Source organism: Mesorhizobium sp. P3_A2 (assembly GCF_056403115.1).
This window is the reverse complement of the sequence record NZ_JBFUGC010000019.1, coordinates 1-101,056: the sequence shown is the minus strand read 5'-3', so window position 1 is coordinate 101,056 and position 101,056 is coordinate 1. Positions and strand designations below refer to the sequence as shown.

84 protein-coding genes and 2 pseudogenes are annotated in these 101,056 nt (G+C 63.6%); 30 read left to right on the top strand and 56 right to left on the bottom strand.

Translation table 11 applies throughout. From position 1 onward, the window contains the following. A partial coding sequence (locus tag AC1DXM_RS30115; RefSeq protein ID WP_477238942.1) for a beta strand repeat-containing protein occupies window positions 1-2,827 on the bottom strand: 2,827 nt, incomplete at its 3' end. A 325-nt stretch (window positions 2,828-3,152) separates the two neighbouring features. Here AC1DXM_RS30115 and AC1DXM_RS30110 point away from each other — a divergent pair. After that, window positions 3,153-4,097 (top strand): transglutaminase-like cysteine peptidase, encoded by a 945-nt coding sequence (locus tag AC1DXM_RS30110; RefSeq protein WP_477238940.1) that lies wholly within the window; start codon window positions 3,153-3,155, stop codon window positions 4,095-4,097. A 27-nt stretch (window positions 4,098-4,124) separates the two neighbouring features. On the opposite strand, the gene AC1DXM_RS30105 is transcribed toward AC1DXM_RS30110, so the two are convergent. The 5 genes from AC1DXM_RS30105 to AC1DXM_RS30085 all read right to left on the bottom strand — a co-directional run bounded on the left by AC1DXM_RS30105 (window position 4,125) and on the right by AC1DXM_RS30085 (window position 12,224). Then, the gene (locus AC1DXM_RS30105) at window positions 4,125-4,766 is read right to left on the bottom strand and encodes a ribbon-helix-helix domain-containing protein (RefSeq protein ID WP_477238938.1); all 642 of its coding nucleotides are present in this window, start codon (window positions 4,764-4,766) and stop codon (window positions 4,125-4,127) included. After that, a complete protein-coding gene (locus AC1DXM_RS30100; protein ID WP_477238936.1) occupies window positions 4,756-6,045 on the bottom strand; it encodes an HlyD family type I secretion periplasmic adaptor subunit in 1,290 nt (429 codons plus the stop codon). The genes AC1DXM_RS30105 and AC1DXM_RS30100 overlap by 11 nt, the downstream gene beginning before the upstream one ends. A 46-nt stretch (window positions 6,046-6,091) precedes the next feature. Further along, the gene (locus tag AC1DXM_RS30095) at window positions 6,092-8,224 is read right to left on the bottom strand and encodes a type I secretion system permease/ATPase (protein ID WP_112566188.1); all 2,133 of its coding nucleotides are present in this window, start codon (window positions 8,222-8,224) and stop codon (window positions 6,092-6,094) included. Between the two features lie 37 nt (window positions 8,225-8,261). Further along, window positions 8,262-9,710 carry a TolC family outer membrane protein gene (locus tag AC1DXM_RS30090; protein WP_477238934.1) on the bottom strand — a complete coding sequence of 483 codons (1,449 nt, stop codon included), beginning with the start codon at window positions 9,708-9,710 and terminating at the stop codon, window positions 8,262-8,264. A gap of 294 nt (window positions 9,711-10,004) precedes the next feature. Further along, on the bottom strand, window positions 10,005-12,224 hold the full coding sequence (locus AC1DXM_RS30085; protein ID WP_477238932.1) for a mechanosensitive ion channel family protein: 2,220 nt from the start codon (window positions 12,222-12,224) through the stop codon (window positions 10,005-10,007). A 714-nt stretch (window positions 12,225-12,938) separates the two neighbouring features. Here AC1DXM_RS30085 and AC1DXM_RS30080 point away from each other — a divergent pair. Beyond that, complete coding sequence (locus tag AC1DXM_RS30080) at window positions 12,939-14,066, top strand: serine hydrolase domain-containing protein (protein WP_477238930.1); 1,128 nt, start codon at window positions 12,939-12,941, stop codon at window positions 14,064-14,066. A gap of 43 nt (window positions 14,067-14,109) precedes the next feature. Here AC1DXM_RS30080 and doeB read toward each other — a convergent pair whose 3' ends face one another. The 10 genes from doeB to ehuR all read right to left on the bottom strand — a co-directional run bounded on the left by doeB (window position 14,110) and on the right by ehuR (window position 23,994). Then, complete coding sequence (doeB, locus tag AC1DXM_RS30075; RefSeq protein WP_477238928.1) at window positions 14,110-15,105, bottom strand: N(2)-acetyl-L-2,4-diaminobutanoate deacetylase DoeB; 996 nt, start codon at window positions 15,103-15,105, stop codon at window positions 14,110-14,112. A gap of 5 nt (window positions 15,106-15,110) precedes the next feature. Further along, window positions 15,111-16,289, bottom strand: coding sequence for an ectoine hydrolase DoeA (doeA, locus tag AC1DXM_RS30070; RefSeq protein WP_477238926.1), 1,179 nt, complete (start codon window positions 16,287-16,289; stop codon window positions 15,111-15,113). Window positions 16,290-16,328: 39 nt separating this feature from the next. Next, window positions 16,329-17,321 carry a cyclodeaminase gene (locus AC1DXM_RS30065; RefSeq protein WP_477238924.1) on the bottom strand — a complete coding sequence of 331 codons (993 nt, stop codon included), beginning with the start codon at window positions 17,319-17,321 and terminating at the stop codon, window positions 16,329-16,331. Then, window positions 17,318-18,307 (bottom strand): hydroxyectoine utilization dehydratase EutB, encoded by a 990-nt coding sequence (gene eutB, locus AC1DXM_RS30060; protein ID WP_477238922.1) that lies wholly within the window; start codon window positions 18,305-18,307, stop codon window positions 17,318-17,320. Before eutB ends, AC1DXM_RS30065 begins: the two co-directional genes overlap by 4 nt. Before the next feature lie 183 nt (window positions 18,308-18,490). Further along, complete coding sequence (gene eutA / locus AC1DXM_RS30055; RefSeq protein WP_477238920.1) at window positions 18,491-19,267, bottom strand: ectoine utilization protein EutA; 777 nt, start codon at window positions 19,265-19,267, stop codon at window positions 18,491-18,493. Between the two features lie 8 nt (window positions 19,268-19,275). Further along, a complete protein-coding gene (ehuD, locus tag AC1DXM_RS30050) occupies window positions 19,276-19,935 on the bottom strand; it encodes an ectoine/hydroxyectoine ABC transporter permease subunit EhuD (protein WP_112566166.1) in 660 nt (219 codons plus the stop codon). Next, on the bottom strand, window positions 19,935-20,594 hold the full coding sequence (gene ehuC / locus AC1DXM_RS30045) for an ectoine/hydroxyectoine ABC transporter permease subunit EhuC (protein WP_477238918.1): 660 nt from the start codon (window positions 20,592-20,594) through the stop codon (window positions 19,935-19,937). The genes ehuD and ehuC overlap by 1 nt, the downstream gene beginning before the upstream one ends. A 189-nt stretch (window positions 20,595-20,783) precedes the next feature. Next, window positions 20,784-21,635: an ectoine/hydroxyectoine ABC transporter substrate-binding protein EhuB gene (gene ehuB, locus AC1DXM_RS30040; protein ID WP_477238916.1), complete on the bottom strand. Its 852-nt coding sequence runs from the start codon at window positions 21,633-21,635 to the stop codon at window positions 20,784-20,786. A 63-nt stretch (window positions 21,636-21,698) separates the two neighbouring features. After that, window positions 21,699-22,484 (bottom strand): ectoine/hydroxyectoine ABC transporter ATP-binding protein EhuA, encoded by a 786-nt coding sequence (gene ehuA / locus AC1DXM_RS30035; protein WP_477238914.1) that lies wholly within the window; start codon window positions 22,482-22,484, stop codon window positions 21,699-21,701. 124 nt (window positions 22,485-22,608) lie between these two features. Then, on the bottom strand, window positions 22,609-23,994 hold the full coding sequence (gene ehuR, locus AC1DXM_RS30030; protein WP_477238912.1) for a MocR-like ectoine utilization transcription factor EhuR: 1,386 nt from the start codon (window positions 23,992-23,994) through the stop codon (window positions 22,609-22,611). 83 nt (window positions 23,995-24,077) lie between these two features. Between ehuR and AC1DXM_RS30025 the strand changes: the two genes are divergently transcribed. From AC1DXM_RS30025 to AC1DXM_RS30005, 5 genes are all read left to right on the top strand, one after another. Continuing rightward, the gene (locus tag AC1DXM_RS30025; protein ID WP_477238910.1) at window positions 24,078-24,566 is read left to right on the top strand and encodes an Lrp/AsnC family transcriptional regulator; all 489 of its coding nucleotides are present in this window, start codon (window positions 24,078-24,080) and stop codon (window positions 24,564-24,566) included. A 129-nt stretch (window positions 24,567-24,695) separates the two neighbouring features. Then, window positions 24,696-26,189 (top strand): NAD-dependent succinate-semialdehyde dehydrogenase, encoded by a 1,494-nt coding sequence (locus tag AC1DXM_RS30020; RefSeq protein WP_477238908.1) that lies wholly within the window; start codon window positions 24,696-24,698, stop codon window positions 26,187-26,189. 32 nt (window positions 26,190-26,221) lie between these two features. Beyond that, window positions 26,222-27,601, top strand: coding sequence for an aminotransferase (locus AC1DXM_RS30015; RefSeq protein ID WP_477238906.1), 1,380 nt, complete (start codon window positions 26,222-26,224; stop codon window positions 27,599-27,601). An 8-nt stretch (window positions 27,602-27,609) separates the two neighbouring features. Further along, a complete protein-coding gene (locus tag AC1DXM_RS30010) occupies window positions 27,610-28,713 on the top strand; it encodes an alcohol dehydrogenase family protein (protein ID WP_477238904.1) in 1,104 nt (367 codons plus the stop codon). A gap of 175 nt (window positions 28,714-28,888) precedes the next feature. Continuing rightward, the gene (locus tag AC1DXM_RS30005; RefSeq protein ID WP_477238902.1) at window positions 28,889-29,647 is read left to right on the top strand and encodes an SDR family oxidoreductase; all 759 of its coding nucleotides are present in this window, start codon (window positions 28,889-28,891) and stop codon (window positions 29,645-29,647) included. Window positions 29,648-29,701: 54 nt separating this feature from the next. Here AC1DXM_RS30005 and betI read toward each other — a convergent pair whose 3' ends face one another. After that, a complete protein-coding gene (gene betI, locus AC1DXM_RS30000; protein ID WP_477238900.1) occupies window positions 29,702-30,427 on the bottom strand; it encodes a transcriptional regulator BetI in 726 nt (241 codons plus the stop codon). A gap of 45 nt (window positions 30,428-30,472) precedes the next feature. Between betI and choX the strand changes: the two genes are divergently transcribed. The 3 genes from choX to AC1DXM_RS29985 all read left to right on the top strand — a co-directional run bounded on the left by choX (window position 30,473) and on the right by AC1DXM_RS29985 (window position 33,426). Beyond that, on the top strand, window positions 30,473-31,402 hold the full coding sequence (gene choX, locus AC1DXM_RS29995) for a choline ABC transporter substrate-binding protein (protein ID WP_477238898.1): 930 nt from the start codon (window positions 30,473-30,475) through the stop codon (window positions 31,400-31,402). Continuing rightward, window positions 31,403-32,440 carry an alcohol dehydrogenase catalytic domain-containing protein gene (locus AC1DXM_RS29990; RefSeq protein ID WP_477238896.1) on the top strand — a complete coding sequence of 346 codons (1,038 nt, stop codon included), beginning with the start codon at window positions 31,403-31,405 and terminating at the stop codon, window positions 32,438-32,440. An 83-nt stretch (window positions 32,441-32,523) separates the two neighbouring features. After that, window positions 32,524-33,426 (top strand): AraC family transcriptional regulator, encoded by a 903-nt coding sequence (locus AC1DXM_RS29985; protein WP_477238894.1) that lies wholly within the window; start codon window positions 32,524-32,526, stop codon window positions 33,424-33,426. A 25-nt stretch (window positions 33,427-33,451) separates the two neighbouring features. Here the strand turns inward: AC1DXM_RS29985 and AC1DXM_RS29980 are convergent, their stop codons facing one another. Beyond that, a complete protein-coding gene (locus AC1DXM_RS29980; RefSeq protein WP_477238892.1) occupies window positions 33,452-34,969 on the bottom strand; it encodes a winged helix-turn-helix domain-containing tetratricopeptide repeat protein in 1,518 nt (505 codons plus the stop codon). 254 nt (window positions 34,970-35,223) lie between these two features. Between AC1DXM_RS29980 and AC1DXM_RS29975 the strand changes: the two genes are divergently transcribed. The 3 genes from AC1DXM_RS29975 to AC1DXM_RS29965 all read left to right on the top strand — a co-directional run bounded on the left by AC1DXM_RS29975 (window position 35,224) and on the right by AC1DXM_RS29965 (window position 37,385). After that, the gene (locus tag AC1DXM_RS29975; RefSeq protein WP_477238890.1) at window positions 35,224-35,454 is read left to right on the top strand and encodes a DUF1127 domain-containing protein; all 231 of its coding nucleotides are present in this window, start codon (window positions 35,224-35,226) and stop codon (window positions 35,452-35,454) included. Window positions 35,455-35,529: 75 nt separating this feature from the next. Continuing rightward, the gene (locus tag AC1DXM_RS29970) at window positions 35,530-36,690 is read left to right on the top strand and encodes an MFS transporter (protein WP_477238888.1); all 1,161 of its coding nucleotides are present in this window, start codon (window positions 35,530-35,532) and stop codon (window positions 36,688-36,690) included. A gap of 272 nt (window positions 36,691-36,962) precedes the next feature. Further along, window positions 36,963-37,385, top strand: coding sequence for a hypothetical protein (locus AC1DXM_RS29965; RefSeq protein WP_477238886.1), 423 nt, complete (start codon window positions 36,963-36,965; stop codon window positions 37,383-37,385). 87 nt (window positions 37,386-37,472) lie between these two features. On the opposite strand, the gene AC1DXM_RS29960 is transcribed toward AC1DXM_RS29965, so the two are convergent. The 10 genes from AC1DXM_RS29960 to AC1DXM_RS29915 all read right to left on the bottom strand — a co-directional run bounded on the left by AC1DXM_RS29960 (window position 37,473) and on the right by AC1DXM_RS29915 (window position 49,395). Beyond that, the gene (locus tag AC1DXM_RS29960; protein WP_477238884.1) at window positions 37,473-38,687 is read right to left on the bottom strand and encodes an NAD(P)/FAD-dependent oxidoreductase; all 1,215 of its coding nucleotides are present in this window, start codon (window positions 38,685-38,687) and stop codon (window positions 37,473-37,475) included. A gap of 94 nt (window positions 38,688-38,781) precedes the next feature. Next, window positions 38,782-38,946 (bottom strand): DUF3309 family protein, encoded by a 165-nt coding sequence (locus AC1DXM_RS29955; protein WP_023667887.1) that lies wholly within the window; start codon window positions 38,944-38,946, stop codon window positions 38,782-38,784. Between the two features lie 272 nt (window positions 38,947-39,218). Next, window positions 39,219-41,105, bottom strand: a complete 1,887-nt coding sequence (locus AC1DXM_RS29950) for an ABC transporter ATP-binding protein (RefSeq protein WP_477238882.1) — start codon at window positions 41,103-41,105, stop codon at window positions 39,219-39,221. Beyond that, window positions 41,105-42,967 (bottom strand): ABC transporter ATP-binding protein, encoded by a 1,863-nt coding sequence (locus AC1DXM_RS29945; protein ID WP_477238880.1) that lies wholly within the window; start codon window positions 42,965-42,967, stop codon window positions 41,105-41,107. Before AC1DXM_RS29945 ends, AC1DXM_RS29950 begins: the two co-directional genes overlap by 1 nt. A 209-nt stretch (window positions 42,968-43,176) precedes the next feature. Then, complete coding sequence (locus AC1DXM_RS29940) at window positions 43,177-43,950, bottom strand: SDR family NAD(P)-dependent oxidoreductase (RefSeq protein ID WP_477238878.1); 774 nt, start codon at window positions 43,948-43,950, stop codon at window positions 43,177-43,179. Between the two features lie 104 nt (window positions 43,951-44,054). Next, entirely contained in the window at window positions 44,055-45,389 is a 1,335-nt protein-coding gene (locus tag AC1DXM_RS29935) for a dihydroorotase (protein ID WP_477238876.1), read from the bottom strand. After that, window positions 45,374-46,327 carry a polysaccharide deacetylase family protein gene (locus tag AC1DXM_RS29930; protein ID WP_477238874.1) on the bottom strand — a complete coding sequence of 318 codons (954 nt, stop codon included), beginning with the start codon at window positions 46,325-46,327 and terminating at the stop codon, window positions 45,374-45,376. The genes AC1DXM_RS29935 and AC1DXM_RS29930 overlap by 16 nt, the downstream gene beginning before the upstream one ends. A 12-nt stretch (window positions 46,328-46,339) precedes the next feature. Beyond that, window positions 46,340-47,356, bottom strand: a complete 1,017-nt coding sequence (locus AC1DXM_RS29925) for an NAD-dependent epimerase/dehydratase family protein (RefSeq protein WP_477238872.1) — start codon at window positions 47,354-47,356, stop codon at window positions 46,340-46,342. Between the two features lie 30 nt (window positions 47,357-47,386). After that, window positions 47,387-48,148, bottom strand: coding sequence for an SDR family NAD(P)-dependent oxidoreductase (locus AC1DXM_RS29920; protein WP_477238870.1), 762 nt, complete (start codon window positions 48,146-48,148; stop codon window positions 47,387-47,389). Next, window positions 48,148-49,395 carry an MFS transporter gene (locus AC1DXM_RS29915; RefSeq protein WP_477238868.1) on the bottom strand — a complete coding sequence of 416 codons (1,248 nt, stop codon included), beginning with the start codon at window positions 49,393-49,395 and terminating at the stop codon, window positions 48,148-48,150. The genes AC1DXM_RS29920 and AC1DXM_RS29915 overlap by 1 nt, the downstream gene beginning before the upstream one ends. Window positions 49,396-49,638: 243 nt before the next feature. Here AC1DXM_RS29915 and AC1DXM_RS29910 point away from each other — a divergent pair, with 243 nt between their 5' ends. From AC1DXM_RS29910 to AC1DXM_RS29880, 7 genes are read left to right on the top strand one after another with little or no spacing between them, the layout of a single operon-like run. After that, complete coding sequence (locus AC1DXM_RS29910) at window positions 49,639-49,989, top strand: RidA family protein (protein ID WP_477238866.1); 351 nt, start codon at window positions 49,639-49,641, stop codon at window positions 49,987-49,989. A 24-nt stretch (window positions 49,990-50,013) separates the two neighbouring features. Beyond that, window positions 50,014-51,444 carry a dihydropyrimidinase gene (gene hydA, locus AC1DXM_RS29905; protein WP_477238864.1) on the top strand — a complete coding sequence of 477 codons (1,431 nt, stop codon included), beginning with the start codon at window positions 50,014-50,016 and terminating at the stop codon, window positions 51,442-51,444. Beyond that, window positions 51,429-52,355: a nitrilase-related carbon-nitrogen hydrolase gene (locus AC1DXM_RS29900; RefSeq protein ID WP_477238862.1), complete on the top strand. Its 927-nt coding sequence runs from the start codon at window positions 51,429-51,431 to the stop codon at window positions 52,353-52,355. Before hydA ends, AC1DXM_RS29900 begins: the two co-directional genes overlap by 16 nt. Further along, on the top strand, window positions 52,348-53,679 hold the full coding sequence (locus AC1DXM_RS29895) for a Coenzyme F420 hydrogenase/dehydrogenase, beta subunit C-terminal domain (RefSeq protein ID WP_477238860.1): 1,332 nt from the start codon (window positions 52,348-52,350) through the stop codon (window positions 53,677-53,679). Before AC1DXM_RS29900 ends, AC1DXM_RS29895 begins: the two co-directional genes overlap by 8 nt. Then, on the top strand, window positions 53,676-54,836 hold the full coding sequence (locus AC1DXM_RS29890; RefSeq protein WP_477238858.1) for an NAD(P)/FAD-dependent oxidoreductase: 1,161 nt from the start codon (window positions 53,676-53,678) through the stop codon (window positions 54,834-54,836). Before AC1DXM_RS29895 ends, AC1DXM_RS29890 begins: the two co-directional genes overlap by 4 nt. Further along, window positions 54,833-56,104: a hydantoinase/carbamoylase family amidase gene (locus tag AC1DXM_RS29885; protein WP_477238857.1), complete on the top strand. Its 1,272-nt coding sequence runs from the start codon at window positions 54,833-54,835 to the stop codon at window positions 56,102-56,104. The genes AC1DXM_RS29890 and AC1DXM_RS29885 overlap by 4 nt, the downstream gene beginning before the upstream one ends. Then, on the top strand, window positions 56,101-56,760 hold the full coding sequence (locus AC1DXM_RS29880; RefSeq protein ID WP_477238856.1) for a cysteine hydrolase family protein: 660 nt from the start codon (window positions 56,101-56,103) through the stop codon (window positions 56,758-56,760). The genes AC1DXM_RS29885 and AC1DXM_RS29880 overlap by 4 nt, the downstream gene beginning before the upstream one ends. On the opposite strand, the gene AC1DXM_RS29875 is transcribed toward AC1DXM_RS29880, so the two are convergent. The 9 genes from AC1DXM_RS29875 to AC1DXM_RS29835 are packed head-to-tail and all read right to left on the bottom strand — an operon-like array spanning window position 56,745 to window position 68,064. Continuing rightward, window positions 56,745-58,235 (bottom strand): N-acyl-D-amino-acid deacylase family protein, encoded by a 1,491-nt coding sequence (locus AC1DXM_RS29875; RefSeq protein WP_477238854.1) that lies wholly within the window; start codon window positions 58,233-58,235, stop codon window positions 56,745-56,747. The genes AC1DXM_RS29880 and AC1DXM_RS29875 overlap by 16 nt on opposite strands. 3 nt (window positions 58,236-58,238) lie before the next feature. Further along, a complete protein-coding gene (locus AC1DXM_RS29870) occupies window positions 58,239-59,780 on the bottom strand; it encodes a trimethylamine methyltransferase family protein (RefSeq protein WP_477238852.1) in 1,542 nt (513 codons plus the stop codon). Between the two features lie 19 nt (window positions 59,781-59,799). After that, on the bottom strand, window positions 59,800-60,768 hold the full coding sequence (locus AC1DXM_RS29865; RefSeq protein ID WP_477238850.1) for a D-2-hydroxyacid dehydrogenase: 969 nt from the start codon (window positions 60,766-60,768) through the stop codon (window positions 59,800-59,802). A gap of 11 nt (window positions 60,769-60,779) precedes the next feature. Then, entirely contained in the window at window positions 60,780-61,688 is a 909-nt protein-coding gene (locus tag AC1DXM_RS29860; RefSeq protein ID WP_477238848.1) for a dihydrodipicolinate synthase family protein, read from the bottom strand. 9 nt (window positions 61,689-61,697) lie between these two features. Next, window positions 61,698-62,279: a hypothetical protein gene (locus AC1DXM_RS29855; protein WP_477238846.1), complete on the bottom strand. Its 582-nt coding sequence runs from the start codon at window positions 62,277-62,279 to the stop codon at window positions 61,698-61,700. Continuing rightward, window positions 62,280-65,132 carry a 2Fe-2S iron-sulfur cluster-binding protein gene (locus tag AC1DXM_RS29850; protein WP_477238844.1) on the bottom strand — a complete coding sequence of 951 codons (2,853 nt, stop codon included), beginning with the start codon at window positions 65,130-65,132 and terminating at the stop codon, window positions 62,280-62,282. Next, window positions 65,129-65,395 carry a sarcosine oxidase subunit delta gene (locus tag AC1DXM_RS29845; RefSeq protein WP_477238842.1) on the bottom strand — a complete coding sequence of 89 codons (267 nt, stop codon included), beginning with the start codon at window positions 65,393-65,395 and terminating at the stop codon, window positions 65,129-65,131. The genes AC1DXM_RS29850 and AC1DXM_RS29845 overlap by 4 nt, the downstream gene beginning before the upstream one ends. A gap of 2 nt (window positions 65,396-65,397) precedes the next feature. Further along, window positions 65,398-66,639, bottom strand: coding sequence for an FAD-dependent oxidoreductase (locus AC1DXM_RS29840; protein ID WP_477238840.1), 1,242 nt, complete (start codon window positions 66,637-66,639; stop codon window positions 65,398-65,400). Window positions 66,640-66,645: 6 nt separating this feature from the next. After that, window positions 66,646-68,064: an MmgE/PrpD family protein gene (locus tag AC1DXM_RS29835; protein ID WP_477238838.1), complete on the bottom strand. Its 1,419-nt coding sequence runs from the start codon at window positions 68,062-68,064 to the stop codon at window positions 66,646-66,648. A gap of 168 nt (window positions 68,065-68,232) precedes the next feature. On the opposite strand from AC1DXM_RS29835, the gene AC1DXM_RS29830 reads away from it, so the two are divergent. The 3 genes from AC1DXM_RS29830 to AC1DXM_RS29820 all read left to right on the top strand — a co-directional run bounded on the left by AC1DXM_RS29830 (window position 68,233) and on the right by AC1DXM_RS29820 (window position 73,516). Further along, a complete protein-coding gene (locus AC1DXM_RS29830; RefSeq protein WP_477238836.1) occupies window positions 68,233-69,120 on the top strand; it encodes a LysR substrate-binding domain-containing protein in 888 nt (295 codons plus the stop codon). 195 nt (window positions 69,121-69,315) lie between these two features. Then, a complete protein-coding gene (locus tag AC1DXM_RS29825) occupies window positions 69,316-70,974 on the top strand; it encodes an ABC transporter substrate-binding protein (RefSeq protein ID WP_477238834.1) in 1,659 nt (552 codons plus the stop codon). 121 nt (window positions 70,975-71,095) lie between these two features. After that, window positions 71,096-73,516, top strand: coding sequence for a GcvT family protein (locus tag AC1DXM_RS29820; protein ID WP_477238832.1), 2,421 nt, complete (start codon window positions 71,096-71,098; stop codon window positions 73,514-73,516). A 25-nt stretch (window positions 73,517-73,541) separates the two neighbouring features. Here AC1DXM_RS29820 and AC1DXM_RS29815 read toward each other — a convergent pair whose 3' ends face one another. Continuing rightward, window positions 73,542-74,447 carry an allantoinase PuuE gene (locus tag AC1DXM_RS29815; RefSeq protein WP_477238830.1) on the bottom strand — a complete coding sequence of 302 codons (906 nt, stop codon included), beginning with the start codon at window positions 74,445-74,447 and terminating at the stop codon, window positions 73,542-73,544. Window positions 74,448-74,479: 32 nt separating this feature from the next. Beyond that, on the bottom strand, window positions 74,480-75,547 hold the full coding sequence (locus tag AC1DXM_RS29810; protein ID WP_477238828.1) for a pyridoxal phosphate-dependent aminotransferase: 1,068 nt from the start codon (window positions 75,545-75,547) through the stop codon (window positions 74,480-74,482). A 224-nt stretch (window positions 75,548-75,771) separates the two neighbouring features. Here AC1DXM_RS29810 and AC1DXM_RS29805 point away from each other — a divergent pair, with 224 nt between their 5' ends. Then, window positions 75,772-76,710 carry a LysR family transcriptional regulator gene (locus AC1DXM_RS29805; RefSeq protein ID WP_477238826.1) on the top strand — a complete coding sequence of 313 codons (939 nt, stop codon included), beginning with the start codon at window positions 75,772-75,774 and terminating at the stop codon, window positions 76,708-76,710. Here AC1DXM_RS29805 and AC1DXM_RS29800 read toward each other — a convergent pair. After that, window positions 76,710-77,069: pseudogene (locus tag AC1DXM_RS29800) on the bottom strand (SDR family NAD(P)-dependent oxidoreductase); the annotation flags it as partial. The gene AC1DXM_RS29805 and the pseudogene AC1DXM_RS29800 sit on opposite strands and share 1 nt — an antisense overlap. A 125-nt stretch (window positions 77,070-77,194) precedes the next feature. Next, window positions 77,195-77,803, bottom strand: a complete 609-nt coding sequence (locus AC1DXM_RS29795; protein WP_477238824.1) for an NAD(P)-dependent oxidoreductase — start codon at window positions 77,801-77,803, stop codon at window positions 77,195-77,197. Window positions 77,804-77,914: 111 nt separating this feature from the next. On the opposite strand from AC1DXM_RS29795, the gene AC1DXM_RS29790 reads away from it, so the two are divergent. After that, a complete protein-coding gene (locus tag AC1DXM_RS29790) occupies window positions 77,915-78,832 on the top strand; it encodes a LysR substrate-binding domain-containing protein (protein WP_477238822.1) in 918 nt (305 codons plus the stop codon). Between the two features lie 94 nt (window positions 78,833-78,926). Then, window positions 78,927-79,205, top strand: coding sequence for a hypothetical protein (locus AC1DXM_RS29785; protein WP_477238820.1), 279 nt, complete (start codon window positions 78,927-78,929; stop codon window positions 79,203-79,205). Window positions 79,206-79,305: 100 nt separating this feature from the next. Here the strand turns inward: AC1DXM_RS29785 and AC1DXM_RS29780 are convergent, their stop codons facing one another. From AC1DXM_RS29780 to AC1DXM_RS29740, 9 genes are all read right to left on the bottom strand, one after another. Then, on the bottom strand, window positions 79,306-80,334 hold the full coding sequence (locus AC1DXM_RS29780; RefSeq protein WP_477238818.1) for an ROK family protein: 1,029 nt from the start codon (window positions 80,332-80,334) through the stop codon (window positions 79,306-79,308). Further along, entirely contained in the window at window positions 80,334-81,056 is a 723-nt protein-coding gene (locus AC1DXM_RS29775; protein WP_477238816.1) for a ribulose-phosphate 3-epimerase, read from the bottom strand. The genes AC1DXM_RS29780 and AC1DXM_RS29775 overlap by 1 nt, the downstream gene beginning before the upstream one ends. Window positions 81,057-81,101: 45 nt before the next feature. Beyond that, window positions 81,102-81,923, bottom strand: a complete 822-nt coding sequence (locus AC1DXM_RS29770; protein WP_477238814.1) for a sugar phosphate isomerase/epimerase family protein — start codon at window positions 81,921-81,923, stop codon at window positions 81,102-81,104. Window positions 81,924-81,942: 19 nt separating this feature from the next. Further along, window positions 81,943-82,785, bottom strand: a complete 843-nt coding sequence (locus AC1DXM_RS29765) for a carbohydrate ABC transporter permease (protein ID WP_477238812.1) — start codon at window positions 82,783-82,785, stop codon at window positions 81,943-81,945. 5 nt (window positions 82,786-82,790) lie between these two features. Continuing rightward, window positions 82,791-83,687 carry a carbohydrate ABC transporter permease gene (locus tag AC1DXM_RS29760; RefSeq protein WP_477238810.1) on the bottom strand — a complete coding sequence of 299 codons (897 nt, stop codon included), beginning with the start codon at window positions 83,685-83,687 and terminating at the stop codon, window positions 82,791-82,793. A gap of 140 nt (window positions 83,688-83,827) precedes the next feature. Then, entirely contained in the window at window positions 83,828-85,075 is a 1,248-nt protein-coding gene (locus AC1DXM_RS29755) for an ABC transporter substrate-binding protein (protein ID WP_477238946.1), read from the bottom strand. A 120-nt stretch (window positions 85,076-85,195) separates the two neighbouring features. Next, the gene (locus tag AC1DXM_RS29750) at window positions 85,196-86,341 is read right to left on the bottom strand and encodes an ABC transporter ATP-binding protein (RefSeq protein WP_477238808.1); all 1,146 of its coding nucleotides are present in this window, start codon (window positions 86,339-86,341) and stop codon (window positions 85,196-85,198) included. 90 nt (window positions 86,342-86,431) lie between these two features. Beyond that, complete coding sequence (locus tag AC1DXM_RS29745) at window positions 86,432-87,382, bottom strand: PfkB family carbohydrate kinase (protein ID WP_477238806.1); 951 nt, start codon at window positions 87,380-87,382, stop codon at window positions 86,432-86,434. A gap of 3 nt (window positions 87,383-87,385) precedes the next feature. Beyond that, on the bottom strand, window positions 87,386-88,186 hold the full coding sequence (locus tag AC1DXM_RS29740) for an aldolase (RefSeq protein WP_477238804.1): 801 nt from the start codon (window positions 88,184-88,186) through the stop codon (window positions 87,386-87,388). 162 nt (window positions 88,187-88,348) lie between these two features. Here AC1DXM_RS29740 and AC1DXM_RS29735 point away from each other — a divergent pair, with 162 nt between their 5' ends. Beyond that, window positions 88,349-89,110 carry a DeoR/GlpR family DNA-binding transcription regulator gene (locus AC1DXM_RS29735; protein WP_477238944.1) on the top strand — a complete coding sequence of 254 codons (762 nt, stop codon included), beginning with the start codon at window positions 88,349-88,351 and terminating at the stop codon, window positions 89,108-89,110. A 266-nt stretch (window positions 89,111-89,376) separates the two neighbouring features. Beyond that, entirely contained in the window at window positions 89,377-90,525 is a 1,149-nt protein-coding gene (locus tag AC1DXM_RS29730) for a Gfo/Idh/MocA family protein (protein ID WP_477238802.1), read from the top strand. A gap of 89 nt (window positions 90,526-90,614) precedes the next feature. Here the strand turns inward: AC1DXM_RS29730 and AC1DXM_RS29725 are convergent, their stop codons facing one another. Next, window positions 90,615-91,634 (bottom strand): LacI family DNA-binding transcriptional regulator, encoded by a 1,020-nt coding sequence (locus tag AC1DXM_RS29725; protein ID WP_477238800.1) that lies wholly within the window; start codon window positions 91,632-91,634, stop codon window positions 90,615-90,617. Between the two features lie 199 nt (window positions 91,635-91,833). Here AC1DXM_RS29725 and AC1DXM_RS29720 point away from each other — a divergent pair, with 199 nt between their 5' ends. Further along, complete coding sequence (locus AC1DXM_RS29720) at window positions 91,834-93,219, top strand: FAD-binding oxidoreductase (RefSeq protein ID WP_477238798.1); 1,386 nt, start codon at window positions 91,834-91,836, stop codon at window positions 93,217-93,219. A gap of 13 nt (window positions 93,220-93,232) precedes the next feature. Here the strand turns inward: AC1DXM_RS29720 and AC1DXM_RS29715 are convergent, their stop codons facing one another. Further along, window positions 93,233-93,889 (bottom strand): YjbE family putative metal transport protein, encoded by a 657-nt coding sequence (locus AC1DXM_RS29715; protein ID WP_477238796.1) that lies wholly within the window; start codon window positions 93,887-93,889, stop codon window positions 93,233-93,235. Between the two features lie 245 nt (window positions 93,890-94,134). Between AC1DXM_RS29715 and AC1DXM_RS29710 the strand changes: the two genes are divergently transcribed. After that, a complete protein-coding gene (locus AC1DXM_RS29710; protein WP_477238794.1) occupies window positions 94,135-94,782 on the top strand; it encodes a ThuA domain-containing protein in 648 nt (215 codons plus the stop codon). A 271-nt stretch (window positions 94,783-95,053) separates the two neighbouring features. Here the strand turns inward: AC1DXM_RS29710 and AC1DXM_RS29705 are convergent. The 4 genes and pseudogenes from AC1DXM_RS29705 to AC1DXM_RS29690 form a co-directional block, all read right to left on the bottom strand. Then, window positions 95,054-95,401: pseudogene (locus AC1DXM_RS29705) on the bottom strand (beta-barrel domain-containing protein); the annotation flags it as partial. A 263-nt stretch (window positions 95,402-95,664) separates the two neighbouring features. After that, complete coding sequence (locus AC1DXM_RS29700) at window positions 95,665-97,152, bottom strand: HlyD family type I secretion periplasmic adaptor subunit (protein WP_477238793.1); 1,488 nt, start codon at window positions 97,150-97,152, stop codon at window positions 95,665-95,667. Window positions 97,153-97,195: 43 nt separating this feature from the next. Further along, a complete protein-coding gene (locus AC1DXM_RS29695; protein WP_477238791.1) occupies window positions 97,196-98,947 on the bottom strand; it encodes a type I secretion system permease/ATPase in 1,752 nt (583 codons plus the stop codon). Window positions 98,948-99,020: 73 nt separating this feature from the next. Beyond that, a partial coding sequence (locus AC1DXM_RS29690; RefSeq protein ID WP_477238789.1) for a hypothetical protein occupies window positions 99,021-101,056 on the bottom strand: 2,036 nt, incomplete at its 5' end.

Below are 101,056 nucleotides of genomic sequence, written 5' to 3'. Positions count from 1 at the left end.
CGACGCCGACCACGGCAGCGCCGTCGGCGCCCCTGGTGTCGGCAACCCCGTCGGTCGCGTTGCCGTCGAGGGCATCGGTTCCGCCAACCAGCACATTGCCGGTGGCCGGGCCGAACAGGCCGGCCCCGATGCTGTCGATGTCGGCGACCGCCGTCGGCACGTCATCGACGATGTTGACGGACAGGGTGCCTGTGGCGTTCTGGCCGTCCTGGTCGGTGAGCGAGACGGCGAGGTTCTCGAACAGGCTGTTGGTGCCGCCGGCGGCGGCATGGGCCTCATTGTCGAGCAGCGTGTAGGAGTAGCTGACGGTGCCGGTTGCGGCATTGTAGCCGGTCACGTTCAGCGTRTTGCCGAGCGCGGTGGTGAAGGAGCTGGCGGTGAACACGCCGTTGGTGATGAAGGCGTGGCCGTCGATGGTCAGCGAGGCGATACCGTCGGGCGAGGAGATGGTGAAGGTGCCGCCCTGGGTGGTGCTTTCCTTCGAGGTGTCGGAGCCGGCCGATTCGCCAACACCGCGGCTGGCCAGGAGGTCATCCTCGTTGACGGTGACGTCGCCGCCGTTGGCAGCCGGCGTCAGGTCGGTGATCACCGGCGGCGAATTGCCGATCGAGATGGTCAGCGTGGTGTGCGAGGTGTCGCCGTCGCCGTCCTTGATGGTGTAGGTGAAGACGTCGTCATGGCCGCCGGCCGAGCCGGCATCGCGGGTATAGGTGTAGGTGCCGTCGGCGGCCAGCGTCAGCTTGCCGTAGAGGCCCTGGATCTGCGTGCCAAGCGTGGCCGCGTCGTCGACATCGGCATTGGTGTTGCCGGCCGCAACGCCAACCACGGCAGCGCCGTCGGCGCCCTGGGTGTCGGTAACGCCGTCCGTGGTGTTCGCGTCGACCGCGTCCGTACCGCCGACAAGCACATTGCCCGTCGCGGGACCAAACTGGCCGGCTGCAACGCTGTCCGTATCGGCAACCGCTGTCGGCACGTCGTCGATGATGTTGATGACCAGATTGCCGGCCGGCGCCGGATCGCCGTCGGCGTCGGTCACCACCACCGCGAAGCTGGTGCTCGACGGATCGGTCAGCGTGTTGTCGATGAGCGTGTAGGAGTAGCTGATCGTGCCGAGGCCAGTCGCCGGATTGTAGACATAGCTTGCCGTCAGCGTGCCGGTGGTGCCGTCGGCATAGGCCGTCGGGAYACCGGTCAGTACATGGCCGCCCAGCGACACTGTCGTCAGGCCGTCCGGCGACGTGAAGCCGATCGTACCCGAGGTCGTTTCCGAGGTCGCAGGCTCGTTCGAGCCCGAAGGCTCGCCGGCGCGCGCCGGCAGGCCAGCCTCATAGACCGTCGTGTCGGCGCCGCCCGCTACCGGGATCGATACGGTCGGCGTTCCATCGCCGATCGAAATCGTCAGCGTGGTGTGCGAGGTGTCGCCGTCGCCGTCCTTGATGGTGTAGGTGAAGACGTCGTCATGGCCGCCGGCCGAGCCGGCATCGCGGGTATAGGTGTAGGTGCCGTCGGCGGCCAGCGTCAGCTTGCCGTAGAGGCCCTGGATCTGCGTGCCAAGCGTGGCTGCGTCGTCGACATCGGCATTGGTGTTGCCGGCCGCAACGCCAACCACCGCCGCGCCGTCGGCGCCCTGGGTGTCGGTGCCCGCCGCATTGCCGTCGGACCCGCTGCCGTCGATTACATTGCCGCCGACCGGCCCGAACGAGCCCGCCGCCACCGCATCGGTATCGGCAACCGCTGTTGGCACATCGTCGACGATCTGGACGGACAGCGTGCCCGGAAGGGAGACGTCTCCGTCGGTGTCGGTGACCGTCACCGTCATGTTGTCGAAGATGGAATCGATTCCCGCGTCGGGGTGAGTCGCGCTATGGACGAGCGTGTAGCTGTAGCTCACCTGACCTGTGCTGGCGTCGTAGCCGTTGACGGTCAGCGTGTTGCCGAGCGGCGTGGTTATGTCGATCGGCGTCGATGCGCTGTTGGCAAGGGCCGCGCCCGAAATCACCTGGCCGGCGATGGTCAGCGAGCCGACACCGTCGGGCGAGGTGATGGTGAAGGTGCCGGTGTTGATCTCCGACTGGTCGGTGTTGGGCGAAGAATCTTGCGCCTCGCCCGAGCCTTCCGACCCCGAGCTTGCCGGCAGGCCTTTTTCATTGACGGTTGTGTCGCCGCCACCGACGGAAGGTGTCAGGTCGGTGATCGACGGCGTGGAATCTGGCCGCAGGCTCGGAAACAACTCGCGGTTATCCGGCTGGCCGAACGCCAGGTCTGTCGGGGGCAACAGCGCCGAAAGACCGAATCCGTCGCCGATGCCGCCGGGGGGAACCGAAAAGTCTCCGCCTGCACTTGAGTTCGAACCGCCTGGACCGGCCGAGATAGAGCCGTCGGCGCCAAAGGCGACATCGACGTGGCTGGCCTCGAGCGCGGCGATCAGGGCAACGCGCGGTACCTCGACGTCGCCAATGATGAACGTCGGCACGTTCAAGGCGCCATCCTTGATCACGATGACCGACCCATCGGCCTGTTCGAGAACGAGGTTGTGGCCGTCGACCTTGATGTTGTCGATCGAGACGTCGGCCGGAAGCTTTACCACGTTGCTGGCGTCGGCCACGTATTCGTGGGGCGCAGCTGCCGCCGGGGCCTTCGCCTCCGCAGGTGCATCTTGTTTGACGGGCGCGCCGCTGCCGACATCGACCGGTACGGGCTCGGCAGGCGCCGGCTGGGCGGCTTGCGCTATCTGCGTCCCTGCCTGCGATGGCGAGCCGCCACGTTCAGAGGCAGAGTGCTCGTCCCAGGAATTCGAGACGGTGTCCAATTCGTTACTGTTCGTCATAGCCAAAACCCCTCCGGCATTTCCCGGCAAGAGACAGTGACGGCCTCTGCTTTGCAACTATCCTGCAATCACTTTCATATATTCTGGTATAACTGTCTCGGCATTTTTTCTACGTGGTAAACACCAAACATATAACCTGATATACATTGGCAGGGGCCGTGGCCCCGTTTGATATCCGCCAGTCGGGATGGGTTGGTAAACAACAGTATAAAATTGAATAAAGTTTTATGCAAAATAGATGTTCCGATTTGCCAGAAACTTATCCACCTTCCTTTCCAGTAAGTTGAGACAAGATTGGTAGCGTCCACAGTCAAAGGTGGGCGTTATGAAAAAAGAAAAATCCGCCCCGGGGATAACCGGGCTCAAGCTGCTCCTGCTGGCGATGGGCATCGCAAGCCTGCCGCAGCCATCATCCGCGAGCGCCGTTGCCGCGGATGCCGGCGCTGTCGCTGGAATGCTGGCGGCGGTCGAAACCCCACCCAGTCTCGGCGGCGTTTCGCTGGCTCGACCGCAACGTTGGCAGCCTGTTTCAGCCTACAGGGTCGGCATGATTTTCGGCAGCTATGGCCCTGTTGCCGTTAATGAAAAGCGCGATCCTTCGATCGCACAGGACGACGCAGGGATCGACCCGATCCAGACGGCAGCTATCATTCCCGGCGTGTTCGGTTCGGTTGCCCTGTCGATGCGCAATTTCCCGGTCTCGGCGCGCTGGGCGCCTGTCTACAAGGCAATTGTCGAGTGCACCGCGGGCAGTGCATGCGAGCGCAAGAACAGCACCTTTGCCGGGATCGTCGAGGCAGCCCGTGACAAGCGCTTCATCGACAAGCTGTCCTTCGTCAACTCAAGTATAAATCGCGCGATCGCCTACAAGAAGGACAGCGTGGTTTACGGCAAGCTCGACTACTGGGCCAAGCCCTCGGAAATCCTCGAGCGCCGGGCAGGGGACTGCGAGGATTTCGCTATCCTCAAGATGGCGGCGCTGCTGCATGCAGGCATCCCGGCTCAGAGCATGTCGCTGGTTGTCTTGCAGGATCGCAAGCGCGGTTTCTTTCATGCCGTGCTGTCGGTCAGCACCGGCAGCGGCGTCTTCATTCTCGACAGCCTGAGCAATGTCGTTTCGCGCGACAGCGATCTGCCGAGCTACGTGCCGCTGTATTCGTTCAGCACCGACCGCGCATGGATCCATGGCGCAAAGACCGGCTCTGCGCAAATCGCCGATATCAAGGGCGGCCTTTCGACGGTCGCGCCGGGCGAAGGTCTGCAACAGTAAGTATGCCGTCAGGGTGTCTTGGGCGCCCTAGCCGCCGAAGACGAACGCCATCAGCAGTTCCGGCTCGACCACCGGCGCCCGCACCGCGTTCAGTTGACCCCGGTAGCGGCGGTCACCGGCGCCGATGACGAAACCGGTGGCAACCGGCGTCTCGCCATTGGCCTCGAGCCTGGCGAATATGTCGGCGACATTGAGGTCCAGCGCCAGCTTGAGGTCGTGGCGCGTGTCCTCGTTCGGCGCCACCGGTAATTGACGACGCACCAGTTGCTGGAACGGCGCATTGAAGGTCAGGATCTTCTTCGACGATGACAGGGCAAAGGCCGGCGAGGGACACGCGACCAGAATGGCGTTGATGGTCTTGATCGACGCCAGCCTCTGTAAGGTCAGGTTCTCGTCGGCCAGTCCACGCATGCAGGCTACGCGGATTGCCGATGTCAGGTTTCCGGTGTTGGCGTGGCTCTCGGCGATCTCTTCGATCAGCATGCCGATCGTGCATTTCCGGTTTTCGGCCATTTGCTTCAGCGAGGTCCAGAACGCCCTCTCCAGACGAATGCCGCGGCGCGTGCCGCCACGTGCCACGACCCGGAACTCCAGTCCGAAATCCTCTGCCGCCAGCGGTGGCAGCAGCCGGTCGCGATCGGCAGGAGAGGAGATCGCGCTACCGCTCACTCATCGCCTCCTCGCGCGCTTTGTTGATCGGCTTCATCAGGTAGGTGAGGATCGTCTTGCGTCCGGTCTTGATGTCGACCGAACAGATCATGCCGGGGATGATGGAATATGTCTTGCCGTCGCGTGTCAGCGTCGATTTGTCGGTGGCGACGCGAACCTGATAATAGGGTTCGCCGGTCTTCTGGTCGACCAGGCTGTCGGCGGTGATGTTCGAGACCTTGCCTTCGATGCCGCCGAAGATCGAGAAGTCATAGGCAGTCACCTTGATCAGGGCATCCTGCCCCGGCCGGATGAAGGCGACGTCTCGCGGTGAAACCCGCGCTTCGACCAGCAGGGTCTCGGAGGTCGGCACGATACCCGCGACGACTGCGCCGGGCTGGACGAAGGCGCCGACCGTGTTGATGTCGAGCGTGTTGACGATACCGTCGACAGGCGACCGTATGTCGGTGCGCGCCACCTTGTCGGTGGCGCCGCGGATCGTCTCATCCACCACCGAGAGGTCGGCGAGCGCCTGTGTCAGATCGCTGAGCGCTTCCTGTTGCAGCTGCAGGCCGAGTTCATCGACCTGAAGCTGGGCTTCCGTGATGGCCGACTTGGCTTTCTTGATGGTTTCTCCGGCGAGTGCCAGCTGACCATTGAGCTCGGTCTGCTCGCGCTCGACGCGGAGTTGCTCGGTTCGCGCCATCAGGCCTTTCTTGACCATCGCTTCGACCAGCGTCGCCTCCTGGTCGCTGACGGCCAGATTCTTGGTGAGGCGATCGGCATTGGCGTTGGCCTCATCCAGTTCCTTCTCGCGCTGATCGAGGCGCGACTTGAGAACCGATAGCTTGACTTCGAAGTTGTCGCGGCGCGCGATGAGCAGCTTCTGCTCGTTGTCGCAGATTTCCGGCGCGACCTTCTGGATCTCGGACGGGCAGGGAAATGCGCCTTCGAGATTGCCGGTCTGTTCGAATTTGAGCCGTGCAATGCGCGTCTGCAGCGCCCGCGCCTTGGCCTGCTGCTCGCCAAGGCTTGAGGTGTTGAAGGTGTTGTCGAGGCGAATGATGAGGTCGTTCTTCTTGACGATCTGCCCGATCTTCACAGCGATTTCCTGAACAACGCCGGGCTCGCTGGCCTGGATGATCTGGGTCTTCGACGCGGGTATGATCTTGCCGTCGCCGCGTGCGATTTCATCGACCTCGGCAAAGGACGCCCAGGCGACCGAACTCGCAAAAAGCGCTCCGATGATGAATATCGACGCTGACGCAAAAAGCGGCGGGCGGTCTTCCCTGGCAAGCATTTCTCATGCCCCAACATATTGAATGCACTCAACAAGTCTGTTTCTGTCAGGCGCTCGTTCTCTGCAGCGCCTGTATCACTTGGTCTTTCGGTCCATCGGCAACGATCTTGCCCTGCTCGATGACAATCAGGCGGTCGGCCAACTCTAGCATGCTGAAGCGGTGCGTCGAAACGATCAGCGTCGTGCTGCGATCGAAGGCCACCTTGAGCTGCTTGATCAACTGGCGCTCGGAAGCCAGATCCATCGAGCCGGACGGCTCGTCCAGGAAGACGATTTTCGGTTTGGTCAGCAACAGGCGGGCAATTGCCATTGTCTGCCTCTGGCCGCCCGAGAGATTGGTGCCGCGCTCGCCGACATTCATGTCGTAGCCGCGCGGATGGCGGGAGACGAAATCGTCGACGCCGGCAGCCTTGGCCGCTTCGACGATCTGTTCATCGGTCGCCTCCGGACACGCCATCAGGAGATTTTCCTTGATGGTGCCCGAAAACAGATCGTTGGCTTGCGCGACGATACCGACCGCGGCGCGAACCTCCGACGGATGGTATTGGCGGATGTCGATGCCGTCCAGCAGCAGCTCGCCGGAGGTCGGCAGGAAGAGCCTGCCAATCAGCCGCCCCATGGTCGTCTTTCCCGAGCCTATGCGGCCGATGATGCCGATCCGCTCACCAGGCTTCACCGAGAAGTTCACGCCGGTCAGAACTTCGTTTTCGGAACCCGGATAGACGAAACCGACATTCCTAAACGCCATCGCGCCATTGCGAATGGGGCGGTTGACGAAACCAACCGTGTCCGGCCGATCCTCCGGCTGCGCCATGATCGAATTGACAATTCGCAAGGAGAGCATTGCCTGACGAAGTCTGGACAAGGTGATAGCGATCTGGCCAAGCGGAGCCACCGCCCGGCCCGCCAGCATGACGGTGCCGATGATGGCGCCGGTGGAGACATGCCCTTCCGAAAAAGCATAAGCGCCGGCCACGATCAGGGCGACGGTCACCAGCTGCTGGATGGCCTGCGTTATGTTGCCGGCGGCAGCCGAAAGCTGCTTGATCTTCTCGGAGGTGTTTGATGCGTTCTTGGAATGCTCTGCCCATTTTCGCAGAAGATAGGCCTCTGCCCGCAACGACTTGATCGTCTCCAGCGTGGAGATGGATTCAACCAGCAGGGCCTGGCGTTGCGAAGCCTCGTTCATGGACGCGGCAACGCGTTTGCCGATACGCCGTTGTGTGATCAACCCGACGATCACGGAGGCGACAAAGGCAATGGCCGGTATGATGACCAGCCAGCCGCCTATCGCATAGATGACAAGAAGAAAGACGAAGACGAATGCGGTGTCGATGAAGACGCTGACGGTGTTCGACGTGAAAAACTCGCGTACGAACTCGTACTGCGTCACCCGATTTGCATATTCGCCGGTTGAGCCGGGCCGTGCCGACAGGGACGAGTTCAGCACCTTCTCGAACAGCATGTAGGAAATGCGAAGATCGGCCTTGCGCCCGGCATAGTCGATCAGCGACGCTCTGGCGGTCTTCAAGAGCAGGTCGAACAGAATGACCGCGCCGATCCCGATCGACAACACCCAAAGCGTCGATATCGCCTTGTTCGGCAAGATCCTGTCGTACACATTCATGGTGAAGATCGGCGAGGCAAGGGCCAACAGATTGATGAATACCGCCGACAGGATGACCTTCGAATAGGTGCGCCAGAATGGCCCCATCGTTCCGGTCAACCAATGTCGCCGCTCAATCTTGGCCGCCGAACCGACGCTCATCCCCTCGACCGCGTTGGCATAGGTTATCGAGAAGGAAACGCCGCCGCTTATGTAGCTTCCGGCAAGTTCGGATTTGCTGATGGTTGTGCGACCGTCCTCCTGGGCAGCGGTCGTAAATCCACCGTCCTCTGTCTCGGCAAGCAGCGCAACCGGCAACTGGCTAACACGAAACAGGATGGCGGGGAGGTCGATGCGTCCGCGAAGAAAATCGCGATGGCTGAACTCCGTGATTTCAAGGCCGACGCGTTCGGCAAGATGCCGAATGGCGTCGATATCGATCTGGGTATCCGAGAGCGGCACGCCGGCAAACAGCACGGTCTCGGCACTCGGCCTGCCCAGGTAGCCGGCAACAGCCGAAAAGCAGGCCTTGAAGGCCTCCTTTGGGGACAGGATTTTAGGTTGTGGGTTCACGATCCGCCCGCAGGACTATCGTTCGACCTTGGCCTTCCTACTTTTTCCTTACCGGCGCGAGGATGTCAAAAGGCAGATCGTTCTTTTGCTCCGACGGCGTGCGCGCATAGGTTTCGGTGTCGGCCGTTTCAGGCGCATTGAACTCGGCCTTGGCGTAGGCGGTTGCCTGTTTGGCCGGATGAAGGCCCATGGTGTTCAGCAACTGTCCGGTTGCCGCCAGCAGCCGGTACTGGGCGAAAAGCGACGCGTAGGACGCGGTGTCGGCAAGCGTCGCTGTGTTGAACCGGGTGTTCTGTGCGTCAAGCACGTCGAGCAGCGAGCGCTGTCCGACCTTGAACTGCTCGCGATAGGACCCCACCAACTTTTCGCTGGCGGCTGCCTGAAGCTTCAGCGTCTTGGCCAGGTCGGCCTGCCGGAAGCGTCGATCCCATGACGTACGGACGGCTTCCTCGATCTCGCGCAGGACTTGGTGCAGGACAAGGCGCTGCTCGCTGGTGCGGCGGATTTGCTCCTGCTCATTGGCCTTGTCGATGCCGCCGCGATACAGGTTCCAGCGCAGCACGACCCTTGCCTGAAGGTCGCTCGTGCCGCCGTCACTGCCATCGATGTCGGATCCAGCCCGGGCGATACCTTCGGCGGTGATCGACGGCCCGAATTTTGCCCGTGCAGCATCCACGAGGGAAGCCGCCGCGTCGATATCGCTGTTGGCCATATGCACGCGCGGATTGTTCTGTCGTGCCAGCCCGATTGCTTCATCAAGCGATCTCGGCAGCGCAGCGGACACATCGCCCGGCCTCGAGGCGCTGGTCAGCGGCTTTCCGACAGTCTTGAAGAACCGGATCTTTGCTGCCTCTAGTTCCTCGGTGGCTTCCTGCACACGAGCCTTGGCGGCGAACAGCCGCTCCTCAGCCTGCTGACGGTCGGCCTCGTTCAGCGCGCCGCCGGCAATGCCTTGCCGGATGTCGCCGAGAATTCCCTGATGGAATCCGAGGTTCTTTTTTGCTTCGACAACGATCGAGGCCTGCAACATGGCTTCGAGGTAATCCTGGACAACCGAAAGACCGATGAATTCGGACCGTTCCAGAACCCGGAACGAGGCGCCATCGACGCGGGAAGCCTGGCGGTTTAGTTCGGCGCGCCTTGCACCGCTGTCGTAGAGCGTCTGCGTAACCGTGAGGTCGGTTTCAGCTGGATAGAGTGCGTCATTGTCGATGGAAAGCGCGCGCCTGTCCGGATTGTCGAGGCGGCGAGCCCCCGCCGACGCTTCCAGGTCAACGCTGGGAAGATAAAGCCCCTTCGCCTGGCGAAGTTCGAATTCGATTGCTTCGCGATTTTCGATTGCCTGGCCAATCTCGGGATTGGACTCCACCGCGACCGCCATCGCCTCTTTAAGAGTGAGCGCGTGGGCATTCCCGCAGCTCAATATGGCAACCGTCGTCAGCAGGCCAAGGCGCTTGCATATGGCCGACATAGTTGTCGAATTCATTTTACCCACCCCAACATTCCCCCTGCACGTTATTCCAAGCGCTACGACCCAAGCATAATTGTCTACGCGCTACGACCCAAGCACAATTGTCTACAAACTTACAATTTAGTGGACACTAAAACGCTGGATTCAAGCCACAAATTTACGCAATGTAGCAAAAATAGCACAAAGAATGCCCGGCCGCCCTCCGGTTAAGCGCTGCCGGCCACGTGCGCCTATTTCCATGGTCTGCGACCCTGGAGCTGACGGCGCCCAGGTGGAAGGCCCACCCTGTGACCGAGGAGCCCAGCTTTCCTACTCCGTTGTGCCAGCTTTTTTTCTGCGCCGATTGGTGTGCGACTGCGCGACGGCCATCTGCAACTCGGGTGTGATCTCCAACGGCGCATTCTCTGTCTCATGCGTGTTCTGCAGCCCTTGGACGTGGACCGTCGGAAATGGCAGTTCGATGCCCTGCTCCTTGAAGACCTGGCGCAGGCGCACATAGAATTTGCGTTTCATGGCGAAAGCGCCTCCGGGTCTGGTCATGGCCTTGACCCTCAATACGATGCCGTACTCGCCGAACTCCTGCACGCCCTGCATCTTGATCGGGTCGAGCACCCAGTTCTTGAATTCGGGGTCTTCCGCCAGTTCGAGGCCGATTCGCTTGATCAGCTTGCGGGCGAAGTCGATATCGGTGTCGTAGCCGACGGTGATATTGAACTTGTCGATAACCCAGTCACGGCTCTGGTTCTGGACTGCCCCGAGTTCACCGAAAGGTATCGTGAACAGCGGACCACGATGGTGGCGCAGCTTCACTGATCGCAGCGAAAAGCTTTCCACGGTACCCTTGTAATTGCCCGAGGAAATGTATTCGCCGACACGAAACGCATCATCGAGCAGAAAAAACACACCCGAAATGATATCCTTGACGATGGTTTGTGCTCCAAAGCCCACCGCGACGCCGACGACGCCGGCGCCGGCGATCAGCGGGCCGATCTGGATACCCAGCGAGGCGAGCATCATAAGCACCGCCATCACGATGATCGATGCGAGCAGAATGTTCTGGAGGATCGGCAACAGCGTGTGCAGCCGCGCCTGCTGTGGATCGAGGATCGGGGCTTCCTCCTCGTTGATCACAGGGTGCGGTGCTTCGATGCCCAGTTTTCGTTCGATCAAAGCCTTTATGATCGACCAGCCGAAATCGGCTGCAAGCGCAATGACCACGACATTGATCAAGCCGCGCAATATGAACGTCGTCGTCGAATCGCTGTCGCGCATGGATTGCATGTTCAGACCCCAGACGCGCGCGAGAAAGTAGGCCGCCGCCAGGATGAAAATCATCCGGATTGCGCGATCGATGACGGCGATCGTCACCGCCGGGACCGTGGGCCGGCCGGCGTCTTCCGAACCCGGCCGCAGGACGAAATTGACCCCGCGCTGCGTCAGCACGATTGCCAAAGGCAGGAAGAATGCCGCGAAAGTAAACCAGAAGTACGTATAAAGGCCGGCGATGCGCTGCAGGAACAGAGCGACGAAATACGCAGTCAATAACCATGTCGTTTCCGTGTGACCGCCATGGCGCACACCGTCTCGCTGCGTTCTTGGCCGACGCCAAATGGCAAGCAGCAAGAGCACCAGCAACACGAAATCGGCGCCCAGTGACAGGACCATCATTCCGTCCTGATCGATGCCGAGACCCGGCAAGAGGATAAATGCGGCGCCGAAGAAGGCGAAGACCCCAACGATCCGGGGTAACCAATAGGCCCAGTGGTCAGCCGTCTCGTTGGTGATCGGCAAAGCACGAACCTCGACGGCGTTCTCGACCTCCATGAAGGACGGGACGAGCGTGGCCATGACGTACAGGCGTACACCCCATGTGACGACTGCCGCCATCAGAAATGTCAGCACAATCTCGCGGATAAGCATTGGCCAGTCGAACAGCATGAACGCGCCGGCACTGCCCAATGCGAACGAGACGATCAGCATGCTGGAATAAAGCGCGCGACCACCAATCTTCTTGGCTCGCCCGACGGGCGTATCCTTCGGTTGCGCGATAACCCAAAGACGAAATGGACGGGTGACTTTGTACGTTGCCCAAGTGAGCGCCAGGCCGGCCGCGATGAACATCACCGTCAGGATCAATACGCTGACAGGCCCCTTGCTGGACATGTCCTGCATGGTCTCTGCCCGAACGCGCGCGAACTGGCCTGGCAGCAGAGGCACAGTCCGCACGATCCTTTCGATATGATGCCTGATCCGATCGAGCGTCGAGGATGCCATCGTATTCATCTGGCCGGGTGGGGCCACGGCGTCGGACGATCCGTCGGCCGGCGAAGCTCCCGTCTCGGCAGGCGTTGATCCTGCGTCCTGATTTCGTTGTTCGGCCACCCAGGCCTTCACCGACGGATCGTCGAGAAGCTCGAACAGCTGCTTGACCCTTTCAGGCGGGACGGTTGCCGGCGCCTGCGCCTGTGCCTGACCAGCCAACAAGAGCGCAATCCCAAAGACGAGCGGTCTTGCAATCAGGACAAGCATCGCAGTCAGATCTCCGAGACGTCGTGCCGGGCGCGCCAGAGTCTTGGCTCCCAATCGTCGATTCATGAGTGGCATCGTGCGGTAACCTTCCGGTCAAATCGGCGAGCAAAGACAGCTAGGTCCGTCGTTGCACCTACCTTGAACAAGCCGATGTTGTGGTGCAAGTCTCATCGTTCTTGGCTAGTCCGTTGGGCAGGGCACCTGGCGACCGGCAAGGCTGTCATCATGGCCTTTGCTTCATGCACTGGCGGCAGGGACGCGCCGCCGCGTCTTGCGGGCCCACAATAGCAGTTGATTTTATTGGTAAAAGTGGCCCCAGACGCTTTGGGATGTCCATCGCCATTCCCCGTTGTTTTCGACATAAGCCTTATGTCTGTCCCTTATGTCGGAAGGGCTTTACAGCGCGGCAATTGCTGCCGGGCCTGCATGAAACGGTGGAGCTTTGGCTCGACGGCGCATTTATAGGTCGGCATATCGCGGGAGAAGCGCGCTTCGCTCTGCCTGTCTCGCGGGGGGAGGTTGCAATCGCGCTTCGCGTCAGGAACACGGCGGCAAATCGTTATTATGCAGGCACGCCCTATTGGGGCGGCACGCCACTGCCCTCGGGACTGACTGCGGCACCATGTCTCTGTGCTGGTCCCCAGAGCTTGGTTGCCAATCCAGGGGCAGCCACTGAAACTGCATCGCGTTGGGGAACCGAATGAGAAGTCGCGCATGAACATAGATGGTACCTGCGATCCACGCTTTGCCGGTGTGCGCGACGCGTTTGCCACGAGTTTCGCGCAAGGGCTGGAGCATGGCGGCGGCGTGTCGGTCGTGGTCCACGGCAGGACCGTCGTTGATTTGTGGGGCGGTCATGCGGATGCTGCACGCAGCCGTCCGTGGCGGGAAGACACGCTGGTCAATGTCTGGTCTTGCACCAAGGGCGTTGTCGCCTTGGCCATCGCCATGCTGGTGGAGCGCGGCAAGCTCGATTATGCCGCCCCCGTTGCGCGCTATTGGCCCGAATTCGCGGCCGGCGGCAAGGAGCGCATCACGCTCGATCAGATGATGTCGCATCAGGCCGGGCTGAACGGTCTCGCCGTACCGATGGACGAGGCAGGACTGTTGGCGTGGACGCCTTTTGTCGATGCCCTTGCCGCCATGTCACCCCTGTGGGAGCCGGGCAGCCGCTGCGTCTATCACGCGCTTACCTACGGCCACCTTGCGGGCGAAGTGCTGCGCCGTGTCGATGGGCGAAGCATGGGCCGCTTCATCGCGGAAGAGATCGCAGGCCCGCTTGGCGCTGATTTTCACGTCGGTCTGCCGGCCAGCGAGGATCCCAGGGTCGCAGAGATGATTGAAGGTCCAAAGGCTTCCGACTGGGTCGAGTTTGTCCGCGCCTCGCCCTTTCCCCACGCAGGCGACAATCCGACACCCCGGGCAACGGCGCCCAACGATCGCGCCTGGCGCGCCGCCGAGGTGCCGGGCGGCAATGGCCAGTCGACGGCACACGCACTGGCACGCATCTACGGCATGATGGCGGCCGGCGGCGTTTGGGAGGGCAAGCCTCTGATCGGCCCTACCGCGGTCGAAGAAGCAGCAAGACCTCGCATTCGCGGCATGGACGACAGCTTCGCGTTGCCGACAGCCTTTGCCGCCGGTTATCAGATGGAGGATCCCACCTACGCCAGCCGCGCGTCGCAGAAAACCTTCGGCCACAGCGGCTGGGGCGGCGCCATCGGCTTTGCCGATCCCGCCGCCGGTGTCGGGTTCGGCTATGTCACCAACCGTATGCTCGGTTTCGACGATTTGGACCCGCGCCGCAAGGTTGTGATCGACGCCGTCTACGACGCGCTCTAATGTAAGCACACACGCTGGTCATCGATTTCGCTGACTCCGAACATCACGAGACCAGAGCGCCAACCACCGCTGCACAGTCACCGGCTTTGACCAGGCCTGGAAAATGCCGCGCCGCCAGCATGCCGGACATTTTTGCCCTGATATCCTGCGGCGCGATGCCGGTGCGGCCGGTGGAATGGATGCGCGCCAGCACCGCGCCTTCTTTCACAGGCTCGCCGAGATCGACCATGGTTTCGATCATGCCGTCGTCCTCGGCGAAGGAGAAGCAATCGCCCGACGGCATGTCGAGCCACTGGGTCGTGCCTGTCTCGACTGCACCCTCAACAATGCCGGCATGACGCAGAACATTGCTGATGCCGCGCCGCGCAATCCGCACGGTTTGCGCGCGCGAGGTGCCGCCGCCGCCAAGCTCGGTGCTGACGAAGACCTTGCCCATCTCCTCCGCCGCCGTGTCGTACATGCCGACGGAGTCGATCTCGATCATGCGCATCGAGAACGGCGCCGAGAAGGCGGCTACCGCGTCAAAGGCTTTCTGCTCCTGTGCCTTGTCGGGCAAAGTATGCGCGGCGCAGAACGGCACGAAGTCGAGCGTCCTGCCGCCGGAGTGGAAGTCGAAGACGAGGTCGGCACGCGGCAGCAATTCGCGCTGGAAATAGTCGGCGATCTTTTCCGTCACCGTGCCGTCGGGGCGGCCAGGAAAGCTGCGGTTCATATTGCCTTTGTCGATCGGCGACGTGCGGGTTCCGGCACGAAAGGCCGGATAGTTCATCGCCGGCACGATGATCACCGTGCCGCTGACCTGGCTGGGATCGAGCGTGCGGGCGAGATCGTAGAGCGCCAGCGGCCCCTCATACTCGTCGCCATGATTGCCGCCGGTGAGCAGAGCAGTCGGCCCCTTGCCGTTGCGGATGACGCAGATCGGGATCATCACCGAGCCCCAGGCCGAGTCGTCGCGGCTGTAGGGCAGGCGCAGGAAACCATGTTGCACGCCATCCTTGTCGAAATCGACGGTCGGGGCGATCGGGGATGGGCGGGACATCGTTTTCAATTCTTCACCACCAGTTTGCGCGGCACATTGGCCAGGCACTCTACACCGGTTTCGGTGATCAGGATTGATTCGGTGATCTCCAGCCCCATCGTCTCCAGCCACAGGCCGGTCATGAAATGGAAGGTCATGCCGGGCTTGAGCTCTGTGCGGTCGCCAGGGCGCAGGCTCATGGTTCGCTCGCCCCAATCCGGCGGATAGGACAGGCCGATCGGATAACCGGTGCGGTTGTCCTTGACGATGCCGTATTTCTTCAACACGGCGAAGAAGGCGTTGGCGATGTTCTCGCAGGTGTTGCCGGGTTTGGCCGCTGCAAGCCCCGCCTCCATGCCTTCCAGCGTCGCCTTTTCGGCGTCGAGAAATTCCTGCGTCGGCTTGCCCAGAAAGACGGTGCGCGACAGCGGGCAGTGATAGCGGTTGTAGCAGCCGGCGATCTCGAAGAAGGTGCCTTCCCCGGACTTCATCGGCTTGTCGTCCCAGGTCAGATGCGGTGCCGAAGCGTCGGCGCCCGACGGCAGCAGCGGCACGATCGCCGGATAATCGCCGCCGATCCCATCGACGCCGCGCGTGCCGGCATCATAGATCTCGGCGACAAGGTCGCATTTGCGCATGCCGACCTCGATCTTGTCGACAATGCGCTGGTGCATGGCTTCGACGATGCGGGCCGCCTTGCGCATATAATCGATCTCGGTCGCGCTCTTCACCGCGCGCTGCCAGTTGACCAAAGCTGTGGCATCGACAAAGCGGGCATTGGGCAGGTGTTTCTGCAGCGAAGCGAAGGCGGCGGCCGAGAACCAGTAATTGTCCATCTCGACGCCGATGGTGAGCTTGCCCCAGCCGCGATCGGCAAGCACGCCGGACAAAAAATCCATAGGGTGGCGCTCGGTCGACTGCACATAGTGGTCGGCGTAGCCGACGATGTTGTCATGGGCGAGATAGGCTGTGCGCTTGGCGCCGTTGGCGTCCTGGCCGCGGCCGTACCAGACCGGCTCCCCCGACGGCGGCACGATGACCGCCTGGTGCACATAGAACGACCAGCCGTCATAGCCGGTCAGCCAGGCCATGTTGGAGGGGTCGCTGACGATCAGGAGGTCGACGCCCTTCGCCTCCATGGCTTGCCGTGTCTTGGCGAGGCGTTCCGCAAATTCGCCGCGCGAGAATTTCAGGTTCGGTTGCATTGTTCTTGGATCCTCGTTTGTTGGGCCTCGCGGCCAGCATCAGCTTTCGAAAATGGTTCCCGCCTTCACCGCCCGCGCGCGGTCTCGAGCGAGCGTGGCAATCGCAGTGTCCTGCACGCCGGTGCCGGTAAGGTCGGCGATGGTGATGTCGGTGGCGGAGCGCCTTCCGTGCTTTTCACCGGCGATGATCTGGCCGAGTTCGGTCACTTCGGCGTCGGTTCCCATCACGCCCGCCGCAATGGCGTGATGCAGTTCGCCGAGACGCCGTGTCTGCCTGGCGCTATCGGCGACATAGAGATCGGCCATGCGCAAGATCGCCGGCGCAATCTCGTTCTTGTGCTCGGCGTCTGAGCCCATGGCGGTGATGTGCTGGCCGGCAGAGACGAAGCCAGCCTTGATCAGCGGCTCGGTCGACGGCGTGGTGGTGACGATGATGTCGGCCCCGGCCGCCGCTTTCGCCGCATCCGGCTCGTCGCGCACCGGAATGCCGAGCTTGTCGCGCAGGCGGGCTGCAGTCGCCTCCGCCTTGGCGGTGTCGCGTGCCCAGATCCGCGCTTCCACAATCGGCCGGACGAGGCGCAGCGCTTCGAGCTGCAACCCGGCCTGCACGCCGGCGCCGAAGATCGCGGCGACAGACGAATCCGGCCGCGACAGATGCTTCGCCGCTACGGCGCCTGCAGCAGCGGTACGGATGTCGGTGAGATAGCCATTGTCGAGCAGCAGCGCCTCGACCACACCGGTTCTTGCCGATAGCAGCACCATCATGCCGCCCCCGCTGGGCAGACCGAGTTTCGGATTGTCGAAGAAGCCGGAACTTATCTTGACGGCGAAGCCATCTATGCCAGGCAGATAGGCCGACTTCACATCGACCTCGCCGCGATGCTCGTGAATATCCAGCCGCAGAATCGGCGGCATCGCGACAGGCAGCGTGGCAAGCGCACGGAAGGCGTTTTCGACGCAGGCAACAGCATCGAGATCGAGCGTCACGATGGCGCGCAGTTCTTTCTCGGTGAGGATCGTCATCCGGCTCATGCCGCGGGCTCCCCAATGGCGTCACCGCAGATGATCTTGCGATGCGTGTTCATATCGATGTTGCGACCGGACAGCAGAACCACGACCGGCCCGTTCACTCTGACCTTGCCGGCGAGCAGCGCGCCGATGCCGACCGCGCCGGCGCCTTCGACGATCTCGCGTTCCTGTTCGTAGGCATGGCGGATGCCGGCGGCGATCTCGTCCTCACTGAGCAGGATGACATCGTCGAGCAGGTCGCGGCACATGGCGAAGGTCAGCCGGTTGTCGAGGCCGATGCCGCCGCCGAGCGAATCCGCCAGCGTCGGCAACTCCTCGACCTCTACCGGGCGGCCGGCATCGAGGCTCGCCTTCGTCGCAGCACCACGCGCCATCGAAACGCCGATGATCTTTGTCCGCGGGCTGACGCCCTTCACGGCTGCGGCGATGCCCGAGGCCAGGCCACCGCCGGAGAGCTGCACCAGAACGAGAGCGGCGTCCGGAACCTGCTCGATCATCTCCAGCCCGAGCGTGCCTTGTCCGGCGATAATGTCGGCATGATCGAAGGGCGGCAGCATCACCAACCCTTCTTGCGCCACCAGCCGCTCGACCTCCTGCTGCGCCTCATCCTGACTGTTGCCGACGATACGGACATCCGCGCCAAGGCGGCGGATTTCGTCGAGCTTGTTTCCCGGCACCAGCCGCGACATGCAGATCACCGCGTGCATGCCTTCGAGTTTTGCCGCATGGGCAAGCGCGCGGCCATGATTGCCGGTCGACGCCGCGACCACGCCGCGTACCTTCTCTTCAGCGCTCAGCGAAGCGACGGCGTTCGAGGCGCCGCGTAGTTTGAAGCTTCCGGTGGTCTGGCGATGTTCGAGTTTGAGGTGAACGGGGACGCCGAAGCGTTCCGACAGGCTGTGGGACAATACGGTTGGGGTGCGCACAACCTTGTTGGCGATACGCTCACGGGCGGCATGGATGTCCGTTAGGGTGACAGCGCGCGTCATGGGGCGACCCCCTCTGGCCTGCCGGCCATCTCCCCCTCAAGGGGGGAGATCGGCAGCCTCAGCGTTGCCGCTCTTCCTGCAACGTCGATGATTGGCGAAGGCGTGGCAGCAGCTGATCTCCCCCCTTGAGGGGGAGATGGCCGGCAGGCCAGAAGGGGTCGCTCGTGAATGCGGGACATAATCTTACTGTCCCAGCGGCAGCATCATCAGGCGGCCAAACTCAGGGCGCGGTGTCCCGTCGCCGCAAAGCCGCAAGCAATTCCAGGCGCTGGCTTGATTGCTGGTCACCACCGGGCGGCCGATCGCCTCTTCCATGCCGGGAACCGCGAGTGCACCGCGCAGCGCGGTGCAGGACACGAACAGCGCATCGGCTTCAGCGTGCGTCGCCTCGCGCGCCAGTTCGACAATGGATGCCGGCGCGATGCGCGCCATCTCGCGGTCGTCCTCGAAGCCGAGGCATGTGAAGCTCAATATGTCGAAGCCACGTGCCGCAAAATAGGTCGCCATCGGCCTGGAGGTTTCGACGGTGTAAGGGGTGAGGATGCTGATCTTCTTCGCGCCCAGCGCCTTCAGCCCGCGCACGCCGGCCATCGGCGGCGTGACGACGGGCACGCCTGATTTGGCAGACTGGATCGCCGCCTCGATCTCGGCGTCGCCGATCACCACCGAGGCCGAGGTGCAGGAATAGCAGATGGCGTCGAGGCACTCGTCGGGCAGGATGAGCGCCGCGCCTGCCGCCAGCTCCGGCTGCATCTTGCGAAGGTTTTCCGGCGTGGTCGGGTTCTTGTAGGGAATGCGCGCGACATAGACGCCGACCCGCTCGCTCGCCACCATGCGGCGGAAATCCGGCTCGCTGGTGTGGTCGGTGGCAAGGATGATCAGGCCGACGCGCTTTTCCAGCGGGCGCGCATCGAGCGCCGGCCTTGTCGGCATCAGCCTGATTTCGGGCAGCGGTTTCATCTTGAGAATTACCTTTCGATCTTGCCGTAGCGATGTTCCAGCCAGCGCAGCAACACGACCGAAAAGAGGCTGATGACGAGGAAGAAAGCGCCGACCAGCGTGATCGGCTCGATGTAGCGATAGTAGGTGTTGGCGACGCTCTTGGCCTGGTTCATCAGCTCCAGCACGGTGATCGCCGACAGCAGCGGCGTTTCCTTGAACATGGCGATGAAATAATTGGCCAGCGCGGGGATCATCGGCGGGATGGCCTGCGGGATGATGATGTTGGTCCAGGTCTGCGTGGCGCTGAGATTGCAAGCCTTGGCCGCTTCCCACTGGCCGCGCGGCACGTTGTCGATGCCGGCGCGATAGACCTCGGCCGTGTAGGTGCCGTAGTGCAGGCCAAGCCCGATGACGCCGGCGACCAGCGGCGGCAGCAGGATGCCGAAATCGGGCAGCACGTAGAAGATGAAATAGAGCTGCACCAGAAGCGGCGTGCCGCGAATGAATTCGGCCGCCCAGCCGACGGTGCGCGACAGCACCTTGTTTGGCGAGCGGCGCGCCAGCGCGATGCCTAAGCCGACGATTGCGGCCAGGACGGAGCCAAGCAGCGTCGCCAGGATGGTGATCTTCACGCCCTGGATCAGCGTCGGCATGATCTCCCAGACGAAGTTCCAATCCCACTCCATCAGGCGCGCACCCCATCGAGGCCACGCGCCATGCGGCGTTCCAGAGAACGCACGCCCCAGGAGATGATCAGCGCCAGCGCGAAATAGATGATCAGGATGGTGGTGAACGGCACCAGCGTGTTGCCGGTCTGCGAGCGCACGACCTGCGCCTGAAAAGTGAGATCGGCGAGCGAGATCAGCGACACCACGGACGTGGCCTTGAGCAGCTCGATGGCGTTGTTGCCGAAGGTCGGCAGCATGATCAGCAGCGCCTGCGGCAGGATAACGTGGCGCATGCCTTGCCCGCGGCCGAGATTGAGCGCGATGCAGGCTTCATATTGCTCACGGCCGACCGACTGGATGGCACCGCGCACCACTTCGGCCGCATAGGCGCCGACATTGAGGCCCAGCGCCAGCACGCCGGCCTGCAGCGGGGTCAGTTCCAGGCCGATCAACGGCAACACGAAATAGGCAAAGAACAGCTGCACGAAGATCGAGGTGCCGCGGAAGAATTCAATATAGACGGTTGCCAGCCAGCGCAGCGCAAAGAAGCGCGACACGCGCCCCATGCCGGCAAGGAAGGCCATGATCAGCGCAAGCACCGACCCCATCAGCGTCAGCTCGATGGTGACAAGCGCTCCCTGCAATATCAGGCCGAGATAGCCGGACCACTGGGTCATTCGGGTTCCAACGTTGGCGGTTAGCTCCCTTCTCCCCGTTGAACGGGGAGAAGATGCCGGGTTTACCCTCCGTAGCTGCAGCGCAGCTGCTGCGTAGGACGGGCAGCACGAACCTATGAAAGACGCGCCGCCCCTCATCCGTCACTTCGTGACACCTTCTCCCCGTGAACGGGGAGAAGGGAGAAGCCGCTATTTCGCTGCGCAGAGCTTGTCGCGCGTCGTTGACATCGCTGCTGCCGCCGAGAAGCCGTAGGGCTCGATGATCTTGGCGAAGTCGCCGGATTTCTTCAGCTTGGCCAGTTCGACATCGAAGGCATCGCGCAATGCCTCATCGCCCTTCTTGAAGGCGGCGCCGTCGCAATAGACGGGCGCGCCCTGCACCGGAGCGATGACTTCGAGGTTCGGATCGTTGGCCTTCTTGACGAGGTCGTTGATCGACAGAACGGGAAGCGAATAGGCGTCGATACGTCCGTCCTGCAGCATCTTCAGGCCGCTCTGGCCGTCCGGCACGACGATAACGCGCTCGCGCGGCACGCCGGCGTTGAGCGCCAGCTTCTCCTCGGTGCCGCCGCCCGGCGCGCCGATCGTGGCTGACGTGTCCTTGGCGACATCCTCGTAGCTCTTGAAGCCCTTCGGATTGCCCTTCTTCACCAGCATCGCCTCGGCGTCGCACAGCACCGGTTCCGAATAGACGACCGCCGCGCAGCGCTCCGGCTTCATGAACAGGCCGGCGGTGACGACGTCGAAGCGGCCTGCCTGCAGGCCGGGGATCATGGCGCCATACTCCGAGATCGACGCGACGATGTCGCCAACGCCGAGACGCTTGAAGATCTCGCGGGCCACGTCCGGCGCCGCACCCGAAACCTTGCCGTCGGCGGCGACCGCCGTATAGGGCGGCTCGTTGGCGATCGCGACTCGGGCAAAGCCCTGCGCCTTCAGCTGCTCGAGCTTATCGTCATCGGCCGAACCGGCGCTTGAAGCGGCCAGAACCGCCGTCAGTGCGAGACCGGCGACGCCGGCCAGAATGCCAAGTTTCTTCATTGTTCCCAACTCCTTGTTTGTCTTCTTGGTTTTGTCTGGGCGGTCTTCCGCCCCGCAAAGCGGTCAGACACGATGTCCGGCCGCGATGATCTTCTTCAGGAAGCCTTGCGTGCGCTCCTGCTTGGGATGGCGGAAAATCTCGTCGGGCTTGCCTTCCTCGACGATCCTGCCGCGGTCGAAAAACAGCACGCGGTCGGCGAAGTCGTGGGCAAAGCCCATCTCGTGAGTGACGAGCAGCATGGTCATGTCGGTCTCGGCGGCGAGCTTGCGCATGACATTGAGCACCTCTTCGACCAGCTCCGGGTCGAGCGCCGAGGTCACCTCGTCGAAAAGCATGATCTTCGGCGACAGCGCCAATGCCCGCGCAATCGCCACGCGCTGCTTCTGGCCGCCGGACAATTGCGCCGGCATCGACTTCGCCTTGTCGGACATGCCGACCATGTCGAGCAGCTCCATCGCCCGCTTTTCGGCAGCGGCGCGCGGCGTGCCCTTGGTCAGCATCGGCGCTAAGGTGACATTGTCCATGACGCATTTGTGCGGAAACAGATTGAACAGCTGGAAGACCATGCCGATCTTCTGGCGCATCTTCGTCAGGTGCCGCTCGTCGGCGGGGAGCAGCTGGCCGTTGCGCTCCATGTGGTAGAGCTGCTCGCCATCGATCTGGATATGGCCGCCGTCGATCTTTTCCAGCGTCATCAGGATGCGCAGGATCGTCGTCTTGCCCGAGCCGGACGGGCCGATCAGCGCCAGCTTCTCGCCGGGCATGACCTGCATCGACAGGCCGTCGAGCACCTTGAACGAGCCGAAGCTCTTCGAAATGGCGTCGACCTTGATGATGGGTGTGGACAAATGAATTTCCCCTGCTGGAGAAGCCTGTGCCCTTAACGATGGGGAAGGCGCCAAATCATGTCAATTGAGAAAATAATATCATGACAATATTTCCGGCGTCGCACAATTTCAGGGCAATTTCCGCTCAGATTGCGAGCAGCAGATGCTCCGGATCGCCGAGCAGCAGCTTGGTGACAACGCCGAGGCCGGCGCGCAGTTCCCCCTCGGTGGTCGAGCCCAGCGAGATGCGCACCGCCGGATGCCAGGGCGCGTCGGAGATACGGAAGGAGGTGCCGGGCGCGATTGCCACGCCTTGCAGGCGGGCCTGGGCGACGAAGCTCTCCTCGGCGCGGTTGGCCGGTAATTGCAACCAGATATGCAGCCCGTCGCGCCGGGCGCGGTAGTCGACCCCGGCCAGCACTTCGGCCGCGATGTCCTGGCGTCGCCGCAATGCCGCGCGCTGCCAGCGCACGAGCTCCATCGCCGTGCCGTCGGCCACCCATTTGGTGGCAATCTCGGCCACCAGCGGCGTCGCCATCCAGTTGGACACCAGATGCCGGTTGGCCACAGCCGCGACGTAACGGTCGGGCGCGGCGAGATAGCCGATCCGCAGGCCAGGCACGGTGATCTTGGTGAAGGACGTCACGTAAAGTGTGCGCTCCGGCGCGAACGCGGCAACCGGCGGCGGCCGATCCTCGACCAGCGGACCCAGCACATCGTTCTCGATGATGGCGACGTCGTGCTTGCGCGCGACCGCGGCGATTTCCTCGCGCCGACGCGCATCCATCAGCGTGGCCGTCGGGTTGATCACCGAAGGCTGCACGAAGACCGCGCGAATGTCGGTGAGACGGCACGCCTCGTCGAGCGCTTCCGGGATCAGGCCGTTGCCGTCGATCGGCAGGCCTTCGAGGTTGAAACCGAGGTAACGCGCCAGTGGTACCAGCGTGTGGTGGCCGATGGCTTCGGTGGCGACGGTCGAGCCCGGCGGCGCCACACTCATCAACGCCACCGTCATCCCCGCGGTGGCGCCGTTGGTCAGGCTGATATTCTGTGCGGAGACATCCAGCCCGCACAGCTTCAGCCAGTCCACAGCCACCGCGCGATGGCGCGGGAACACCATATTGGGCCGGAACGACAGCGCCGAACTCGACGGCAGGTTTTCGGCCAGCCAGCCCAGCGCCTGCTTCAGCCGCTCCAGATGCATCGGCTCGCAGACCGGCTTCAGGATCGAGAGATCGATGACCTCGCCGAGGCGCTCCGGCAGATAGGGCGGCTCCGGCTCGCGGCGCTGCGTCTGGACAAAGCTGCCGCGGCCGATCTCGCCCGAAATCAGGCCGCGCCGGATCAGTTCCTCATAGGCGCGGCTGACCGTCTGCACCGACAATTTGAGATCGTCGGCCAGCCGGCGGTGTGTCGGCAGCCGCGCGCCATTGGCCAGCCGCCCGTCATGGATGGCGCGCGCGAACTGGTCGGCCAGCGATTGATAGGCCGGCCGGCGAAGGAGCGCGGGATCGGGTTGCCACAATGTCATGACTTATTAGAGATCGAAATCAGTGCAATTGACAATCGAAATAATGCGCCCTCATGGTGATGCCGACAAAAAAGCGGACGCCGATGACATCAGCCAAACTCGACGCGATCGACCTGAAAATCCTCGACGCCATCCAGCGCGACGGGCGCATCACCAAGCTGGCGCTGGCCGAGCAGGTAGGCCTGTCGCCGACGCCGTGCTGGATGCGGCTGCGCAAGCTGGAAAAGGCCGGGATCGTCTCGGGCTATCACGCCAGGATCGCCATGCGCGTCGTGGCGCCGGTCGCCACCGTGCTGATGGAGGTGACGCTGGCCAGCCACCGCCAGGCCGATTTCGACCGCTTCGAACGCGTCATCCGCGACATCCCCGAGATCGTCGCCTGCTGGTCGGTGGGCGGCGGCGTCGACTATGTGGTGAAGGTGATGGCGCGCGACATCGACGCCTATCAGCGGCTGGTCGACGGCTTGCTCGAGCGCGAGATCGGCATCGATCGCTACTTCACCTACATCGTCACCAAGACGGTGAAGGAGGAAATCGTTCTCCCCGTCGCCGACCTGCTGCCGGCATCGTAGGCCGGAGAGATTGTCTGCCACGGCGGCAGAATAGAGAGACTCTCTCTGCGGCCAGGCACGCAAACAGCCTCTCTGTCTGCTCATGACGGATAGGCTTCCCGCATCAGTCCGAACCGGGAGGCCTCGACCATGTCCGCGCATTTCGCCCGCTCGCATCGCCATGAAGCGCTCGACCGGCTCACCGACCGCCGGCTGCTGCGCGAACTCGCCTATGTCGACGGGCATTGGACGGCAAGCGAGGCGGCGGAAAGTTTCGAAGTCACCGATCCGGCCACCGGTGCGACTGTCGCTTTCGTCGCGGCGCTCGATGCGCGGCAAACGACAAAAGCAATCGATGCCGCCGCGCGCGCCCTTCCAGCCTGGCGCTCCCTGTTGCCGCAGGAGCGCTCGAAAATTCTGCGAAAATGGTTCGAGCTGATCATCGCCGCGAAAGACGATCTCGCTCTTCTGATGACTTTAGAACAGGGCAAGCCGTTGCAGGAATCGCGCGGCGAGATCGACTATGCCGCCTCCTTCGTTGAGTGGTATGCCGAGGAAGCAAAGCGCCTCAATGCCGAGAGCGTCACCAGCCATCTGCCGAATGCGGAAATGCTGGTGCGGCGCGAGCCGCTTGGCGTTGTCGGCATCGTCACGCCTTGGAATTTCCCGTCCGCCATGCTGACCCGCAAGGCAGCCGCAGCCCTTGCCGCCGGCTGCACCATCGTCGCGCATCCGTCCTCGGAGACACCGCTGTCGGCGCTGGCGCTGGCTGAACTTGGCGAGCGCGCCGGCCTGCCCGCCGGTGTCTTCAACATCCTCACCGGCAAGGCCGCGACGATTGTCGGCAGGATGTGCGAGGACGCGCGCGTTCGCGCCATGAGCTTCACCGGCTCGACGGAGATCGGCAGGCTGATCGCCGGGCAAAGTGCGCCGACGATGAAGCGGCTGGTGATGGAGCTTGGCGGCCACGCGCCGCTGATTGTCTTTGCCGACGCCGATCTCGACAAGGCCGTGAGCATTGCCATCGACGCCAAGTTCGCCACATCGGGCCAGGACTGCCTTGCCGCCAACCGCATCTACGTCCAGCGCCCGATCTACGATCACTTCTGCGCCACCTTCGCCAGGCGCATCGAGGCACTGCGGACCGGCAATGGGCTTGCCGGCGGCATCGACATCGGGCCGCTGATGCATGAGCGCGCCGTCATCAAGGTCGAGGAACAGGTTGCCGATGCCATCGCTCGCGGCGCGCGGTGCCTCGCCGGCGGCAAGCGACATCAGGCCGGGCCGCTGTTCTACCAGCCGACGCTGCTGGCCGATGTCACTGACGAGGCGCTGATCATGCGCGAGGAGACTTTTGGGCCCGTCGCAGCCGTCACGCCTTTCGACAGCGAGGACGAGGTGATCGCACGTGCCAACGCCACCGAATACGGTCTCGTCGCCTATGTCGTGACCGAGAACGGCGCCCGTCAGCAGCGCATGGGTCGCGCGCTCGACTACGGCATGGTCGCTATCAACCGGGTGAAGATCACCGGCGCGCCGATACCCTTTGGCGGCGTCAAGCAATCCGGCATCGGCCGTGAGGGCTCACGCCACGGGCTGGAGGCTTTCACCGATCTGAAATATCTCTGCCTGGACGTCGCATAAGTCAGCCCGGCCATCCCTTAAGGAGTCAAAAAATGCTCGACCAGTCCAACGAACTCAACGCCTGGGATCGCGACTATTTCTTCCATCCCTCGACCCATATGGGCACGCATGCGCGCGGTGAATCGCCGACGCGCATCATGGCCGGCGGCGAAGGCGTCACCGTCTGGGACAACAATGGCAAGAAGAGCATCGATGCCTTTGCCGGCCTCTATTGCGTCAATGTCGGCTACGGCCGCCAGAAGATCGCCGATGCCATTGCCACCCAGGCGAAGAACCTCGCCTACTACCACGCCTATGTAGGTCACGGCACCGAGGCCTCGATCACACTGGCCAAGATGATCATCGACCGCGCACCGAAGGGCATGAGCCGCGTCTATTTCGGCCTCTCGGGTTCGGACGCCAACGAAACCAACATCAAGCTGATCTGGTACTACAACAATGTGCTGGGGCGGCCGGAGAAAAAGAAGATCATCTCGCGCTGGCGCGGCTATCACGGCTCGGGCGTGATGACGGGATCGCTGACCGGGCTCGACCTTTTCCACAACGCCTTTGACCTGCCGCGCGCGCCGGTGCTGCACACCGAGGCGCCCTACTATTTCCGCCGCGCCGACCGTTCGATGAGCGAGGAGCAGTTCTCGCAGCACTGCGCCGACAAGCTCCAGGAAATGATCCTGGCCGAAGGCCCCGAAACCGTCGCCGCCTTCATCGGCGAGCCGATCCTGGGCACCGGCGGCATCGTCCCGCCGCCTGCCGGATATTGGGAAAAGATCCAGACGGTGCTGAAGAAGTATGACGTGCTGCTGGTCGCCGACGAGGTGGTGACGGGCTTCGGTCGTCTCGGCACCATGTTCGGCTCCGACCACTACGGCATCAAGCCGGACCTGATCACCATCGCCAAGGGCCTGACCTCGGCCTATGCGCCGCTGTCGGGCGTCATCGTGGCCGACAAGATGTGGCAGGTGCTGGTGCAGGGTTCCGACAAGCTGGGGTCGCTCGGCCATGGCTGGACCTATGCTGCGCATCCGATCTGCGTTGCCGCAGGCGTCGCCAATCTCGAACTGATCGACGAGATGGACCTTGTGACAAACGCCCGCGAGACCGGCGCCTATTTCCGCGCCGAACTGGCCAAGGCGGTCGGCGGCCACAAGAATGTCGGCGATGTGCGCGGCGACGGCATGCTGGCGGCGGTCGAGTTCGTCGCAGACAAGGACGACCGGGTGTTCTTCGACGCTTCGCAGAAGATCGGCCCACAGGTGGCGACGGCACTTGCCGCCAGTGGCGTTATCGGCCGCGCCATGCCGCAGGGCGACATTCTCGGTTTCGCGCCGCCGCTCTGCCTGACGCGCGAAGAAGCCGACATCGTCGTCTCGAAGGCCGCCGATGCGGTCAACAGCGTGTTTGCCAATCTCTGAGTTCGACCATGAATGTCATGACCAAGACCCTTCCCGCCACCATGGCCGCCGTGCTGCTCACCGGGCATGGCGGGCCGGAAAAACTCGTCTACCGTACCGATGTGAAAGTGCCCGCGCCCGGCCCGGGTGAAGTGTTGGTCAAGGTTAGCGCTTGCGGCATGAACAACACCGATGTCTGGGTGCGCCAGGGCGCCTATGGCACGGAGGAAGATGCTGCCGCCGTGTCGACCTGGCGGCGGCAAGGCAACAGGCTTGTGTTCCCGCGCATCCAGGGCACCGATACGGTCGGCACTATTGCTGCCGTGGGCGAAGGCGTCTCGCCGGACCGTATCGGCGAACGGGTGATGGTCGATTTCTCCATCTACAACAGAGACGACGATTCACTCGCCGACATCGACTATATGGGCCACGGTCGCGACGGCGGGTACGCCGAATACCAGACGGTGCCGGCTGAGAATGCCCATGTCGTCGACACCGAGATGAGCGACGTCGAGCTCGCCACCTTTTGCTGCGCCTACCTCACCGGCGAGCAGATGCTGGAGCGCGCCGCACTCAAGGCCGGCGAGCGCGTGCTGGTCACCGGCGCTTCGGGCGGTGTCGGTTCCGGCATCGTGCAGCTGGCGCGAGCGCGCGGCGCCATTCCCTACGCCGTTGTCGGCAAGGGCAAGGAACAGGCGGTGCGCGACATAGGCGCCGAGGCCGTCATCACCCGCGGCGTCGCCGACTTGCCTGCCGCAGTGAATGAGGCGACCGGCGGCCAGCCGATCGACGTGGTCGCCGATCTCGTCGGTGGCGCGATCTTCAACGACTTGCTTCGCATCCTGAGGCCCGAAGGCCGCTACACCACCGCCGGCGCCATCGCCGGACCGGTGGTGCAGCTCGATCTCCGGACCATGTATCTGAAGCAGTTGCAGCTGCACGGCTCGAGCCAGGGCACGCGCGCCGATTTCCGCCGCATCGTCCGCTACATCGAGGCGAAGAAAATCCGGCCGCTGGTTGGCGGTGTCTACAGACTGTCCGATTTCCACAAGGCGCAGGCCGACTTCATCGCCAAGGATTTTGTCGGCAAGCTGGTGGTCGTGCCGGACGCCATGTGGATCGATGGTCACTGACCTGGCAGGACGCGCTTCGTGCGGGTAAGAAAATCATCACAAGCTGTCGGACCTTATCGCTCTCGCCCGTCCGACCGCGTGATTTGGACTTATGCAAACTAGTTTAGGACTTTTGATTGTATATAGTCCGAAATTCACGGTTATCTTGGCTTCATCCACAACGAAGGAGATTGCCATGAAGACCGCTTTCATCACTGGAACCTCGTCGGGCTACGGCCTGGAAACCGCCAGGCTTTTTCACGCCAAAGGCTGGAACGTCATCGCCGCCATGCGCACACCGCGTGAGGATGTCCTGCCCAAATCCGACCGCATCCATATCGTGCCGCTCGACGTCACCAATGTCGACAGCATCAAGGCCGCGGTCGAAACTGCCGGCCCGATCGATGTGCTGGTCAACAATGCCGGCATCGGTATGTTCGGCGCCTTCGAGGCGACGTCGATCGACACGGCGCGCCAGATCTTTGAGACCAACACATTCGGTGTCATGGCCATGACCCAGGCCGTGATCCCGCAGTTCCGCTCTCGTCGTTCGGGCACGCTCATAAATGTCACCTCCAGCGCCGTGCTGGCGCCAATGCCGCTGGTCGCCATCTACACCGCTAGCAAGACGGCGATTGACGGCTTCACCGCCTCGCTTGCCAACGAGCTCAATCATTTCGGCATCCGCGTGAAGATGGTCCAGCCGGGCTACGGGCCGACGACGGCTTTCTCGCGCGATGCTGCGTCCTACATCGAGCGCTTCATCCCCGAAGCCTATGCCGGCTATGCCGGCGAGATCTTTGCAGAGATGACCCGCCCGACGGCACACACCGTGCCTGAGGACGTCGCCGAGATCGTCTGGAAGGCCGCGCACGATGAGTCAGCCACGATCAGCTTTCCGGCAGGACCTGACGCGGTGGCATTGAGCCAGGCGCGGCGTGCGGTGGCTGCCTAGTTCCCCCGTGATGTCTGCCGCGCCGGCGACGTTGTCGCCAGGTGCGGCAGAGGCTCATTGCCGCCGTCGCCGAGCCGCCGCTCGCTTGGGCTCTCGGCCTGAACGCAGGAGCTTCTCTTCCTTGTCGCTCACCAAGGAGCGAATTCCGGTGAAGACCAGGGTGATGGCCTCGTCGCGTCCGATATCGTCGGCCACTGCCTTGCGCAGCCAGAGCCCGTCGAGCAGGGCGGCGATGATGAGGCTCGCCTCGCGCAGGCGCGCTGCATCGAACATCCCGCCAAACACCGAAGCCAGGTTGGAGCGCAGCCGCCGGTGGAACACGCGTTGGAGCCTTGCATATTGCTCGTTCACGCCGGCTTCGGCGCAGACGGAAATCCAGGCGCTGGCGATCGGGCGGGTGAAAGCTTGCGCGGGGAAGTTCCCCTCGACGATCGCTTCCAGCCGCGCCCAGTTGGTTTGGGCCTTACTCAGCCGCGCGATGACGTCTTCCATCAGCAGGCGGTTGTTGTAGCGCACCATGCCGAACAGGACTTCGTCCTTGCCCTTGAAATAGTAGGCGAGAATGCCCGGCGACATGCCGGCCTCGCGGCATATGCGGGCCGAGGTCATGCCTTGCAACCCATGCTCGAGGAACACGCGATGCGCGGCCGCGATCAGCTCGACGCGCCTTATGTCCTCGATTCTGGTTCGCTTGCCGTGAGTCGCCATTTCCCTTTCTAGCAAATAAGATTTTTGTATGCTAATACAAGATTCTATATTGACATACAGCGCAAACGCCATAGCGTTGGCTGGCAGTCGTCTCATCAAGAAAATGGGGAACCAAGAATGCGCACGACAGTCATCTTTGCCTTGCTTTCCGGGTTGATCGCATCGCCCGCCATGGCCGCCGATGCGGCGCAGTGCCAGAAGGTCCGCATGGCGGATCTTGGCTGGACCGACATTGCGCTTACCAACACCACCGCCGAGGTGATCCTCGATGCCCTGGGTTACGACGCCTCGCAGACCTTGCTCGGCCTTGGCGTCGCCTATTCGGCGCTGAAGGAAAACGACATGGATGTGTTTCTCGGCAACTGGCGGCCGGTTCAGGACGAGGAATACAAATCCTATTTCGATGAGGGATCGGTCGAAGTGCTGGGCGTCAATCTCGAGGGCGCCAAATACACGCTGGCCGTTCCGCAATATGTTGCGGACCAGGGCGTCAAAAGCTTCGATGACCTCGCCGCCCACGCCGACAAGTTCGGCAGCAAGATCTATGGCATCGAGGCAGGCTCGAACAAGCCGCTGCTCGACATGGTGGCGGCCAACCGCCATGGGCTCGGCGAGTGGCAGATTATCGAGTCCAGCGAGGCGGCAATGCTGACGCAGGTCGCCAACTCGGTGGCCGACAAGGGCTGGGTCGTGTTCCTGGGTTGGGAGCCGCATCCGATGAATCTCGACTACAAGATTACCTATTTGTCGGGCGGAGACATCGAGTTCGGGCCGAATTTCGGCGGCGCCACCGTCCGCACCATCGCCCGCAAGGGCTTTTCGACGGAATGCCCCAACGCCGCCAAGCTGTTTGCCAATCTGGCCTTCGATCTCACCTACGAAAACTACGGCATGCGGATGATCCTGGGGGAGGGAAAGTCTGCCGACGAAGCCGCCCGCGAGATGATCAAGCGCAACCCCGACAAGCTCGTGAAATGGCTGGATGGCGTGTCGACCTTTGACGGTCAGCCAGGTCTGCCGACCGTGAAAAGCGCTCTGGGTCTCTAGATGAACCAGAGCATGCTCGCAGCCGTGCTGGAAAAGGTGGGTGAGCCGCTGCGCATCATGAGCGTGCCGCGGCCGGAACCCGGTCCAGGAGAGATACTGGTTCGCCTGGAAGCCAGCGGCATCTGCCATACCGATGTACATGTCTGGCAAGGCCACGTGCGGCCGGCGTCAGGGCAGCTGACGACAATTCTCGGCCATGAGGGCGTCGGCAAGGTGGTTCAACTCGGCGCCGGCGTCACGGACTGGCGCCTTGGCGAGCGTGCCGGCGTCGCCTGGCTGCACGACACCTGCGGCGACTGCGACGAGTGCCACGCCGAAATGGAGTCTTTCTGCCAGCACCAGCGCGCGCACGGCTTCGATGTTGCAGGCACCTTCGCCGAATATGTCGTTGCCGATGCGCGTTTTGCCGCGCGACTGCCAGATGAGGGCGATGCGGCGGTGCTGGCGCCGTTGATGTGCGCGGGCTTGACCGCCTTTGGCGCGGTGCAAAGGGCAGGCGTCAAAGCCGGAGAAATCTGCGCCGTCTTTGGCTGTGGCGGCCTCGGCCTTTATGCCGTCCAGATCGCCCGGCGGCTTGGCGCAACAGTCGTCGCCGTCGATACGGATGCGGCCAAGCTTCGCTTGGTTGCGTCTCTCGGCGCCGAGCACACCCTGCTTGCCTCGTCCGAACTGGCGAACAATTGGCCGGCCAATTTGCGCGCCCATGTCTGCATCAATTTTGCGCCGACGCCGGCAAGCTGGGATGCCATGGTTGCCGCAATCCGCCCGCGCGGAAGGATCATCGCGGCGGCCATGGTCTCGCAGCCGGTGCCCCTCAGCCAGGAGTGGCTGACCGCAAGCGGTGTCTGGATAACCGGGACCAGCGTCGGCACGCGCGCACAGATGCGCGAGCTGATCCAGCTGCATGAGGCGCAACCGTTCGAGGCCCAGGTCCAGCGCGTCAAGCTGGCCGAGGCAACCAGCGCGTTGGTTCGGCTGAAGGCGGGGACTGCCGAGGGGCGGCAGGCGATCGTCTTTGGTTCTGACAACCAAGGGTGACCCCACGAAAAACGGCGCTGGCTGCTTTGCAGCGAGACTATAGACAATTGACGGCTTGCCATTTGTTCGGAACAGTCCATTCCATGGTCGATCCGCTCTCCGAAATCATTGAACTGCTCCGGCCTCAAGCCGTGTTCACAAAGGGCATCAGCGGCGCCGGCCGTTGGGGCGTCCGTTATGGCGATTTTGGCCATCCGAGCTTCGCCATCGTGATCGAGGGTGCATGCCGATTGGCCGTCGATGGGCAACAGCCGCTCACGCTGGAGGCCGGCGATTTCATCCTGCTGCCGAAGACGCCGGGCTTCACCATGACGGGTTTTGAGCCCGTGATACCCGAGATCATCGATCCGCACGTCGCGGCGCTCTCGGCTGAGGGTGAAGTTCGCCACGGCGACCAGGATGGCCCGCCGAGCGTGCGTATCCTTGGCGGTTACTTCGTCTTCGATAGCGAGGATTCCGGACTGCTGGTTTCGCTGCTGCCGGATCAGGTCCATGTCCGCGGCGTCGAACGCCTGTCGATCCTGGTGAAGCTGTTGATCGAGGAAGCGGCCCGACGCCAGTCGGGGCGCGAGCTGGTGTTGACCCGGCTGATCGAGATCCTGCTGGTCGAATCCTTGCGGCTGACGCAAACGCCGGATGCACCGGCCGGACTGCTGCGTGGCCTGGGGGACGTACGGCTGGCCGAAGCCATCCGGCAGATGCATGCCGATCCGGCTCGCCCCTGGACGATGGCGGAACTGGCAAAGGAAGCAGCGCTCTCCCGGTCGGCATTCTTCGACCGCTTCAGCCGCAGCGTCGGCGTGCCGCCGATGGAATATCTGCTGGCCTGGCGCATGGCGCTTGCCAAAGACATGCTGCGTCGACAGGAAATCGACATCGCCGAAGTTGCAGAGCGTGTCGGCTACGGTTCGGCGAGCACCTTCAGCACCGCCTTCAGCCGCCATGTCGGCCAGCCGCCCGGCCGCTACGCCAAGGCGACGGCATAGTAGGCGGCAGGTCGCCGGCGGTCCGTCACTCCGGAAGGCCGGCCTTGCGGAAGCCATCGACGAAATGCTCGAGCGTGGCAGTGTCGCGGAGTGGCTCGGTCATGACCCAGTAGCGGGTCGTGAAATGCGGGTTGGCGACGAGGAACATTTCGACCTCCGCCCGCGCCTCATCAAACCGGCCGAGTTGGGCAAGGCTTGCCGCCAGGAAACGGCGTGAGCTTGTGCGATAGGTCTCTTCTTTGCGCAGCGTCTCGACAGCGGCTTCGTAGTCGCGCGCCGCATATTGCGCCTGGCCGAGCATCAGATAGTACCAGCTTGCCGGAAACGGGTTCAGCCGGAACGCCTTGCGAATGTGCTCAAGGCCCTCCCCGACCTGCCCGGCCAGGACCGCGATGTCGGATAGTGTCGCCCAGGCGTCGGCCTCGTTCGGATCGAGCTCGAACGCCTTGGCGAATTCCGCATCCGCCTCGTCGAATCTGCGCTCATAGGCCAGCAGGTTGGCGAGCACCCAGCGACAGCCGGCATCGTTGGGATCGATCGCCACAGCTCTGCGCGCCAGCTCCAAGGCAATGCTACGGTTGGGTTCAATGGGTTCGCCCCAATGCACCCATCCCATCCAGTGGTTCATGGCAAGCCAGCGATAGGCCTCGGCGTACTCCGGATCGAGGGAAACCGCGCGCGTGAGCATCAGATGGGCTTCCCGCGCCGTCTGCGGCGACTCCTCGATTAGCTTGCGCGCCCGCACGCAGAGATCATAGGCCTCGATATTCTTGGGCCGATTGCGCGGCGGCGGCGCGCGCAGCCGGCCGAGCAGGGCCTCGACGATCTTGGCCGTCACCTCGTCCTGGACGGCAAAGATGTCTTCCAGGCTGCGATCGAAGCGTTCCGCCCACAAATGTTCGCCACTCACGGCGTCGACCAGCTGTGCGTTGATGCGCACGCGCCCGGCGGCACGTCTGGCGCTGCCCTCCAAGAGATAGCGCACGCCAAGTTCCCTGGCGATCTCGCGCACATCCACCGCTTTGCCCTTGTAGGCAAAGGTCGAGTTGCGCGCGATGACGAACAGGCCGCCGATCCGGGACAGGTCGGTGATGAGGTCTTCGGTCAAGCCGTCGGCGAAGGCTTCCTGCTCGGGGTCGTTGCTGAAATTGGCGAAGGGCAACACGGCTATCGACGGTTTGGCGGGCAGCGCCAAAGCCTGTCGCTTTGCATCGCCGAGCTGTTCAATGGCGCCGGTGAAGCGATAGCCGACACGCGGAACCGTCGATATCCATTCCCCGCCATTCGCGGCCGGACCCAGCAGCTTGCGCAATTGCGCGATCTGGACCGTGAGGTTGCCTTCCTCGACGGCCGTGCCTGGCCATGCCGCGTCCATCAACTCGGCCTTGGCCAGGATCTCGCCGGGCCGGGCGACGAGCGCCGCCAGCAGTTGCAGTCCGCGATGACCGGCGGCGACGGGGACATCGTCCCGAAGGAGCGTTCCCGCACCCGGATCAAGCACGAACGGACCAAAGGCAAAGCGCGCTCCTTGCATAACGCGCATCTATATAGAGCAATTCCAGGAAAAGTGTGAGGCGGTTTTCCCCGGGGGAGCGCGTAGCGCTTCCCTGAGGAATTGCGTCAAAACAAAGAGTTAGATCACTTCGCCGTTTCGTGAAACGGCGAAGTGATCTAACCGGTTTGGAAGTTTTGAGAACTATTTGGGAAGGCTTAATTACGGCGCCGTCCGCATGCTGCAGAATTCAGCCTCTTCCAAACCGAGGGCTCTCTTGCCCCTCAAGCCGAATGGAGGTTGCCATGAACGATATCCTTGCTTCTGCCCCGACCGCCTGGCTGGAAAAACCCGCGGCGTCATCGCGCCGGTGCCTGACGGGCCCGCGCAGCATGATTGCGGCCTGGCGTGAGCGGATACGCTTTCGCTGGGACCTGAAGCAGAAGGCTGAGGCCAATCCGCATCTGATCGACGATATCGGCCTGACCAGACGCCAGGTCGAGGCAGAGATCGTCAAGCGCTTCTGGCAAGCGTAGGCGAATGCCGCGAGTAACACCGGTTTGCCGCGATTTGCACTTGCCGGAACTTGCCGATCCTGCTTCGAAGGCTGCATGAGCGCCGAAGACACGACGTCACCGCGCGAGCTCCCATGGGCCGCGATGGCCGGCATCATCGCCACCGTCACGGTGTTCGCGGTGGCGCAGGGGCTAACCTATCCGCTGCTCAGCTTCATCCTGGAACGGCAGGGGACGACACCGGGCCTGATCGGCTTCTCGGCGGCGATGACGCCCCTGGGTTTCATCGTCTCGTCGCTCTTCACGCCTGCGCTGGTGCGGCGCGTGGGTGCGGCGCGCTTTGCGGTTCTGTGTTCGATCCTGGCAGCGACCGCCTTGATCGCGATTGCGTGGACGCAGGACGTCTGGGCCTGGATGCCGCTGCGCTTCCTGCTCGGCTTCTTTGCCAACCCGCTCTACATGATCAGCGAAACCTGGCTGGTCTCGATCACGCCCGCCGCACGCCGGGGCCGCATCATGGGCCTTTATTCCTCCATTGTTTCGGCCGGCTTCGGCCTCGGCCCGCTATCGCTCGGCCTTGTGGGCACGCAAGGGTGGCCGCCCTTCCTCATCGGCAGCGCGGCCTTCCTGGTCTGCGGCCTGATCGTGCTTGCGGTCGCGCCGCGCCTGCCCGACATGCCGCGTGAGGGCGAGGCGGTATCGGTCGGCGGCTTCTTCGCCCTGGCGCCGCTGCTTCTGTTCGCGGTTTTCACCGCTGCCGCCTTCGAGCAGGTCCTGCTTTCGCTGTTCGCGGTCTATGGCGCCGCGCTGGGCAGCACTGAGCAGCGCATCGCGTCGCTCATCACCTGTTTCATCGCCGGCAATGCTGTGCTGCAGATCGTGCTCGGGCGCGCGGCCGAACGGTTCGGCTCGACGCGGATGATGCTGTTCTGCGTCCTGGCGTGCCTGGCCGGTTGCCTGCTGTTGCCGTTGCTCTTCGCTACCTGGCTGATCTGGCCGCTTTTCTTCGTCTGGGGCGGGGTCTCGTTCGGCATCTACACGCTGTCTCTGATCCAGCTCGGCGAGCGTTTCACCGGCCAGGCCTTGATCGCCGGCAATGCCGCCTTCGGAATCGTATGGGGCATAGGCGGCATCGTCGGCTCGCCGGTGGCCGGGCTGGCAATGCAACTGACCGGGCATCAGGGACTGCCATCGTCGCTCGGCCTGCTGTGCTGTGTGCTGGTGGTGTTTCTGATGGCAGCGAGACGGCGGGTTTGAGCGAGCTCAGGCGTAAGGCGTGCCTGCCATTGCGGCTTTCAGGCCGATGCTGCCCTTGTCGACAAGCGCGAGAAAGGCCGCGCTCGCCTGACGGCTGTCCTGTGTTTCTCGAAACGTCCGATGCGCCTTCGCGATGAAGGGCTTCTGCCCATCACCCGGACCTCTCGCTCTGTAGAGCCTGCGATCGCGTAGATCTCCGTCAGTAAAGCCGCTCACACTCCAGACCTTGCAAATATGCTATGCTCACCCGGACGTAACAGGGAGAGGTATCGATGAAGAAAGCTTTCCTGACTGCTGTCATTGTCGAGATAGCATTTCTAGGCGTGGCGACAACGGCGTCATTGGCAGATGATCTTCCCGCCTTGAACTCGAAGTGGCGTGAACCGCAACACGGAACCTGCCTGGAGATTACTCAAATTTCAGATGCACTTCCTGGACCGGCAGGCTGCGCTCAGATTGCCGGTCGGATGAAAGACGATCTGATGATCGGTTATGCCTGCAAAAGCGGATCGGACATCAGCTTTTTCTCCGGGCTGCAAACCGACAATTCCATAAAGCCTGATATTTTCATTGGCCGGTATAGCGCGGAAGCCATAATCGCCCAATACTGCACCAGAATTACCAACGACTGGCCTCCAGAATATGATTGCAGAAATGAAATGACGTTCAAAAGCGTCAGCAGTTGCACACCCTGAAATGCACTGGCCGGTTGAAGACGGAAGCTTCATCCGCGGTGCTGTAGAACTCATTGCCTGAACCGCGGCGTGGGCGAAAGCGTCCGATCAGGATCGGCTGAATGAAAACAGCTTCGCGTCCGCATCTTCTACACCGCCGATCGCCGAGGCGACGATCTCCGAAGCGATCTGCGAGAAGGTGATGCCGTTGCCGCCATAACCCATCACGGCATGGATGCGCGGATGCCGGGGCAGGGCGCCGATATAGGGCATGCCGGTGCTGGTCGTTCCGAACGAGCCGGTCCAGGCGAATTCGGGCCGCGCGTCGAGCCGCGGCAGCAAACGATGCAGCTTCTTCGTCAGACGCTGCGCCTTGTCGGCGATCAACTCATCGCGGCGTCCCTCGTCGGTGAAGTCCTCGTCCTCGCCGCCGCAGATGACGCGGCCATCTTCCGTCGCGCGCAGGTATAGGTATGGCTCCGACGCCTCCCAGATCAGCGCCGCGCCCGGCCATATGTTTTTCGGTTGCGGCGCCGTGGCGATCGCCCAGGTCGACACGACGCTGTGCGCGGTCTTCGGGATGATGTCGGTTAGCTCGTAACCGGTGGCCAGCACCAGATGCCCCGCGGTGATCGTCGGCCCGAGACTGGTGGCGACGACGACCTGATCGCTTCTGTCCTCGATCGCTGTCGCCTGCACCGGCGCATAGAAACGCGCCTTGCGCTGCAGGGTTTTCAGCAGCAGGCCGGCAGTCAGTTTGCGCGGGTCGAGCGCGAGATTGCCGTGACTAAGAATGGCGCCGGCACGGTCGATGCCGAAGCTGTCGGTGAGCGCCTTGCGGGTGAGGTAGCTTGCGCCGATGCCGACCTGCCGGCGCGCCTCTGCCTCGTCGCGCAGTGTAGAGGGGTCGAGCACATCGCCGGCGACATAGAGTGCGGAAGATGGTGTCAGGTTGCAGTCGATGCCGAGTTCGGCGATCCGACCGCCAAGGTTGGACACCGCAAGGCGCGAGCGCCGCCATGCCTGTCCGGCATCGGCCTTGCCGACCATCGCCGAAAGTTTCGTCAGCGGCTGATCGAGTTCGAACTGCACCAGGGCGGTGGTTGCCGAGGTCGACCCCAGCAGCGGACCACGACGGTCGATGCAGATGACAGAATGACCGGAGGCGGTCAGCGTTTCGGCGACCATGGCGCCGCTGATCCCCATGCCGACGATCAACACGTCGGTCTTGACGTCGCGGGTCAGTCTTTCCGTCGGCACCGATGGCGCCCGATAGGCAAACCAGACCGGCCGGCCGCTGCGCAGGTCGAGTTTGCGGGCCACCAATGTCTCCAGACGCCGGCAAAGTCTGCCAACCAAAGGTCTTCAAGCGAAGAGCGGCCGCCGTAGCTCCGAGCTTCGGTGGCCGCTGGCGACGCTATATGCGTCCGAGAACAACCAGGATGATGACGATGATCAGCACCAGCCCGAGACCGCCGCCGCCATAGTAGCCGGTGCCGTAAAACGGTCCGCCGCCGAGGCCGCTGAAGCCGCCGAGCAACGCGATGATCAGGATGATAATAAGAATGGTACCCAGGCCCATATGCCGTCTCCTTGCGCTGCCGCGCCATTCACGCCGCGCGGCTTCGAAGGAAGAAACTCGCGGCAAGCCTTCCTGTTCCCACGTCTCGGTTCTGTTTGACGGCTAAGGAGCCAACGGCAGCGGATTGCCGGCTTTTCAAGGCACGGTCTGCGACTCATAGAACGCGCCGGTAGGCGGCGGGCGTGACACCGAGTTGCGCTGGAAGGCACGACAAGGAATATTCGCAACTCCGCCTGGCGGTAGCGGCGGCAGTCGAGTTCAGCCGGCGGCAATCACGTCGCCTCGCCGGCCGGTGCGCTTATGTCTTCCTCGGCAATGTCGTCGAACGAGGCGTAGTTCATGTTGTAGAGTCGCGCGTAGAGGCCTTTCGCCGCCATTAGCTGGTCGTGATTGCCGCTTTCGACGATCTCGCCGTTCTGCAGCACGATGATGCGGTCGGCGCCGCGGATGGTGGCCAGCCGGTGGGCGATGACCAGCCCGGTGCGGCCTTCCAGCAGCGTGAGCAGCGCCTTCTGGATCAGCATCTCGGTGTAGGAATCGATGCTCGCCGTGGCCTCGTCCAGCACCAGGATCTTGGCGTCGGCGACCAGCGCGCGCGCAAAACTGATCAACTGGCGCTGGCCAAGCGAGAGATTGCCGCCGCGCTGTTCGAGCTCGGTGTCGTAGCCGTCGGACAGATGCTCGATGAAATCGTGCGCACCCACCGCTTGTGCGGCGCGCACCACCTCTTGGCGGGTTGCTGATGTCTTGTGGTAGCGGATGTTTTCCAGCACCGTTCCCGAAAACAGGAATGGCTCCTGCAGCACCATCGCCACCTGATCGCCGAGCGAGTCCTGCGTCACGTCGCGGACATCGTGCCCGCCGACCAGCACCTCGCCCGACCAGACATCGTAGAAACGGTGCACCAGCGCCATGCAGCTCGACTTGCCCGATCCGGTCGGCCCGACCAGGGCCACGGTCTCGCCTGGATTGACGCGGAACGAGACATTTTTGAGCACCGGCTGGTTCTGCCGGTAGCCGAAGGTGACGTTCCGGAATTCGACCGAACCGTCCATGTCGCGCGTCAGCGCCACCGCGCCTTGCCTGTCGCTGACGTCGACCGGGACGTCGAGCACTTCGGAGATGCGCTGGCCCGAAGCCATGGCGCGCTGCATGACCGAGTACTGCATGGTGAGCGAGCGGATCGGGTCGAAGAAGCGCTGGATGTAGAACAGGAACGCCACCATGACGCCGATGTCGAGGCTGTGCGACAGCACCATCGAACCGCCGACGACAATGACGGTGGCCATGGCGATGCCGGTCAGCGTGTCGACGATCGGCACCATCACCTGCGCATACTTTGCCGAGGTCAGATGCGTCCTCAGATTGGCCAGCACCTTCTCGTCATAGAGATCGAAATTGACGTGCTGGCGCTCCAGGCTCTGCACGGTGCGAACGCCATGGATGCCTTCGGCGAGTGCACCGTTGGCGATCGAATTGGTCTCGTGCGCGGCCATGAAGGCGATCTTGGCGCGCGGCAGCCAGAACAGGCGCACGATGAACAGCGCCGGCATGGTCGACAGCGTCAGCAGCCCAAGTCGGAAATCGAGCCACAACAGAACGCTGACGATGCCGAACAGAAGCACGATGTCGCCCACCGACATGACAGAGGTCTCGAGGAATTCCTGCATCGAATTGACGTCGCCTTGCAGGCGCGACATCAGCCGTCCGACTTCGGTCTTGTCCATGAAGCTCAATGAGACGCGCTGCAGATGGCTGAACATGGCACGGCGCAGGTCCGACAGCACACTCTCGGCCACCTTGCCGACGACGCTTTCCTGCACATAGCTGGCGGCATAGTTGATCAGGATGATCAGTGCGAAAGCGCCGATCGCCCAGTTCATCACCGAGCGGTCTGCCTTGCCTGCCGCCATGCCGTGGTCGATGGCGTAGCGGATGACCAGCGGGATCGCCAGCTGCGTCAGCGTGAACACCAGCACCGCCGCAACCGAGATGAAGATCCGGCCCTGATACGGTTTTACGAAGCTCCAGATGCGGCGCACGATGCGCGGATCGTAGACCTTGCCGAAAACCTCTTCCTCGTCGCGGTGCGAGCCGACCACGGCCTTGGTCGGCCGGCCGCTGGTATCTTCTTTCTCGTCGTCATTCTGTGTCGACATCATGCGGCTCCCACGGCCACAGGCAGGTCGTCATCCGGCCGCAGCTGCAGGTCGTAAAGCGCGCGGTAGCGTCCGCCCTGCGCCAGCAATTCCTGGTGCGTGCCGCGTTCGGCGATGCGGCCGTTCTCAACAAACAGGATCTGGTCGGCATGCATCAGCGAGCTCAGCCGGTGCGAGATGATCAGCGTCACGCGGTCCTTGGCGAAGCGCTTCATCGCCGTTCGGATCCGCTGCTCGGTGCCGGCATCGACGGCCGCGGTGGAATCGTCGAACACCAGAACGGAAGGTCGCAGCATCAGTGTACGGGCGATGGTCAGGCGCTGCCGCTGGCCGCCGGAAAGCGACGCGCCGCGTTCGCCGACGACCGTGGTGTAGCCGGCGGGAAGGCCGATAATATAGTTGTGCAGTTGGGCATATTCGGCGGCCTGCCCGATGCGGGTCTCGCGCGCCCAGGGATTGCCATAGGCGATGTTGTTCTCGATCGAGGTGGTGAACAGGAACGCGTCCTGCTGCACGACGCCGACCGCTTTGCGCAGCGACTGCAGCGTCACCGCGCGGATATCCTGCCCGTCAATGGTGATCGCACCAGACGTCACGTCATAGAAGCGCGGGATCAGATGTGCGATGGTCGACTTGCCGCTGCCCGGCGGGCCGACAATGCCAACGGTCTCGCCGGACCTCGCCTCGAACGAGATGCCCGACAGCGCCGGCCGGCCGCCCACGCCCGCATAGCGGAAGCCGACATTGTCGAAGCGCAGCACGCCTTCGCTGACGACGAGATCCTTGACACCAGGCGCATCCTGGATGTCGAGTTCGGCGTCGAGCAGTTCGAACAGCCTGGTGCCGCAGGTCGAGGCGCGGGCGAACGAGTTGACCATCAGGCCGAGCTGGCGCACCGGCATCTGCAGGATGGTCATGAAGGTGAGGAACTGGGCCAGCGTGCCGACGCTGATCTCGCCGGCGATCACCTTCTGGCCGCCGAACCACAACACCAGCCCCATGGCCGCCAGGAAGGAGAAATTCATGGCGCTGGTGTTGGAGACGCGAATGTCGACGCGCTCATTGGCAAGCTCCAATGCCGACCGCTTTGCGCGGTCGAACTTTTCCAACTCATGCCGCTGCGCGGCGAAGGCGCGGACGACGCGGATGCCGCCGAGATTCTCGTCCATCACCCGGCTCAGCACCGACAGCCGCTCCTGCAGCGTCAGCCAGGTGCTGCGCAGCCTGAGCTGGGTAACCGAGGACCGCCAGGCCACGAACGGCACGAAACTGAGGCTCAAGAGCCCGAGTTCGAGGTCGGTGCTGATCAGCAGGTACGAGCCGACGCCGATCAGCACGCCGAGCAGCACGACGCGCAGTATGCCGGTGGAAAAGAACATCCGCACGCCGTCGAGGTCGAGCAGGCCGAGCGTGATCAGGTCGCCGGTATGCACCCGGTCATGGAAGGAGAAACTCAGCCGCTGGATCTTCTCGTAGAAGGCGAGCCGCAATTCATAGCCGGTGCGGTGGCCGACGGCCTCGCCGTAATAATTCTGCGCCATGGTGAAGAGGCCGCGCAGGATGCTGACGACGAGCAGCGTGATCGCTGTCGTCCACAGCGCCTGCTCTGCCGCCGCGCCGCCGCCGGCCTGCATCACGCCTTGCGCCTGGTCGATGGCGTGGCCAAGCAGGCGCGGGATGAACAGCTGCAGCGTCGCGGCGATGAACGTCGAGACGATGGTGATCGCCACCTGCCAGGGATGGCGCAGCGTCATGCGCACGATGCGCAGCAGCGTGCTGAGGCCCTTGCCCCAGGACGCCTCCGCCACATGGGCAAACGATTTGCCGCGCTTCGCCGCGCCGCTGGTTGCATCCGTATTCAAGGAAAAATATCCAGCCCGATCCGGACATTAGCCCGGACGAATGAAAGCAGACTCAGTTTCAGATGCTGGGATGGTACGCCTCCATTTTGGCCGTTCAAGGGCCAATGACGGCATCGCACTGTGCCTGTAGGGTGGCGCATGACCATATGAGCTGGCGCTAAGATTGCAGGTTTGGCTTATGGCGCATTACGAGGCATTGTTCCGCACGATCAACCCGCCATCCAGCCGCCATCCACCATCAGATTGATGCCGGTGACGTAGCTTGCCATATCGCTGGCAAGAAACAGCGCGGCACCAGCGACGTCATTCGGGGTGCCGAGCCGCGGCCAGGGCGTGCGGCTGCGTGAATAGGCGAGCGCATCGGGATCGTTGGCGACACCCGGCTTGCCGGTGATGATCTTGCCGGGCGCGATCGCATTGCAGACGATGAGGTCACCGGCGTGGTCGACGGCGATCTGCCGCGTCATCTGCACGATGGAGCCCTTGCTCACCGAATAGGGAAAATCGCCGGGGCAGGCGACCATGCCGTGCTGCGAGGAAACGTTGATGATGCGGCCGCGAACTTCGTTCACCGGCGCCTGGGTCAGCATCTGCATGACGGCGCGCTTGGAGCTGTAGAAGAAGCCTGTGAGGTTGACGCCGATCACGCGGTTCCATTGCTCAGGCGTGGTCTCGACCAGGTTGGTGCTGGTGTAGATGGCGGCATTGTTGACCATCACATCGAGCCGGCCGAAACGCGCGGTCGTCGCGCCGACCAGCGCATCGACCGCGTTCCAGTCCGCAATGTCGGTCGCGACATGCATCGCTGTCCCACCGGCCGACTGGATCAGATCGACGGTGCTCTGGCCGCCTTCGATCGGCAATTCGGCGATATCGGCAATGACGACGGCAGCGCCTTCGGCCGCGAATTTCAGCGCGATGGCGCGGCCGATGCCGGAGCTTCCTCCAGTGACGATCGCGACCTTGTTCTCGAGCAGCGGCATTTTTTCTCCTTTGAGCAAATTCCAGGAAAGTGTGAGCGCTTTCCCTTGGGGATTGCGTAAAACAAGAGGTAGAGCGGTTCGTTTCCCTAAAACGGTGAGCCGCTCTAGTGTTCCCGGCGCACGACCTTGCCTTGCCCCGCACCGGTCAGCACCTGATCGCGCACGATCTGTCGCCCACGCAGAAACACATTGGTCAGCCGCGCCTTGACGCTCCAGCCGTCGAACGGCGTGTATGCCGCGCGGGAAACCTGATCGGCGTCCGAGATGGAACTGGACAGGCGCGGGTCGACGATCAGCAGGTCGGCGTCGTAGCCGGTGGCGATGCGCCCCTTGCGCTTGCCGAGCCCGAAACGCTCGGCCGGATTGCGCGCGCACATCCGCACCACATCAGCATAGCTAATCAGCCCCTCATCAACGAGCTTCAGCATCACCTGCAGCAGCGTCTGCAGCCCCGGCATGCCGCCGGGGATATCGGCGAAAGCGGTGTAGGCGGCGGCCTTCTCGGCCAGCGCATGCGGCGCGTGGTCGGTGGCGACGATATCGATCAGCCCACCCTTCAGGGCCGCGCGCAAGGCTTCGACATCCTGCCGCGACCGTAACGGCGGCGAGCCCTTCAGCCTGGCGCCTTGCGTCTCGTAATCGTCGGCGGTGAAGAACAGGTTCTGCGGTGTGGTCTCGACGCTGGCATCCGCCCTGTCGCGCAGCCGGCTCCACGCTTCGACGCCCGGTTCCGAATTGATCTGCCGGACATGGATACGCGCGCCGGTCGCGGCGGCGGCAAGCACGGCGCGCGCAACGCCGCCGGCTTCCGCCAGCGGTGGCCGACTGTCGAGAAAGGCCGCGATGGTCCCCGTCTTGTTGCGCTCATTGGCGCCGGTCAGCATCGATTGATCGCCCGGCGAAATGCCGATCAGCGTATCGGCATGGCCGAAATGTCTGAGTGCCTCGGCAACCATCTCGAAATTGCGAAACAGGAAGGCCTCCGGCACATCGGAGGTGAACAATTCGAACGACACCGGTGCGAGCGCGAGCAGGCCGGCAATGCGCGACAGATCGCGGCTGACCACGGCCTGGAAGCCGACATCGACATGGAGACGGCCTGTCGCCGTCGCCATCTTGTCGGCGAGCTGTTCCGCGCTGGCCGTCCATGGCTCGTCGGTCGGCATGTCGAGCACCGTCGTGACGCCACCAAGTGCCGCCGCATGGGTGCCCGAGGAAAAATCCTCCTTGTGCGTGAGGCCAGGCTCGCGCAGATGCGCATGCGCGTCGACCAGGCCGGGCAGGAGCAGGCAGCCCGAGGCATCCACTACCGTCGCGGCTTCAGCTGTTCCGCCGGGTGTGATCAGCGCCGCGATCCGGCCGCCGACAATGCCGACATCGCGCCGTTCCTGCCTCTCGGCGTTGACAACGGTCGCGCCCCTGATCAGCGTCTCGAACATGCGCCTCGCTCTCGTGAGCCGCGCCGCTCGAAGCCGGCATGGTTCTCCAGCCAGAAGCGGGCAATGTCTTCGCGCCGCATGAAGGCAGCGTCCGGTTTTGTCTTCACGTGCTCGATCACTTCGCGCAGCCCCGAGGCACGGTTGGGCTGGCCCATCCAGCGCGCATGGATGCCGATCGTCAGCATGCGGCCGCCGGTCTCGTCGGCTTCGTCGAGCATATAGTCGATGGCCGAGCGGCAATCCTGCGCGAAGTCGCGCGGATTGCTGTAGCCCGGCGCGACGAGATAGCGGCTGTCGTTGAGGGTCTTGGAATAGGGCACGACCAGGATTTCCGCGCCTTGGTGGTTGAGGAAATACGGCAGGTCGTCATTGCACGGATCGGAGTGGTAGAGAAACCCGCCTTCGCGCACCAGCAGATCGCGCGTGTTGACGCTCGGCAGCGAGCGGCAGTTCCAGCCCAGCGGACGCCTGCCCATCAGCCTTTCGTAGAGCGCAATCGCCTCGTGCAGCTGGCGCTCTTCCTCGCTGCGCTCCATCGTCGTGTAGTCGATCCAGCGCAGCCCATGGCCAAGCAGATCGTGCCCGCGCGCATTCATCCATTCGGCCACCGTCGGGTTGCGCTCCAGCGCGACCGCGCAGGCGGAGACGGTGATCGGAATGTCGTAGCGGTCGAACAGCCGCGCCAGCCGCCAGACACCGGCCCGGCTGCCATATTCGAAATGGGTCTCGGTGCCGAGGTCGCGCACCGGCGGGCTGGACGTGAGATTATACTCGCCCCAATTGTCGTTGCGGCCGTCCTCGAGCCAGGAGTACTCCGAGCCCTCTTCGTAATTGAGCACCAGATTGATGGCGAGCTTGACGCCGCCCGGCCAGGTCATGAAAGGCGGATGCGGGCCGTAGCCGACGAAGTCGCGCGGTTGCTGAAAATCGGTCGGCATCGCTCTAGCTCCTCAGCGTTCGTTGGCGGCGATCCAGTCGATGTAATCGTGGAAGGCCTGCTTCGCCGGCGTCGGCCGCCAGTCGGTATCACGCTCGATGCGGGCAAGGTCATATTCGCCCCACATGCCCGTCTTCAGCGTTGCGTTCATGACGATGTTCGCCGTCTCTTGCGGGCTGACTTCGCTCTTCAGGCCGGGGAAGCGCTCGGCAGCCCAGCCGATGAAGTCGCCGACCGTCTGCGTGCCGCCGCTGCCGATATTGTAGTGCCGATAGCGCAAATCTTCGGCATCGAGCAGCGCCATGACGGCCCTGGCGACGTCGCTCGACAGCACATAGTCACCGAGCGGCTCGAGACTGTTCGGCCGGATCGTCTCGTTGCTGAGCGCCATATGCGCGATGCGGTTCGGCAGATGGCGCACATTGCGGCTGCCGGTGACGCGGTCCATCGGCCCATAGACCGAGGACAGCCTGACCGAAATGGCGGACAGACCGAACAGGTCGGCATAACGGTTGGTGACCATTTCCGCGGCGAATTTCGAGATGCCATAAAGCGTCAGCGGCGCGACATAGCCATCCTCGGGCAGCGGCTCGCCGGCCCAGTCCGGCCCGTTGTGGCGATAGACCGAACCGGAGCTCACATAGACGAAGCGCTTGATGCCGGGGCGGCCGCGCGCCCATTCCAGCATCCGCACCGTGCCCATCAGATTGACGTCGACGATGGTCGCCGGATCGTTGGCCTCGGGAGGCTGCGTCGGGTCGCTCGGGCGCGAGTTCGGCGTCACCGTCGCGCCATGGACAATTGCGGTGATTCCATGCGCGTCGAGTGCCGAAGCCCATTGCTTGGGATCCAGTATGTCGGCGGTCAGCACGGTTAGGCGGTCGCGCACCGGCGCGAAGAATTTTTCCGCAATCGCGTCGAGCCCCGACCGGTCGAGGATAACGGCGCGGGCGTGCGGATCGCTGTTCAGCCATTCACGCGCTACCACGCTCATGACAAAGCCGGTGCCGCCGGTGACGAGAAGCGTCATGGGAACTCCTTTGAAATCGATCTGAAGAATTCAGCGCGTCGCATAGCCGCCATCCACGAGCATATCGGAGCCGGTGACGAAGGATGCATCCCGCGAAAGCAGGAAGGCAGCTGCTGCCGCGACCTCCTCCGGCTCGGCGATCCGGCCAAGCAGATGCGCCGGTCCGAGCGTGGCATTGGCCGCCTCGAAATCCCTAAAGCGGCGCAACAGCCGCGTCGTTGCCACCGCGCCCGGCGAGAGGCTGTTGACGCGCACCTTGTCGGCGGCGTGGTCGACGGCCATCGCCTTGGCGAGATGGATCAGTCCGGCCTTGGCGGCGCAGTAGGCGACTGCCTTTGTGGTGGCGACGCGACCGAATTGCGAGCCGATGAAGACAACCGAACCACCGCCGCCGGCCGCGATCAGCGGCACCGCGTGCTTGCTCATCAGGAACGCGCCGGTCAGGCCGACATCGATCTCGCGCCGCCACGCGCTCTCGTCGAGATCGACGACAGTGGCGCTGGTCGACGGTGCGGCGGCATTGTGCACCAGCCCGTCCAGCCGGTTGAATTTCTGTCTGGCGAACTCGACAGCGGCCTGGGCGGAATCGCTATCCGTCACGTCGCATTGGCAGGCCGCAGCCGAAGGGCCAAGCGTTTCGGCAAGCTGGGTTGCAGGTTCGAGATCGTAGTCGGCGCAGACTACCCTTGCGCCCTCAGCGATGCACCGCTCGGCGATCGCGGCGCCGATGCCGCTCGCGGCACCCGCGATCAGGATGACGCTGTCTTGCAGGCGGTTCATGGCGGTCGTCATCACACCCGGTCCTCGACGGCTTGCACGATCGGCCCCGAGACCGGCCGGCGCAGGAGATTGTAGCAGGCGGCAAGCGTCACCAGAACCGCGCCGCCGCCCAGCAGCAGGAACATCGCCGGCGCACCCATATGCGCCATCAAGCCGGCGGACACGCCTGGCGTCGCGACATTGCCGATCGAGTAGAGCAAAAGCAGCGTGCCGGAGGCGCCGACCATGTGCCGGCTGTGCAGCTGCGAGGCGCCGAATGCCATCGCCACCGGATAGATCGTCAGCGCCGTGGCGCCGTAGAGGAAGAACAGCACGAACAGCAGCGCCTCGGAAAAATTGCCAACCCAGGCGATTGTGGCGCACAGCACGACCGACAGCAGGCCTTGCGCCAGCAGGATCAGCCGCCGCTCGAACCGGTCCGACAGCCAGCCGACGGGCGTCTGCGCCAGCATGCCTGCAATGCTGATGGTCGTCACGAGTCCGACCGTTGTCCCCGCAGACAGCCCGATCTGGGTGCCGTAGATCGGCGTCAGCACGAAGATGTTCATGTTGGTGATGCCACCCTGGAAGATGGCGACCACCGTCACCGGTGCCAGCCGGAACAGCGCCAGGGGGCCGAGGCGTTTGACAGGCCCGCTCGCATGATCCGGCTCGGCGGGAGAGGCAGGCAGGGCCGGCCAGCGTCCGCCGACAAATTTAGACGCCAGCGCCAGCAGCACCATCGCTGCTGCAACCGGGAACAGATGCGGCGACTGCGGCCCGACCAGCGCGACCAGGAGTTGTCCGAGCAGTACCGCGATCGCCGTCGTCAGCATATACAGCGAGAACATCGCGCCGCGATTGTGCTGCTCGGCATAGAGATTGATCCAGCTCTCGCAGACGACGAACAGCGACGCCATCGACATGCCTCCCAGCAGGCGAAAGCAGATCCAGCTCGGCACGAAATCGGTGAAGACGAAGCCTGCCGCCGCCAACAGCGCCAGCACAAGGACCACCACGAAGGTGCGCTCATGGCCGTAATGGGCCACCGCCGGGCGCGTGACCAGGCAGCCGACGAAAAAGCCGACGGGATAGGCGGTGAGCACGATCTGGACGACGTCGGGCGAAATGCCTGGCTTGCCGAGATGCAGGGAGACGGCGGTGGTCAGCATGGCGCTGCCGATGCAGGCGAGACAGATACCGGCCATGATCGGCAGCAAAGCGCGTGAGCGCTCTGCGTTTTGCCACAGCCGCATCGCGGATTGGGCGATCGACCTCATGGCTGCGCTGCTCCCCTGGCCGCGCCGACACCGACGCCACCCTGAGCGAGAGGCTACACGGGGCAGCAATTGCTGCAAACGAAGATAGATACGGCTATGGCTTTGATTTTTTTGGCCATGCCGATGATGGAAAGCGGCATCTAGGCCGCTGGCAGGGCTTTACAGCGGTTTTGTGCCATCCATACCATAGGCAAGTCACCGACATCGCGAGCTGCCTGATCGAAAGCAGCAAGGAGGAATTCCATGACGATCGAGCGTCTTGAAAACGGCCAACGCTTCTGCCGGGTGCTGCGCTACAACGGCACCGTCTATGTCGCGGGCCTGACGGCGGACGACCTCTCCGGCGACACCACCTCGCAGACCAGGCAGATCCTCGCCAAGATCGATGCCCTTCTGGCGAAGGCCGGCAGCGACAAGACCAAAATCCTCAGCGCGCAGATCTGGCTCAGGGACATCGCCGATTTCGAGATGATGAACACGGCCTGGGACGCCTGGATCGACCGCAGCGCCATGCCGGTGCGCGCGACGGTCGAGGCGCACCTTGCCGGCGACCAATATCGCGTCGAGATCATGGTGACGGCGGCGGTCGGCTGAGGCCGATTGGGGTGGGCAAACCGGATGCATGAGCTCGTCATCACAGGTGGACGCGTCGCGCTCGACGACGGCTGGGCCGACTGCGACATCGGCATTGATGCCGGCCGCATCTCAGCCATCGGCAATTGCTTGTCCGGCGAGACGCTGATCGACGCAGCCAGGCGCTGGGTCATGCCCGGCGGCATCGACGCCCATTGCCATCTCGACCAGCCGGTCTGGGGTGGGGCGGGCAATGCCGACGATTTCGAATCCGGCACCATCTCGGCGGCTTTCGGCGGCACCACCTGCATCGTCCCGTTCGGCATGCCGGGCCCCGATATGTCGACGATCGGCGCCATTGATCGTGCGCTCGATCGCGCTTCGGGCCGTGCGGTAATCGACTACGGATTGCATGCCGTGGTGACCATGGGCACCGGCGCCGATGTCGAGCAGCAACTCGCGGCGCTTGCCAGCCGCGGCATCGCCTCGGTCAAGCTGTTCATGACCTATCAGGGCTTTGCCGTTGACGATGATCTGTTCTTCAAGGTGCTCGATACCGCTCACAATCTCGGCTGGATCGTCATGGTTCACGCCGAGAACGATGCCGCGATCCGGCGCACGCGCCAGCGGCTGATCGATCTTGGCCGCACCGACATACGCTACCACGTCGTCGCGCATAGCGAGACCATGGAACGCGAGGCGACGCATCGCGCGCTCGCCTTCGCCGAAATGACCGGCGCGCGCATGACCATCGTGCATGTCTCGTCCTGGCAGTCGGCCGAGGAGGTGGCGCGGGCGCGCTCGCGTGGCGTCGATGCGATCGGCGAGACCTGTCCGCAATATCTCTTCATCAGCGGCGCCGATCTCGATCGTCCGGCAGTCGATGCGGCGCGTTTCGTCTTTTCGCCGCCGCCGCGTTCACCGCGCAGCCATCAACATCTGTGGCAGGCGCTGGTCGACGGCGGCATCGACCTCTGGTCCTCCGACCATTCGCCCTATTACTTCGCCGACAAGATCGGCAAGGCGGAAACACCTGGCTTTACCACGACACTCAGCGGCATTCCCGGCATCGAGACTCGTTTGCCGCTGCTGTTTTCGGAAGGGCTGTTGACGGGCCGGCTGACGCTTGAGCGCTATCTGGATCTCACCTCGCGCAATGCCGCTGCGATTTACGGTTTCGCCGATCGCAAGGGCAGCATAGCGGTCGGTCTCGATGCCGATCTGGCGCTGTGGGACCCGGAAGCGACCTGGACGCTCGGCCACGCCGCTTTGCATTCGCGCGTCGACTTCACACCTTACGAGGGCAGGAGCGTGACCGGCAAGCCGACCACCGTTCTGGTGCGCGGCGTGCCGGTGATCGCCGATGGCGTGCTCAAGGCAAAGCCGGGTTTCGGACAATTCGTGGAGCGCACCGCCGCCGACCCGGCCCGCTCGGGAAAACCTGTCGAGGAGACGACGCCATGGCTCGATGCCTGACCATAGCGGTCTGCCAGACCGGGCCGATCCAGCGCAGCGCGACGCGTGCCGAGACCGTCGATCGCCTCATCCATCTGCTGGAACAATCGGCCGCTGCCGGCGCGGAGATCGCGGTCTTTCCGGAAATGGCGCTGACCACCTTCTTCCCGCGCTGGCGCATCGACGATCAGGCCGAGATCGACGCCTTCTTCGAAAGCGCAATGCCCGGTCCGGAAACGCAGCGCCTCTATGATGCGGCCGCTCGTCTCAAGATCGGCTTTGCACTCGGCTATTGCGAAATCACGCGGGAAGATGGCCGCACGCGCTATTTCAACACAATGGACCTTGTCGGTCCCGACGGGCACTTCATCGGCCGCTATCGCAAGATGCATGTGCCGGGCTCGGCCGAGCCGGAAGAAGGCACGACCACGCATCTGGAGCGGCGCTATTTCGAGCCGGGCAATCTCGGCTTTCCGGTCTTCGATTATGGCGGCGTGCGCGTCGGCATGGCGATCTGCAACGACCGCCGCTGGCCGGAGACTTACCGCATGCTCTGCCTCAACGGCGCGGAAGTGGCGGTGCTCGGCTACAACACCCCGCTGCTGCTTGATGAGGCGCCGGCGCTGGCGCATCTCAGAATGTTCCACAACCATTTGCCGATGCAGGCCGGCGCCTACCAGAACACGCTGTGGGTCGCCGCCGCCGCCAAGGCCGGCTTGGAAGACGACCAGGCGCTGATCGGCGGCTCCTGTATCATCGCACCGACCGGCGAGATTGCGGCGCAGGCGATTTCGCTTGGCGACGAGGTCATTGTCCATCGCGCCGATCTCGATCTCATCGCCACCTGCCGCAAGGTGAACTTCGACTTCGCGCTCTACCGCCGCCCCGATCAATATCGCCTGATCAGCGAGCCCGTCGGTTCGCATGTCTGACCTGGGCCGCGTTCCATCCGCCGAGTGCATCGCGCCGCCGCCGGCCATTCCGCTATCGCTGGCAGAGATCGTCGAGAACGGACTTTGCATCGGTTGCGGGCTCTGCCGGTCGCTCGCCGGCCCGCAAGAAGTCGAGATGATCATGACGCCGGAGGGGCGCCTCCGGCCAGTGGCCCACACGGCGCTCAGCCATGCGACCCTGATGCGCATCAATGCCGTCTGCCCGGGAACGCGCATTGCCGGGCCACCGCCGCCGCAAACAGCTACAGCCGCGCTGACAGACACGGTGTGGGGCCCGGCCGAGCGGGTCAGCCTTGGCTATGCTGGAGACCCGGCGGTGCGGTTCCAGGCATCGAGCGGCGGCGTGTTGACGGCGCTTAGCCAGTTCCTGCTGACGTCCGGCCGCGTCAACTTCGTCCTGCACGTCTCGGCGTCGCGAACCGCGCCGATGCGCAGCGAGCGTAGGCTGAGCTTCGATGCCGCGTCGGTTCTCGAAGGTGCCGGCTCGCGCTACGGGCCGGTCGCGCCGCTTGAGGATTTCACCGAGATACTCTCTCGCGGCGAACCCTTCGCGCTGATCGCCAAGCCTTGCGACATCACCGCCGTGCGCAATCTGGCTCGGCACGATTCGCGTGTCGAAAAATATATGAGCTATGCGCTCGCTTTCGTCTGCGGCGGCGCGTCCGACCTGTCGAAATCGGAACAGGTGCTGCAACGCTTCGGCCTCGCCGAGGAAGAGCTCGCTCTGTTCCGCTACCGGGGTTACGGCAATCCCGGCCCTAACCAGATCGAGACCAAAGACGGACGCGCCTTCCAACTCAGTTACCGGCAGCTGTGGGAGGACGAGGACAAATGGATGATCCAGCCCCGCTGCAAGATCTGTCCCGACGCCATCGGCCAGGTCGCCGACATCGTCGCGTCCGATGCCTGGCTGAATGGCGGGCCGGCAGTCGATGACGAAGCCCTCAACGGCATCATCGTGCGCACCCCGCGCGGCCTCGAACTGTTCAATGCAGCGGTCGCAGCCGGTGCACTGGCGATCAAGCGCGAGAGCAGCTTTGCCGAACTCGGCGAACTGCAGTCGCATCAGACGCGTAAGCGCCGCGCGGTCTGGGCGCGGCTGAAAGGCATCGAGATTGCCGGCAAGCCGATGCCCTTCGTGAGCGATCTTGCCCTAGAGGATTGCGCCCGGCAAAACATACTGGCCGACAATCTCGCGGAAGGCCGCGGCGCCCGCGACCGCGCCAGGCGCGGACGGCTGGGTGAGCCGCGTGCGGTGCCACGCCTGAACGAAACAGCCATGGCCAAGGATGGATGTCCATGAGTGTGCCTGAAGAAACCGACGTGATCGTCATTGGCGGCGGCATGGCCGGCGCCGGCGCCGCTTTCGAGATCAGCCGTACGGCCAAGGTGGTGCTGCTCGAGCGCGAAAGCCATTGCGGCTACCACACCACCGGCCGCTCGGCGGCAAGCTTTACCGAAAACTACGGCAACGGCGTCATCCGCCGCATCGTGCTTGCCAGCCGCTCGTTCCTGACCGAACCGCCGGCCGGCTTTTCCGACTATCCGCTGCTGAGCAAGCGCGGCATGATCACGGTCGCGCGGGAAGATCAACTCGACCTTTTGCGCGAAGATCTGGAGGCGGCTCAAGCGCTGGTTCCGACCATCGTCGCCATGACGCCCGCCGAGGCGATCCAGCGCGTGCCGGTGCTGCGCGCCGACTATCTCGCCGGCGCCTATATCGAGCCGCATTCGATGGACATCGACGTCAACGGCCTGCACCAGGGTTTTCTGCGCGGCGCCCGTGCACGAGGCGCCAGGATCGTCACCAACGCCGACGTCAAGAGGATCGGCCGGCAAGGCGGCCAATGGCGGGTCGAAACCTCGGCCGGGACCTTCCTCGCAGCGCGGATCGTCAATGCCGCCGGCGCCTGGGGGGACGAGATCGCTGTCATGGCCGGCGTGCGTCCGGTCGGCCTGCTGCCGAAGCGCCGCACCGCCTTCAACATCCCGGCACCGGCCGGCGTCGACATATCGGACTGGCCGCTGGTCAACGACGTCGGCGCCGAGTTCTACTTCAAGCCGGATGCCGGGCAACTCTTCGTCTCGCCGGCCGATGCGACGCCATCGGAGCCGATGGACGCATATGCCGAAGACATCGACGTCGCCATCGGCGCCGAGCGTCTCGAAAGGGCCACCACGATCGAGGTGCAGCGCGTGTCGCGCTCCTGGGCCGGCCTCCGCACCTTCGTCACCGACGGTTCGCCCGTTGTCGGCCCCGATGACGAAGTGCCGGATTTCGTCTGGCTGGTCGGACAGGGCGGCTACGGCATCAAGACCTCGCCGGCACTGTCGCGCGTCTGCGCCAGCCTGATCGCCGGCGGCGGCATGCCGGATGATGTCGCAAGGCAAGGCGTATCCCTGGCGGACCTCACGCCGCACCGGCTGCGCCTACCTCAATCCAGGCAGGCTGCTTCATGAGCGATGCCGGACTTTCTGTCGGCGGTATTCTGGCCGGGCGCCTGCTGGAGACACTAGCGCAAGCCACCATCGATGCGCCGGGCATCACGCGCGTCGCCTACGGACCCGGCGAGCGCTTTGCCCACGCTCTCATGCGCGAGGAAGCGGAAAAGCTCGGCGCCGTCGCGCGCGTCGATGCCGCCGGCAATCTCTATTTGACGCGGAGAGGTCGCGACCCGGCTCTGCCGGCGATCGTCATCGGCTCCCATCTCGACAGCGTGCCGCATGGCGGCAATTTCGACGGCGCCGCCGGTGTCGTGGCGGGGTTGGCGGTGATGGCAGAGCTGGTCGGGCAAGGCATGCCGCGCGATCTCATCGTGCTGGTGACGCGCGCCGAGGAAGCGGTGTGGTTTCCGCTATCTTATCCCGGCAGTCAGGCCGCGCTCGGCCTGCTGGAACCAACAGCGCTGGACGCGAAGCGGTCGGACAGTGGCCGCAGCCTGGCCGATCACATGCGCGAGGAAGGCTTCGATCCCGACGCCGTCCGGCGTGGCGTTCCGGGCATCGACGCCTCCCGCATCGCCGCTTTCGTCGAAGTCCACATCGAACAGGGGCCGCGCCTGACCGCCGCCGGCGTGCCGGTCGGCATCGTCACCGGCATCGCCGGCGGCTTCCGCTATGTAGATGCCAAGTGCCTTGGCGCCTACGCCCATTCCGGCGCCGAGCCGCGCTTTGCCCGGCACGACAGCGTGCTCGGTTTCGCCGATCTGGTCGCCGGCCTGGAAGCGGAATGGGACGCGCTCGAGCGCGAAGGCCACGAGGCCACCATCACCTTCGGCCGCGTGCAGTCCGACCCCTCGCAGCATGGCGGCAGTCGCGTGCTCGGCGAGCTCGGTTTCACCCTCGATGTGCGCAGCGCCGAGGCCGTTGTTCTCGAGCGGATTGAAGCAAGGTTGCACGCGCTCTTTGCGGCGGTCGGCACGAAGCGCGGCGTCACGTTCGAAGCCGGGTCACGCTTCACTTGGGAGCCGGCGACCATGTCGCAAGCTTTGATCGCAAGGCTGGATCGCGCTGCCGCCGATTTGCAGATGCCTGCGCCGCATGTGCCAAGCGGCGCGGGGCATGACGCGGCCACCTTCGCCGACGCCAATATTCCGACCGCCATGCTTTTCGTGCGCAATGAGAACGGCAGCCACAATCCGCATGAGGCGATGGAGATCGCCGACCTCGATCAGGCGATCCGTTTGCTCCTGCGTTTTGTCATCGATTTCGACAAGGATCAGCCATGAACCACGCCGCCTTACTCGTCATCGACCTGCAGAACGAATACCGCCCGGGCGCCGCCTGGCCAGTCATCGGCTACGATGCGGTGCTCGCCAATGCTGCCCGCCTGATTGAAGCCGCCCGTGTTGCCGGCATTCCGGTCATCCATGCGCAGGCCTGGGTGAAGCCGGAAGAGCGCGCCGGCTATGCCAGGCAGGAGGAAATCCTGACCGAAGAGTTTCGCTCCGCCGTGGCCGGCAGCGAAGGCGCCGAAATTTGCGTCGAAGTGGCGGCGCTGCCTGGCGACATCGTCGTCCACAAGCACTGGCCGAGCGCCTTTCGCCGCACCGATCTTTCGCAGCGGCTTGCTGATCTCAAGGTCGAAAACCTTGTTGTCACCGGCGTGCTCACCGACAGCTGCGTGACCGAAAGCGTGTTCGACGCGGTCTATCAGGGGTTTCGCGTCTGGCTGGTCAAGGACGCCTGCGGCAGCATGAGCGAGGCCATGCACCGCACCGGGATGCTCGACATGGCCAACCGCCTCTATGGCGGCGGCATATTGCGCATGCCTGAGGCGCTGAAAGCGCTTGCCGATCAGACCTTCGATTGCTGGCGTTGCACAAGGCCGGTCGAGTTCGTGTACACGCTGGAGACGGTCGACAGCCTCTACGAAGCGCTGTGATCACCGCCGCAGCCGCAGGCTGCTTTCACGATTGTCTTTGAAGTGGTGGGCTTGAGCACCGCGCCCGGCAGCGCCCCGGTCGCCTTTCCGTCACTCCACACGCACACACCGTTGACGAAGACATTTTCGATGCCAGCGGCGGCTTGGCGCGGCTCTTCGAAGGTCGCGGTGTCGATGATTGTCTGCGGGTCGAAGATCGTCAGGTCGGCGAAATTGCCGACCGCCAGCGTGCCGCGCTGCGCGATGCCGAATTCACGCGCCGGAAGCCCGGTCATCCGGAACACCGCCTCTTCCAGGCTGAACAGGCCGACATCCCTGGCATAGTGGCCGAGCACGCGCGGAAATGTCCCCCACAGGCGCGGATGCGGGTGGATGTCGTGCGGCAGACCGTCCGAACCGATCATGGTGCGCGGATGGGCGATGATGTTTCGGACATCTGTCTCGTCGAGCTGGAAATAGACCGCGCCCGCCGGCAGCAGCCGCTCGCCGGCCTTACGTTCTGTGCAGTTCCATTCGCGCGCAATGTCGGCGATCTCGCGCCGCGCCATTTCGGGGTGCGGCGTGGACCAGGTGATGAGGATCTTCAGCCCGGTGTCGCACCGCTCCAGCCGCAGCACCGTCGAGCTCGCGGCATAGGGGTAGACATCCATGCCGATGTCCATCGTCTCGCGCGCCTGGTCGATGCGCTTCAGCGAAGGGCCGCCCTTGCCGAAATTGGCACGGCCCGTGCATTGGTGATGTGAGATGAACAGCTTGCCGCCGGCATGGCCGGCAATGTCGATGGCTTCCTCGATCGCCTCATCCATTGTCTCGAAATAGTTGCGCGTATGGGTGACATACGGCCCGCCGAGGCTTGCCGCCGTCGCCGCAAGCGCCTTGACCTCTTCAGTCGAAGAGTTGACCGCCGGCGGGTAGTCGAGCCCGGTGCTGAGGCCGAACGCGCCCTCGGCCATCGCCTGCGTTACCGCCTCTTGCATCGCCGCCGTCTCGATCTCGTTGGCCGGGCGGTCGGTCACCGGCATGCAGCGCTGGCGCAATGTGGTGTGGCCGACGAGCAAGGCGGCGTTTGTGGCGATGCCGCGTGTCTTCAGTTCCGCGACATAATCGGCGAAACGGTCGAAGCGAAAATTCTCCTGGCCGCCGACCAGCGTGAAAGGCGGCGGCGGTGCGCGGTCGAGCAGCAGTGGCGCAAGGCTGATGCCGCAATTGCCGGCGATCACCGTCGTAACGCCCTGGCTGATCTTCGGCACCATGCCGTCGGGCGCCAGCAGCGCGCCGTCATCATGCGTGTGCACGTCGATGAAGCCTGGCGCAACGATCTTGCCCGCGGCATCGATCTCTTGTGCACCACGTGCATCGCCCAGGTCGCCGATGGCGGCGATCCTGTCGCCGTCGATGGCAAGATCGGCTTGGAAGCGATCCGTGCCGTCGCCCGAAATCAGCGTCGCATGGCGGATGACGAGATCGTACGGCATCGGTCAGCCGTCCGGATTGGCGGCGATTTCCTCGCGGCGGCGCGCGACGTAGGCGTCGAGCTCTTCGCGGATCGCCGGATCCATCACCGGCTCTTCGTAATCATGCAGGGCCTGCTGCCAGAGTTCGGTGGCGCGCTCCAGCGCGTCCTTGCCGCCCGCTTCCTCCCAGGCGCCATGGTTCTGCCAGTTGGACAGCATTGGCTGGTAGAAGGCCGTGGTGTAGCGCGACATCGTATGCTCGGCGCCGAAGAAATGGCCGCCGGCCGGTACAGACTTGATGGCTTCGAAGCCGAGATCGTCTTCCTGGAACGGCAGCGGCCGCAGGAACTCCATCATGTTCTGCAGAATCTCGACATCGAGCACCAGCTTTTCGTAGGAGGCCGTCAACCCGCCCTCCAGCCAGCCGGCCGCGTGGTAGATTAGATTGGCGCCGCCGAGTACCGCGCCCCACGTCGCCATCTCAGTCTCATAAGCGGCTTGCAGATCGACGACGTTGGAGGCATTCGCATTGGAGGTGCGGTAGGGCAGATTGTAGCGCCGCGCCAGCTGCCCGGCGATGATGTTGGCCTTGGCGTTCTCCGGCGTGCCGAAGGCTGGTGCACCCGACTTCATGTCGACATTGGAGGTGAAGGCGCCGTACATGACCGGCGTGCCGGGATTGACCAGCTGCGTTAGCACCACGCCGAACAGCGCTTCCGCGTTCTGCTGGCAAAGCGCGGCCGCCAAGGTCACCGGCGTCATTGCGCCCATCAGCGTGAACGGCGTTACCGTCACCGGCTGGCCGTGCTCGGCCATCGCGATCAGGCCTTCGGCCATGGCGTCGTCGAACAGGCGCGGCGAGTTGATCGAGATGATCGTCGTCACGCCCGGCGAGGCCCGCATCTCCTCGACGCTGATGCCGCGCGCGATCGCCATCATGTTGATGCCGTCCATCGCCCTGGCGCGGCCGATCGCCGTGCAGTGGAAGGAGAGATCGCTCAGCGTCAGATTGGCATGATAGGTGTCTAGATGCCGCTCGCTAGCCGGTAGCTCCATCGGCGCCACCACCTGGTTGCCAATGATATGGATAGCGTTGAAGTGGTGCGCCAGCCGGATGAAGTTCTGGTAGTCGGGCAGATTGCCCTGCCGGCGGCCATTGATGCGATCATGCACATTGGGCGGACCGGCAACCAGGCCGAACACCAGCGAATTGCCGCCAAGATGGACCTGCTTTTGCGGATTGCGGCTGGTCAGCGTGAAAGAGGACGGAACCGCCCGTAGCGCCTCGGTAACCAGGCTCTCGTCGACCCTGATGGTCTTTTCCTCACGGTCGACGATCGCGCCGGCAGCGGCGAACAGGTCCATCACCTTGTCGCTCATCACGCGAATGCCGAGTTCCGAGAGGATGCGCATCGAGGTGTCGTGCAGACGCTGCATGCGCTCCTCGTCCAGCAACTGCATCGGCGGGTAGGGGTTCTCGACATGCTGCCAGGGCAGCTGCGCGATGCCGCCGCCGCTACGCCCCAGCTTCGATCTGCGGCCCCCGCCGCGCCTGTCCTGCGTCATTTGTGTCGTTCTCCCGGCCTCAATAGCCGCGCTCCGGATTGACCACATTCTTCAGCGGCTCCCCGCTGCGGTAGCGCTTCAGATTGTCGGCGAACATCCGCACCGACTTGATGTCCCAGCCCTCGTAGACCGCTGCGCAATGCGGCGTGATGGCGACATTGTCGTAGCCCCACAATGGATGGTCCGCCGGCAGCGGTTCTGTGCTGAACACGTCCAGCGCCGCGCCCTTGATCCGCTTGCCGTCGAGGGCTTCGAGCAACGCTACCTCGTCGGTCACGCCACCGCGCGAGATATCGATGAGCACGGCTGACGGTTTCATCGCGGCGAAGGCCGCCTTGCCGAGCAGGCCACGCGTGCTGGCCAGCAGCGGCACGCAGCAGACGATGAAGTCGGCGCGACCGAGCAGAGCAAGCAGGGCATCCGGTTCGTGCACCTCGTCAAGGCTGGGCATCGGCTTTGGCCGGGCGCGGACGCCGAGCGTTTCCATGCCCATCGCCTTGGCGCGCATAGCAACGGCCGTACCGGTCTTGCCGAGGCCGATGACAAGGACCGTCTTGCCTTCGATCGGCTCGACACGGCCACCGCCCCACTGGCGTGCCTGCTGGCGGCGCTCGAAACCGCGCAGGTCGAGCGAGAAGGACAGCATGGCGCCCAGCGCATATTCCGCCAGCATGCCGGCGGCGACACCGGCCGAATTGGTCACCGTGACGCGCGCCGGATCCCAGCGGCCGAGATGATCGGTTCCCGAGCCGCCGACCGATACCCACTTCACGGTCGGGCTCTCTACAAGCGCCTGGCGCGGAAAGCGCGGCGTGCCGTCGAAGCGGACGGTGTAGACCACCTCGGCGGCCGTCTGCTCGATCAGAGCCGGCAAAGCCGCATAGGTATCACAGGCGTGGGCGGTGAGATCCGGATGTGTCTCGCCAAGCACCGTCATCGCTGCGGCCGGCCGGTCGGTGTGCAGGATGACGATGGGGTGAGCCGACATGGCGCTGCGCCTCAGCCGCGGCCAATATGGTCGGCCAGAGGGCCGAGCGCTGTGAGCAGCGCCTTGCCGCTTTCCAGCGTTGCATTCTCATGCGGCGCGCGCAGGTTCAGCCAGCGTCTGTCGCCGGACCGCACCGCCAGCACCGCCTTCATCGCCGGGATCAGGCCGGCGTCCTGGATCACCTTGCGGAACGCCTTGATCGCGGCATCTGCTTCGCTGACATCCTTGCCCGCGATTGTCGCATCGTAGAGGGCGCGGATGGCGGCGGCGTTGAGATTGACCGTCGCCGAGATGCAGCCCGCCGCGCCGCTGGCGAGGCCCTTGGTGAGCTGCGCCTCGGAACTCGGGAACACCGCGACACCTGGTGCGGCGGCAATCACTGCCGCCGTATTGTTCCAGTCGCCGGCGCTGTCCTTGTAGGCCACCACAGTATCGGGAAATGCCGCGCTCAGCCGGGCGGTCAAGGCAGGGCTAACCGGCACACCTGAGTTCTGCGGGATATGGTAGAGGATCATCTTCAGCGCCGGGTTCGCCACCCGTTCGATCAGCTCGCTGTAATAGCGCGCCTGGCCGTTGTCGCCGGCAGCGGTGTAGAAGAACGATGGCAACACCATCACGCCGGCGCAGCCGAGGCTGACAGCGTGCTTCGACAGCTCGACCGTTTCGGGCAGTGCGGTGACACCGGTGCCGGGCATCATCCGGGTAGGCGAGATACCGGCTTCGACCAGCCATTCCAGCGCCTGCATGCGCTCACTGAGCGAGAGTGACAGCGCCTCGCCCGTGGTGCCGAACGGCGACAGGAAATGCGCGCCTTGGTCCAGCACCCATTTGGCGTGCGAGATCCAGAGGTCGCGGGCGATGCGGCCATCGTTCTCGAACGGCGTCAGGATCGGGGCGATGGTTCCTTGCGGGCGGGTCATTGATATCCTCTATGCCTGATGTTGCGTGCAGTGCTTGGCCACCGCCGAGACGGTCCGGGCGAAATACGCCGATGCAGTGATGTCGAACAGTACATCGAAACCAGCCGGCGTGCGGAAGGTAACGGCCTCGATATGGCCAACGCGCGTCTGGGCAATATCCTCAGTGCTAAATTTGGCGGCGCGCAGATCGAGAGCGCAGAGCTGGCTCATCGCTTCCGCCGTAGCGGGGCCGGAGAGCCGCATCCACGCCCAGCCTTCCTCACGCCAGGACGAATATCCCTTCGGCCCGCTGTCGCTTTCCCAGGCGCCCCGAAGTTCAGCCAGCGCCTCACCGGCATTTTCGCCGAGCAGCAGGATATCCTCATTGCCAAGGCGCAGCACGCGCATGCCGCGATGGCTGCCAATGCGGTTGATCGCGGGCAAGGCAATGCCATGCGCGGTGAGCCAGGCGGCGCCGCCGCCGCCCTTCAGGCCGAAGCGTGGGCTGGCGGTGAGATCGGTCAGCGCAACGGGTGCGGACGGCAGCACCGTGCCGTGCGCCGCGCCGCCAGGCTCGAAGGGAAATACGGGCATTGCGTTAGTGCCCGCCATCTACATCTCCTGCCGCGCATTGGTCGGGTCGAAGAAAGCGTGCCCAACGACCGGCACCTCGATCAGCGCGCCGTCGCGGCACTTCACCGTCACCCGGCTTCCCTGCGCGGCATCGTCGGCATGGACATATGCCAGCGCGATGGAACAGCCGAGTGTAGGCGAAAAGCCGATCGAGGTGATCTGCCCGACGGGATCGTTGCCGCGCAACACCAGGCAGCTCTCGCCGGGTATGTTCTTTGAGTCAGCGGGAAACTGCAGGCCGACCAGCTTGCGCGACTGGCCGAGCTTCGCGCGCATTTCGATGGAGCGCTTGCCGACGAAGAACGGCTTCTTCTTCGACACCGCCCAGCCGAAGCCGAGCTCGTCCGGCGTTGTGATGGCGTCCGTATCCTGGCCGATCAGTATGTGGCCTTTCTCCAGCCTCAGGATGCGCGACGCTTCCAGTCCGTAGGGCGTGAGGCCATGCGGCTTGCCGGCTTCCATCACCGCGTCCCACAGCGCCGGCGCGAGGCTGGACGGGCAATGCAGTTCGTAACTGAGTTCGCCGGTGAAGCCGATCCGCATCACCCGCACCGGCACGCCGGCGACGACGCCTTCGCGGCCGCTGAGATAGGGGAAGGCCTCGCGGCTGAAATCCACGTTGCTTTCCAGCGCCTCGAGCACCGAACGCGCCTTGGGGCCGGTGACGTTCAAGCCGGAGAACGCGCCGGTGAGGTTGAGCACATCGACCTTGAGCCGCCACTGCGCGTTCCAGAACAGCATGTCGGCATAGACGCGCGCGACGGCGCCGGTGGTGGCCGTCACATAGAAGCGGTCGTCAGCCATGCGGTAGGCAACGCCGTCATCGACCACCGAGCCCATTTCGTTGAGCATCAGGCAGTAGCGCACGCGCCCGACCGGCTGGTTGGCATGCGCCATGGTGTAGAGCCGGTCGAGGAACTCGCCGACATCCGGCCCGCGCAGTTCCAGCTTGCCGAGCGACGAGACGTCGAGCAGGCCGACGCCTTCGCGCACCGCAAGTATCTCATCGCGGATGGTCTTCTGCGCAGTCTTCGGATCGCCATAGAAATACGGCCGCCACCAGGCGCCGACCGGCTTCATCGCGGCGTTGAGCGCGAGGTGCCTTGCGTACAGCGCCGTGCGCCGTTCCAGCACCTCGTGATGGCCGGCGAGCACGCCGAGCGTCTCCGGTCCGACAGGCGGACGCGCTGTCGTGATGCCGACTTCGGCCACCGTCCGCTCGGTCGCCTCGGCGACGATCCTTGCCGTCGCAAGCGCCGAATGACGGCCCTGGCTTGGCCCCATGCCGACCGTGGTGAAACGCTTGACCAGTTCGATCTCGCGATAGCCGTCCTTGATGGCGTTGTGCAGATCCTTGACCTGCAGATCCTCGTCGAAATCGACGAAGTCGCGGCCCTTCGCATTGGCTACGATCGGTTGCACATGGACCGGACAGGACGGTTTGACTTTGCCAAGAACCGTGTCTTGCGCCGCCGCATGGCCGAGCCGCTGTAATGCAGCAGCAGCCGCGCGACGGCCGCCGGCAACAGCGCCTTCGAGGCCATGATCTCCGGCGACCGAGCCGGCAAGCTGCACCGACCCTTGCGCCAGCGTGAGCGTCATCGATCCGCTGACATCATCGTACCCGACCTTGGCTCCTGCCTGGCAAGGCAGTTGCCATGCCGGCACCTCGCCAACGGAGATCGTCAGCAGGTCGCATTCGATCCAGCGCCCGCCCACGCGAACGCGGGCAAGGTGTCCGCTTCTGCCTTCGGCGGTTTCAACCGTCACTGCCTTCTGGATCGCCACGCCCTTGCCATGCAGTTCGGCTTCGAGCGGACCCGGCACGCCGCCGGATCGTGGATCGGCGACCAGCATGACCGAGACGCCGGCCTCGACCAGATCGAGCGCGACGGCATAACCCTCATCATTGCCGGTCAGCACCACGGCCTTTTGCCCGGGGCGCACACCATAGTGGCGGATCAGCCGCTGCGCCGCGCTGCCAAGCATATTTCCGGGGAGATCATTGTTGCGAAAGATCGCCGGCTGCCCGATCGCGCCGGTGGCAAGGATGACTTCGCGCGCCCGTGTACGATGGAGCCGGTCGCCCTGGATCAGCGGCAGCCAATTGTCCTCGTACCAGCCATTGCAGAGCGTGCCGGTCATGATCCGCAGATTGGGCAGCGCCTCGCTACGCGCCGTCAGGTCCGCAAGCATTGCCGGGTCGTAGCGGCCGTAAGTCAGCGATCCGCCGATCTCCGGATTCTCGTCGCAGAGCACGACATCGGCACCCGCTTCGGCAGCAGCGATCGCCGCGTTCAGGCCGGCCGGACCGGCGCCGACCACGAGCACGTCGCAATGAAGATGCGACTTGTCGAAATGCCGTTGCGCGGCCTTGGTGTCGACCACACCGAGCCCTGCCTTGCGGCGGATGATCGGCTCCCAGAATTTCAGCCAGCTGCCGCGGCGCGGCCCCATGAAGGTGCGGTAGTAGAAACCGACCGGCAGGAAGCGCCCCAGCCTGTCGATGATCGCGTCGCGGTCATGCGCCAGCGAGCCGTTGACGTTCTGCGCGCTGACCTGCAGGCCCTCGCTGACCGGCGTGCGGTCGGCGGCGACATTCGGCTCCGAAGGCAGCTGCACCAGCGTGTTCGCCTCGGCGCCGGCCATGCTGAAGACGCCGCGCGGGCGGTGGTATTTGAACGAGCGCGACAGCATCCATTGCCCCGAGGCTGCGAGCGCGCTGGCGATGCAGTCGCCGGCATAGGCATCGAAACTTTTGCCCTCGAAGCTGAAGCGCAGCGGGCGCGCCCGGTCGATCCTTGTACCGAAAGGGGCGGGCAGGCGATTCATGATTGGCCGCTGCGCTGCGAGGCATCGAAGGTGCGGATGATCTCGTTGCTGACGAGATCGCGTTCGGCGAGGAAAAAATAATTGCTCGGCACATGCCGCCACCACTCGACCACAACGCCTTTGCGGTTCTCGGCGCGGAACAGGTGCCGCGACCAGTCCGCGTCGGCGGTCTGTTCAGGATCCAACTCGTCGCGCACCGGCCCAAAAGACTGGAACTCTTCTATGTTTCGCGGGCCGTTCATCGGGCAGGTCATGATCTTCATCGTCAGTGGCTCGCCGCCGTCGCGCCCATTTCGTTGAGCAGCTGGAAGGTCTCGAACCGCTCCAGCGCGAACGGTTTCAGGATATCGGGAACGCGGCCGCTGGCGATGGTCTCGGCTATGCGCTTGCCGGCAACCGGCGTTGCCTTGAAGCCCCAGGTGCCCCAGCCGCAATCGAGCCACAGATTGTCGAGCGGGCTGGCGCCCATGATCGGGCTGTAGTCCGGCGTCATGTCGGTAATGCCGGCCCATTGCCGGAGCAGCCTGACACCTTGCAGGAACGGGAAGAGATGCACCGCGCCTTCGGCCAGATGCTCCTTCATGTCGAGCGTCGAGCGCGTCGAATAGAGCTGGTAGGGATCGGAGCCGCCGCCGATCACCACCTCGCCACGCGACGACTGCACGAGATAGGTGTGCAGCGAGACGGAAGAGACCAGCGTGTTGAGCCACGGTTTCAGCGGCTGCGTCACCATCGCCTGCAGCGGATAGCAGCGGATCGGCAGCTCGACGCCGGCCATCAGCGCCACGTCGTAATTCATACCGCCGGTGGCGATCAGCACCTGGCTGCAGGCGATGCGGCCGCGGTTGGTCTTCACCGCCTGGACCCGGTCGCCGAGGACTTCGAAACCTTGCACCTCGGTGCGCTGGTGGATTTCGACGCCGCGCCGCGACGCCTGCGCGGCATAGCCCCAGGCGACCGCGTCATGCCGCGCGGTGCCGCCATCGGCATGCCAGAGACCGCCAAGGATTTCGAGCGCGCCGCCATAGTCCATGTTGAGCGACGGCACCAGTTCCTGGACCGCCTTCTGGTCGACCACTTCGGTACGCGTGCCCAGATGCTTGCCCATTTCGGCGCGTGAGTGGAAGCTGCGTAGCGTCGCTTCCGAATGCGCGAGCGTCAGCTGGCCGCGCTGCGAGAACATGACGTTGAAGTCGAGCTCCTGCGACAGCGTTTCGAACAGCGCCACACCCTCCTTATAGAAGGCGATGCCTTGTGGCGTGATGTAGTTGGAGCGGATCGTTGTGGTGTTGCGCGCCGTGTTGCCGCCGGCGAGGTAGCCCTTCTCGAGCACCGCGACGCTGGTGATGCCGTGACACTTCGCCAGATGATGCGCGCAGGCAAGACCATGGCCGCCGCCGCCGATGATGACGACATCGTAGGACGGTTTGAGCTCCGGCGTGGCGGGGATATCCTCGCTGACCGGATAGTCCCGGCTGAGACCGTATTTCAGCAGCCTGAGCGGCATGTCAGTCTACCACGCCGGCCGCTGGAGGATCTTGCTGATCACGGGAGGATCGTAGAGCAGGGCGGAGAGCTCGGAAAAGCGGCTGTCGGGATCGGTGAGCGACAGGATGGCGTCGCGGATCGCCATGGCGCGGCCCCGTCCGAGCACGGGCGTTGCGAATTCCATATATTTGGCCTCGATCTCCCCTGATGTCAGCGGCGCCTCCGGTCCGCCGCGTGCATGGACATCGCCCGAGGTCAGCACCCGCCCGTCGGTTGTGGTGATGGCGACGTCGGCCCAACGGCCTGCGGGGAAGCGGGCGCTGTGGCGTTCCTGCTCCGACACGCTGATGCGGGCGAGCATCTCGGCAACGGCGGCGTCCTCGAGCCCCGCGCCGGAAATGTGCTCCAGCCCGATGCGGCCATGGAGGACGAAGGTGGCGACGGCAAAGCGCAGGCTGTACTGGGCCTTCGATGTCGTGTCCGGCATGTCGCGGAACAGCGTCGCGGCATGGTGGAAACTGTTGACCTGGACATGGCCGATATCGGCCGGCGTCAGATGATGCGAAAGCACCAGTCCGCGCGTCGCGTCGATGGCCGCATGCGCCCAGCGGCAGATCGGATACGGCTTCACATACTGGTGCAGTGCCTGCCAGAACACGCCGAGGTCCTGCCAATAATCAGCGACTTCCGGGGCCTCAATCGTGATCGCCGGAGCGCCGGTGAAGCCGCGTTCGGCGAGCACAACCGCCGACAGGCCGGTCAGCGCGCCGGTGCCCGAACCGTCATGCAGCATCGTCGGCGTGGCGATCTCGCGCATCATCTGGCTGCGCGGGCCATGATACTCGGCGATGCCCAGCGCCTCGCGCAACTGCCCGTCGCTCAGCCGGCGCAGACGCGCCGCCACGGCGGCGACGCCCAGCGCATTCCAGGCGCCCGACGTATGGTAGTCCGACACGGTCGCATGCAGCGCGATGCCGGCGCGGCCTGCGACCTCATAGCCGACGACCAGGGCTGCCAGCGCGTCAGGGCCACTGAGCTCCGGAAGCTGTTCGGCCAGCGCCGCCAGCGCTGGCACGACCACGACACCGATATGGCCCTTGGTCGGGCTGTAGCCGTCATGGCCATCGAGATTGTCGATCTGCGTCGCCGCGGCGTAAGCCGCCCCCGCCATCGAGGCGCGGCGGCCGTCGAAAAGCATGCGCGCGCGATGCCTGGGGTCGCTCGAATTGTAGAGGAGGGTCGCGGTATCCCTGGCGATCCGGCCGGCCTCCATCGGCCCCGCGGCAATCGCTACTCCAATCGTGTCGAGCAAGAGGTAGCGAGCCTGATCCAGCACCGCCTGAGGGAAAACCGATGCCGGCCGGCGTAGCACGAAGTCGGCCAGGCGCACGGCAGTCTCAGCGCTTGCGTCCGGCCCTTCACGCCGATGGGGCGACACAGCCACTTGCTCCACTCCCTCTGTCGTCACGCCATCATTAATTTGGGTTCATCGTGCATTCACGCAATTAGTTCAGCGGCTTTGACCAAAAATATCTATGCCATGTCGCCTCCGTGCAATTGAACGCCGGCGGCTCCATGGTCTACCTATTCTGGCACAGCCCAGGAGCCGGAGATGAAGCCACCCCCGCCTTTGAACTATATCAGGTCGTTCGAGAGCTCGGCCCGGCATCTGAGTTTCACCATGGCCGCCAAGGAGCTTGGCTACACGCAGGCCGCGGTCAGCACGCATGTCCGCTCGCTCGAACATTATATCGGCCGGCAATTGTTCATCCGCTATCCGCGCAGCCTCAAGCTGACCGAGATGGGCGAGGCGTTCCTGCCGACACTGCGCCAGGCGCTCGACCAGATCGACCAGGCGACGGAGGCGATCGTGACGTCGTCGCGCAACCGCACCGTGGTCGTCTCCTGTCCTATGAGCCTGGCGGAAAACTGGCTGGCCGGCTGCATGGCCGCCTTCCGCAAGAAACATCCCGAAATCGAGATCGTGCTGCACGGCACGATCTGGGAGGATCTCAGCGAACAGATCGCCGACATCACCATTTCAACGAGGCGCTTCGACGATCGCCCGCCCGCCGCCATTCCGCTATGGAACGACGAACTGGTGCTGCTGTGCGCGCCCGCGCTGCTCGAAGGTGACCACGCTGTCAAAGCGCCTGAGGATATCCTCAAGGTGGACCGGATCTTCGTGCATGGCCGCCAGGAATACTGGCAGGTCGTTGCCACCGCGCTTGGTGTTGACATGCAGGATTACGACAAGGGCCTATCGACGAATGCCTCCAACATCGCGCTCGAACTTGCCGCCATGGGCGCAGGTCTCGTCGCCACTCAGCGTTCGCTTGCCCACGCGTATCTCAGGCGCGGACTGCTCGTCGAACCGTTTCCGGTCCGGCCGCCCAGCCCCTGGAATTACTACCTGACCGAGACCCATCTCTCCAAGGGCAACATCGCCCGCACGGTGCGCGAATGGATCATTGCGAGGGCGCAGGAAGACAGCGCCTGAGGAGTGCTCGCCGATATCGGCACGGCCGCACGCGAAAAAAATTGAGACGCCAATGGCATTGTTTTATTAGGCCTTACGGGCCGGTTTTCAGCGGTTTGCGAGCCTCCAAGCCCTTCCGGGATTTTTGCATCGCCTCTAACATTCCCTGCGTAATGGGGAATGAACGGGCGGAAAGCCCAAACCGGAGAAGCAACAATGGCACTATTCAGGAGCAACGGTGACCGCGTCCCGGCGGTCATCGAAAGCTACGCAGATGAAGTCAGAAGCGGTAGGATGGACCGCCGCGAATTCCTCGCCATGGCGAGCGCGATGGGCGCCTCGACGGCGTTCGCCTATGCAATGGCCGGCCTTCCCGCCCCGGCCGAAGCTGCAACGATGGAGCCCGGCAAGAAGGGCGGTATCCTGAAGATGCAGATGATCATCAAGGACATGAAGGATCCGCGCACATGGGACTGGTCGGAGATGGCCAATGTGCTGCGCCAGTGCAACGACTACATGATCCGCTACACCCAGGACTTCACCTTCGAGGGCCATCTCATCGAGAGCTGGGACGTCAGTGACGACGCCACCGAATACACGCTGCATGTGCGCAAAGGCGTGAAGTGGTCGAACGGCGACGAGCTCAACGCCGACGACATCGTCTTCAACATCGAGCGCTGGTGCGACAAGGCGGCCGAAGGCAATTCGATGGCTGGCCGAATGGCCACGCTGATCGATCCTGCCACCAAGAAGGCGATCGCCGGCGCCATCACCAAGGTCGACGACCACACGGTGAAGCTGAAATGCGGCCAGTCCGATGTCACCATCATCCCGGGCTTCGCCGACTATCCCGCCATTATCGTCCACCGCGACTTCGACAAGAACGGCGCCGACATGACCAAGACGCCCGGCACCGGTCCGTATGAGTTGATCTCCTACAAGGTCGGCGACTCGGCCTCGGTCAGGCGCCGCAAGGACTTCACCTGGTTTGGCGGCGAGACCTATCTCGATGGTGTCGACTGGACCGACTACGGCACAGACGCTTCAAACCCCGCCATCGCCAGCGCCTTCGAGGCTGGAGAGATCGACTGCAACTACCAGACCGTCGGCGGCACGGTGGACCTCTATGACGGCATGGGCCTGGTCAAGGAATCCGTCGTCACCGCCGGAACGATCGTGCTGCGCACCAATATCAGCAACAAGCCCTATGACGACAAAAGGGTGCGCAACGCCATCCAGCTCGCCGTCGACAATGAGACCGTGCTGAAACTCGGCTATAGCGGTCTCGGCCAGGTCGCCGAAAACCACCACGTCTGCCCGATCCATCCGGAATATTACGAACTGCCGAAAGTGCCGCGCGATCTCGCCAAGGCCAAGGCGCTGATGACCGAGGCCGGCCAGATGGATCACGAGTTCGAACTCATCTCCTACGATTCGGACTATGTGAAGGATCCGGCCGACGTCGTTGCCGCGCAGATGCGTGAGGCCGGCTTCAAGGTGAAACGGACGATCATTCCGGGAACCTCGTTCTGGAACGACTGGACGAAATATCCGTGGTCGACCACCGAATGGGGCATGCGTCCGCTGGGTGTACAGGTGCTGGCGCTTGCCTATCGCAGCGGCGAAGCCTGGAACGAGTCGGCCTACGCCAATCCCGACTTCGACAAGAAGCTCAATGCCGCACTCGCCATCGCCGATACGGCCAAGCGCAAGGAACTGATGAAGGATGTCGAGTTCATCCTGCAGGATTCCGGCGTTCTGGTTCAGTCATTCTGGCGCTCTCTCTACCGGCATCACGCCACCTATGTGAAAAACCTCAAAATGCATCAGACATTCGAACTGCAACTGGACAAGGTCTGGCTCGACAAGGCCTGAACTTTAAGCCAGGGGGCGGCCTGATCGCCCCCTGGAATTCGCCAAGGCGACGAGACCGAATTCATCGACCAGAAGCACACAACAAGACAAGTCGCCGAACACAAAGGGAAGAAAACTCGATATGCGTACCCATGCACAAGCCGTTGTCATCGGCGGCGGCCTGATCGGCTGCTCGATCCTTTATCATCTGGCCAAGCATGGCTGGTCCGATGTCGTCCTGCTCGAGCGCGACGAGCTGACCTCCGGCTCGACATGGCACGCGGCCGCCAACATCCATGGCCTGCATGACTCGACCAACATCAGCCGCCTGCAACATTACACCATGGCGCTCTACAAGGAGCTGGAGACCGAGACCGGCCAGGGCTGCGGTATCTTCCAGCCGGGCTCGCTCTATCTCGCCCAGACCGAGGCGCGCGAGCACCAGCTGCGGCTGCAGGAAGCCAAGGCCCGGCGCTACAAAATGAATTTTTATGAAGTTGCGCGCGACGAGGCGGAGCGGCTCCATCCGCTGGTCGATTTCGACGGCATACGCTGCATCATGTATGAACCCGAAGGCGGCAATGTCGACCCGTCCGGCGTCACCGCCGCCTACGCCGCTGGTGCGCGCCAGCGCGGCGCCGAGATCCATCGCTTCACCCCGGTCATCGCCACGGAAGCTCAAGCCGACGGCAGCTGGATCGTGCGTACGCCGAAGGGCGAGATCCGCACGCAATGGGTGGTCAATGCCGCCGGCCTGTGGGGCCGCGAGGTCGCCGCGATGGCCGGCCTGCAATTGCCGCTGATCCCGACCGAGCATCAGTATTTCGTCACCGAGACCATCCCCGAAATCGCCGCCATGGGCCGCCGGCTGCCTTCGGTCGCCGACCGCGACGGCGAATATTATCTGCGCCAGGAAGGGCTCGGCCTGCTCATCGGCGCCTATGAGCGCAACATGAAGTTCTGGGCCGAGGACGGCACGCCGCTCGACTTCGGCCATGAACTCTTCCCCGACGATCTCGACCGCATCGAGGACAACATGATGCGCGCCATCGCGCGTGTTCCGGCGGTCGGCAAGGCAGGTGTCAAGCGTGTCATCAACGGCCCGATGATCTGGTCGCCCGACAGCGCCGTGCTGTTCGGCCCGGTGCCGGAACTGCAGAACTATTTCTGCTGCAACGGCATCATTCCCGGCTTCTCGCAATCCGGCGGCATGGGCAAGCTGGCGGCCGAGTGGATGATCGAAGGCGAGCCGTCACTCGACATGTTCGCCTGGGACATGGCGCGCTTCGGCCATTGGGCCGGCAAGGCCTTCACCAAGGCCCGGGTGCAGGACCAGTACAGCCACCGTTTCAAGATCCATTTCCCCAACGAGGAGCGCGCCGCCGGACGCCCCGTGCGCACCCGCCCGGCCTATGAGATGCAAAAGCAGATGGGCGCCGTCTTCGGTCTCAATTTCGGCTGGGAGCATCCGCTGTGGTTCGCCGCCGAGGGCGAGCCGCGCGAGGAGACGAACGGCTTCACCAGGCAGAACTGGTGGGGTCCGGTCGGCCGCGAGGCACGCATGCTGCGCGAGCATGCCGGAATTATCGACGTTTCGAACTTCGCCAAATACGAGGTCAAAGGGCCGGGCGCCGAGGCTTGGCTGAATTCGCTGTTCGCCAACCGCATGCCGACCGAAATCGGCCGCTCCTGCCTGACGCCATTGATCGGCAAGCGCGGCGGCATTGCCGGCGACTTCACCGTGACGAAGCTTGGCCAAGACGAGTTCATGGTCTTCGGTTCCGGCATGGCCGAACGCTTCCATCAGAGGTTCTTCAAGGCGGTTCCGTTGCCCGAAGGCACGAGCTTCCGCTCGCGCACTGAGGAGATGGGCGGCTTCAACGTCGCCGGGCCGAAGTCGCGCGAATTGCTGCAGCGGCTGACCAATGCTGATCTGTCGACCGACGCCTTTCCCTTCATGCGCTCGAAGCGGATCACGGTCGGCGGCGTCGATGTCGTGGCGCTGCGTGTCTCCTTCACCGGAGATCTCGGCTGGGAGCTTTATTGCCCGGCCGCCGACCAGATCACACTCTACGGCGGGCTGCTCAAGGCCGGCGGCGAGGTCGGCGCCGGACCGGTCGGCTCGCGCGCGCTGATGTCGCTGCGTGTCGAAAAGGGCTACGGCAGCTGGAGCCGCGAATACTCCCCCGAATACTGGCCGCAGGAGGTCAGGTTCGACCGCCTGGTCAAGATGGACAAGGGGGCGTTCCTCAACCGCGATGCCTATGCGGCCATCGCCGAAAAGCCGGCGCGCGATCAACTGATCATGCTGTCGATCGCCGCCAAGGATGCCGACGCCACCGGCGGCGAGCCGATCTTCCTGCCGGACGGCACGCCGATCGGCCAGGTCTCGTCAGGCGCGTATGGCTACTTCGTCGAACAGTCGCTGGCGCTCGGCTACGTCAAGGCCGGCTCCGCCAAGGCAGGCGACAAGGTGTCGGTGGCGATCTTGGGCCGGCCGCATGAGGCGGTGCTGTTGAGCGAGCCGCCCTTCGACCCCGAAGGCAAACGGCTGCGGGCGTAGGCAGCCATTGGACTGGTTCGGCGGCTCAGCCGCCGAACCGGTCCAGCCAATGCCCGGCGAGGTCGGAACGACGGCAGATCCAGATGTCGGGATTGTTCCTGATCTTGTCGAGGAAGTGGGCGAGCCCGACCATGCGGCCGGGCCGTGCGGCCAACCGGCAGTGCAGCGACACCGTCATCATGCGCGGTGTCGTCTGGCCTTCGGCCAACAGCCAGTCCACCCCGTCGCTGACATAGTCGAAGAACTGGCCGCCTGTCTCCAGGCCAGAGCCGCGCGAAAAACGGCTGTCATTGTTGTCGAAGGAGTGCGGCACCACCAGATGCCGCTTGTCATCGACTTCGACGAAATAGGGCAGGTCGTCATTGTAGTCGTCGCAGTCGAACAGCAAGCCGCCATGCTCGGCCACCAGCCGCCTGGTGTTGAGGCTGGGCCGGCCGGTGTACCAGCCGAGCGGACGAATGCCGGTGATCCGCTGCACCGTGTCGACGGTCATGGCGATGTGCTTGCGTTCCTCCTCCTCGCTCAGCGGCGCATAGTCGATCCAGCGCCAGCCATGGCAGACGATGTCGCTGCCGAGGTCGGCAATCGCCTTGCCGGCGGCTGGATTGAGTTCCAGCGCCCGCCCGACGACGTAGAAGGTCGGCACGATGCCCTTGTCGCGAAACAGCGAAGCGAGCCGCCAGACGCCGACGCGCGAGCCATATTCGTAGAGCGATTCCATGTTGCGGTTGCGCAGGCCGGGTACCGCTGGCGATACGGCCAGATCCGACAGGATCGTCTCGGAAACACCGTCGCCCTCGTCGATGCTGTATTCAGCGCCTTCCTCGTAATTGACGACGATGTTAAGCGCCAGCTTGGCGCCGCCGGGCCACGCTGCGGCAGGAGGCTTGTCGCCATAGCCGATGAAGTCACGGGTCGGCACATAGGACATCGCTCAAGTTTCCCTCTGATATTATCGCAAAGTCAGCCGCTGCGCAGATCGGTCAGGATGCGCAATGCCCGGTCCATCATCTCCTGTGGGCCGACCGTGGCGCGCAGGCAGTCGGTCAGGCCATAACCGCCGAGGCTGCGCACGATGGTGCCGGCGCCACGCAAGGCGGCATCGGCCGCCGCAGCGGCGGCCGCATCGGCGAAGCGGATCAGCACGAAATTCGTCCGGCTTTCGGGAACGCCGTAGCCTGCAGCTCTCAGATCCTGTGCGAAGCGATCGCGGATCGCGCCGGTGCGCGCCACTGTCTCGCGCATATAGGCCTGGTCTTCCACGGCGGCGACCGCCATGGCGAGGCTTGGCGTGGTCACCTGGTTCGAGTTCTGCAGCTTGCGTATTTCGGCCGCGACCGACGGCGAAAACAAGCCCCAGCCGACGCGCGCGCCGGCCAGCCCATAGGCCTTGGACAGGGTGCGCAAGACGACCGTGTCGCCGCGCGCGACGAGCGCAAAGATGGCTTGCGGGTCCTGGTCGTCGAACTCGCCATAGGCCTGGTCGATCACCAGCAGCACATCGCCGCGCAAGGCGGCGCGCAGGCGCAAAAGTTCGGCATTGCGGATGCAGGTGCCGGTCGGATTGCCGGGATTGCAGACGAAGACGATCCGCGTCGCCGGCGTGACGGCGGCGACAATGCTGTCGACGGAAACGGCGAGGTCGCACTCCGCCACCTTGACATAGACGGCATTCGCGCGCGCCGTGGCGGAGGCCGCGAAATTATAGGCGTAAGCGGTGGCCAGCACCTCGTCGCCGAGGCCGGCGAAGGCTGCGATGGTGCAGGCGATCAGGTCCATCGAACCGGCGCCGCACAGGATCAGCTCGCGTTCGACGCCATAAGCCTTCGCGATCGCTTCGCGCAGCACCGTCCAGTCCGGATCGGGATAGAGATGGCTGCGCGCGATCGCGTCCTGGCCGGCGGTAATCGCTTTGGGACTCGGCAGAAAAGCGCTTTCGTTCTGGGCAAGGGTTGGCCGGTCATAGCCGCCAAAATTCGCCAGCGCGAAAGCCGACATAGCCTCGATATGGGCGGCGGCTTTCAGCGGCATTCCCGAACAATCCTGATGACGCTCATTTCCCCCGAATTGCCTCCGTCGGACCGGCTTTCGAGCAAGCTACAAGCCGCCGGCCCGTTCACAAGCAAAAACTCGCCGCGCAATGGCTGCGAAATTCTGGCCCTTCTGTCTGCCGCAATCGCATTCGCCGGCGTCAATGGTTGCAAATAAGCCGGCCAGGTCCGAAATATCGGACACAGACCAGATCCGGAAACGGCATGCATCCAAGATTGCTCAAGACCTTCCTCGCCGTGGCGCGGCACCGCAACATCACCCGCGCGGCGCGGGAGGTTCATCTGGCGCAGTCGAGCGTCAGCGACCAGATCCAGTCGCTGGAAAGCGAACTCGGCGTCGCCCTCTTCATCCGCTCGCGCCACGGCCTCGACCTGACGGCGGCCGGCGAAGCGCTGAAACCCTATGCGGAAGAGATTCTGCAACTGGCGGACGAGGCGCGAATTGCCGTCGAGGCAAGGACGGGAACGACCGCCGCGACAGTGACGGTCGGCGCGTTGGAGACGATTGCCACTGTCAAACTTCCGCAATGGCTGGCGGCCTTTCAGGGCGATCACCCGGAGATTGGCCTGCGGTTAAAAATCGCCGGCAGCGACGTGTTGCTGCGCCAGCTCGAAGAGGGCGAGATCGACGTCGCTTTCTGTTTCGACAAGGGCGGGCTCGATGAACGCCTGGCCCGGCGCACGATATCGGCCGAGCCGCTGGTCCTTGTCGCCTCCGCCGAGAATGCCACCGCATCAGGACAAGGTGATCTGGCCGCGCTCGCCGCGATGCGTTTCGTGGTGACGGAAACCGGATGCGTCTACCGGCATCTGTTCGACACAGCGTTCGCCGAGACAGGAATGGCGGCGCCAAAACTTGCCGCCGAAGTCGGCAGCATCGGCGCCATTGCGAGCCTGGTGGCGACTGGTATCGGCATGGGCCTGGTGCCGCGGCTGGCCGTCGCCGAGGCGCTCGATCGCGGCGAGATTGTCGAGCTGCCCTGGCCGGGTTCAGCCCAAGCAGCCTCCCTGGTCATGATCTGGCGCCGCCGCCGGGTGCAGTCGCCGGCGCTGAAGCTGCTGCTGGCGGCGGCGGGTGAGACTTTAGCGCCGGTCAGATCAGCCGGTGACCGCCTTCGACATGCAGTATCGTCCCTGTCGTAAAGCCGCAACGGCCCGTAGAATTTGCTTTCGACAACCCGCTGCGCGGCCTTGAGATCGACCGAAGGCAACAACTCGTACGCGCCTTCAATATCGGCGGCGGTGCTGACGATATGGTCGAGCCGGCCGATCCGGTCGAACAGGTCGGCGACCTGATGTTCTTCGGCGATATCAGCCGCGATGGTGTTCAAACCGGCAGGGTTCCGCAGCACCTCGCTGGCGCGCTTTAGCTTTGCTTCGTTGCGTCCGACGATGAAGACTTCGGCGCCTGAGTCTAGGCAGCGCCTTGCCAGCGCGAGCCCCATTCCGGAACTGCCGCCGACGATGACGATCTTTGATTTAGCGTTATTCTTGTCTGCCATATTCCGTTCCGATCCTAACCGTTTCGGGCGAGATTTCGCAGGCCAGCGGCAGGAGTGGAAACGGAAGAAAACGATAGTGCCATCGGAGGCTCCGATGGCACTTATCGCCAATGTCGTCAGTCCGATCAGTAGCCGACGGTAAAGCGCTGGCGAATATGCGCCGGCTTTTCGATCTCGTCGGTCATGACGATGGCATAGTCCTCGAAGGAAATGCTGCTGCCCTTGTCGGACGTCAGCAGCGTGTCCTTGCCGATGCGGTATTTGCCGGTCCGCTCGCCGGCGAGGAACAGCGCCGACGGCGACAGCAAGGTCCAGTCGAGATCATCGATCGTCCGCAGCGTGTCGAGGAAGTCGGCGCCCTTCTGCGCCTCGGCCTTGTAGATCGCCGGGAAGGTCGGTGTATCGACCAGGCGCTTGCCGGGCGCGACTTCGAGGCTGCCGGCGCCGCCGACGACGAGGTAGCGCTTGACGCCGGAAGCACGCACCGCTGCGATCAGCGTTTCCGGATCGCTGTCGAGGAAATGCACGGAGCTGATCACCGTGTCATGCCCCTTGATCAGCGCGGCGAGGCCGTCTTTGTCGAACACGTCGCCCTTCTTCGCGGTCACGCCCGGCAGCGCGGCGATCTTGTCCGGATTGCGGGCGATGGCGGTGATCGTGTGGCCGCGGTCGGAGAGCTCTTTCAGCAGGCGCGAGCCGACCTGGCCGGACGCGCCGATGAGTGCGATTTTCATTTCGATTTTCCTTTCGCCATTCGTTGCTCCGATAGATGGCAAGGTCATCGCTTGCGAAAAACAGCGATCAATCATACAAACTGTCTGATCAGATCGGACAATGAGTGAGCTGTGACCGAGCTTCTGAACCTCAACCGGCTCGTCTACTTCACCACCGTGGTCGAGACCGGCTCCTTCACAGCCGCCGCCGACCGGCTCGATGTCGCCAAGGCAGTGGTCAGTCATCAGGTCGGCAGGCTGGAGCAGGAACTGGCCGCGACGCTGCTGCGCCGCACGACAAGGCGCGTGACGCTGACCGAAGAGGGGCGCCTGTTCTACGACCGGGCGGCCATAATCCTGCGCGAGGCCGAAGCTGCCTATGGCGATATCTCGCAGAGCGCCTTGAAGCCAACCGGGATGCTGCGGCTGACGGCGCCGCTCGACTATGGCGAGAAGGTGGTGGCGCCAACAATCGCCGCCTATCTCAAAAAATACCCGAAAATGCGGGTCGAGACGATCTTCGACGATGCCGTCAGCAATCTGGTCGACGAGCAGATCGATCTCGGCATCCGTGTCGGCTGGCTGGCCGATTCCAGCAATCTGGCGCGGCGGCTGGGAAGACACGAACAATTCGTCGTTGCCAGCCCGGAGCTCGCCGCCGGGCTGCCGCCTGATGCCAGCCCCAGGCAGGCGAAAGCGCTGCCATGGGTCGGCAATGCCCAATTGCGCGGCATCGGCCAATGGCTGTTTTCCAGGGGCACGGAGACGGTGCCGGCCGAGCTCAATCCGGTCGTCAGCTGCGACAAGACCCCCGGCGTGCTGTCTTGCGTGCTGGCCGGTATCGGGCTCGGCATCTTCCCGGATTACAGCGTTGCCGAGGACATCGCGCGGGGGCGGCTGGTGCGGGTATTCACGGACTGGACCTTGCCGTCCGGCGGCATCCATGCCGTCTTTCCGCCGGCCCGCTTCAGGCCGGCCAAGGTGCGTGCCTTCGTCGACCTGCTCGTTGCTGCTGAAAGGCGGCGGGCGCGGAATGCTGTTGCGGGCTGATTTTCACGCCAGCCGACAATGCCGCGAGGGAACCTTTGTTCGGCCGGCGCTTTTGGATATGCTGCGATTCCGAACCGTCAGAAGGGTGCTGCCGATGACCACCAAGATCCTTGCGACCTGCGCGCTCGTCCTCGCGATGGGCTGCGGCCTGTCCAGCACGGCCACCGCCAAGGAAAAGCACCGCCATCGTCAGCCGGAACCGGAGCAACGCTACGTTCCCGCCCATCGCGACCTGATCTACGCCCTGTTCGGCGGCCCGCGTTACTATGACACAATGCTGACCACCACGGCCGCCGGCGCCTGCTCCTACAACCGGGTCGGACCGGATGCGAATGCGCTGAACAAGATCAACGACCACCATTGCGGGAAATAGGCGGAGCGGACGGCTTCCCTAAGGCAGCGGTGCCAGCGCCGGGCCGTCGGTGCGGAACAGGTGGCAGGCCGACGGCACGATGTCGTTGGCGCGCACGCCATCAATCAGGAGATCGCCCGCGTTCCCTGGCATCAGCGGTCGTGCCGCTGTCGTCCTGCGCCATCGCCAGTGCCAAACCCGGTTCACCTTCCCACAGGATCAGGCTGGCGGCGCCGATCAGCCCGGCACGGTCGCCAAGCTCGGCGCGCACGATCGGCACATCGCGGTAGGCCGGCATCGCCCGCTGCTGGACGACCGTTCTGATTGAAGGCGCCAGCAGGTCGAAACCGTTGGACAAGCCGCCGCCCATGACGATCAGGTCGGGCGAATAGAGATGCAAGAGATTGGTGAAGCCGATGCCCAGCCATCTCGCTTCCGCCTCTAGCAGGTCGATTGCGGCTGCGTCGCCGGCGCGTGCGGCGTCGACGACATGCCTGGCGGAGACGTCGCCGTCGGCGGAAAGCCGTCGCAGCAATGAACCATCGCCCGGGGCGGTCTGTCGCGTGGCGCGACGTCCGAGCGCTGTTCCGGAGGCGACGGCCTCGAAGCAGCCGATGGCGCCGCAAAAGCAGCGGTCGCCTTCGCCGGTGATGGTCATGTGGCCGATCTCGGCCGCCAATCCACGCCTGCCGTGATAGATGTGGCCGTCGGCGACGACGCCGCCGCCAATGCCGGTCGACACGGTGACGAACACCAGCGAGCCGCTGCCGCGCCCGGCGCCGAAGCGCCATTCGCCGAGCGCCGCCGCATTGGCGTCGTTCTCAAGCCGCACCGGCAGGCCGAAATGCTGCCCCAGAATGTCGATCAGCGGCACGTCGTGCCAGCCGGCCAGCGTTGGCGGCGCAATCACGATCCCCGCCTTGGGGTCCAGCGGCCCCGGCGCACCGACGCCGATGCCGGCAATTTCGGCCTGCGGACTTTGCGCTATGAGATCGCCGGCGAGCGCAATGATCTGGCCGATCACCGCTTCCGAGCCCGCGCCCGCCATCGTTGGCGCCGAAGCATGCGCGACGACACGGCCGTCGCTTTCGACCAGCGCGCCGCGCAGCGCCGTGCCGCCGAGATCGAAGGCCAGCGCAAGCTTGCTCATCAGGCGGCGACCTCCAGCCCGTGCAGCCAGGCCATGCGCCGCGCAAGGTCGGGATCGCCGAAGGCGAGCGAGCCCAGCACCACGGTCTCGGCGCCGGCGGCACGCAGCAACGGCACGGTCTCGTGGCGGATGCCACCATCGGCGGCGAGCACGATGTCGGCTTCACGGCCGGCTTTGCGCATCAGCGCGCGCGCCTCGATCAGGCGGGGGCAGGCTTGTTCCGACAGGCTCTGGCCCTTGACGCCGATGGAAGTGCCGAGCAGCGTCACGAACGCCACTTCAGAAAGGAAAGGCGTGATTGCCGCGACCGGCGTTTCCAGCCGCAGCACCACGCCGGCCTCGGCGCCGAGCTCATGCGCCAGTTTCACAGCGCGCAGGCCAGCCTCGCCATTTTCGGCATGGACGCTGATCAGATCGGCGCCGGCCTCGATGAACTGGCGCGTCTGCGCCTCGACGATGTCGGCTTCGACCATCAGATGCACGTGGATAGGCTTCGCCGTCAGCCTGGCGATGCGCGCCACGAGATCCGGGAAGAACAGGAAGCCGGGGGTGAAGCGGGCGTCGGCGACGTCGATATGGTGGATGTCGGCATGGGCTTCGATGCGCTTGAGGTCGCGCTCCATATTGGCGAGGTCGGCCGACCACAGCGAGAACTCGCCGACCAGACGGTTGCGCGGCAAGGCGGCGATTGCGGCGGCGCCGGACAGGGACTTGCTCGTCATGATCGAATGAGACTCCAGAAGTTGCAGTTCGAAAAAATCATCGTTTCAGGCTCCATAGCCGCGCATGGTCTGGCGGTTGGTCTTGACCGCCTTGGCCGGATCGGCGGCCGCAGTCTCGGACTCTTCCTCCAGCACCAGCCAGCCGTTGAAGTTGGGGGCAGCACCAGCGATCTCGATCACCTTCGCTGTGTCGCAGACGCCCTTGCCGAGCATCGCCCAGGTGCCGTTGGCGTCGACATCCTTCAGGTGGATGTAGCGGATGCGGTCGCGATAGGTGGTGAGCGTATCAGCCATGTCCTGACCGCCGCGCAAGATGTGACCGGTGTCCGGCACCCAGCCGACCAGCGAGGCGTCGAGCAGCGCGAAGATGCGGTCATAGTCGGCGCGGTCGAACAGCAGCGTGTTGTGGTGCGAGCTCGGATGCACCGCGACCTGGACGCCGGCCTTGCGCCCGAGCTCACCGGCCTTGTTGTAGACCTCGGCGGCAATGGCAAACTTGTCATCGCGCGGGCCGTCGGAGACGACGGTGGCCGAGCCCATCGACACCAGCGCGCCAGGGAAGGCGGCGGCGAAATCGATCCAGCGCTGCGCAGTTTCCAGGTCGGCGCCGATCTTGTCCTTCAGCGTAAAGCCGCTCTTCGAGCCGAAGGCGAAGGACACCAGCGTCAGGCCGGTCGCCTTCAATGCGGCGGCGAATTCCGCGGGACGGTTGCCATAGCGGCCGATCATCGTGTCGGTGATCTCGATGCCGGCATAGCCGCCATCGGCGATCGCCTTCAGCAGATCGTCGGGGCCGCCGGAAAAACGGTCTCCGAGCATTTCCCAGGTGAAGGTCTGGCAACCGACTTTGAGGTCTTTCACGGTCATCCTTTCATTCCTTGATATCCTACTTGACCGAGCCTGCGGTCATGCCGGCGAGGAAGAACCTCTGGGCAACGAGGTAGATGACCAGGAGCGGGAGCGAGCCGAGCACGCTCATCGCCATCATCTGGTTCCATTCGAAGGCGTGTTGCCCCATCAACAGCTGGATGCCGATCGGGACCGTGCGCATGGACGTTGACTTCGTCAGCGTCAGCGCAAAGAGAAATTCGTTCCAGCACAACAGGAAGGTGTAGACCGACGTCGCCACGATACCAGGCAGTGAAATCGGGACGATCACCCGCCAGAGTGCGGTCCAGCTGGTGCCGCCGTCGACAGCCACCGCTTCATCGAGATCGCGGGGCAAGGTGTTCAGATATCCCGTCATCAGCAGGATCGCGTAGGGCAGCGTAAACACCAGGTACGTCAGGATCAGCGCGACATAGGTGTCGAAGATGCCATACGAGACGACAAGCCCGAAGAAGGGGATCAAAAGCGTGATCGGCGGGATCGTCTGCGTGCTGATGATGAGTGTGTTGAGGCTGCCCTTGCCGCGGAAATTGAAACGGCTGAACCCATAGGCGGCCAACAAGGCGATCAGCACCGTCAGCACGGTTACCGCTCCGGCCACGAAGTAGCTGTTGAAGAAGAAGCGCAGCTTTACCGGGTCGCCAAGGATGGCCGCATACGCTTCCAGCGTGAAGGCCTTCGGCAGGATGGTTGGCGGCAGGGCAAAGATCTCGGTGTTCGACTTGAACGAGCTGCTCAACATCCAGTAGATCGGGAAGGCCGCGAAAAAGAGCCCTGCGGCAAGCGCGGCATGGAGCGCGACGGTGATCAGCCTGTCTTTCGGCGTGTGCCTTTTCCTCATGGTGACTACCGAGCCTTTTGATAACGGATGTAGAACAGCGTCAGGCCGAGAGAGATCAGCAGGATGACCACGGCGCTCGCCGACGCCTGCGACAGGTTGTAGCTCGAAAACGCCAGCTTGTAGGTGTAGGTGCTCAGCACCTCGGTCGAGTAGATCGGACCGCCGCCCGTCGTTATCCAGATCAACGGGAAAACCTGCATCGTCCAGATGAAATCCAGCAGCGAGATGCTGATGATGATCGGCATCAGCATCGGGATCGTGATGAAGATCAGCTTCTGGTAGGCCTTCGCCCCGTCGATATCGGCGGCTTCGTAGAAATCCTTGGGAATGCCCTGCAAACCCGCGAGCAGGCTGACCATGAAGAGCGGATAGCCCGCCCAGATATTGGCGAAGGTGACGGCGTGCAGCGCGGTCGCGGGCGAGGAAAACCATTCGATCTTGGAACCGATGATGCCCATCTGCATGAGAACGCTGTTCACGACACCGTTCGGCTCAAGCAGGAGGCGCCAGATCACGGCGATAATCACCGCGGTGAACAGCCAGGGCAGTATGTAAAGCACGCGCAGAATATTGCGCAGCGTCGGATTGATGCGGTCGCTGTTCAGCATGAGCGCGAAGACCATGCCGATGGTCATATGGAAAACCACACTCATGCATGTGAAGTAGAGCGTGTGCCACAGCGAGGCCCAGAACACCGGATCGGCAAAGATCGCCTGGTAGTGTTTCAGTCCGGCAAAGGACGGGTCGCGACGCAGCACCGCGCTGTTCTGGAACGAATAGCCAATCACCGTCACCATCGGCAGCAGCATCAGAAGGCCGATTATGAGCAGCGAGGGTGACAGATAGAGATAGGGGGCGACCGCTCGTTTCAGTCGATGGTGGGAGCGCTTTTGCCGGGTCATGTGCCAACCTTGGGGTATGCCTTCAAGACGAAGGTGGGCTTCGGAAACAGGTCCATCTCAAATTGCCGATCCGTTGTTGACGGGTGGCCTGCCCGAAGTCAGGCCACCCGGTGGAAGGTAACAAACGGGCAATGAGCCGCTCAGAATTTCGCCATCCAGCCCTTTTGAGCGTTGGCTGCGGCCTGTTCCGGAGACTGCTCGCCGGCGAGCATCTTCTGGGCTTGCACGTCGAACTGGGTCATCAGGTCTTCAGCCACCGGCAGGCCCGTGAACTCGTTGGCGAGATAACCGGTCTTGAAGATTTCAAAAGCCTTGCCGAAAGCCTTGTCCGAGGTCACGAAATCGGGCTTGGCATTGACGTTGCCCGGGAAGGCGTTTGCAAGCGACACGAGCTTGGCGTTCACCTTTTCACTCATCAGATATTGGACGAGTTTCCAGGCCTCTTCCTGATGTTTCGAGGCAGCAGAGATGCCGATGCCCCAGGAGGCATAGGGAAGGCCGCGCTTGCCGGTATAGTTTTCCACGACCGGGACCGGGATGAGATCGAAGTTCAGCTTGGGATTGCGTTTGCGGATGAGGTTCACATGCGCAAGCGAGTCGATCATCATTCCGACCCGATCGTTGACGAATTCCTCGACCTTTTCCTGCTCTGTCTTGGTGGCAATGCCGGGCGAGACGACGCCGGCGTCGTTCAGCGATTTGACGAAGGTGAGCATATCGACGACAGGCTTGCCCTCGAGAGCCGGCTTGCCGTCAGCCATCATCGATTGACCCGAGGCCCAGACCCACGACATCATGTCGTTCTGGACACCGGACGGCGTTTGCAGCGACAAGGGCAGCACCCAGCCATACTGGTTCTTGTCGGCATGGGTCATCTTCTTGGCGGCTTCGAGAAACTCCGCGCGGGTCGACGGCAGCTTGGTCACGCCTGCCTGAGCGGCGAGGTCCAAATTCACGAAGACCGGATAGACGAACGAAGCCACTGGAAACATCACCGCCTTGCCGTCCACCTTGATGATATCCGCGACCTGGGTCTTGTCGAACCCGCTCGCATCCATCATCGGGTTCATGTCGGCCAGCGCACCCTGCGCGTTCAGATTGTTCACCCATGCGCCGTCGAGACCGACGACGTCGCTAAGCGTCCCGGTTGCTGCGCCAACCGAGATCTGGTCTCGCGTGGTCGCGTAGGGGCCGCTGACCAGCGTCACTTTGATTCCGGGGTTTGCAGCCTCGAAGTCATCCATGATTGCCCTGAGCGATCCGGCCGGCAATTCGGGCTCCCACCATTGGGTGAACTCCAGCGTCGTATCCGCCATGGCGCCGGTTGCGCCAAGCAACCATGCGGCCGCGGCTATTTTCAGTATCGCGGGTTTTATCCGAAACATCATTTTCTCCTCCTTCTTCAAGATCGACCGCACAATGCAGCCGATCGTCTGCTTCATTCAGAAGTCTTCTTACGAGTACTTCGCAGGCGCCTCACCCTCGCCTGCGGGCTCTGCCACAGATCTTCAGATCGCCAGGTGCGTCTCGGGATCGAAGAAATGGAGCTTGGTATCATCCAGGGCCAACCGGATTGCCGAACCGGAGCGGACTGCGCTGTCCGGTTCGAATCTCGCCACCGCATTCGACGTCAGGCCGAAATCCTGCACTGCGTCGGGGTCACCGGAGTCCACCCGGACCCCGTCGATGTTCAGATGGACGATATGTTCCGACCCGAGTTCTTCGATCGAGGTCACCTTTGCCGGTATCGTCTGGTACTTGCGGCCAGATTCGAGGCCGCTGTCGTAAAGATCCTCCGGTCGGATCCCGAACACGACCTTGCGCCCCGCATACGACTTCAAACCCGGCCTGCGCACGAAGGCTGCATCCTGCAGCCGAATGGCGAAGGTGCCTGACATCAGTTCGTCGCCCGTAAGGGTCGCCTCGAAAAGGTTCATCGAAGGAGAGCCGATGAAGCCGGCAACGAAGGCGTTCACCGGCGATTCATAGAGCCTCTTGGGTGTGTCGACCTGCTGCAGCACGCCGCCTTTCAACACCGCGACCCTGTCCCCCATCGTCATCGCTTCTATTTGGTCGTGGGTCACGTAAATGGTCGTTACGCCGAGCTGCTTTTGCAGGCTGGTGATTTCGGCGCGCATTTGCACACGCAGTTTCGCGTCCAGATTGGAAAGGGGTTCGTCCATGAGAAAGGCGGCCGGCTCGCGCACCATGGCGCGGCCCATGGCAACCCGTTGACGCTGTCCGCCCGAAAGGTTCGCGGGTTTGCTGTCCAGCAAAGAGGTCAGCTGAAGGGTTTTGGCGATCTCGTCCACGCGCTTCTTGCGCGCGGCCTTCGGCTTGCCTGCCAGCCGCATCGAAAACGCGATGTTCTCGGACACCGTCATATGCGGGTAGAGCGCGTAGCTCTGGAAGACCATCGCGATGTCGCGGCCCTTGGGCGGCATGTCGACCACGTCGACTCCGCCGATCCGAAGGCTGCCGCTGGTGATGTCCTCCAATCCCGCGATCATTCGCAACGCGGTGGATTTGCCGCAGCCGGAAGGCCCGACGAGAATCAAGAACTCGCCGTCCTTGACCGACAGGTTCAATTGGTCGATTGCGTGAAAATTGTTCCCGTATGTCTTGCAGATATTCTCAAGAACGACTTCTGCCATATTCCTCTCCTCCACAAGTCTAAGCCAATGATTTTTATGATTGCCCTAGGCTTATGTTCACCTGCGAAATATATCCTCGGATAGTTCGGGCTATGTTCCGGTATCGAGTTGCGCATATTTCAGTTCGACTGCCGACGGCGCGTTCGTCGACGCCAGGAGTTCCGTGACCTGGTCGGCGGTCGGAAGCGCCTCGCGCCCGCCACGCCCCGTTATCGAAAAGGCCGCCGCCGCGGCAGCGAATGCCACCCGGCCGGCGGTATCGGCACCGCGCGTCAATGCATGGGCATAGGCGCCATGAAAGCAGTCACCCGCGCCGGTCGAGTCGACGACCGCAACCCGGTGCGGGGGCAGGTGCCAAAGCCCTGTCTCGTCGCGTCCGCGATAGTAGACGCCCTTGCCGCCATCGGTCAGAACCACGGCGGACCGCGACGGCATCCACAATGCATCGAGCATCTCGGCGGGCGATCGGCACCCCGTGGCAGTCCGCGCAAAGCCGAGTGGAAGAATGAGATGGTCGCAGAGCGCGATCAGCCGCTCCGTGGCCGGGCCGCCGCTCCATTCGATATCGCCGAGAATCGCAAGGCCGAGATCGCGAGCCCGAGCCACGACATCCAGCGACCGGATCGCATAGCTATCGACGATCAGGACGGCCGCGCGGCTGAGGATATCGTCCGGAAAGTCCGGAGCGGTGCCCAGCATTGCATCGTCGTCATACGCAATGAACCGTTCCCCGTCCGAGCCGACGGTGATCCGCGAGCGCACCGGGCGTGCGTCCGGGTGGCGCGGCGCGAATGCGGTTTCAACACCGCTCGCAACGAGATCACACAGCACGGCGTCGTCCGCGGCACTGCCCAGCCATCCGACGAACCCGGCGGTTCCGCCGAGCCGCGCGACGGCGGCCAGCGCCGTCGCGACATTTCCCCCGAAAGCGCGGGCACTTTGCAGAACCTTCCCCTTGCCTGCCGACAACGGCTGATCGACGTAGACGATGTCGTCGATCGCAATAGCGCCGAAGCCGAGGATCGAGGGGACGGTGGGCATGGTTCAGGCCCCCGCCTTCGCCAGGGCGTCTTGCGCCGAAAGGCCGTCATGGATGACGCCGCGAAAGGCAAGCGCCGCCTTCTCCGGATCGCCATGCCCCCAGAGATTACGGCCGACCACGGCACCGCGTGCGCCGGCACGGATGGCGTCCGCCGTCTGCTGAAGCGCGCCGAGCAGCGTATCGGTCTTTGGACCACCCGCGATCACAACCGGCACCGGGCAGGTCCGGACGGTCTCTCGGAACGACTCGAAATCGCCCGTGTAGCCGATCTTGATCACGTCGACGCCGGACTCGTAGCCGATGCGCGCCGCATAGGCGATCTCGTCGGGGGTGAAGACGATTTTTGTTCCGTCGGTAAAATCGCGAGGGTAGATATGGGCCACCACGGGCATGCCGTAGCGGGCTGCTGCATTTACCGAATCGGTCAGCCAGCGTATGTATTTGCCCTCGGTCGCGCCGCGCACCGGAATGGCGACGGCCAACGCATCGGCGCCCGCGCGCACCGCGTCCTCGGGCGTTGCGATCAACTCGCTGATGCGATCGTCCGGAGTGAAGCAGCCCGCCTGAATCACCAGGGAAGCTTTGCCCGCATATTGCGGCCACAGATGGCGCGCGGTGCCAGGCTGGATGCTGACGTAGTCGGGTTTGCCCGCCATGACGCGTGCGAGCGCACCCGGCAGGTCGGCAAGGCCGCCTTTGCGCACGTCGCCATAGCCGACGAAGTGGTCGACCGCACCGCCAAAAAGGTTCCCCGATGGATGCGAGAAGAGGCGCGCAAGACGCACTTTGGTTCCTAGGCTCATGAGTGCAAAATTCCCTGATCGGTTGATTTCAAAATCCCGGACTCAGTGTTTCCGAAAGAAAAAAGAAACACAATCTTTCGAAAGCTTTCGAATTTGCGTATTTTTGGTAAGGTGAGCCGAGGCCAGAGCGGCTGCTTGGCGCAGGGAAGCAAGGGCAGGGCAATGTTGTCGGAGCAGAGACGCCAATCCATCCTGGGTGAGGTGCAGCGCAGCGGACAGGTTCGCATCAAGGATCTGTCAGACGATTTTGGCGTGTCCGAAGTCACGGTGCGCTCCGACCTCGAGATACTGGATCGCAAGGGACTGCTGACCAAGACCCGTGGAGGGGCGGTGACCCGGACCACAGATTCGACCACGGCCGCGTTCGCCCGGCGGATGCAAACGAACCTCGACGCAAAGAAGCGCATCGCCCGGGCAGCGATAGAGCTGTTCGAAGACAACCAATCGGTCATCTTCGACGGCGGCTCGACATTGATGCAGCTTGCCATGCAGTTACCGCCGCTCAGCAATGTCGTGGTCGCCGCCACGGCCATGAATATCGTGCAGCATCTTATGCATCGTCCTGGGCTCGACGTTCATATGATCGGCGGCCGGGTCTATCCCGACACGGTGAGCACGCTGATCACCGATGCGGATACGGCTCTCGGCGGCTTGGTGGCGCATCAGGTCTTTGTTGGAGCGCATGCGATAGACTCGTCACTGGATGTAGTCGACGTGAACGAGGACATGGCGCGAACGAAGCGAAACCTCGTTCGCATGGCCCGGCGCGTTGTCCTCCTCGCCGATTCGAGCAAATGGGGCGTCAGCGGTACCTCCAAGGCATTTTCGCTGTCGGCCGTCGATGTGGTGATCACCGACGATGGCCTGCCCGGTCCAATACGCAGCCAGCTTGATAAGATCGGGGCCAAGGTGATCTATGCCTGAACCCGCTCGGTCTCTGACCGCGACGGAAAGATCCAATACGCGCATGACCCACGGGCTTCGTATCGGCGATCGGCCGTTTTTCATGACAGTCATGTTCTCCTCCTCAGGCTGGCGGCCTCTCCCAATGCTGCGCCAGAATTATCACATGCTCTATAAAAATTTTACACGCGTCAACATTTAAAATCCTGTATAGCGGATTGTGAAGGTGGACCGCTGCACCCGCGACGGTCCCCAAGCATGCCATTGGCTTCGGAGGAAAAGCTGGAATGCACGGAAAATCAAAGACAAAGCTCGGCATCGGTGTGATCGGCTGCGGCAACATCTCGATGACCTATCTGCGCAATGCCGCGCTCTTCGGCGGCGTCGAGCTGCGCGCCTGCGCCGACATTTCGGCTGATATGGCTGGGCTCCGCGCCAGGGAATACGGCATTCGCGCGCTTGGCGTCGACGCGCTGCTCGCCGATCCCGATGTCGACCTCGTGCTCAACCTGACCATCCCGGCGGCGCATTTCGGCATTTCGTTTTCCGCACTTTCAGCGGGCAAGCATGTCTTCACCGAAAAACCGCTGGCGACCTCGGCCGCCGACGGCAGACGTCTTGTCGCCGAGGCGGCGAAGCGTGGGCTGCTGATCGGCTCGGCGCCGGACACATTCCTCGGCGCCGCCGGACGCCGCGCCCGCCGCCTGATGGACGAGGGCGCCATCGGCAAGCCGGTGACCGGCACCGCCTTCATGATGGGACGCGGCATGGAGCACTGGCATCCCAATCCGCAATTCTATTATCAGCCGGGCGGCGGCCCGGTGTTCGACATGGGGCCCTATTACCTGACCATGCTGGTCAATCTGCTCGGTCCGGTCGAGCGCGTCATGGCAATGGCGACGCGCGGCCAGGAGGAGCGTCTCATCACGGCCGACGGCCCGTTCAAGAACACGACGTTCAAGGTCGGCACGCCGACCAACATATTGTCGCTGCTCGAATTCCGCTCGGGCGCCACCGTCACCTTCGGCGCCTCATGGGACGTGTTCAGACATTCCAATCACCCGATCGAGCTGCACGGCACAGAGGGCTCGCTCAGGCTGCCCGACCCCGACACGTTCGGCGGGACCGTCTCGCTGTCGGCGCGCGGCGCCGACTGGTCCGATTTCGCCAGCGAGAGCGAGCTCTACGGCGCCCGCAACTGGCCCTACGCCGCGCCCGACCGCGCCAACTACCGCATGCTCGGCGTCGCCGATCTGTCGACCGCGCTGGGCACGGGAAGAAAGCCGCGTGCCTCGGGCGAACTCGCATTGCATGTGCTGGAGATCATGGAGGCGATCCTGGCTTCGGGCGAAAGCCGCGACTCGGTTGCCGTCAACGGCACGGTCGACCAGCCGCCGCTGCTTGGCGAGGAGGAAGCGGCAAGCCTGCTTGCCTGACGGCAGGTTCGTCGTGACGATATCGCCGCCGACGCCATCACCGCAGCCGCTGTCGCATGGCGCGGCTTCAACCCCGCTTTTGGAAGTGTTCAGGCCGACTGACGCATCACCAGGGCGGCGTCGAGGCTGACCTTCGGTGCGACGCTCGCTGTGTCCTCGTTGAGCAAAGCGAGCAGCGTCTCGACGCTGCGTCCCGCCATGGCGGCAAAATCCTGCGCGATGGTGGTCAGAGCGGGGCAGGTGTAGCGGCTCAGCGGATGGTCGTCATGGGCGGCGACACGCAGGTCGCAGTCTGCCTTGCGGCCGACCTTCTTGCCTTGCGCGAAGGCCGCCGCCATGACGCCGAAGGCCAGACGGTCGTTGGCGCACAGTATGGTCTTGCCTGGCAGGCCGCCAGCCCCAAGCATCTGTTCCATCTGCTCGTAGCCGATGCGCTCGAAATCCCATGTATAGTCGCTTGTGTTGCCGATGACGACCGGCTCCTGGCCCAGCCGCTGCATGGCGCCGATATAGCTGTTCAGCCGCTCCGGCGAATTGTGGTTGACGTGCGGGATATCGAAATAGACCGGCGCGTCGCCGGAGCGGCAGAGATAGTCGACGATGGTCGAAACACTCTGGGCGTTGTTGTTGCCGACGAAGGGTGCGCCGCCTTCGAGATAGGTGTCGAAATAGACGACCGGCATTGTCTGCGTCAGCTTCTCCAGCGTGCGGCGGTCCGAGCGCAAGCCGAGCGGCGCGATCAGCGCGCCGGAGACTCTCAGCGACAGGATGGTGCGAGTCGCCTCGATTTCGAGCTCGCGCGAACCGTGTGAGGAAATGACGATGGGCCAGTAGCCTTCGTCGCGCAGTCTGAGCTCGATGCGGCTGACCATTTCGGAATAGAAGGGATCGGCCACCGTCGGCACGACGATGCCGATGCTGCGGGTACGCTTGCGATTGAGGTTGCGGGCAAACAGATTGGGCTGGTAATCGGATGACCGCAGCGCCTCCTCGATACGCTTGCGCGTCGCCGGCTTGACGCTGGTCGGATCGTCGAAATATTTCGACAGTGTCGGCCTGGAGACGCCGCAGGAGCGGGCGAAATCCTCCATCGTCTTGTGCTTCGTCATTCGATCCCTCGTCTGGCGGGCGCCAGAACCTCGGTCACCCTTGGCGCAGCCCACGGTCCTGGCGAAATTTACAGGAAACGTCAGTCGTTTCAACGCGCAATGACAAATTATACCGTGCGTAAATTTAATCAATTGACGCGAAAATTGTCGCGCATCAAAGTCTCGGGTCACAACGAGCCACTGAAATAATCCAGGCACCATGACACAACAGATCGATCAGCTTCTTTCCCAGCTTCAGCCGCGGCTCGACGCCGCTGCTGTTGTCACCGGCAATGCGGTCGATCCGCGCTATGGCGACGATCTCTCCGGCAAGGGCGGAGGCCGGCCCGAACTCGTCTTGCGTCCGCGCAGCGCCGGCGAAGTCGCCGAAATCCTGCGGCTGTGCAGCGGCCTTGGCCAGAAGCTGGTCGTCCATGGCGGCCGCACCGGGCTGGCCGGCGCCGCGCGCGTGCAGCCGGGCGAAGCGGTGCTGTCGCTGGAGCGCATGACCGCGGTCGAGGCTCCCGACCGCCAGGCGGCAACCATCATCGCGGAAGCCGGCGCGCCGCTGCAAATGGTGCAGGAAGCGGCCGATGCGGCCGGCCTGATGTTCGGGGTCGACATCGGCGCGCGCGGCACGGCGACGGTCGGCGGCAACATCGCCACCAATGCCGGCGGCATCCGCGTGCTGCGCTACGGCATGTACCGCGCCCAGGTTCTGGGGCTGGAGGCGGTGCTTGCCGACGGCTCGATCCTGACCTCGCTGCGCGGTCTGGCCAAGGACAATTCGGGATACGATCTCAACCAGCTGTTCATTGGCAGCGAAGGCACGCTGGGCGTCGTCACCCGCGCCTGCCTGAGGCTGCATCCGAAGCCCGCCACCGAGGTCGCCGCTTTCTGCGCGCCTGCCTCGCTGGAGGCGGCCATTGCGCTGCTCGGACTGCTCAAGCAGCGGCTCGGTCCGTTGCTTTCGGCCTATGAGGTGAATTTCTCGCCGCTCTACGGCGCCATGATTGCCGGCATGGACGCGCCGGCGCCGCTGCCTGCCGGCGCGCCCGTCTATGTTTTGGCCGAGATCCAGGGCAACCAGGCCGAGGTGGATGGCGAGCGTTTTGCTTCGGTGCTGATGCAGGCCGTCGAGGACGGCATCGTCGACGATGTGGTCGTCTCGCAGTCGCCGCGCGAGTTTCGAGCGCTCTGGGACGTGCGCGAGGAGGCCAACCGCTTCCTGTTTGCAATCGACGGCCTGATCGGCGTTGACATCTCCATTCCGCTGTCGACGATGGCGGCTTTCCTGCGCGACGCCGAAGCGGCGATCCGCGCTAGAGACGGCAGCGCCGAGATCTACGTCTTCGGCCATCTCGGCGACGGCAATTTGCACTATCAGGTCGACACCACCGAACCGGCCGCCGCCTACGAGGTCATCTATCGCGGCGTGGCGAAGCACGGTGGCGCCGTCTCGGCCGAACACGGCATCGGTCTCGACAAGAAGAAATGGCTGAGCCTGGTGCGCAGCGATGCCGAGATATCGGCCATGCGCCGCCTCAAGGCGGCGTTCGACCCGCACAACATCCTCAATCCCGGGCGGATTTTCGACATCGCCTGATCGTCAGAATGGTCTAGCTCGCGGCCGACGAAAGCAGCGCGTGGAAGTCGACGGTTCTCACCTGCTCGATGCCATCCAGCGTCATGTTGCCGGCGACATAGACGATGATCGCCAGGCCGAGCCAGCCGATCCAGCGGTATCTGGCAAGCAGCGCCGCCACCAGCGTCGAGGCGACAGCCATCAGAACCACCGACAGGATGAGGCCGAACACCAGCGCATTCATGTCATGGGCGGCAGCGCCCGCCACGGCCAGCACATTGTCCAGCGACATCGAGACGTCGGCGACCACGATCTGCAGGATCGCCGTGCGCAATGCCTTGGCCGGCCGCACCGCCGCAAGCGCTGTCGCGGCAGGGTCGGCGTCGGCATCGCTGTCTTCATCGCCGCCGGTGGAACGCAATTCCTGGAACATGTTCCAGCACACCCAGAATAAAAGCATGCCGCCGACCAGCATGATCCCCGGAATTTCCAGCAGCTGCACCGCGATCACGGCAAAGACGACGCGGATCACCGCCGCTGCGGCTATGCCGGCGACGATCGCCTTCTGGCGCAACGCTTTGGCCAGGCCTGCGGCCGCCATGCCGATCACCACGACATTGTCGCCCGAGAGCACGAGGTTGATGGTGATGACTTCCAGATAGGCGGCGACAGTCGTCTGGTCGAAACTCATAAAGCGGTCTCCCCGGAAGGCTCCGGCTGGTTGCGGCGGATCGGACCGATGTCTGCGCAAACGCGAAGACAGCTGATTTGAGTGCAGCCCGGCATCGAAACAAGACGCCAGGCGCGGCCAATCGTTCCTCATCCACCGAATTCACTACCGGATGGGCCGCATCCCGACAGAAATGCCTCTCACGGAAGGGAAGACAAACGAGTTCGGCTTGCCTATCAATATTGCCGACCAAAGGAGAAACGAGCATGAGCAAGACGGCACTGATTTTCTGGGGCGGTTGGGAGGGCCACACGCCGGCCCGCAGCGCCGCTGTCGTCAGCGAGATATTGACCGGCCATGGCTTCGAGGTGCGGATCGAACAGGGCACCTCGGCTCTCGCCGATCCGCAGCTTTCGGCAATCGATTTGATCGTCCCTGTGGTCACAATGTCGACGATCGAGAAACCGGAGCTGCAAAACCTTGTAGCCGCCGTGAGAGGTGGAACCGGCTTTGCCGGCTTTCACGGCACCATGGGCGACAGCTTCCGCAACGAGCCGGACTATCACTTCATGACCGGCGGCCAATGGGTCGCCCATCCCGGCGACATCATCGACTATCGCGTCGACATCACCAGCGATGATCCGATCGTGCGGGGCATCGACGGTTTCGCCTACCGTTCCGAGCAGTACTACATGCATGTCGACCCGAGCAACGAGGTGCTGGCGACGACGACGTTTGGCGGCGAGCATCTCGACTTCGTAGACGGCGTCGTCATGCCCGTGGTTTGGAAGCGCCGCTACGGCAAGGGTCGCGTCTTCTTCAGCGCGCTTGGCCACACGGCGGATGAGTTTTCCGTGCCGCAAATGCGCAGCATCTTCGAGCGCGGCGTGCTGTGGGCCAGCCGAGCGGCCTGATCCTGGGCCTGTCGTCAAGCTGAGCGCAGTGGGACGGATTGCTCCGGGTGCGCATGGCGGCGGATCTGTGGCCTGGGTAGCGACGCAGGAACTAGAGCAATTCCAGGAAAAGTGTGAGCGGTTTTCCGGGAAAAGCGCGTAGCGCTTTCCCTTGGGAATTGCGTAAAAACAAAGAGATAGAGCGGTTCGCCGTTTCGGTGAAACGGTGAAACGCTCTAGTCGGGCGGCGGTCTTTGTCCGGTCAGATAAAGAAGTCTTGGACGGCCTGCGGCTATTTTTCCCGCATTGCCCGGCGGAAGTTCTGCGTGATCGGCTCGGCGAGGTAAGCGAGCACCGTGCGAGCACCCGTCCGGATCATCGCCTCGCTCGACATGCCGGGCAGAAGTTTGCGGCCCTCCAGCTTGGCGAGTTCGTTTCTGTCGATCAACACGGTCGCCGCGAAATACGGTGCCCCGCTGCGCTCGTCCACCATGCGGTCGGCCGACACGATCTCCACGACGCCGTCGAGTGGCGGCAGGTTTTAGCGTGCGAAGGCCGGGAAGCTGATGCGCGCGGGCTGTCCGGGGGCGATCGTCTCGACATCCTCTGGTTTGACCATGGCCTCGACCACGCCCATTGGGCAACGTCCCTGCCGTCCAGCAACGCACGCCCCCCGGATGGACGCCAGGCACCGGCCAGTATTCGCGCCAGATCACTGTCGGCGCCTCGGCGGACGGATTCACCTGTTCGTGCGAATAGCCATCGTTCAGTTCCGGCGAAGCGGCGCTGCCGACTGCTGGGCCGCGCTGGCGAAGGGACCGCCAATGCCATAACAATCCAGCATCGTTCGACGGGCGGCTTTTCGGAGGATCGGATGGTGTCGGGATACGACAGTGGAAGACTTTAATTCTCCCTGAATCCTCGATTGAGCGAGTCGCGAACCGGCGCCAGCATATAGTCGAGCAGTGTGTGCTCGCCAGTCAGGATCATCACTTCGGCAGGCATGCCGGGCGACAATTTGACGTCATGGAGGTTTGAGAGGTCAGCCATATCGACTTTAACCTTGGCGAGAAAATAGGGTTCTCCGGTCCTCTCGTCTGTCAGCCGGTCGGCCGATACCGAGGTGAGCAAGCCGTGGATTTGCGGAAGATGCCGCGTTGGATAGGCCGACAGCACAACGCGTGCCGGCATATCCGGATGCACCATGTCGATATCCCGCGGCTTGATCCGTGAATCGATGACCAGGTTGGACTCATTCGGAACGATATCGAGGAGGGGCTGGCCGCTGGAAATCACGCCAGATTCAGTCGTGACACGCACGTTCATCACTGTTCCCGCGATCGGCGCGACAATGTCAGTCCTGGCCAGCACATCCTGACGCGAGGGCAACTGGCTGCGCAGTTCGGCCAGGTCGCCGCGCACCTTGGCGAGGTCCTCATTGGCTTTCTCGGTGTCCTGCTGTCGCAAATTGAGGAGCTGCAGTTCGGTCTCCCCGATCTGCTGGTCGTTGCGCGCGACCTGCGACCGGTTCGATGCCTGGTTCGCCCGGATGTCGGCCTGGGCGCGCTGCAGCGCCAGAATCCGCGGCAGGCGCTCCAGTCCCTGTTTGTACATCTCCTGCGCCGATTGGATCTCCTGGTCGATCAAGCCGAGTTGCTCGGCCTGGGCAGCGATCACGTCCCTCGATCCGGCGCTTTGCTCTTCTATCTGGGCTATGCGCTTTTGCAGGATCTGCTCGCGCCCTTCCCGGCTCGCGAGGCGGCTGTCGAGCAGCGCTTGCTCCTCGACGACCACTTTCCGCACCATCTCGCCGTCGATCGATGTCAGCTCTTTGGGAAAGGTAATTTGGTCTTGCCCGGCAAGCTCCGCGATCAGCCGTGCCTCGGCCGCCAGCAAGCGGACAAAGTGTCCTTGCAGCACGTCGTAGCGCCCTTGCGCATCGGTCGTTTGCATGCTGATCAGTATCTGGCCGGCAGAGACCTTGTCGCCTTCCCGCACATGGATGGTCCCGATGATGCCGCCTTCCAGATGCTGGACGGTCTTGCGGTAGCCGTCCGGGCTGACGACGCCTGCGGCGACGACCGCGCTTGCCAGCAGGGCCATGTCAGACCAGACGGCGATGCCGCCGACAAAGAATATCGCCGAGAAATAGCCGAGCATGCGCGCTGGACGCGTCCTGCGGTTCAGGTCGCGCTTGCTATCGCGATATGCAGGCGAACGCCGCCGGACAAGCCCGACAAGCACGAGCAGGAACAGCGCGGTGGCAGTTGCCGCCAGCGCGGCGCGTGTAGGCACGTCCAGGCTGTCGAAACGGTTCGAAGCCGTGGCAGCCAGATCTCCAGTAGCGACGACCAGCCTGTCCAGCACGTCGCGCAGGCTGGCCATCAGCATGTCCATCACCTTTGACAGTTCGCCAAATCGGTCGCTCATGGTTTCACTCCGCCGCCTTCAATCTTGCCGGCATTTTGACGGTAGTCTTGTCTTGCTTGGGCGTCGGAACGACAGTCGGTTTGGGCTGGCCGCCCAGCGTGCCCAGCACCTCGTCGCGCGTGCCGAACATCTTGACAGCGCCATCGTGCATGAAAGCGATATGGTCCGCCGTGCGCAAAAGGTTGGTCTGGTGGCTGACGAGAATGACGGTGCAGCCCCGTTCCTTTAAATGGTGAAGGACATTGAACAGAGCCATTTCACCGTCGCTGTCGAGGCCGGTGTTCGGTTCGTCGAGCACGATGAGCGCGGGATTTCCGAACAGGGCCCGGGCGAGGGCGATGCGCTGACGTTGGCCACGCGAGATTCGTATCCCGTGCGGCCCTACCTCGGTTTGATAACCGTTTGGCATCCGCAATATCATCTCGTGAATGCCGGCGAACTGCGCCGCGGCGATGACCGCGGCACTGTCGACATCGCGCAGGCGCGCAATGTTCTCGGCGATCGTCCCGGGAAACAGCTCTACCTGCTGCGGCAGATAACCGATGTGCATCCCCAACTGGTCGCAAGGCCAATTCGCGACCTCCGCCCCATCCAGCCTTACGTGGCCGAGCGACGGGCGCAGCGTTCCCACCATGAGGCGGCAGAGTGTGGTCTTGCCGGAACCCGACGGACCGATCACGCCACAGGTCTCGCCGGCCACGACGTTGAAGGCTACTTTGTTTATCAGCGTCTGTTGCGTACCCGGCGCAGAGTAATAGACGTCCTTGAGTTTCAGCCGCCCTTGCGGCCGCGGCAAGATTACGCCACCGCTCTGCCTGGATCCGGTGTCGGCGAAGAGGCGCATGAGGTTGCGACGCGCAGCGCGAGCGGTGACCAGGCTGCGCCAGGCTCCGATCGAGCGCTCTATCGGTGCCAGCGCGCGGCTGAGCAGGATGGATGCCGCAATCATCGATCCGGCCGTCAGTTCGCCACGCAGGACATAGTAGGCGCCAAGCCCCAGCACGGCCACCTGAAGGGCGAGGCGCAGCGAGCGTGACAGGCTGCCGATGCTGGTCGTGCGCCCGAGAAGCTGCGCCTGGACGGTCATCAACGACTGTTGCTTTTCTTCCCAGCGCTGCAGGGCCGGCTCAGACATGCCGAGCGAGCGGAGCGTCTCGGCGCCGTCGATGTATTGATTGGCCGCAGCCTGATTGCGGCGCAGCCCCAGCATCGCTTCCTGGCCCTTGCGGCGGGTGAGAAAGTCGTTGGCCAGCGCGCCGCAGAACAAAAGGATCGCCCCGACAATTCCGACCAGGCCCAGTGCCGGGTGCAGAAGCCACATGAACGCCAGGAAGACGGGCGTCCACGGCGCATCGAGAAAGGTCAGCATGCCGTCACCGGCAACGAAACCGCGCAGGTCCGCCACGTCTTTCAGGCCGGCCTCGAGGCTGCTGCTCCCCGCGAGGCGAGCCTCCATGGCTCGTTCGATCACCGGGACACTCAGCTGGTCGTCGAGCCATTGGCTGATATGCCCGAGGATCATGCGGCGGGCCTGCTCCAGCAGGCCATAGACGGTGATCGCGCCGATCACCGCCAGGGTGAGCCACATCAGCGTGTCGATCGACCCGCTCGACAGCACCCGGTCGTAGATCTGCAGCATGTAGACGGTGCTGGCGAGCAACAGAATGTTGGCAAGCAGGCTGAAGATGAGCAGGGAGGGCGCCTGGCGCCGCGCCAGATGCATCACCTCCTGAAACTGCGGTCTTGGCTGCGTCACGGATTGCCCCCCGTTGCGATGCTTTGGATTAGGCCCGGCCGGGCGCCAGGGCCGGCGCCCGGCCGGTATCGCGTCAGGCAATGACACCTTCCACGTGGTTGTCGTTGAAGATGCCGGTCCCGTCGATGCCGATGGAGAAGATGTCGCTCGCTGTGTCGCCGTCGAAATCGGCGATCTGGACAGTAAAGTCGAGTTTCTCGTCGGGTGCCGGCTGCGCCTGGCTGAGGCCGAAGCCGCCGATGTCGAAGGTGTTGTTGTCGTTGCCGGAAATGCCATCGGCGTTGCTGACGTTTTCGATCAGGACGCGGTCATGGGTTCCGCTCGTCGTCCACGACACCTTGTCGCCGGTGCTCAGGCCGGTGATCGTCCAGGTGCCGTCGCCGTTGGGTGTAGCGACAGGAGTAAATTGCGTATTGCCTGTCTTGACGATGTTGTCGACGACCGAGACCGAGGTGATGCTGACGGCCGTGTCGTTGGTGAGCCCGTCGACGAAATTCACTCCCGGCTCCGCGGCGGTGCTGAAGGCCGTGATTTTGACGGTGACGGGTCCGACGCCCGGATTGGTCTGGTTGACCGTGAAGGACGCCGAGGTAGTATTGAACACGCCCGTGAAGGCGATGTTGGCTTCGACATCGGCTTCGTTCTGGTCCAGATTGGGCACGAGGAAGCTCGTGTTCGCGCCGGTGACGTAGGTGATGAACGCCCCCTCATCCGGGTTGATCTGGTTACCGTTGACGCCGAACGAGGTGGTGCTGCCGGCCTGGCTGATATTGAGCACATCCTTGGTCGTGATGTTTCCGCCCTGGGATTGATTCAATGGATCTTGCCCGATCACCACAATCTGGGCGGAGGCCGGATCGCCGAAGGTCATGAACAGGTTGCTGCCGGAAGGCGCTCCGGCGAAGCTGAAATTCAGCTCCGCAGGCGGAGGATTCTGGAGGACATCGAAGGTGTAGTTGCCGCCTGACAGGGTCAGCTTGAAGAAGTCGATGTCTCCGGCGTTGTGTGTGGTGCTGCCATCAACATCCTTGAAGTAGGTGGCGACAGTGTTGCTGTTAGTAAGGTCCCTGAGCAGGGTTACCTGCGAGGATGTGCCGTCCAGTATCGTCAGGGACGCCGGCGAGCTCGTGATGCTATAGGTTGCCGGTTCATCCGCCCCGACTACCCCGCTGAGCGTCTTGGTCACGGTGCTGCCGGCAGCGAAGTCCACCAGCCCATCGTCGATAAGCCCGATGGTCGGCACATCGTTCTCGATCGTGACCGACGCCCCGGCGTCGATCACCACGCTGTCGCCGTCAAAGTCGGTCGCTGCGAACACCGAGGCCAAGCTCAGCGCGATCGTCTCCGCGTCGCCCCCGCCGGTTGCCAGCGGCACGTGATCGACCTGGTCGAGCAGCGTGAAGGTGAACGCGTCGTCGGCCGTGCCCAGCACCGTGTCAATACCCGCCGTCTGCACCAACGTGAACACCGTGCGCGCACCCGCCACGCCGTTCACGTGGGTTGCATCAACGTAGTCGAACAGGATGTTGGATCCTTTCGAATCCAGCCCCGTGTCCACGTTGTCGATCAACGGATTGAGCGACACCGTCACCGGCTCGTCGGCGCCTGCATTCACCAGGCCCGCAATCTGCGCACCGGTAAACGCCGCCACTGTGGTCGTCGCGTCGTTGTCCGTAATGCCCGTCGACAGACCCGTCAGCTCGTCCTCATCAACGTTTACGTTCACCGTGGCTGCGTTGTTCTGCGGAACATCGTTCTCGATCGTGACCGACGCCCCGGCGTCGATCACCACGCTGTCGCCGTCGCCGTCGGTCGCTACGAACACCGAGGCCAAGCTCAGCGCGATCGTCTCCGCGTCGCCCCCGCCGGTTGCCAGCGGTACGTGATCGACCTGGTCGAGCAGCGTGAAGGTGAACGCGTCGTCGGCCGTGCCCAGCACCGTGTCAATACCCGCCGTCTGCACCAACGTGAACACCGTGCGCGCACCCGCCACGCCGTTCACGTGGGTTGCATCAACGTAGTCGAACAGGATGTTGGATCCTTTCGAATCCAGCCCCGTGTCCACGTTGTCGATCAACGGATTGAGCGACACCGTCACCGGTTGGTCGG

Coding starts and splice junctions, on each gene's coding strand:
- AC1DXM_RS29760 (WP_477238810.1), bottom strand. CDS start 83,687: ATGACCCGGCAAAAGCGCTCCCACCATCGACTGAAACGAGCGGTCGCC.
- ehuR (WP_477238912.1), bottom strand. CDS start 23,994: ATGACATTGTGGCAACCCGATCCCGCGCTCCTTCGCCGGCCGGCCTAT.
- AC1DXM_RS29770 (WP_477238814.1), bottom strand. CDS start 81,923: ATGACCGTGAAAGACCTCAAAGTCGGTTGCCAGACCTTCACCTGGGAA.
- AC1DXM_RS30085 (WP_477238932.1), bottom strand. CDS start 12,224: ATGCTTGTCCTGATTGCAAGACCGCTCGTCTTTGGGATTGCGCTCTTG.
- AC1DXM_RS29990 (WP_477238896.1), top strand. CDS start 31,403: ATGAACCAGAGCATGCTCGCAGCCGTGCTGGAAAAGGTGGGTGAGCCG.
- AC1DXM_RS30090 (WP_477238934.1), bottom strand. CDS start 9,710: ATGAATTCGACAACTATGTCGGCCATATGCAAGCGCCTTGGCCTGCTG.
- AC1DXM_RS29815 (WP_477238830.1), bottom strand. CDS start 74,447: ATGTCCTATGTGCCGACCCGTGACTTCATCGGCTATGGCGACAAGCCT.
- ehuD (WP_112566166.1), bottom strand. CDS start 19,935: ATGGAGTGGGATTGGAACTTCGTCTGGGAGATCATGCCGACGCTGATC.
- AC1DXM_RS29925 (WP_477238872.1), bottom strand. CDS start 47,356: ATGACGCTTCTCGTCACCGGCGGCACCGGCTTTGTCATGAGCGTGGTA.
- ehuC (WP_477238918.1), bottom strand. CDS start 20,594: ATGACCCAGTGGTCCGGCTATCTCGGCCTGATATTGCAGGGAGCGCTT.
- AC1DXM_RS29850 (WP_477238844.1), bottom strand. CDS start 65,132: ATGAATCGCCTGCCCGCCCCTTTCGGTACAAGGATCGACCGGGCGCGC.
- AC1DXM_RS29715 (WP_477238796.1), bottom strand. CDS start 93,889: ATGAGTTTCGACCAGACGACTGTCGCCGCCTATCTGGAAGTCATCACC.
- AC1DXM_RS29700 (WP_477238793.1), bottom strand. CDS start 97,152: ATGCTGATGGCCAGCCTGCGCGACGTGCTGGACAGGCTGGTCGTCGCT.
- AC1DXM_RS29765 (WP_477238812.1), bottom strand. CDS start 82,785: ATGAGGAAAAGGCACACGCCGAAAGACAGGCTGATCACCGTCGCGCTC.
- AC1DXM_RS29775 (WP_477238816.1), bottom strand. CDS start 81,056: ATGACGAGCAAGTCCCTGTCCGGCGCCGCCGCAATCGCCGCCTTGCCG.
- AC1DXM_RS29955 (WP_023667887.1), bottom strand. CDS start 38,946: ATGGGCCTGGGTACCATTCTTATTATCATCCTGATCATCGCGTTGCTC.
- AC1DXM_RS29830 (WP_477238836.1), top strand. CDS start 68,233: ATGAAGCCACCCCCGCCTTTGAACTATATCAGGTCGTTCGAGAGCTCG.
- doeA (WP_477238926.1), bottom strand. CDS start 16,289: ATGCAACCGAACCTGAAATTCTCGCGCGGCGAATTTGCGGAACGCCTC.
- AC1DXM_RS29750 (WP_477238808.1), bottom strand. CDS start 86,341: ATGGCAGAAGTCGTTCTTGAGAATATCTGCAAGACATACGGGAACAAT.
- AC1DXM_RS29730 (WP_477238802.1), top strand. CDS start 89,377: ATGCACGGAAAATCAAAGACAAAGCTCGGCATCGGTGTGATCGGCTGC.
- AC1DXM_RS30110 (WP_477238940.1), top strand. CDS start 3,153: ATGAAAAAAGAAAAATCCGCCCCGGGGATAACCGGGCTCAAGCTGCTC.
- eutB (WP_477238922.1), bottom strand. CDS start 18,307: ATGACGCGCGCTGTCACCCTAACGGACATCCATGCCGCCCGTGAGCGT.
- AC1DXM_RS29940 (WP_477238878.1), bottom strand. CDS start 43,950: ATGCCGCTGCTCGAGAACAAGGTCGCGATCGTCACTGGAGGAAGCTCC.
- AC1DXM_RS30025 (WP_477238910.1), top strand. CDS start 24,078: ATGACATCAGCCAAACTCGACGCGATCGACCTGAAAATCCTCGACGCC.
- AC1DXM_RS29860 (WP_477238848.1), bottom strand. CDS start 61,688: ATGACCCGCCCGCAAGGAACCATCGCCCCGATCCTGACGCCGTTCGAG.
- AC1DXM_RS29980 (WP_477238892.1), bottom strand. CDS start 34,969: ATGCGCGTTATGCAAGGAGCGCGCTTTGCCTTTGGTCCGTTCGTGCTT.
- doeB (WP_477238928.1), bottom strand. CDS start 15,105: ATGTCCCGCCCATCCCCGATCGCCCCGACCGTCGATTTCGACAAGGAT.
- AC1DXM_RS29755 (WP_477238946.1), bottom strand. CDS start 85,075: ATGATGTTTCGGATAAAACCCGCGATACTGAAAATAGCCGCGGCCGCA.
- choX (WP_477238898.1), top strand. CDS start 30,473: ATGCGCACGACAGTCATCTTTGCCTTGCTTTCCGGGTTGATCGCATCG.
- AC1DXM_RS29855 (WP_477238846.1), bottom strand. CDS start 62,279: ATGGCGGGCACTAACGCAATGCCCGTATTTCCCTTCGAGCCTGGCGGC.
- AC1DXM_RS29920 (WP_477238870.1), bottom strand. CDS start 48,148: ATGACGACCGCCATGAACCGCCTGCAAGACAGCGTCATCCTGATCGCG.
- AC1DXM_RS29735 (WP_477238944.1), top strand. CDS start 88,349: ATGTTGTCGGAGCAGAGACGCCAATCCATCCTGGGTGAGGTGCAGCGC.
- AC1DXM_RS29875 (WP_477238854.1), bottom strand. CDS start 58,235: ATGCCGTACGATCTCGTCATCCGCCATGCGACGCTGATTTCGGGCGAC.
- AC1DXM_RS29710 (WP_477238794.1), top strand. CDS start 94,135: ATGAGCAAGACGGCACTGATTTTCTGGGGCGGTTGGGAGGGCCACACG.
- AC1DXM_RS29780 (WP_477238818.1), bottom strand. CDS start 80,334: ATGAGCAAGCTTGCGCTGGCCTTCGATCTCGGCGGCACGGCGCTGCGC.
- AC1DXM_RS29890 (WP_477238858.1), top strand. CDS start 53,676: ATGAGTGTGCCTGAAGAAACCGACGTGATCGTCATTGGCGGCGGCATG.
- AC1DXM_RS29895 (WP_477238860.1), top strand. CDS start 52,348: ATGTCTGACCTGGGCCGCGTTCCATCCGCCGAGTGCATCGCGCCGCCG.
- AC1DXM_RS29950 (WP_477238882.1), bottom strand. CDS start 41,105: ATGTCGACACAGAATGACGACGAGAAAGAAGATACCAGCGGCCGGCCG.
- AC1DXM_RS29865 (WP_477238850.1), bottom strand. CDS start 60,768: ATGTCGGCTCACCCCATCGTCATCCTGCACACCGACCGGCCGGCCGCA.
- AC1DXM_RS29845 (WP_477238842.1), bottom strand. CDS start 65,395: ATGAAGATCATGACCTGCCCGATGAACGGCCCGCGAAACATAGAAGAG.
- AC1DXM_RS29840 (WP_477238840.1), bottom strand. CDS start 66,639: ATGCCGCTCAGGCTGCTGAAATACGGTCTCAGCCGGGACTATCCGGTC.
- AC1DXM_RS29915 (WP_477238868.1), bottom strand. CDS start 49,395: ATGAGGTCGATCGCCCAATCCGCGATGCGGCTGTGGCAAAACGCAGAG.
- hydA (WP_477238864.1), top strand. CDS start 50,014: ATGCATGAGCTCGTCATCACAGGTGGACGCGTCGCGCTCGACGACGGC.
- AC1DXM_RS30065 (WP_477238924.1), bottom strand. CDS start 17,321: ATGAGCCGGATGACGATCCTCACCGAGAAAGAACTGCGCGCCATCGTG.
- AC1DXM_RS29900 (WP_477238862.1), top strand. CDS start 51,429: ATGGCTCGATGCCTGACCATAGCGGTCTGCCAGACCGGGCCGATCCAG.
- AC1DXM_RS29935 (WP_477238876.1), bottom strand. CDS start 45,389: ATGTTCGAGACGCTGATCAGGGGCGCGACCGTTGTCAACGCCGAGAGG.
- AC1DXM_RS29885 (WP_477238857.1), top strand. CDS start 54,833: ATGAGCGATGCCGGACTTTCTGTCGGCGGTATTCTGGCCGGGCGCCTG.
- eutA (WP_477238920.1), bottom strand. CDS start 19,267: ATGAAACCGCTGCCCGAAATCAGGCTGATGCCGACAAGGCCGGCGCTC.
- ehuB (WP_477238916.1), bottom strand. CDS start 21,635: ATGAAGAAACTTGGCATTCTGGCCGGCGTCGCCGGTCTCGCACTGACG.
- AC1DXM_RS29820 (WP_477238832.1), top strand. CDS start 71,096: ATGCGTACCCATGCACAAGCCGTTGTCATCGGCGGCGGCCTGATCGGC.
- AC1DXM_RS29785 (WP_477238820.1), top strand. CDS start 78,927: ATGACCACCAAGATCCTTGCGACCTGCGCGCTCGTCCTCGCGATGGGC.
- AC1DXM_RS30080 (WP_477238930.1), top strand. CDS start 12,939: ATGAACATAGATGGTACCTGCGATCCACGCTTTGCCGGTGTGCGCGAC.
- AC1DXM_RS29870 (WP_477238852.1), bottom strand. CDS start 59,780: ATGACGCAGGACAGGCGCGGCGGGGGCCGCAGATCGAAGCTGGGGCGT.
- AC1DXM_RS29965 (WP_477238886.1), top strand. CDS start 36,963: ATGAAGAAAGCTTTCCTGACTGCTGTCATTGTCGAGATAGCATTTCTA.
- AC1DXM_RS29880 (WP_477238856.1), top strand. CDS start 56,101: ATGAACCACGCCGCCTTACTCGTCATCGACCTGCAGAACGAATACCGC.
- AC1DXM_RS30005 (WP_477238902.1), top strand. CDS start 28,889: ATGAAGACCGCTTTCATCACTGGAACCTCGTCGGGCTACGGCCTGGAA.
- AC1DXM_RS29740 (WP_477238804.1), bottom strand. CDS start 88,186: ATGAGCCTAGGAACCAAAGTGCGTCTTGCGCGCCTCTTCTCGCATCCA.
- AC1DXM_RS29795 (WP_477238824.1), bottom strand. CDS start 77,803: ATGAAAATCGCACTCATCGGCGCGTCCGGCCAGGTCGGCTCGCGCCTG.
- AC1DXM_RS29725 (WP_477238800.1), bottom strand. CDS start 91,634: ATGACGAAGCACAAGACGATGGAGGATTTCGCCCGCTCCTGCGGCGTC.
- AC1DXM_RS29975 (WP_477238890.1), top strand. CDS start 35,224: ATGAACGATATCCTTGCTTCTGCCCCGACCGCCTGGCTGGAAAAACCC.
- AC1DXM_RS29825 (WP_477238834.1), top strand. CDS start 69,316: ATGGCACTATTCAGGAGCAACGGTGACCGCGTCCCGGCGGTCATCGAA.
- AC1DXM_RS29810 (WP_477238828.1), bottom strand. CDS start 75,547: ATGCCGCTGAAAGCCGCCGCCCATATCGAGGCTATGTCGGCTTTCGCG.
- AC1DXM_RS30015 (WP_477238906.1), top strand. CDS start 26,222: ATGCTCGACCAGTCCAACGAACTCAACGCCTGGGATCGCGACTATTTC.
- AC1DXM_RS29745 (WP_477238806.1), bottom strand. CDS start 87,382: ATGCCCACCGTCCCCTCGATCCTCGGCTTCGGCGCTATTGCGATCGAC.
- AC1DXM_RS29970 (WP_477238888.1), top strand. CDS start 35,530: ATGAGCGCCGAAGACACGACGTCACCGCGCGAGCTCCCATGGGCCGCG.
- AC1DXM_RS30100 (WP_477238936.1), bottom strand. CDS start 6,045: ATGCTTGCCAGGGAAGACCGCCCGCCGCTTTTTGCGTCAGCGTCGATA.
- AC1DXM_RS30010 (WP_477238904.1), top strand. CDS start 27,610: ATGAATGTCATGACCAAGACCCTTCCCGCCACCATGGCCGCCGTGCTG.
- betI (WP_477238900.1), bottom strand. CDS start 30,427: ATGGCGTTTGCGCTGTATGTCAATATAGAATCTTGTATTAGCATACAA.
- AC1DXM_RS29930 (WP_477238874.1), bottom strand. CDS start 46,327: ATGCCGACCGATTTTCAGCAACCGCGCGACTTCGTCGGCTACGGCCCG.
- AC1DXM_RS29805 (WP_477238826.1), top strand. CDS start 75,772: ATGCATCCAAGATTGCTCAAGACCTTCCTCGCCGTGGCGCGGCACCGC.
- AC1DXM_RS29720 (WP_477238798.1), top strand. CDS start 91,834: ATGACACAACAGATCGATCAGCTTCTTTCCCAGCTTCAGCCGCGGCTC.
- AC1DXM_RS29985 (WP_477238894.1), top strand. CDS start 32,524: ATGGTCGATCCGCTCTCCGAAATCATTGAACTGCTCCGGCCTCAAGCC.
- AC1DXM_RS29910 (WP_477238866.1), top strand. CDS start 49,639: ATGACGATCGAGCGTCTTGAAAACGGCCAACGCTTCTGCCGGGTGCTG.
- AC1DXM_RS30020 (WP_477238908.1), top strand. CDS start 24,696: ATGTCCGCGCATTTCGCCCGCTCGCATCGCCATGAAGCGCTCGACCGG.